A 110,928-nucleotide genomic window follows, 5' to 3' on the forward strand; every position below is an offset into this window, starting at 1 on the left:
GTTGCAAACGAAACTGGTTTTTATGAAGTAGTTGCTAAGTATTTTAACTTAGAGTCTACTCAACTTTTTGTTGAATATCAAGATGGAAGCCAAACCAACTACAGAAAAAGAGTTCTTGTTGAAGATTATACAGGTACTTGGTGCGGTTGGTGTCCTAGAGTTGCTGAAGGCATGAAGTTAGTAGGTGATATTTCTGAAGATATTGTTTTTGTAGCCATACATAGAGCGCCTGTAGGAACTGCAGACCCTTATAATTATACCAACGCAGAATCGCTAGAGCAATTAATCAATACACCTGGTTATCCAAAAGGTTTTATCAATAGAATAAATCAGTGGGAATTCCCCGAACCTTTTAACATTGATCAAGTGTTAGCGTACACCCAAGGGAGTAATCCTAGATTAGGCTTAGCTTTAAATTCATCTGTAAGTAACAATAAAATAAACGTAGATGTAAAAGTTGGGTTTGCAAAAGATTTCCAAAATTTAAAATTAGTAGTTCAAGTGTTGGAAAACGGATTGGTTTGGCCACAAGTAAACTATACAGAGTATTACGACGGATTAAATCCAGTAGAAAATTATGTGCACGATTACACGCTTCGCACAACACTCACGGATATTTTAGGAGATGAAATTCCTAATGCCGAATCAAGACTAGATAATACCTGGGTTAAAAGTATTGCATATGATATTCCAGACTTTATTGAAGATGTGTCTCAAGTAGATATTGTAGCTTTTGTAGTTGATGAAAGCGGGGAAGTGGTAAATGTTAGAAAGTCAAGTTTAGGCGAAAATCAAGAATTTGAAATGCAATAAAAATACTTTAAGCATTCCATTTTAAAACAAAAAAATCCTGCTTTCAATTGAAGCAGGATTTTTCATTTTAAGCTTTCTTTGTGTTGTCAAGAGCTCATGTTTGTCGAAGTTTAGAACTTTGACGCATAACTTTTCAAGTTTAAAATATGTAATCAAATACTTGATTTTACATTCCGCCAAAACGTTCAAAAGCTGCTTTTTGCAAGCTTTCACGATGCTCTGGATGTGCAATAGAAATCAATGCTTTTGCTCTTTGCTTTAGGTTTTTCCCATATAAATCTACAATGCCAAATTCAGTAGCTACGTGGTGAACGTGAGCTCGTGTAGTAGTTACTCCAGCACCTTGATTTAAAAATGGAGTAATTTTCGAAATTCCTTTTTTAGTAATTGACGGCATGGCAATAATGGCTTTACCACCTTCAGAAAGTGAAGCACCACGAATAAAGTCCATTTGTCCACCAACACCAGAAAATTGCATCTTTCCTATAGTATCTGCACAAACTTGACCTGTTAAATCAATTTCTATTGCAGAATTTATAGCAGTTACTTTTGGGTTTCTTCTAATAATGGCAGTATCGTTAGTGTAAGCTGCTTCTTTAAAATGCACTATTGGATTGTCATCTATAAAGTTGTAAAGTTTTTGTGAACCAACTGCAAAACAAGTTACAATTTTTCCGTTTTTAACCGCTTTATGTTCACCCGTAATCACGCCTTTTTCAACCAAAGGAAGGATGCCATCAGAAAACATTTCGGTGTGTATTCCCAAACCTTTTCTATCGCCTAAATTATTTAAAACAGCATTGGGTATCGCGCCAATTCCCATTTGTAAAGTGGCTCCATCTTCAACTAAACCAGCTATATGTCTTCCAATTTGTTGCTCAGTTTCATTAGGGGTTAAGGCTGCGTGACTATAAATATCGGTTTCAATTTCAACACCAAAATCAATTTCGTTTATGTGTATATTGCCATCACCATGAGATCGTGGAACTTTTGGGTTTATTTGAGCCACAACTATTTTCGCTTTTTGTACAGCGGCTAAACTAACATCTATAGAAGTTCCTAAAGAGCAAAATCCGTGTTTATCTGGTGGCGAAACATTTATAAATGCTACATCTAAAGGCAAAATATCATTTTTAAATAACAAGTGAATTTCACTTAAAAAAATAGGAATATAATCGCCAATATTAGAATTTACGGCTTTGCGTACATTACCGCCAACAAAACAAGAATTGGTTTTAAAAGCGCTAGAGTAAGGTTCTTGCGTGTAAAGCGCTTCGCCTTCGGTGTGCATTTGCACAATCTCTACATCAGAAAGTTGCTCATAATTTTTACAAAGTCCATCAATTAAATATTTCGGAGTCATTGCGGCACCCTGAAAAAAAATACGGTCGCCTGATTTTACTTTGCTTACGGCTTCTTGAAGATCTACATAATTCATATATCAAATTTTGGGCAAAGGTATAAACTCTTTCAATTATTAACATTGATAATTGTCATCAAAAGGATATACAAAGCTTAAGCAAATTTTAAAACATGCCAGTCTTTATTATGCTTACATTTGAAATATAATACCAACTTAATTTTTAAAATTTACTTTCATGAAAAAAGGACTTAAAATATTCGGGATTGTAATACTCGTCTTATTAATTATATTAATCGCTGCTCCCTTTTTGTTTAAAGGAAGTATAGAGAAGTTTATTAAAAAAGAAATCAATACCAACTTAAATGCAAAGGTAACTTGGGAAGAAGTAGACCTGAGTTTAATTAGAAACTTCCCAAACGCATCGGTTGGTTTACAGCAATTGCTTGTTGAAAATAATGCTCCTTTTGAAGGAGACACCCTTTTTTATGCAGAACAATTAAATTTAAAAATGGGGCTGATGCAGCTTTTTAAAAATGAAGGCTACAGCTTAGATGAAATTGTTTTAGATGAATCTCTAATTTATCTAAAAACCAATGCTGAAGGGAAATCCAATTGGGACATTGCCAAAGCAACAGAAACAGAAGCTGAAACAGCAGATGAAACACCTTCGAGTTTTCAACTGGATTTGAAGCATTATGAAATTAATAATTCTGAAATTATTTTTATAGATGAACCAGGCCAAATGGCTTTCAGTTTAAAAGAACTCAACCATTCAGGAGATGGAGATTTTTCAACTAGTGTATTTAATTTACGAACGCATACCGACTCTAAAGTGAGTTTCGATTTAGAAGGAACCAACTATTTATCAGACAATTTTATTCAGTTAGATGCAGAATTGGGAATTGATTTAGATCAGATGAAATTCAGCTTTTTAGAAAACGAAGCCATTATCAATCAACTTGCTTTGCGCTTTGATGGATATTACCAAATGAATGAAAAAGATGCCGAAATGGACATCAAATTCAATACACCAACATCCGATTTTAAAAACTTTTTAGCCTTAATTCCAGAAGCTTACGCCAGTGATTTAGATGGTGTTGAAACTTCAGGAAATTTTGATGTAGACGGTCATGTTTATGGAAAACTAGATGATACATATATTCCGAAATTAGACATTAAAATGAAAAGTGCTGAAGCTTCCTTTAAATATCCAGATTTACCTAAAAAAGTAGAAGATATTTTTATGGACATCCATATTTTAAACACTAGCGGTTTAGTTGAAGACACAGAAGTAAAAATAAGCGATGCCCGTTTTAGAATAGATCAAGACCAATTTGCTGGAAAGTTAAATTTAAGCCGATTAACCACCAATATGTTAATTGATTTAGATGCAAATGGAACATTGAACTTAAGTAAGCTTAACCAAGTGTATCCCATTGAAGGAGATTTAGATTTAAACGGAAAACTTCTAGCAGATATCAATGCAAAATTCGATATGAATGCCATTGAAGAAGAACGCTACCAAGATGTGCAAACCAAGGGAAATTTAAAATTAACCGGATTTCATTACCAAGATGAAGATTTGCCAAACGCATACGACATTAGCGAAGCAGCTGTTCAATTTTCTACAAACAATATTCAACTGAAGAAGTTGAATATGAAAACAGGAAGCACAGACCTTTCTGCTCAAGGAAAATTAGACAACCTTATGGGTTTTATACTTAGTGATCAAGCCTTAAAAGGCAGGTTTACTGCAAGTAGTAAGAACTTTGCCATTTCTGACTTTATGATGAAATCTGAAAATGAAAATGAAGAATCTGATGCTAATGAAAATTCAAAAAACAATACACAAACTGAAGAAGCTATTAAAATCCCTGACTTTTTAGATATTGTTTTAGATTTCTCAGCAGATAAAGTTTTATATGACCAAATGCAACTCAGTCAGGCTACAGGAAGTATGATTATTAAAAACGAGACCGCAAGTTTACAAGATGTTTCAGCAAATTTATTTGGTGGAAGCATTACACTTAACGGGAATGTTTCAACACGAAATGCTCAGCCAGATTTTGATATGAAGTTAGGCCTTGCTCAAATAGACATCTCTCAAATTACGCAGCAAATGGAGTTAGCAAAAAGTTTAGCACCAATTGCTTCAGCCTTGATAGGAAAAGTTTCTACCAACATAGATTTATCAGGAAATTTAACCGCAGATTTTTCTCCAGTTTTAAGCAGTTTAGTAGGTGGTGCACTTGCGCAAATTAATAGAGCAACGGTAGATCCAAAACAAACGCCTTTACTGAATCAATTGAACCAAAATTTAGATATAATAGATTTCTCTAAAATTAAACTTGATGGCTTAAGCACACAAGCTAGTTTCAAAAATGGAAAAATAGATGTAAAACCATTCGACTTTGAAGTAGAAGGAGTAAATGTAAAAGTTAATGGGAGTCATAATTTTGATGCCAGTATGAATTATACCTTAGATTTTAAAATACCAGCAAAGAAGTTTGGAAGTAGCTTAGGTAGCCAATTAGCTAAGTTATCAGGTGAAGATGTAAACCAGATGTACGTTAACTTGCCAGTAACAGTTGGAGGAAGTTTTACCAATCCAAAACTACAAATGAATATGCAAAATGCAGTTCAAGAATTAACTGCGCAAATCATTGAAAAGCAAAAACAACAGGTAAAAGATAAAGTAGAAGATAGGATTAAAGATGAAGTTGGAGATTTGTTAGGCGGTAATAATAAAAATGAGTCCGATTCAACTAAAACAAAAGAAAAAGAAAAGGTCGAAGACCAAGTGAAAGACATTCTAGGTGGAATGTTTGGAGGTAAAAAGGGAGATAAAAAATAATAGAAAATCTTTTAACCTGAGTTCGATTATATTCACAAAGTTAAAATCAATACGAATAGTAGAACTTCGGTTTTAATTAACTTATTGGTTTTCAGTTTTAGAGAAATTAAAAAAGCTTTGAAAAATAATTTAATAAGCATGGGTTTCATAAATTAATTTATTTCTATATTTGCAATTCGAAAAAATAAACTGAACGTAAACAATTACATATGTTAATAATTAAAGTAAAAGATGGTGAAAAGATAGATCGCGCGCTTAAACGCTTAAAAAGAAAATTTCGCGATACTAAAGTTTTACAAACCTTGCGTGACAAGAAAGAATTTACAAAGCCTTCTGTGTTAAACAGACAACAGCTTAAAAAGGCGCAGTACATTCAATCCATTAGAGAAAAAGAGAACCTGTAAACATTTACAAGTTCAGTTTTTAGATATATAAACCAACACCTTTTTAGGTGTTGGTTTTTTTGTTGGATATTTTTAGCTTTTAATTTTATTACAGCAAATATGAATGCTGTATTTTTGAATTTCAAAAATGTATATGAAAAAAATATTAGCATTTTCAGGTTCTAATTCTAGCACTTCAATTAACGCAAAATTACTTCGTCATGTAGTAAAAAAAATTACTAGTCATGAAGTAACTTCAATAGAATTAAGCAACTACGACGTACCAATTTATTCGGCAGATATTGAAAAAACAGCGGGAATGCCATCACCAAGTGTACAGCTAAAAAACTTGATAGATGAGCACCAAGCTTTGATTATTTCGGTAAATGAACACAATTCAGCACCATCTGCTTTCTTCAAAAATCACATCGATTGGCTTTCTCGGGTAGATGCTAATTTTTTACAAGGCAAGAAAGTTTTATTAATGAGTACTTCGCCTGGAAAACGAGGTGCTAAGTCTTCTTTAGAATATGTGAGAGATGTTTTATTTCCACGCTTTGGTGCTCAAATAGTAGAAAGTTTTAGCTTGCCGTCTTTTGGAGAAAATTACGATGAAACCAGTAATGAGTTAACTAACGAATTATACGCCTTAGGTTTAACCGATGTGGTAACCAATTTTGAACAAAATTTACTGAATTAATTGAGAACGAGTAGAAAATATACTATTGAAAATCAAACTGATTTTAAACAGTCCTTACTTTCTTGGGCGCAGCAATTTTCTACTTTGGTTTGGTTAGATAGCAATCAATTTCCTAGTTTGTATGCAGAATACGACGCCATTTTAGCTGTTGAAGAATTTACAGCTATCAAAACCGATTACCACCAAGCATTCGAACAATTAAACGAATACCAGCAAACTACAAAAGATTGGATTTTTGGCTACTTGTCTTATGATTTAAAAAACGATACCGAAAACTTAACTTCAACTAATGTTGATGGCTTGCGTTTTCCAGATTTGTACTTCTTTCAACCCCAAAAATTATTTTTACTCAAAGGAAATCAATGTGAAGTTTTATATCTAAACCTTTGTGCAGATGAAATAGAAACGGATTGGGAAGAAATTGAGAATTATAAACTTCCAGAGACTATTGAAGCCAATTTACCTGATTTAAAATCTAGAATTTCTAAATCTACTTATCTCAAACAAGTAAATCAGATTTTAGCGCACATCCATCGAGGCGATATTTACGAAGTGAATTTTTGCCAAGAATTTTATGCCGAAAATGCCAAAATTAATCCATTAACCACTTTTGAAGCCTTAACCGAAATCTCACAAACTCCATTTGCTAGTTTTTGCAAATTTGATGAATTATATGCCTTAAGTGCAAGTCCAGAACGCTACTTAAAAAAAATAGGGAATAAAATAATTTCTCAACCCATTAAAGGCACAGCTCCTAGAAGTGAAGATGTAAATGAAGACAATAGTTTGCTGCAGGCATTATTACAAGACGAAAAAGAAAAGTCAGAAAATGTAATGATTGTTGATTTGGTAAGAAACGACTTGTCTAAAACAGCAGAAAAAGGAAGCGTTCAGGTTGAAAAACTTTGCGAACCTTACAGCTTTAAACAGGTACATCAACTTATTTCTACGGTTACTTCTACTTTACAAGAAGGTAAAACACCTGTAGATGTTATTCAAACTACCTTCCCGATGGGAAGCATGACGGGCGCGCCAAAAGTTTCTGCCATGCAAATTATTGAAGCTACCGAAAGCACAAAACGCGGTTTGTATAGTGGTGCAATAGGCTTTTTTTCACCCCAAGGCGATTTCGATTTTAACGTAGTAATTAGAAGTATTTTGTACAACCAAAATGCTTCATTTGTAAACTATATGGTAGGTAGCGCTATTACTGAAAAATCCATTCCTGAAAAGGAATTTCAAGAATGTTTGGTAAAAGCTAAAGCGCTGCAAAACGTTTTAGTACCTGAATTAGAAAGCAATTATTTTGGATAATTTATGTTAGCTAATTTCAAAAAACATATCGATGCTTCCTTTCTCAAACTTGCACAAAGTAAAGTTTTGGTTGCGGTGAGTGGTGGAGTAGATTCGGTAGTTTTAGCCCGATTATTACACATGGTTAATATTCAAATAGGGATTGCGCATTGTAATTTTCAATTGCGTGGAGAAGCTAGTAAGCAAGACCAATTTTTTGTGGAAAACTTAGCAAAGGAATTGGATTGCCCATTTTACACGATTGATTTTGAAACCGAAAAAGAAGCGAAATTTGCAGGCGAATCCATTCAGTTAACCGCAAGAAAATTGCGTTATGCATGGTTTTATGAAGTGGCAGAACAACATCAATATCATTGTATAGCTACTGCACATCATGTAAACGATAGTTTAGAAAATTATGTAATGCACAGCATTCGCGGTACTGGTTTAAAAGGTCTTCTAGGCGTGCCACAACAAACCCAAAAGGTAATTAGGCCATTGCTTCCGTTTAGCAAGAAAGACATTCAGCAGGAAGCTGAGCGTCAACATTGGAAATGGCGTGAAGATGCATCCAATGAAAAAGATACGTATTTCAGAAACCGAATTCGCCATCAAGTTGTTCCTTTACTGGAACAAGAAAACCCAAATTTGCTGGCTTCCTTTCAGCAAACGCTTCATAATTTGCAACAAAGCCATAATTTGTTAGAAGATTATTCAACTTTGTTGTTCAAAGAGCTTATTTCTGAAGAGAAAAATTACTATGTTTTAGATCTTCATAAGCTCAAAAAACTTCAACATCCTGATGCAGCTTTATATCAATTGCTAAACAGTTTTGGTTTTACCGACTGGCAAAGTGTTTACGATTTAAAAGATGCAGAAACAGGAAAACAAGTTTTGTCTGAAACACATACACTAGAAAAAAACAGAGACCAAATCCTGATTTTTATCAATCAAAAACAAGCCAATAATATTGAAATTGCTATATCTGAAACCGATAAAGTAGTTAAATTTGGCCATTCTGTTTTAGAATTGGAAGAAGTAGAAAAAATAGGCGAAGTGGCAAAGCAAATTGCTTATTTAGATCGCCAAAAACTTAAGTTTCCCTTAAGTATGCGCTTGGCTAATACAACCGATCGGTTTTATCCCTTAGGTTTGCAGAAGCAAAAAAAAGTGAGTCATTTTTTAAGGGATGAAAAAGTGCCGACTTCCATAAAAAAACAGACTTGGGTTTTATGCTCCAATCAAGAAATTGTTTGGGTGATAAATCACCGAATTAGCGAAAAATTTAAAGTAACCGAAAACACAAAGAAATGCCTAAAAATAAGTTGTCTAGAAGCTTAATATTTGTTTTTACAAGTTTAGTTTTATTATTCACCACTAGTTTACAAGCTCAATTTGGGCAACCAACTGAAACAACTCAAGAAGAAGAAAATTACCTTTCTTTTGAAATAGAGGCTGTGCCACAAGGCGAAAATGTGTTTGAACTTCAAATAAAAGCTAACATAGCAGAAAATTGGCATTTACCATCACAACGTCCTATTCCAGAAGGCGAAAATGGACCAATTCCTACAGAATTTACTTTTGTTTTTGAAAATGAAGCTTACGAATTAATCGGTGAAACAAGCGAACCAGGGGGAATCGAAAAATTTGATCAAATATTCAAAACCGACTTAAAGTATTTTATAGATGAAGCGGTTTTTACACAAAAAATTAAAGTAAACAACGCAGATGAAGCTTTGCTTTTAGATGTGTTGTTTATGATTTGCGACGACGAAAAATGCTTGCCTCCCGATGTAGAAGCTTTTGAGTTAAACTTCGATTTGGCTTCACAAAGTTTACAAGTTTCAGGTCAAAAAATAGAAGTAGATGAAGCTGACCAAAAGTTGACTAACTCCTTAAAAATTGACTTACAGGAAGATCGTTTCACTTTAGCTGAAAAAGAAAACGAAGAACCCGATACCAATTTTACCATCTTTCTTTTAGGTTTTTTTGGTGGTTTTATCGCTTTGCTCACACCCTGTGTTTTTCCTATGATTCCGTTAACGGTTTCCTTTTTTACCAAAGGCGCAAGAACCCGTAAAATTGGTTTGCTAAACGCTATTATGTATGCGGTTTTTATTGTGGCTATTTATTTAATATTAAGTATTCCGTTTCATTTGTTAGACTCAGTTAATCCTGAAATTTTAAATAATATTTCCACCAACACCTATTTAAATATTTTCTTCTTTTTAATATTCATCATTTTTGCCATTTCCTTTTTTGGCTATTTCGAAATTACATTACCGCAATCTTGGAGTAATCGATTAGACCAAAAAGCGACCAGTGTGGGTGGATTAATCGGTGTGTTTTTTATGGCGCTTACTTTGGCTTTAGTTTCCTTTTCGTGTACAGGACCAATTTTAGGTTCATTGCTTGGTGGTTCTTTATCTGGCGATGGCGGAGCTACCCAACTCTCTTTCGGGATGGGCGGTTTTGGTTTGGCCTTAGCCTTGCCATTTGGCTTGTTTGCTTTGTTTCCAAATTGGTTAAATTCTTTACCCAAATCAGGTGGTTGGATGACTACCTTAAAAGTAGTGCTAGGATTCTTAGAACTCGGTTTGGCCTTCAAATTTTTATCGAACGCTGATATGGTAGAACATTGGGGCATTTTAAAACGAGAGATTTTCATCGGAATTTGGATTGTAATCGCTTTAGCGATGACCTTGTATTTATTCGGAAAAATTAAATTTCCACACGATCCTGAAAAACCTATTTTGAAGCCAACACGCATTATTGTTGGTATTCTAACCTTGGTGTTTGCTATTTATCTAGTTCCAGGTTTAACCAATACGTCTCACGCTAATTTAAAGTTGCTCAGTGGTTTTCCACCACCTATGTTTTATAGTGTTTACGACAAAGAAACAGACGGACCTTTGGGCTTAAAAGCCTATAAAGATTTTGATGAAGGCGTTGCCGCTGCAAAAGCTGAAAACAAACCTATTTTATTAGATTTTACGGGTTGGGCTTGTGTAAATTGCCGTAAAATGGAAGAACAAGTTTGGAGTGATCCACGTGTTTTTGAAACCATTCAAGATGAATACATTTTGATTTCCTTGTACGTAGATGATCGTAAAGAATTGCCAACAGATCAGCAATTTAATTACGAGCGTCCAAAAGGCGGCGTAAAGCAAATCAAAACCATTGGCGATAAATGGGCTACTTTTCAAACCGTAAATTTTGAAAATAATTCGCAACCTTTTTATGTGCTCATGGATGCTAATTTTCAAATGCTGAATAAAACAGTTGCTTACATGCCAGACGTTGAAGCTTACTTGGCTTGGTTGCAGCAAGGTTTAAGTGAGTTTAAGGAGTAGTATTATGATTATTCTGTCAGTCCGCTTGAAGACACGGAGCCTTATCCTGATTAAACGGTAACAAGGATAAAGAAAGATTTTGTTAAATAAAATACTACTGATTCCAAATCGTGTGTGAGGAATGACGGCTAGTAAATTAATTCACTATAATACTTCCGTTTATTGCAGGATGATTGCTACAAAAGTAACTGGATAGCTGGTTGGCTAATTCTTGGGTTAAGGTAAAACTGAAAATAGTTCCTTCTACGCTAAAGTTTACTTCTTCGTCATTTTCAAAGTTACCTTCAATGGCTTCAGATTGGGCTAGCAGGGTTTCGTTTGTTCCATCTCTTAATTCCAATGGATGGCTTCCAGCATTAACTACGTTGATGTTGTAACGTGAACCAACGGACAATGTCCAAGTAGAATTGTTTTCACTTAAAGTAGAAACATCTTCATTTCCTTCAATTTCAGACACAAAATAAGCAAGATTTGCTTCGTTATCTAAGGTAAAATTTACATCTTCATCTTCATCCGGATCTTCTAAATCTGATTCGGGTAGAATTACATCTTCTATTACGTGAAGCACTCCGTTGGTAGTTTGTACATCTCGAGTGGCAAATTCAATTTCTCTTCCATTTATATCTACAATAACATTGTTTTCCGTATCGTAAGCCAAATCTCCGCCCAAAGTTTGAATATTTTCTTCGGTAAAATCGATTTCTCGCAAATTAGAATTGGTTAGCAAATGTAAATTCAATATTTCAGTTAGAGTAGCTGCATCAATTTGGTCTAAATCTTCTAATCCTAGCAAAGATAAAGCCGTTGTAAAGGCTTCATTAGAAGGAGCAAAAAGCGTGATAGGAGCAGGCTCGTTTTCTAAATTGGTATCTAAAGTTTCTAAGTAATCAGGTTGATCTTCACGCGAAAGTGCAGTAAACAAAAAAGCAAAATTAGGATCGTTATTTACAAAAGTACTGAGCTTTGGAGTTTCAATAACTTGGTCTACAATATGTATTGTGCCATTTGATGCTTCCAAATCGGGTTCGATTACTTGACTGCTTGCATTTAAAAATATGTTTTCGCCAAGAGTAACCAACAAACTTAAATTACTCTCTCTTTCATTAATTGTGACGCTAGCTTGAGTATCTAAATACCTATTGGATAAATCTCCAGAAGTGGCATTTCCTTGAACCACATGATTCAAAAGAAAATTAATCATTTCACTTTCTGAAAAATTATTAGTGTCTATGTTTTCAAAAGCTGCATCAATAGGCGCAAAAATGGTAAATGTACCTTCGTTTAGCACTTCGTCTAAGCCATATTCTGTTAGTAAGTTACTTAATATAACGTGTTCATCGCTATTTGCAATTATCTCTGAAGTTGTTGGTAAACCCAATATCGGTTGGGTATTGCTATCGTCTTGATCACAAGAAATGAATAAAGTGAAGATGAATAAAAAAGGGAGTTTAACCGAAAGTTGCTGTAAGGTCATTTGTTTTTGTTCAAAATTAGTTAACTGGATGAATTTAAAAAAAGTATTCGCTGTAAACTTATTACTGAATTGATTTTCGTTCATCAAAACCAGGACGTTTAAATTGATTTACTAACGGAAATTGGGTTAAGATATTTCGTTTTAGTCGTTCTAATTGAAGCAATAAGTTTAAAATGAAATCTTCGTTTTCTTCATTTAGCATTTCTAGTAAGCTTTGCCAAGCTTTCATCGAGTTTTCAATTCCTATTAAAGCTATTTTTGCAGCAGCATGATGCATGTTCTGAATTTCGTCTTCAAATTCAGCGTCGTGCGGAAAAAACCGAATAGAAGTAGACAGCTTAACCGAAATTTGAAATTGGTACCAATTGATGATGCTTAAAGCTTCATCTATAATTTGGATTGATTTTTTGTGCTTTTCTACATCTACACCAATTTCAATTAAATGAATCAACTCAGCTTTTTCTTTTTCAAAATAATCCTTCTCTTTCAGCCACTGACTAGCTTTATTCGAGTATTCTTCAGCAGAAAGAAACAAAGGATGTTGCGTGGCTTCTTCAAATTTAGTTTGTCTTTCTTTTTCTAGTTCTTCATCGGTTTCAATAGCATCTAAATCTATTCCTTTTTCTTCTGCAATTGTATAAAGAAGTTCAATGGTTTTACTTAGACTTTTAGCAACAATCTCTATAAAATCATCTTGGCTATTTACATTTTTTAGTTGTTCTTGTTCATCAGCATACAACTTACACCGGTGGGCTAATTGGCATTTTTCGCACCAGCGATCGCAATAATTATAAATTCCAGGAATGTATTTTTCACTTTTCATACCTTTTTTTTGAAGAGTAAATTGGTTTTATTTAGCTTGTAAGATTAGTTTTTGTTTGCAAAATTGAAGCTTTATTTAAAAATTTCTTATTTGTCATAATAGTGTCCCATTGCAGAAATGATATACACCGTCACCACATTTTCAACTACTTCGTAAATCAATCGGTCTTTTTTATTGATTCTTCTAGACCAAAGACCACTAAGCTCATGTTTTAATTGCTCAGGTTTACCGGTTCCAGAATAGGGATGAACTTTTAATTCTTCAATAATTTTAGAAATTTTGGCTGTGCTTTTTACATTGCCAGATTTTTTATGTTTTGCAAAATCTTTCTTTGCTGTTTTTTTAATGACTATTCGATAATTTCCCATATGTCTTTATCTGCTGGGAGTTCAATTCCTTTTTCTTCTCTTGCCTTTTGAATTTTAGCAACAAATGCTTTGTTGTAGCTGCTTTCTGGCTCTTCGACCACTTGTACATCCTTTTTATCTACATGAAAAGCTTTTAGAAAAGCAAGTAATGCTTTTCCTTTTTCAGAATGTTCATTTATTTTAATAGTTGTCATGATGTTGAAGTTTTATAACACAAAGATATGATTTTTAGATGAATATATGTTTTTGTTTCTACTTTCAGAAAACCTGAATCTTTTAAAATTAGATGTAATTTGCTCATATTAGATGAATATGTAACATTAAATAGATTGGCTTTTAAACCCTTATATCGGCATTTGTAACTTCAATACTTTTAGCGTTTTTTAGCAGCTAAATTTCCTATTTTTGCAGACTATAAAAGTAAAATGAAAAGAGTAGTTGTAGGACTTAGTGGCGGAGTAGATTCGAGTGTAACAGCCTATTTATGCAAGGAAATGGGCTACGAAGTTATTGGATTGTTTATGAAAAACTGGCATGACGATAGCGTAACCATTAGCGATGAATGTCCTTGGTTAGACGATAGCAATGATGCCATGCTGGTAGCTGAAAAATTAGGCATTCCTTTTCAAACAGTTGACTTAAGTGCAGAATACAAAGAGCGGATTGTAGATTACATGTTTAAGGAATACGAAGAAGGCAGGACGCCCAATCCAGACGTGTTGTGTAACCGCGAAATCAAATTTGACGTTTTTTTAAAAATAGCCGAATCGCTTGGTGCAGATTATGTGGCAACGGGACATTATTGCCGAAAAACAAGTTTTGAAAAAGAAGGAAAAGAAATTCACCAACTTTTAGCAGGAAAAGATCAAAACAAAGATCAGTCTTATTTTTTATGCCAGATTTCTCAAGAACAACTTTCTAAAATTATTTTTCCTATAGGTGAATTGCAAAAGTCTGAAGTTAGAAAAATTGCAACTGAACAAAATTTAGTGACAGCCGATAAAAAAGATTCACAAGGTTTGTGCTTTATCGGGAAAGTTCGATTACCTGAGTTTCTTCAACAGCAATTGAAACCCAAAAAAGGAGACATTATTGAAATTGATGCAGATTCGCCCATTTACAATAATCAAAAATCATTCGAAAATAGTTTACTTGAAGCGACTTCTAAATACGAATATTCTTCAGCAGACGGAAAAAAAGTAGGTACGCACGATGGAGCACATTTTTTTACCAAAGGACAACGCAAAGGCTTGGCAGTTGGTGGAACTAAAGAACCATTGTTTGTAATTGACACCGATGTAAAAGAAAACGTGATTTATACTGGCCAAGGCAAAAATCATCCAGGTTTACAGCGCAAAGGTTTGGTGGTAAAACCCCATGAAACACATTGGTTAAGAACAGATTTAACTTTAAAAATAGGCGAAAGCCTAGAAGTGATGGCTAGAATTAGGTACCGTCAGCCTTTAGAAAAAGCTACTTTATACCTAGAAAAAGAAGGCTTATTTGTTATTTTTGAAAATGAACAATACGCTATTGCCGAAGGACAATTTGTGGCTTGGTATGAAGGAGACGAATTGCTTGGGTCGGGTGTAATTTCTTAATTTAAAAAACATGCAACAAAACAACCGAATTACTTCGCTTTTTAATATACAATATCCTTTAATTCAAGCTGGTATGATTTGGGCTAGTGGCTGGAAATTAGCTTCAGGAGTGAGTAATGAAGGTGGCTTAGGAATTATTGGCGCAGGTTCTATGTATCCTGAAGTTTTAAGGGAACATATTCAAAAATGTAAAAAAGCAACACAAAAACCTTTTGCGGTAAATGTTCCTATGTTGTATCCCGATTTGGATAAAATCATGCAAATTATCATCGAAGAAAAAGTACCTATTGTTTTTACATCAGCAGGAAACCCCAAAACTTGGACACCAATTTTAAAAGAAAACGGAATACAAGTAGTGCATGTGGTGAGCAGTGTAAAATTTGCTTTAAAAGCACAAGAAGCTGGAGTAGATGCGGTGGTTGCCGAAGGTTTTGAAGCCGGTGGACACAACGGAAGAGAAGAAACGACTACATTTACTTTAATCCCGATGGTAGCTAAAGAAATTGAAATTCCGTTAATTGCTGCTGGTGGAATTGCTACTGGAAAAGCCATGTTGGCTGCTATGGTTCTTGGAGCTGATGCAGTGCAAATTGGAACTCGATTTGTGGCAAGTCATGAAGCTTCGTCTCATCTTAAATTTAAACAAGAAGTAGTAAAAGCCAAAGAAGGTGCAACGCAGTTAACCTTGAAAGAATTAGCTCCTGTGCGATTGATTAAAAACAAGTTTTTTGAAGATGTTCAGAAATTATATCAAAAAGGAACAACTCCAGAAGAACTTAAAGAATTGCTCGGTAGGGCAAGAGCTAAAAAAGGAATGTTTGAAGGCGATTTGGAAGAAGGTGAATTAGAAATTGGTCAAATTGCTGGATTGATAGATAAAATACAACCTGCAGCTGAAATTGTAAAAGAAATTATTACTGAATTTGAAGCCGCAAAACAAGAAGTTGCTGTTTTGTAGTAAAAATTCCAACATTTAAAGCTGATTATTCATTGTGTGTATAAAACAAATATGCCACTAATGCACGAATAACTTCGCTCAATGCTAGACATCGGCTAAGCGAAGTCTACAACTTTGCACCGCTAAACAAAGTGTATCTGCTTTATAAGGATTTTCAAGCCTGATAACTTTTTATCAATAAAATTTGCCCATATAACAAGCTAAAATCTATAAATCTATAAATCTGAAATCTATAAATCTGAAATCTATAAATCTAAAATCTGAAATATAAAATCTGAAATCATCAATTACTAATGCACGAATAACTTCGTTCAATGCTAGACATCAGCTAAGCGAAATTTGTAACTTCGCTCACCCTTACAAAGCCTTCATCAATACCATTTCCTAGTGAACAAACGGAATAGAGTTGGAATATCTAGTGTAACAATAAACCGAATACGTTCTGCGTAATCAGACTCTCCCATTTCCCAACCTAAACTTGAATACGCTGGTAAGTAGACTTCAAAATAATCTTCTACAAGATTTAATCGAATACCTGAATCGTACAAAAATTCTGGATTACTTCCTTCATTTTTCACAAAACCCATATCGCCATAAGCAAAAATCCAATTCCAAATGGTAGTACTTGCATTGGTTGTAGCAATCCATTGGTTGGCAAAAGCAGGTTGTAACATCGATTTAAAACCACCTTCTGCCATGATAAACTGTTGACTAAACAATCCGCTTTCTTCGCTACGTCCATAATAATTATAATCGAACATATAATCGGTTGGTCGGTCTAAAGCAAAACTAAAAAAATCGGTTGAGGTGTCATTGAACAAAAACAAACCACCATAAAAGCGAAAGTTGATTTGCCTATTGTTCACAAAAAGTTTTCTGAAGGTGGCAGTTGCAGAAATTTTACTGAAATTTTTAGATAATTGATAATCAGCTTGAGCAGTAAAAAAACGATCTAAATTTTTGTTTTGATATCGGTAATTTAAATTATAAATATCGTAGTTGGGTTCATTAAAAGTAGTGTTTTCGCTACGGTCTCTATTTACACTTGTACTTCTAACGGTTAAGGCTTGTCTCACGTTGTTTCGCAAGTCTTTTGGTCTGTAAAAAAAACTTGCATAGGTAGAATATGAATTGAAAAATAGATCTACATCATACGAAAAACGAGAGCCGCCTATTCCAGTCCGTATGGAAAAAATATCATCGTTTTTAAATAAAAAAGTATAATCTAAAGAACCCGAACCGATTAATGCATTGCTTACCAATCCATATTTAGGAGACAGGCTATAGCTAAATTGTTTGGGTAACAGAGAAGTATTGTAAAATTTGGGTCCTGTATAAAACCCATCATATAAATTATATCCAAATTCAGGAATTAAAAAAAGCTGCTCTTTAGTTGGATCTTCAATATCTTCTAAAATCCGTATTTGTATTGGTTTACTAAATAATTTTGTTACCCGTTGATAGTTGTTTCGCTTATTTAGCTCAGGAATAACTTCATTAAAGTTAACAGCCACACGTTCTGCACCTTCATTTTTAATTTTTACTACGGTATCTTTTCCAAAACCTTCAATCCAAACTCTAGAAATTTCCTTATCATCTTTTATTTGCGAAATGGCAACAGGTAAACTATTAGGATAGCGATTAATAAGTTTAACTTCTATAGAATCCTTGTTATTGTTTCGCTTTGCGCTTTTTATTTTGAAATCGATAAACTCATTTTCTTTGGCAAAATCATCAAACCACCAATCTATGTTTTTTTGAGTTTGATTGCTTAAACTTTTTCTGAAATCAGTTACATTGGTATGCGAAGACTTATTTTTTGCATAAAAGTCTTTAATTCCTTTATTTACTTCTTGATTGCTACTATAATCTTTTAAATAAGCCATAGCAATTCCAGCTTTATACGGATTGGCAATTTTTTGATTAAAACGCAACAAAGAATCCTGAGGAGTCATTAAAGTTTGATCGATGTTTTGGCGAATCATAGTTTGCAATAAAAAATCGTACTGGTCATTGAAATCTAAAGTTGAAGCATGCGTCCAATTAATTCCTTTTATATTACTTAAAGTGCCGAGCAATTTTGTATTCGGATAAAATAATTCTACGTATTCCATCATTAATGAAAATTGAATGGCATCTAAAATCCATTGATCTTTTCTGGAGTTAATAAACACCGAATGCTTTAGATATTGGGCTGTTAAGGTTTTGAATAATTTTATATCAAATTGAAAACCATCTGGAAACGGTCTAATAAAATCGGGTAATTGGTTCAAGCCATACACCGGTGAGATGTTGTAATCGTTTTCTGAAACTAAAATTCGTTGATTAGGAAACTTGTCCAACCTTACTTTTAAAAAATTTAAAATTCGATCGGTAATCAGCGCTTCAATATTTTCGTTGAGTTGGTTTTCTCTTATATTCGAAACTATTGTTCCAAAATCGGTAACGGTTGTGCTAAAGGTATTTAGTAATTCCAAATGCAAATCAATTTGGCTTTGATTTTCGCCAGAAAGCAAGAGGGTTTTTATTTCATTGGTTTCAGAAATTTCCTTTTTTTCTAAAGCAGTGGCTACTGCATATTTTTTAGGCAAAGACAATTCAATTTGATAATCAATTTTTTGTTGAGGCAAATCAAAAAGCTCTAAATCGCTGTATTTCCACCATTCATTTTGATATACCGCTGGTTGTATTAACCAATACTTCATTTTAAAATTCCCGTTATTGTACCCAAATCCTGTAAATTTATCTAAAGGAATTGAAATTGCATAAGCTAAATTCAATTGAATTTCTTCACCTGGTAAAAGCGCATTCTTCAATTTTACTTCAATTAAATCTACTTGTTTTTTAGGCCTTTTCCAAGCTAAATTTTCATTTTGATTAGAAATATAATCCAAGTTTGTACCGCCTCGATCTTCTGCAGATGCAAAATGAAATTTTCGAGTGTATTCTTGTGCATAACGCTTGCCCAGTGGACTTCTTTTATCAGAAAAAGCATTTACCCAATCATACAACCAAAGGCTGTACAAGGTATCTTTAGAAGTATTTTTAAAGTTGATTTCTTGTTGAATATCAAAACCGCGCAAAGCTTCATTCATGCTCACATCTGCACGGATAGATTGTTGGGCATGCAAACAACCGCAACTGAACAGAAACAAAACACAAATTATTTTTAGGAATAGCTTTAAGGGCAATTTTTTCATTTTATACAATCTTCGCTAAAGTAAGGTTTACCTTTTACATAATGTATAATTCAATATAAAGCTTTTTATTGTTTTACAAACTTATAAGTCTTTGGAAAACCTGAAATTTTAATAAAGTAGACCCCTTTTGAAAAATGACTTACATCAATTTTTTGAGTAGATAAATGGGTAGAAGCTGTAAATAATCTTTTCCCCAAATTATCAAAAATTGAAATTTCATTTTGATTTGTAAATTCAGGATTTAGGTTAATGTGAAGCTGGTTGCTAACTAAGTTCCCTTTAGGAAATTCTATTATTTCTGTTGAAGCATTCCAAGTTGAAGCAGATAAGCTTGCATCGGTATTTGTTACTTCCATAACCACCGGTAAATGGTCGCTCATTAAATACAATAAATTCCGAGTTGCTTGGCTAAAAGTTCCTGAGCAAGATGAGTCGCTGATGTTTTTGTTGTAGCAATTTCCATTGTTTCCGTAAGCTACATAAGAATCTTCTTTATACACAATAGAATTGTTTGAATCCATAATATTGTTAGAAACCATAATAAAATCAAAACGATCGTCCATACCGCCACCCGCACCAAAATCGTCAAAGTTGTTATTCGAAGTTCGTGTACTTTGGGTGTGCACATTGGCAAATGTAGCATTGTTGTTCCAATCTCCTACGGCGTTTATGGGATCGCTAAATAAAACGGAAGATTGCCCCATTACCAATTGTAAAAAAGCACTTTCGTTAGCCGTATAAAAATTGAAATCTCCTGCAAAAATTACATGAGAATCATCTGGTAAACCGGCTAAGTAAGTAGTGAAATCGTCTACCATATTCGATCGAATAACTTCATTTGTTGTTCCTTGTGCAGCTTTTAAGTGCGCCACAAAAATATCTAAGTAAAGCGCGTCTTCTGCTTCATTATTTAAGACTTCTAGTTGGTAGTAATTAATGTCGCGTAGTTGTGTTTCAATGATGTCTGTAAAATGCAAACTGAATTTACTTTCGTCGAAATAAATGTGCTGTTGAAGCTCTTGAAAGCTAGACGAAGTATTGGGTACAAAATCAGGCATGGCGTAAGTTACATCCTGATTATCATTTAAAACATCATTTAAAATAAGGTTTGCTGCTGTTTCATTTTGCAATTCACAAACCATGAAAATATCGGGTTGCACATCATCCACAATGTCATTGAGAATTGCTGTTCTATTGCTAGGCGGAGCTTCAGGAAAATTGAGTAAGTTGTAAAACATCAACCTATAATCTTCTTGAGCATAAGTAATGCTGCTAACTAGTAATAGTAAAAAAAAGGGTATTTTTTTAAACAAGTTTTTATGCATTAAAAGTTTGGACTCAAATCAAACTGATTGTAGAATTCGTCTAAAATAGCCAAAACTTCTTCTTCGGTATCTACCAAATGAATTAAATCTAAATCGCCAACACTAACAGTTTCATTTCGTTCTACCATGGTTTCTTTAATCCAATCTAATAAGCCAGACCAATATTCTGTACCTACTAAAATAATAGGGAATTTGTCTATTTTTTTGGTTTGTATCAACGTAATGGCTTCAAAAAGTTCGTCTAAAGTTCCAATGCCACCCGGCATGACTACAAAACCTTGTGCATATTTTACAAACATTACTTTACGTACAAAAAAGTAATCGAAGTTTAAATTTTTATCGCGATCTATGTACGGATTATCATGTTGTTCAAAAGGCAATTCAATATTTAAACCTACCGAAGTTCCTCCAGCTAAATGTGCACCTTTGTTTCCAGCTTCCATAATTCCAGGTCCACCGCCGGTAATTACGCCATAACCGTGGTCTACAATTTTTTGCGCAATGCTTATTGCCAATTTGTAGTATTTGTGTTCAGGTTTTAAACGAGCCGAACCAAAAATAGAAACACAAGGACCAATTTCGCTCATGCGTTCATAACCTTGAACAAATTCGCCCATTATTTTAAATAAAGCCCAACTATCGTTGGTTTTAATTTCGTTCCAGTTCTTGTATTTTTTAGTTACCATTTTTCTTATTTTATAGGTTAGCGTTCATTAAAAAACAGCCTACAAATCTAATTCTTTTTTTAGAAAAGCAGCGGTATAACTCTTTTTGTCTTTGCTAACTTTTTCGGGTGTTCCTTTGGCTACCAATTGTCCGCCATTTTTACCACCTTCGTAACCCACATCAAAAATATAATCTGCCATTTTAATTACATCCATATTGTGCTCGATAATCAATACTGTATTTCCTTTGTCTACTAATTTTTCCAACACATCCATCAAAATACGAATATCTTCAAAATGCAAACCTGTTGTGGGTTCGTCTAAAATGTAAAAGGTATTTCCTGTATCGCGTTTGCTCAATTCGGATGCGAGTTTAATACGTTGTGCTTCACCACCAGACAAAGTTGTACTTTGTTGTCCTAAGCTAATGTAACCCAAACCAACATCCTGAATGGTTTTTAATTTGCGGTAAATCTTAGGAATTTGGTCGAAAAAAGCAGTAGCTTCATCAATGGTCATTTCCAAAACATCACTAATCGATTTTCCTTTGTATCGAATCTCCAAAGTTTCTCTGTTGAAGCGTTTTCCTTGGCACGTTTCGCATTCTACATATACATCGGGTAGAAAATTCATTTCAATTACCTTTAAACCGCCACCGCTACAAGTTTCACAACGTCCACCTTTTACGTTGAAGCTGAAACGCCCCGGTTTATAACCGCGAATTTGCGCTTCGGGTGTTTTGGTAAACAGTTTTCTAATTTCATCAAAAACACCTGTGTAAGTAGCTGGATTAGAACGCGGTGTTCTTCCAATTGGCGTTTGGTTAATGTCTATTACTTTATCTAAGTTATCTAATCCCGTAATTTTTTTATACGGAAGTGGCTCTTTTACTCCATTAAAATAATGCGCATTCATAATGGGATAAAGCGTTTCGTTGATGAGCGTAGATTTTCCACTTCCAGAAACTCCGGTTACTACAATCATTTTACCAAGTGGAATTTTAATGGAAACCTCTTTTAAATTATTTCCTGTTGCTCCTTGTAAATGCAAATGTTTTCCGTTTCCTTTTCTACGTTTTTTAGGAATTTCAATCTTTTTGGCTCCACTTAAGTAATCTGCGGTTAAGGTTTTTTGCGCTAAAATTTCTTTGGGCGTTCCTTGGCTGATAATTTCGCCACCGTTTTTTCCAGCAAAAGGACCAATGTCAATAACATGGTCGGCACGCTCAATCATATCTTTATCATGTTCTACCACAATAATGGAGTTGCCTACGTCGCGCAAGGAAACCAAGGAATTGATTAATTTTTCGTTATCTCGCTGATGCAAACCAATACTCGGTTCATCTAAAATGTACAACACACCTACTAATTGCGAGCCAATTTGTGTGGCTAAACGAATTCGTTGCGCTTCACCACCCGAAAGGGTTTTTGAGCCACGATTTAAGCTGAGGTATGTCAAACCCACATCGACTAAAAATTGCAAACGCGTTTGAATTTCTTTCACGATTTCTTCTGCAATTTTCCATTCGTTTGTAGTGAAAGCCTTTTTTAAATTGATGAAGAAATGTTGCAATTCCAAAATGTCCATTTCCACCAATTCGGCGATGCTTTTTTGGTCTACTTTGTAGTTTAAGGATTCTTTTTTCAATCGGCTTCCTTCACAAGTTGGGCAAGGATTTTTATCCATGTACTTTTTAGCCCAACGTTTTAAAGAAGTAGAACTTTCTTTTTGGTTGTAGGTATTTTCAATAAAGGTAGCCACTCCTTCAAAATCGTAAGAGACGGTTCTGCTTACTTTGGCTTTTTCGCCATAAACTTCAAAGCTTGCTTTTCCGCCATTCAAAATCACTTCTAAGGCTTCATTTGGAATGTCTTTGATCGGATTTTTTAAATCGAATTGATAATGCAAAGCAATGTTTTCCAACTGCTTAAAAACCCAATTTTTCTTTGGTTTTCCATGTGGTTCAATTCCACCTTCTTTAATGGATATTTCCCGATTGGGAATCACTTTGTCTACATTTACTTCAAACACATCACCGATTCCGTTGCAATTTGGGCAAGCGCCTTTTGGCGAATTGAACGAGAAATTATTGGGTTCAGGAATAGGGTAGGAGATGCCGCTAGACGGACACATTAAATTTCGACTGAAATACCGCGCTTCTTTTGCGCCTTCTTCCAAAATCATGATGATGTCGTTGCCTTGTTTCATTCCACTTTTAATGCTTGTGGCTAAGCGTTGGTCTATTTTATCGTTCACTTTTAAGCGATCGACTACTACTTCAATATCGTGAATTTTGTAACGATCCAGTTTCATTCCTTTTTCAATATCGCGAACTTCACCATCTACCCGAACTTTTACAAAGCCTTGTTTGGCAATCTGTTCGAATAACTCGCGGTAATGTCCTTTTCTAGAACGAATAACAGGAGCGAGCACGTTGATTTTTTTATCTTGATAAACTTCTTTGATTTTGTCTAGAATTTGTTCATCAGAATAGCTTACCATTTTTTCGCCCGTCTTGAAACTATAAGCAGTTCCCACTCTAGCGTAGAGTAGGCGAAGAAAATCGTAAATTTCAGTAATGGTACCGACCGTACTCCGTGGACTTTTAGAAGTGGTTTTTTGTTCGATGGCGATTACGGGTGAAAGTCCTTCAATTTTATCTACATCAGGACGTTCTAAACCACCCAGAAATTGTCTTGCGTAAGCCGAAAAAGTTTCGATATAACGGCGCTGTCCTTCCGCATAAATGGTATCGAATGCTAAAGAAGATTTTCCAGAACCGGATAAACCTGTAATGACAACCAGTTTATTTCTAGGTATTTCTACATCAATATTTTTCAGGTTGTGCATTCGCGCACCAAAAACTTCAATTTTTTCTTCCATAGCATTTTTCGAGTTGCAAAATTACTCAATTTTTAGGTCAAAAGAATTGCATGTTGCTTTCAAATTGAAAGCCTTGAATAGAATTAAGAAATCTTTAGGTCTTGCTGAACAAATTACAAGTAGCTTAATACTGAATAGCTTGTTTTTGGTAAAATTCATTAGGCAGTTTTGCTGAAATTGTTTTACAATGTATGTATATTTGCGCTTTCAAATTAAATACCATGGCTTTAGAAAAAGAAGTAATGCAGAAGATGAAAGAAGCAATGAAAGCAAAAGATACTGTTGCTTTGTCTTCTTTACGTTCGGTTAAAAGTGAAATTTTAAAAGCGAAAACAGCTACAGGTGGTGGTGAAGAAATGACGGAAGCCGAAGAGCTGAAGTTGATTCAAAAATTGGTGAAACAACGCAAAGATAGCGCTGCCGTTTACCAAGAGCAAAACCGACCTGATTTAGCGGAACCTGAATTAGAAGAAGCCAAAATTATTGAGCAGTTTTTACCAGAACAATTAAGCGAAGAAGAAGTTGAAGCAGAAGTGAAAAAAGTAATTGCTTCAACCGGTGCAGAAAGCATGAAAGATATGGGAAAAGTAATGGGAATTGCTTCTAAAAATTTAGCAGGAAAAGCCGATGGAAAAACCATATCGAATTTAGTAAAAAAACATTTGAGTTAAGGAGTTTTTAGTCGGTAGCCTTTAGTTGGTAGTAGTTAGTTGATTATTTACCTTTAAAATTGATTTATAGGTTCTTTGTTTTTAATACCAAGTATAAAATACTATTTTAATTATATAGGCACAATTTAATAAACCGTTTATACGGAAAAGGCCGCGTAGTTCAACTGAATAGAATATCAGATTTCGGCTCTGAGGGTTGGGGGTTTGAATCCCTCCGCGGTCACAATTTATTCCCAAGGATAATTTCTTATGCTTGGGAATATTTTTTTATTCCCCATTTTTCAAAATCATACATCAAAAAAAAATTTGTTTAATCCCTCCGCGCCTGCCTGCCGTGCTTTTTAGGCAGGGTCACGAATAAATACTTCAAAAAGAAAAAACGCCAAGTTTATTGAGCGTTTTTTTGTTTGAAGTATTTTCAAAGCGGAACGCTTTGGGATGCGCTAAGCGAATCCTGTCTCAGTCACTATTTTTTTGTCATTCAATTTTTTACCAATGATTGTTCGATTTCTTCCAGCGTTTTTCCTTTGGTTTCTACTACGTATTTTAGAACAAACAGTAAGGATAATCCTGCCATTCCAGCATAAATGGCAAAGGTTAATGTTGGCCCTAGATTTGTAAGTTCCCATGGGAAAAATTGAGTGACGGTGTAACTCACTAACGAATTAAAAAAACCAACCACAGAAATTGCAATGCCCTTAATGTTGCCTGGAAAAATTTCAGATAATAAGGTCCACATTACAGGTCCTAATGAAATGGCAAAAGCTGCCACATACGATAAAATGGCAATAAGCACCAAAGTTGCATTAATGTTTATGAATTTTTTGACTTCATTTCTTTTAAAATCGACTAATTGTGATTTATTTAGGAGTGGGTTTAAGGTATTAAATAATGCTGTTTGAGAACTAAAGGACATGCCTTCCAGACTTGAAATAGCGTTTTTAATATCTGTATTTTCAATACTTTGTATGTTATTTTTATTCAAATTATAGGTTGCATTGTTGAAGGCAAATGTTGCCATTGTAAGTGCTACTGTCATTGTAGCCGTACCCATTATTAAAAGTGGTTTTCTACCCAATCTATCAATAAGTCGAATAGCAACTAAAGTAAATACCAAATTTGTTAAGCCTACCACTATTGCTTGTAAAAAGGATGAATCTGAGCTTCCACCTGCTTGTTCAAAAATAGTAGGAGCATAGTAAAAAATAGCATTAATACCAGTGATTTGTTGAAAAAAAGCTATCCCAAAAGCAATAATTATAATATTACGTAGGCGCCTAGAAAGCAATTGTTTAAAGGTTCCTTTTTTTACTTTTTTAGCTATATTACTTTTAATTTCATCGATGGTGTTACGTGCATATTCTTGACCACCAATTTTTATTAAAATACGTTCTGCGGCTTCAATTAAGTTATGTTGTTGAATTAACCATCTTGGACTCTTTGGGATGGCAAGTAAAGCAAAAAAATAAATAATCGCAGGAATCGTTTCCACCCCTAACATCCATCGCCAACTATCCACTTCTATATCTTTCAAAAAATAATTAGAAAAATAAGCTACAGAAATTCCTAATACAATGTTGAGTTGATTTAAAGACACCAAACTTCCCCTTATTTTAGGTGGAGCTATTTCTGCAATGTAGATTGGAGCAATAAGTATTGCACCACCAATACCAATACCTCCAATAATTCTCGCTAAAATAAATTCTACATAAGAAGTAGCCAGAGCAGACCAAAGTGCAGATACGGTAAATAGTATGGCAGTGAGTAGAAGTATTTTCTTTCTACCAAATCTATCGCTTAATGGGCCTGCTGAAATATTGCCCGCCATTGCTCCAAAAATCACACAACCCACAGAAAAACCAAGTTCCCAATCGGTCATGCTAAAATAATCACTTATACCACCTACTGCACCCGAAATTACGGCACTATCAAAACCCAATAAAAATCCACCTAAAGCAACTACAAAACTTATAAAAAAGGGGTATAATTTTTTCATATTTTAAATTTAACTGTACTAATATACTACTGTCTGCATAGCTCTAGGTTCAATTGTAAGTTCAACTTGATTGCTGCCAACTATAAGTTTATACTTAATTTTGGTATTGGTTTTATTCATAATTACTGTAACGATATCTCCATCATTATTTTGAAATGAAGTACTTTCAATAGTGCTTAGGCTTGTTGTGGTACTTATTCGTTTCGCTCCTGCATTTATAAACTTCGAAAAGTGACCAATGTAGTAGTAAGTAGGTGTATAAATCAAGTCCCCAGTTTTGGTGTCTGCATGAACGGGAGCAAAGCAGAAGTTTTTGACATGGTTTGGTCCTCCGCGTTCGTCTAAGAGAATATTCCAGTCTGTCCAGCCCACAACGCCACTGTTAAAGTCGTTTATCATAGAATTTCCATAGCGTTCTGCATTAGGCCAATAATGCATCTTTTCAGCTTCAAAACCCTCTTGACAGCCTTCTGTAAACAACATGTTTTTTGATGGAAAAGACTCATTAATATTTTTAAGGTTATCGTATTTAGGCAAACCGCCTGTCCAGGTTTCATACCAATGAAAGCCAATTCCCCAAGCATATTTGGATGCTTCAGGATCTTCAAAAATGGTATTGGCTCGGTCTGTAATCAAATCTCTGTTGTGATCCCATACCACAATATTTTTATCCCCAAAGCCTGCTTTTTCTAAGGTAGGTCCTAAGTAATCCTTTAAAAAATCGCGTTCTTCTTCTGCTGTATAGATGCAGGATTCCCAACGTTGCACTGCCATGGGTTCATTTTGAATGGTAAGCCCCCAAACCGGCACACCTTCAGCTTCATAAGCTTCAATAAACTTAACGTAATAATTGGCCCAGGATTGACGGAATTCAGGCAACAATTTCCCGCCTTGTAGCATGTTATTGTTGGTTTTCATAAAGGCAGGTGGACTCCACGGACTGGCGTAAAATACCAAATCATCACCAATTAAATCAATAGCTCTTTTAATAAAGGGCAGACGTTTTTCTTTGTCTTTTTCAATTGAAAATGTTTTTAAATCCGCATCTCCTTCTTCGATGTAGGTGTGACTGCCCAATCCAAAATCACTGCTATGAATACTTGTCCTGATGATGTTATAACCTATTCCGTCTTTACCATACAGGGATTGAAGAAGTTCACTTTGCTTGTCTTCATCTAAGGTAGAAAACACTTCCGAAGAGGCATCCGTAATGGCACCACCAATACCTAAATACGTTTGAAATGTTTTGTTAGGATTGACAAAAACAGCGATTTCATTTTCTAAAGGTTGCACTTTTTGGGCAAATGTATGTTCTGCAGTTTTGGTAAGCCTTAAATCAGTGTCTTTTGCTGTGGTGTAGACTTGTAATGTTTTACCGCTGTAACTTTCAGTTGATGGAGTTAAAGCAACTTTTGAACCTGCTGTCTTTTTATTCGGGGCTTCTTTGCATGAAAAAAGCATTAGCAAAACAATCATAAAATTGAATAGTCGTAGCTTCATAATACTATTGAAATTGAGGATTAATTTGATTCGGTTTTTGGTTTACTTTCTGTATTCATGTTTCACCCAATCTACTTCCATTACCCATTCTTTACTTTCCATGGGGGAATCGGTGATTTTAGCAAAATTCAATATGGCAAACATGGGCTCCGGGTATTTATCTCCTTGTCCTACATTTCGGTATATTTCTTCACCATCTACTCTATACAAAAGGTCACTATCTTCCCATTCTACAGAGTATTCGTGGTATTCATCTAAAATCACTTCAAAATCCTTGCGTAAAGACCACCAATCGCCTTTATCACATTCATCTAAACTTTTTATGGCACCGGTTGTAAATCGATTTTTGTGATGGTCTCCATGGTGTTCAAAAATGTCAATCTCGCCTGAGCCTGTCAATGGCCAGCAAATATTTTCATCTACTTCCTGCATAGGGGGTTCATTGTTTCTGGCACCTAAAAGCCACCAAGCTGGAAACATGCTTGGTTCTCCACTGCTACTCAGCTTTAGTTTTGCTGTCCATTTGCCTTTAATAAATTCCTTTTTGTTTTTAGAAGTAATTCTTCCGGCAACATATTCAGTATCGGGATGTTGCTCGCCATGTTTGTCGAAATTATCACAGCTTCTTTTATCATCGATTTGTACAACTTTCAATTTTAAGGTTCCATCACTTGCTTCTCTTGTACCAAACTTTCCGTTAGGGACGTAGCAATGGGTTTCGTTATTTACCCAAATACGTTGATCTTGCCAATTATCAGGATTGAAAGTATCAAATTCATCTAAAAAATCTACTTCCCAAATTTTGGCTTCAGTAGAAGAAGTTTTTTCTTTCTGTTCTTCATTTTTCGTTTTACAAGACATTACACTTATACCAATTAGGATAAAGCATAACAATTGACAATGGCTTAGTATTCTCATAGCATTAAGTTTAATTGAAATAATTTTTCAATAATTTAGTTTACTGCAAATTGAAAAACTTGCGAAGTGGAAGTATTGCCTACTTCATCTATCGTTACTATTTTCCAGTAGTACACATTACCAGATGAAACAGAAACTTCTGTATTGGTGTTGCTTGTTGTACTAAGTTCAGTTTCTGGAGGATTTACAGTATCAAGAAATAGGGCATATGAAGCAATGTCATTATCAATATCTGAAGCTTCCCATTCTAAAGTAACTGAACCCTGCTCAACACTCGATCCAGAATTAGGACTTATAACAGTTGCAGGAAACGGCGCATGGCTTTCAATAGGAAGACCCGAATTGTAAAAACTCCACACTGAGCTTTCTGCACTTTCACTTCCATCAGAACCTAGAGAAGTAACGGACCAAGAATAAGGCTTTCCTCTTAAAATACGAATTAAAAATTCGGTTGAAAGGGTGCTTATGTTTCTTGTTGTTCCGTTGTCTAAATCATTAATTTTTAATATATATGAACTTGTGTTTTCACTTTCTTCCCATTGGAATAACACATCGGATTCTGTTTCAGAAATAATTGTACCTTCATTACAAACTCTATTGTTTTCTGGAAAAATGAGTGTTGCTGAGGACGGTGGAACTATTGTGTTTATAGCAGCAGAATCATCATCTTCACTACATGATAGCGTTATAAACCCTAGCACAGTAAATATTGAAATTATTTTGATAAACTTTTTCATTGCTTTATAATTTTATAATTGTACGTTTTCTGAGCAGTAACTATTTTTAAAATAAAGAAACCACTTTCAAGATTAGATATGTTTAATCTCAATTGATTATCTTTTGTATTGAATAATTTACGAATTAGCAATTTGCCAGATAAATGATACACCTCGGCTGTAAGAGTATTTGTATCTATTGTATTTGCAGAGATAAACAGAATGTTTTCAACTGGATTTGGATAAATTGAAGGGGTTGTATCATAAACGTAGGTTTTCTTATAAATGCCTTGACAATCTAAGTTGGTTTTTACCATTAATTCGTTTTCTCCTTCTGCTAGTTGTAATTCAACTTCTGATTGATTTGTTGAAAAAGTCTCGTTGTTTAGCGTTACATAATATAAATCGGCACCACTTAATGAAACTTTAATTTTAGAAGAAGTTGTCGATTTTCTGCCAGAAGTTACAATTAGTTCATCAGGTTGAGTTACAACTACTGTAAAGCATTGCTCATAGTCAGGCTGTCCATTTATGGTAATGCATAAAGTATAAGTTCCTGCAGGTAAATTTTGAAAACTAACTTCTGAAGTGAAATTTTCTGTAATTGTACTATTTTCACCAGTTAAACTTACTGAGTATTCAAAGTTTTCTGTGGCGGATAGTGTTATACTCCCGTTGTCTTCCGATCGACAGGTTACACTTGAAACAGACAAGATATAATTGTCTGGAGTAACATTAAAAACCTCACAGCCGTTCACATCAACATAGGCATTTGCTGGAGTATCAGGGCAGTCATCTAAATGATCAGGAACACCATCTCCATCACTATCTGGAACATCAAATTCAAACCAATTGAAATTAAAACCACCTGCTAAAACTTTCATTCTCAACTTGTGTGGCCCTTCATCAATAGAAAGATTATCTGATACGGTTGCCCATGTTTGCCATCCATCTGTAATTACGGTATTAACAACAGTTAATTCCGTTTCGACATCATTTTCGTCGACGGTATATAGTCCAATCTGTCCTTCATTAAAACCAGCTACCCGAAATTTGATGCCATACAAGCCTCCTTCTGGAACAAAAATGGAATAATCTGCATAATCGCCTGGATCTGTAAATCCAAAATTTTGTCCACCGCCTTCATCTTCGGTGTCTTCTAAATTCATGCCTATCATAAAATCATAGTCTTCTACTTCAATTAAAGTAGGAATTACAAATCGGTTGGGACTTTCGTTGTTTATTACAAGATCTGTAAACGTGTTTAGAGTTTTATTCGATTCTGATTGTATGGTATTTCCTGAATAACTTGCCAGTATTTCATCTCCAGTAATCAGAAAACCTTCAACGCTAAGAATAATCGTTCTATCTTTTGTTGGATGTGGAGTAACCGATTCTATATTTCTTTCTTCTCCATTCACATTTAGTGAAAAATCTCCATCTATTCCATCTAATGAAGAAGCTAAAACCGATTCGCTTATGGCTATTTCTACAGAGGCTTCATCTTCGCCAGTTTTACCATTTAGTGCATTTAAAGAAAGATCTTCAACATTGCCTGTTAGTTCAAATTCGATACTGCTATAATTTGCAGGTGTGTCATTATTGATATGTAATTTTAAACTGTGTTCTCCTTGGGGTAGTATGATGTCGTCAATTTCGAAAGTGGTAAATTGTGTCCAACCACCTGTTGAACTTACCACTTGGGTAGTGCTTACTTCTTGGTCGTCAATGGAAAGGAAAAACTCACATCCAGTTTCTTCGGTTGCTAACCTAACTTTAGCTTTATATACTGCAGTTTGTTCAATGTCAACCGTGTATTTTATCCATTCCCCTTCGTTTACAAAACCAATATGGTGACCATTGCTGTTTATGTCATCTGAATTTCGTTCGATATCTACCCCATCATTTCGGTATGACCAGCCACTATTCCACGCAGTGAAATTTCCTGTTGATAGATTATAATCAGCCACAACCGTATCATAATAAGCATGGTTATTTTTACCTAAATCATAATCAGATAAGTAAATTAGTCCAGGGATAGGCGAAGGGCTACCGTGATATGGGATAGTTTCGTCTGTTTGAACCTGTCGGATTAAGGCGTCAGGTACATCTTTTCTAAATCTGCTGTTTTCTACTAATAGGTTGTCTGCCAATTCCATCATGGCATCAAAAGCTTCAGTTGCTGATGGTTCAGGGCCGTTACCTTGCCAATAGTCAAGAATGGCCTGATAACCTGGATTAATGTCTATAGCATAAGGACTATCGATGTCGCCAATTTTACGAAAGGCCCACCAAGCCCAGCCGATATTATTATTTTCAAATAGACTTACAGCATCTGTAAACCACGTATTAGAGTTTTCTCCAGATTCACCCATCCAAAGTGGGACGTTGTGCTCATCTCTTAAAGGTGTAATCCAATCTACATCATTCTCGTTGTTAAAGCTCCAATATTTGTGAAAGCTATACACTAAATTATCATCCCAAGGCGGAGTAAGCCCTGTGTGGTCGTTGGCATAGGAATTTCCTTCAATGTAAAGAATATGTTCGTCACCAACACCTCTTATTCCATCGGTAATGTCTTCATAGATTTCTCTTAAAAGCGCATTTTGTGGACCCAAATCCCAATGGGTTTCATTGATGAGGTCATACCCACCAATCCATTCGTTGTCTTTGTATCTTTCAGCTATTCTTGTCCATAAGGCGACAAGCTTATCTCTGTTTGCTTGGCTTTCCCATAAAGAAGGCTTATCGGGGTCGTAGTCATTTATTTCTGAACCTGCGCCTTGTCCTCCTGGTGTAGCGTGCATGTCTAAAATAACGTAGATATTATGAGGTGCAGACCATTCCAGCACATCATCAATCAATTCAAAACCGGTTTCAATCCAAGTGTTTTCTCCGGGGACAGGTTCATCTTCAATAGGAAGGGTAAACAAGTTGTAATGCATTGGAATACGAATGCTATTAAACCCCCATGCCGCTAAAGAATCTACATCGCGTTGTGTAAAATGATTTTCTCTCCATTTAGCAAAAAAGGTTTCAGTATTGTCTTCGCCCATTAATTCGACTAACTTTTCTTTGATTTCATGCTGAGCGCCTGCAAAACCTGAAGTTTGCATCATATATCCTTCCATGATTTGCCATCCACCGGGACCATAACCTCTTAACAAGATAGGATCTCCATCAGAATTGACGATTTCGGTACCTTCTGCAACCAATCCCTGACCCCAATTTATGGCAGTAATTAATAATAAACTAAATAGTAGAATATTTTTTTTCATGTTTATTTTATTAATGTGCAAGACTCCTACTTCTTATTTTTAGAAAATTAGCAGTTAAATTTCATTAGGTTTTACTGGCCTAACCAAGACCAGTAAAGCAACCTAAAGGCTAACACAAATTATTTTTATTTAAATCTTAAATTTCAATTTCTTAGTTTAGTTGTACTAAAGTCATATTGTCAATTACTACACCGTTGGGGCCATAAGTTTGACCTCCGCATCTGAACAACAACCAATAGGTTCCTTCGGTTGTAATTTCAAATTGTCCTTGATTATTTTCATCAGTTGGGCAACCTGAATTAATAGCTGATCCAGTATAAGAATCTCCACAGTCCCACCAATTAATTGCTTTGAGCACTTGAAAATCGCCATTATACTCAATTCCTTGTGTTGCAGTTCCTTCTACTGGCATATCTGAACCTAGATATACCTCTCCGTAAACCTGATTTATCCCAGCATAATCTACATCCATATCAAATTGGTAAGTCCCAGGAACTAATTCTACACTTTGAAAAATTGCTAAATGTGCCCAATCTGCATTATTAGTCCATTTAGCTACACCATCTTCAATAGTTACATTACCATTTGTATTATTAGTCTCCCATTGATTAATAATTGTCCAATTACTATCATCAGTAAAAGTTCCATTTGTAATTAAGTTATTTGATTCTCCTAATATGATATCTTTCAAAATTTCATCAGAACCATCATTATTTGTAGCGGAAAGAGCAACTGTATAAATACCTTCACTGGCATACGTATAAGTTGGATTTTCATCTGATGATGTACCAGCACCATCGCCGAAATCCCATGTATAGCCATCGGCATTACTGGATGTGTTAGTAAATTCTACGGTAAGATCGTCTGTTACACTATATGTAAAATCAGCATTTGGTAGAAATAAGGGTGGTGTATATTCAATCCCAGGTACCAGTGGTGTCATCGAAGCATTATCCAACGATAGGCCAGAACCATAATCAGCACCACCACCTCTTATTACTAAATAAACAGTACCTGAAGTATTGAATTCAACTAATCCGTTCCCTTCGCCCACGCAGCTAATTTCTGTAAGAGAACCTTCAAAAGCTTCATTGCCACATCCTGCCCAAGTGTTTAGTCCCATACGCATGCCTCCATCAGTATAATCTTGACCTGCTACTGGTGTTGCTGAACCAATATATACTTCATACCAAGAATCTGTGAGGCCATCTCCTGATACTTCCATATCAATTTGGTAAGGTACATTGGCTTCAACATGAACTGGTTGATAGATTCCAACATGTCCACCTCCGCCGCCATTCCAAACGGCTTTGTCACCAGGAAAATTTACTTCAACTCCATCTGTGATAGGTAAAACAGTCCATTCATCACTACCATTAAATTCACCATTTAGCAATACATTAGGTCCTTCAAAATCTTCATTAATTACTATGGTTTGTGTGCTTTCTGCTGAACCACCTCTTGTAAATACTTTAAACCTGACGTTGTAATCTCCTGCTCGAAGAAAGACTTTACTTGTTTCGTAGCCTTCTGCAGATGAATTATCTCCAAAATCCCAATGAGTGTACCAGTTGTTGTTGGATTCAGTTGCACTAAAACTCACAACATTTGGATTATTAGGGTCAATAGAAAATGTAAATGCTGCATCTTCTACAGTTGGGGCAGGAAAAGCCATGTCGTCATCCTTACAGCCAGATAAGAGCGTAACCATGCCAATTATTAGAGTGTGACTTATAATTTTTATCGTTTTCATTTTTAAATTTTTTTAGCTATTTTTTTTAAAGTCTCTTAGAAAAGCTTTTCAACATAGAATTAAAATTTTTGCTTTTAAATCTTCCCTTATGTTCTTTATAATCCTAGTAACCTGGATTTTCGATAAGCTTATTGTTATTGTTCCTTCTGTCTTGCCCAATTGGCATGTAATAATGTCTTTCCGAAAAGTTCATTTTGTCGGGTTCAGCATCAAAGGTTTCGTACGTAAAAGTCTCTTCGCCAGATGCATTGATTTTTCTTAAAGTTCTTACTCCTTGTACTTGTATGCTTAGTGCTTCTTCTGCAATTCGCCATCTTCTTACATCCCAATACCTATGGTCTTCAAAGGCCAACTCTAATTTTCTTTCATTGCGTATTCTGTCTCTCAATTCTTCACCAGAAAAGGGCTCTAATCTCAGGTTTTGAGTTAATCCTGCTCTTGTTCTAATAGGTTCGATAAAATCTCTAGCTAAACCTTCATTTCCCAATTCAATAGCAGCTTCGGCAGCATTGAGGTAGATTTCAGCTAATCTAAAAATGAGACAATCTTGACCAGAGTAATATTCAGGAATAAACAGTGGGTTAGACCCATCTTCTAGATATTTTCTTACGTAGAAACCAGTTTTTGTTGCATCTGGATGAACACCAATACCATCTTTACCAATACCAGTACCATTACTGGTATCGATGTTTCCATCTATTTCGGTGCCATACCATATTTCTACAGGCGAGCCTTGAAACATATCATTGTTAGTGATGATAGTTGCTTTAAGACGAGGGTCTCTATTTTCCCATGGGTTATTTTCGTCATAACCAGAACCTGGCTCATCGGGTAGAAGTCCTGTGCTTAAAACTTCGTAACTGTCTATAAATTGTTTTGTGGGAGACATGCTCGAACCCCAATCTAACCGATAGCTATAAGGCACATTTCGCAAATCGTAAGAATGTCCTTTTTCAAAAGGGATCCATATTTTCTTGAAAATGGTTTCGTTGTCAGTTTCGTCTAAGAATAGTCTTGTATAATTTTCTGTAGGATCTGGATACTGATTAAATAAAGTATGACCTGATTCTTGAATAATTGTTTGCGAAGCGTTTAATGTAATTTGGTAGTATGCTTCAGCTTCTGATGAAGGCAAGCCAACTAATCCGTCTAATTGTAAGCTTCCGTATTTGGCAATGCTTGCTGCATATAAAGCAGCTCTTGACTCTAGTGCTTTCGCTGCCCATTTAGTAGCTCTCCCTTCCTGTGAAGGCCAATTTTCTGGTAGTGTTTCAAAAGCGGCTTGTACGTCTGCCAAAATTTGGTCATACACTTCTTTTTCTGTATTTCTAACAGGAAAAAGTTCTTCATCTGGAGTGGTTTCTGGATTTTGTGCTTCTAAAATGATGGGAACTCCACCAAAGCGTTTTACCATTTCGAAGTAGCAAAATGCACGTAAATAATACATTTCTCCTAAGCGATTATTCCGTTCTTCTTCTGACAGTACATTATCTGAAGTCTCTTCTAAGTTTTCAATAGAATAGTTTATTTTCCACAAATTGTAATACCCCCACCAATCTAAAGGCCAAGAATTATTAGATGTTCCCCAATTACCTGGTCTAAAAGAATTGGAAGCCGGAGTCCATGAATAAGTACTTCTAGCTAAATCGCTTAAGGCATCTCGGTGTGCACCACCGCCTGCACCACCTCCAAAATCTTGAAGATAGTCCCATGGCATATTTTCATAAATCTGAAAAAAGTAGGTATCCATCAATGCTTTATCATTCCAAACATCAGTCTCGGTAATACGGTCTAAAGGTGGCTCATTTAAAAAATCGTCGTCTGTACATGCAGTGAACATGAAAGCCAAAAAGATAATTAATAAGTAATAAGATTTCATATAACTATTATTTAAAATGTTAAATTAACTCCAAATGTAAATGACTTGTTTTGTGGGTAATACCAGCCAACAGAAGATGTGTTTTGCGGATCAAAATCTTCATCGTATTTTTTGAAAACATGTAAGTTTGTTCCTGTACAGAATATGGATAATTCGTTAACGCCAATTTTTTCAGCAACGCTAGGGATGGTATAACTTAGGTTTACGTTTCTAATTCTTAAATGATTTCCATCGCGCATCCAAAAATCGGAATATCGGTTGTTGTTTGGGTTTGCTCCACCATTGGTTATTCTTGGATAAGCAGAATTGGTGTTTTGGGGTGTCCAATAATCCAATTGATAATCGTATCCGTTAAATCCATTTACCAAAGGATTTTGCGCTTCTCCATCGATATAAATATCATAGCCTGCTGCTCCAGTTAGCAATACTGAAAGTGCCCATCGTTTGTATTCTACACCTAGATTTAATGAATAATTTATGGCTGGCTTATCACCATCGCCAAAGACCTTCTGATCCTGAACATCAATAATTCCATCACCATTCAGGTCTCTATATCTTACATCTCCAGGTTGTAGGCTTGTGTTCCCATTTTCATCTTGTATTGCCCATTGGTCAATTTCTTCTTGTGATTGAAAAAGTCCCTGAGAAATATATCCTCTTCTTAGATTGGTAAATCCACCAGTGATAGTAAGATTTTGTCTCATAAATGGATCTTCTTGAAAATTCTCATCTATAAAAACTGCTTTTTCTCTTGATCTTGAAAAGTTTAAAAGACCGTTTAGCCTAAGATTATCGTTTACTTTTTTATTGTAATTGATTGAAAATTCAAAACCTTCATTTGAGAATTCATATAAATTTTCAGCGGCTAATGAAACTCCTAAAGTACTCGGATTACTGCTAGATGCAAACGCAAGAACATCTTCTCTTTTTCTAAAGAAATAATCAAATGAAAACTGAAGGTCACCTTCTAAAAAACGTGCATCTAAGCCTACATTGTAGGTGGTAATTGTTTCCCAAGTAATATCTCTATTGGCCAACGCCGTATTGTCTATGGTAGGTATTGTGCCATCTCCAATAACGTAAAAGAAGTTGTAATTAAACCCACTCAGCCATTGGTAAGCGGCGGTGTTATCATTTCCAGCAGTTCCTATAGAACCTCTAAGTTTTAGTTCCGAAAAACTGTCTTTGATGGGTTCGAAGAAGGATTCTTCAGATATTCTCCAACCTGCAGAAACAGAAGGGAAAAATCCCCATTCATTTCCGGGTGCAAATCGAGAAGAACCATCATATCTAAAAGAAGATTCTATAAAGTATTTTGCATTAAAATCATAACTGAATCTACCTACATATCCTAATCTGTTTTCTCTAAATTCGCCACCTTCAGCAACTTGATTTTGTAAGGAACCTGCATATAACTGGTCTATGGCACTTGATTGGAAATCTTGGCGTCTGCCTGAAAAATTTTCTCCTTGTATTTTTTGAATTTCTGCCAACAATAAACCAGAGACGCTATGATTGCCAAAACTACGGTCATAATTTATGGAAGGTCTAAGCACGTAATGATTGCTATAATTGGTTGAAAGTTCTAAAATAGTTTCACTAAATGCTCCTTCAGGAAGTGCAGTAAAAGAATCGTATTCGCCAGTTTCTCGGTTTAAAGTGAAAAGCTCGTAACCTTTTCCCCAATCTTTATTAAAAGATGTATCATACACCAAAGAACTATAGGCTTTTAAGCTTAAACCTTCAATTTGATTAACATCCCATTGTAAAGTAAGTTTTGCATCGATATTATTGTTTGTAGAACGATAGTATCCAGCATTAAAATCTCTTAATCCTTCTTGAATATGATTTGGGCTAAAACTTGGTCTTGCCGGTGTGCCATCTGGATAATAAGCTAAATCTACAGGCAATGCACGACTTAACTCTCTAAAAATATCATAAGCTGAATAAGCTGGAGCTTCTCGCGTCCCTCTTCTGGCAGCAAGGTTGAGTGTTAAATTTAAGTTGTCTGTTACATCAGCATTCAGGTTTCCTCTTAAATTGAATTGCTGAAAAGAAAGTACATCTGCACTATAATTAGAACCTTGTTCTAAAAAACCTCCTGAGACAAAATATTTTACACTTTCAGTGCCTCCAGCTAAGTTGAGATTATGCCGCTGTTGAAACCCCCAATCGTCTAGCACCAAGTCTTTCCAATCTGTATCAGGATAATTAATAGGGTCGGCACCTGTTCTAAATAAATCAATTTCAGCATCTGTGTAAAATGGATTTTGGTTAGCATTTCGCAAGCCTTCATTTAAAACTTCTGCATATTGTGCAGAAGTGAAAAAATCTGGATAAGACGTAAACGTTGAATAGGTAAATTGATTGCTGTAGGTAAGTTTTGGTTTTCCTACATTTCCTTTTCTGGTGGTGATTAACACTACCCCATTTCCACCTTGTACACCGTAAACCGAAGCGGCTGCTGCATCCTTTAAAATAGAAATATCTTCAATTTCATTAGGATCTAATTGGTTTAAATCTCCTGGTGCACCATCTACTATGACCAATGCATTCCCGAAATTTCGGATTTCAAAAGAAGATGCACTAAAGCCTGGTTCACCTGAAGTTTGCCTAACAAATAAACCAGAAGCTAAGCCTTCTAGCGCATTACTTACCTGAGGAACAGGTAGTTTCTTTAAGGTTTTATCATCTATGGTAGAAACAGATGCTATTAATTTAGCCTTAGACCTTTTCCCGTATCCTACTACTACAACTTCATCTAAAGAATCTATATCATCTATAAGTTTTATAGTTAACTCTTCTTCTCCAGTAACTTCTACTTCTTGGGTTTTTAACCCCAAATACTTAAAAACTAAGATACTTCCAATTTCAGCTTCTAAAGTAAAAAGACCATCATAGTCAGTTTCTGTGCCTTTTGTTGAATCCTTAATCAGAACATTTACACCTGGGATAGGTACGTTATCTTTATTGGTTACTTTGCCTGTAACATTTACTTGTGCAATTGCAGCACTTGTACTCAAAAAGAATAATAATAAAAAAAACAATACACCCTTATGTTGTTTTAAGTAGTTCGTAGAATATGTTGTCATTATATAATTGTTAAGTTAAGATTTATTGGTTGTAGACCACTTTAGAAGCTGCATTTGATGCTTTATTCTTTAATTAATTTTTTAGAAACTGAACCATTTTCTGTACTTAATTTAAGAATGTAAATCCCCGAATTTAAATTGGAAGAATCGATTTGTGTGTTAACTGATTGAGGTTGCAAAGAAAATACTTTCTTACCTGTGATATCATAAACTTCAAGCAACGTAATGCGTTCATTATTTGTTGAAACATTCCATAAGTGCGTAGTTGGATTAGGGTAAATTTTCAAATCAGTAATTTCAAAATTACTTGAACTAAGGGTAGTATATTCACCAAAAACAAAATCATCGATTTGGAAGGTATTCAATTCAGGGTCTGAAACTACATCAGAATTTACTTCAATGTCAAAAAATACAGCAATTTCTGTGTTAGAAACTGAACTAGCCCCTGTAAAATCAAAAATAAGTTCTTGCCAACTATTTGGAGTGGTATAATCTAGTGTAACTTCAGATGTTTCTCCACCGTTTTCAATTTTTACGGTTACAGGAAGCGCTCTTGGGCCATTTACCTTAAGGCTAATTCCCCGATCACCTGAAGACATATCTATTCCATTTTGGTTTTGGAAGTAGAATTTAGAATACCAATCATCGTTAATGCCTGATATTTCAGCTACTTCAAGCGAGGTGTTGATGCCATCGGTTTCGGTATTGGTAGCATCTTCGTTCCAAGAAAGATTGAATGCTTGAAGTTCTGTTGGTGTTTGAAAATCGAAATTAAAATCAGATGTCATACCTTCTGGAGCAACCGAAGTAACCAAATTAAAATCATCTAATGCCACTCCATTTGTTCCAAAATTTGATCCACCAGATCTAAATAACAGGTAATATGTACCGTCGCTTGGAATAAAAAACAAACCTGGATTTGCTGTATCACAACCGGAAGCTACAGCAGAACCAGTATAAGTTTGATCGCAATCCCAAGCGTTGTATGCTTTTAGCACCTGCATATCGCCAAAGTATTCTTGATTTTGAACAGGTTCATCTGCTCCAATATATACTTCTCCCCATATATCATTGATGCCATCAAAATCCATTTCCATGTCAAATTGATGCCAACCAGCAGATAAATCTACGCTAGTATAAAATCCCATGTGAATCCAGCCTTCATCAGTAGCATCTAATTTACCTACCGTAACGGTTCCGTCAATAAACTCAACCGATCCATTGGTACTATCTGTACCATATTGGTTAACTACAGTCCATCCTGTAGCATCATCAAAAGTTCCATTGGTAATAAGGTTCTGTCCATAACTTATAGTCACACACACGAAACAAAGCAATAATAGTGTCAATTTTTTCATACTTGTAATTTTTTATTGTTAATAAAATTTATTTGTTTAGTATAACCTACATCGTTGTAGGAAAAAAGTAAATACTTGATTTACATCTGCAAATCTATGTTGATTATCATTTGACTGTTAATAATAGACTACATCAAAAACTCATAAAAATGTTAAATAAAACTCATCAAAAACACTCATTTTTTTATTTAATACTTGTTATATAGTGTTTTATAAATTTTATCAATACATTGGTCTTAGTAAAACACCTTTCATGAAATCAAATTGGATTTTTATATTTTTTGTTGCAATATGCACAGAAGTTTATGCTCAATCTGACTCTTTACAACTCAGTGGAATTCCATTAAGAACCCATTTCAATTCAGAAGATTACCAAGGTGGAATAGAAAGTTGGGATTTTGTCCAGTCGGAAAAGGGCTTATTGTATGTAGCTAATAATAAAGGTCTTTTGGAATTTGATGGAAACAAATGGATAAAATACGCAATACCTGATGCCACCAAAATTAGAACAGTAACAATAGATAGTAAAGGTGTAATTTATGTAGGTGGGCAAAATCAATTAGGATATTTTATAGATACTGGAACTGGTCTTGAGTTCCAATCCTTACGTAAGGAATTAAAAAAGGCTAAAATTGAGATTTCAGAAATTTGGAAAATATTCGAATATGAAGACAAGATTTACTTTAATACAGAAGACAAACTCATAGCCTATTCCTCTTCCGGTCTTGAAACCATAGAATCCCCTGGTTTTTTGATCAATTCTTATATAGTTGATGGCCGCTTGATTTGTCATTTTTATAATATGGGCTTATACGAATTCAAAAAAGGAAAATACCATTCCCTTCCAAAGACAGAGCTTCTTCCAAAACTTGCTGCAATACACGCTAACAACAAAGGGTATTATTTCTTTACCGAATCAGGTGATGTTTATGAATATGATGAAACTGGATTTGAACTAAAAACAAACATATTAAATCCTTGCACCATAAACGATGTAAAAAAGTTAAAGAACGGGGACTATGCAGTAGGTACACAAAACAATGGATTATTAATTTTAAAGTCTGATTTCTCATTAAAACTACACCTAACCAATAACAAAGGCATTACTAGCCGAACGGTAAAGTCAATATATGAAGACAACTTCAACAACCTGTGGGTGGCCTTAAATAATGGAATAGACTACCTGAAGTTAAATTTACCATTCCGATTAATCAATGAAGAATTAGGTGTTGAAGGAACAGGTTATGATGCTTATTATTTTGATGGTAATATTCATTTAGGCACTAATAATGGTCTTTTTATAGAAAATAACACAGGAGATTTTTCCGAAGACAAACCTTTTCAATTTATACCTAGAAGCGAAGGTCAAGTATATACTTTTTCAGAAATTGACAACTCACTTATTTTGAATCATCACAAAGGTGCTTTTAAAATAGTAGGCAAGAAATTAAAAAAGTTTCATGATATAGGGAGTTGGACTTTTGTAGAAACGAGCAATCCCAACCTTATTTTAGGTGGAGATTATAGGGGAATAAAATATTTTGAAAAAGAAAATGATTCTTGGAAAAACACAACAGATATTCCTGGACTTACCGAATCTTCAAGAATATTGGTTTTTGAAAATGATTCTGTTCTTTGGATGTCTCACGGTTATAGAGGGGTTTACAGAATGGCTTTTGATGAAAACATGCAACTCAAAAACGAAATTAAACATTTTGATCAACGGCATGGTTTTCCATCCAATATATTAATCACTTCATACAACATAGACGGAAAAATGGTTTTTACATCAGAGCATGGAATGTATAATTTTAATCCAACTACCCAAGCCTTTTCAAGCAATGCATTTTTTGATGAAATGTTAGGAAAAGAACATGTAAGTGATTTGGTTTCTGACGGCGAAAACTCAATCTATTTTATACAAAATCAAAAATTTGGAGTAATTGAAGAAGAGAAGTTTGGTAATTTCAATACAAACACTACCGTATTTGAACACATTAATAGATACATTAGTGATGACTTACAACATATATCAGTTATTGATAAAAATAATATCCTAATTACTTCAAAGGAAGGATTTGTTCTTTATAACCCATCACAAAGGCACAGCATCAACAAAGACTTTTCAACAATAATTAGGTCAGTAAAAAAATCAAAAAGCGAGGACTCTACATATGTTACAACTCCTTTAAGGGCTGGAAATTTAGCCATCGACAAAAATCAGTCTATTAAAATTGAGTATGCAGCCCCATACTATGATGGTTTTGAAGATTTAAAGTATAGTTTTAGGCTACATCCGTTAGATGAAAAATGGTCTAAATGGTATTCTATGAATGAAAAAAGCTATGATCATTTGCCTTATGGCAATTATACATTTGAAGTAAAAGCAATCAATATTTATGGAATAGAAAGTCAGGTCTCTAGTATATCTTTCCAAGTATCCACTCCATGGTATGCTACTTGGATGGCAAGAACAGGCTATTTCATGATATTTTTGATGGCTTTAGTTTTAATTCCTATTATACAAAGAAGAAGGCATAAGGTAGAAACATCTTTTATTACCGAACAAAAGGAAAAAGAACTCCAAGTAAAAGATGAAGAAATAGATAAATTGTACAATGAAAAGCTACAAACCGAACTCGATCTTAAAAATGATCAACTTACATCAATAACCATGCAATTGATCAAAAACAAAGAGTTTATTCAAACTGTACAAAATAAAATAAGCTATACCATAGATAAAGGGGGTTCTTCCCAAGAGCTTAAACGAATAATCAATACTATAGACAAAGAACTCGCCGATGAAGATTATTGGGATAAATTTGCTTATCATTTTGATCAAGTACATGGCAACTACTTAGAAAAGCTATCTAATCAAAATATCAAACTTTCGCCAAGAGAAATTAAATTAGCTGCCTTTTTAAGAATGAACATGAGTTCTAAGGAAATAGCTAAAATATTAAATATCACAACCAGAGGAGTAGAATTAGCAAGGTATAGGTTAAGAAAAAAACTAAACCTTTCTAGAGAACAAAATTTAGTAGAATACTTAATAGAACTTGATAATAAAAAAAAGTAAAGCTAAGGTTGATAGAGGTTACAGATGTAAAAAGCAAATATGCAAAACGGAAATTTTAATTCCTTTTTTACCCGAAAAATCAATTAGTTACTACAAAAGAAAAAAGTTAAGTGAAGCACATAATAAAGAAGTTGGTTTTCTGTTGTCGGCAATGTAAAAGCAGAGCATAGGTTAAAATGTTTCTTTTAAAAAGGTATCACATTAGATAATATCAATTTTATGCATGCAGTAGCAAGATTCAATTTCAAAAGGATGATGAATAAATGGAAATCACCTTTTTAGCAATGTTTAAAAACAAGTTTGAATATTTTTCAACAATTTTTTTTTCAAAATACTAAACTAAACCCTGCTTTTTAGTGGTTGACTATTCAATATAAATCAGATTATTAGAATGAACATTTCAATTATACTTCACAAATCTTTTTTGAAACAAGCCAAGTGAATATTAAGAACTCGATCTGCTAGAGTAATTCCTTCAAAATGGCTTCAAAATGGCTTTCATCGCCTGGAGACATTTTTCCATTTTCGTCCATCATATAGGGAATTCCATTTTCAATGCTAGTTACTTTTCCTGTTTTGTCCAGAAAAATATTCATGGGATAACTTTTAATTCCTAGGTCATCACAAAATGCTTGCGCGTTGACTAAGTGTTCAAAATGAAACTCATTTTTGGTTAAGAATGTTTTCACTTCATCAACTTTATTAAAGGTAATGGAAACAAAATGCACTTTGCCCTTGTATTTTTCTTGAAGCTTATTCAATGCAGGCATTTCATCGATGCATGGCGCACAATTTTTGAACCAAAAGTTAATCATTGTGGGTTTGCCTTTGTACTTCTCAAAATTTACGTTTTCATTTTCTAAGTTGCTTAAACTGAATTTTGGAAATGGCTTTTGGAGTAAGTTTTCTTCCACTTCATTTTTTTGATTTGAAGCCAAACTTATACCTTCAGCATCTATAGCTAGTTTAAAAGAAACAATTGTCGAATCTTTATGGGTTAAAGTGTCTAAGTAGGTAACACTTACTTTTGCTTTTTCACTGATTTGCTTAGCGATTTGTTTGTAATTTTCTAGACGGTCATCCAATTGTTTTTGGGTAACAATTTTTCCATCTTCAGTTTTGTAAAACACGTTTTCTTTTTGTGCATTAGCCAATTGAAGTCCTAATAATAAGCCTAAATAAATTAAAAATTTAATCATAATAGTTGTGGTTTATTTTTTGGTAACACCGTTTTGTGTAAGTTGATAGGTTTCACCTTCAAGAATGCTAAAACTTAATTCTTCCCAAATGCTTCCTTCTAGTTTGGTAAGCTTCAACGTATTTCCATCTTCTGTAATCTTGAAATGTAAATTAGCTAATTTTTTAGGTGTTTTTCTGTTTTCTGAGAAAACACTTGACACGCCAGATGCATTTACATATTGTGGTGTTTTCCCTAAATTGAACTCAAGTTCTTTCCAAGCACAGCCTTGCTTGCATTGCATGCTGTAACCATCTTTTGTTTTTTGGACGTTGATTTCAAAATGTGACTTATAATATGCTTCATCTTTTAGTTCAATTAAAACAAAACGTTCATCGTCTTTTTTGGTAAAGGAGATTTGTTTCTTTAACTCATTAGGAAGCTTTTCGAAATTATCTAAAACAGAAATTGAAGCTATTTCATCTGGATTAAATTCTTCATATTCATTTTTTGAAATTACTTTTCTATTTACAAAAGTGACATTATCATCTTTGTTTATTGACGAAGTAAGGTCATCAAATGAAAAATTTTTACCGTAATTCATTTGCTTATTACTTAATGTGTTTTGTTCCTTTCCTTTTAAGGATATCAAAATAGCGCCATGAAAATCTTCTTCTTTTACAAATGGATTATTCTTTAAGTCATTACTTAGCTTTGCATAGGTTTTTATCACATCCATAGAAGCTATATTGTTCGGATCTAGGCTTCTAAAAGCCTTACTGTCTACAATTTCACCATTTACAACATAAATAGGATTTTTACTTTCTTCAAAATAATCTATATCAACAATGGCAGCTTCTTCAGCTTCTAACAAATACGAGTCTTCTACTTGTATTTTGGCATTTGTAAATCTTGAATGATGAATACTTGCCAATTCTATTTCATTCGTAGTTTTGAACCACAAAACGTGTTCATTATCCATTTTTTTGTTCGATTTGATGATTTGGGTAAGAACTCCTACAATTTCTTTATGGTTTTCATTATCCTTTAGTTCTGCATTTTCAAAAGCCAACTCATTATTATCAAATGAAGCATTTTTATAGGTAAGAATTTTATCGACTATGTCTTTTTTATTTACCATCTCGTTATTGACTATAACATAGTCTACTTTATTATAGATTCTTTCAATTTCTTTCTTGTTAGATGATAAAAGGTGTTTTTTTCTATTTAATTGAGTTCCTTCCTTCTCACTAATTTGCTTCTTTGTTTTATCTTCTAAATCGGGAATTGTTTCAATATAAAAAGAAGTAGATGTATTTTTTGTGCTGTCTTTTACTTTAGTTGCATTGCCAAACCCACTTTTGTATTTTGCTGCAAATGGGCTTTTCGGTTTATTAATTTCTAAACGCATTAAGCTGGAACCGTTTTTAGTTGAACCTTCAAAGTTCTTGAAAACGTAGACTTCGCGTTCAGTTTCATCATTTTCAAATAATTTGTAAATTTTCCCAAAGTCGGTTTCTTCAAGTACTTCTGCATTTATTTCCAATACTTCAGCTTCTACTTTTTCAATAGCAATATCGGTAATCGCTAAAGGAGAATTTTTTTTGTATTTCTTACCATTTACAAAAATCACTTTAGCATCGTTTAACAAATCGTATAGCTCTTTTTCAGGAGCTACATATTCGGTAATATCAGCGGTTTCATTTTTAAAATCTCTTATGATAACTTGATCCTTGATAGCTTGATTTCCTGAAATAAAATTTTCTTTTTTGAAGCCATTTTCTTTATCAGAAAGTTTTATTTTAATGTGGGTAATTTCTCCTTTTCGGTTTCGCTTAATTCTAGAGAATTTCAATTTTTGATCGTGTTCTGCGAAAAAATCTTCTAATTCTTCTAAGGATTTATTTGTTGAATTCTTGGTGATTTTCACTTCAATTTTATCTAAAGTGGAAATAGAAGTAGAGTCTTGCTGAATAACTTCAGAAGATTCTATTTTTGGTGTATCAGCAATTTCAACGGAAACTGGAGAAATTTCAGATTTAGGTTTTTCCACTTCAATATATACTTCTTTGGCTAGGGTTTCGGTTTGAAAAAACCAGATAAAACCAATAATTAAGGGCAATATGAAAGTGTATTTGTACAAATTCACAGCTTTTGATTTTTCTTTGTTTAGCATCATAATTCTGTTTTTTAAGGAAGATTGTTTAAAAAAGTAACTGGCATACTGCATGTTGGTTTCTAATGAAAAATAATTCAGCAGCGTGTATTGGTATTGCTTTACAGACTTGGTTTTCTCTGCCGTTTTTGCATCGGCTATGTATTCTAAATTTTCGTCTATTGAAGCTCGATAACTATACACAAATGGTAAAAACCATAGGAAAATACAGGCTAGATTTCCCAACAACATGTCTATGGAATGCCACTGTTTAATGTGAATTTTTTCGTGTGTTTTAATAATGTTTAGTTCCTTTTTATCATGTAAATTAGGATTGTACGCCATGATGTTGAAAAATGAAAAGGCTTCAATTTTCTGTTCAGCTTCAAAATAGCAAATTCCATTTTGTTTAATTTTTTTCGCTTTATGAAGTAATTTCAATAGGGAAGAGCTTTGATAAATCAATTTCCCCAGGAAGAAAAGAATGCCCAATACATACATAGAAAGCAAAATTTCATACCAAGTAATTTGTTCCCAAAAAGTAGGTTGTTGTACTGCTTCCACTTCAGGAGTAGTTGCTACTGGAATTTGTTGTTCGACATATGCTATTGTAGGTTCTACAATATTATTTTGGAGTGGAATTTCAACTTCGGTAATTTCAACATTGGTGAAAGTGATCAGCGGCAAACTAAAGCTGAGTAACAAACCCAAGACAAGATAAAGCCGGTTGACTTGTAAGAAACTTTCGCGGCTTAACAGCAATTTGTAAATGCAAAGGAAAACACTGATTAGTACGCTTGCTTTGCCAATATAAATGAGTGCATCCATTTTACTTGTTTTTTTCGATAATTTCGATAATTTCTTTTAAGTCTTCGGTGCTGATGTTTTCTTCTTTGGCAAAAAAGGAAACCAGATTTTTGTAGGAACCATCAAAAAACTTGCGTGTAGTCGAGTTCAAAACTTGCTTAGAATAATCTTCTTTTTCTACCAACGGAAAATACCGATGTGTCTTTCCAAAAGCTTCATGGCTCACAAATTGTTTGTCTTCTAAATTTCGCACCATAGTAGAAACCGTGTTGTAGTGAATGTCTTCGTCTAATTCTTCTACAATTTCTTTTACAAAGGCTTTTTCTAAAGTCCAAATCACGTGCATGATTTCTTCTTCTTTATGGGTGAGTTTTGGGAGTTGCATACAGTTTAATTTTAATTCCATCAGCAAATGTAAACTAATTTTTTAGTTATACAACTATAAAAGTAGTTTTGTAACTAAATGTTTCGTTTTTAATTTTACTTTCTTTTATATTTAGGTGTGAAATTGAATTGTGAATAATTGTTTTAAGTGATTGATGAAATTTTTCTGAATTCAATTTAGCTTACATATTATATTTTATCTTCGCTGAAATTTCAAGATTTAATGAGCATACTTTATTTATTCATCGGTTTTACGCTATTGGTTGTTGGAGGCGAGTTTTTAGTTCGGTCTTCTGTGGCGCTTTCATTCAAATTAAACATCTCACGTATGGTTATTGGTCTGACTGTGGTATCTTTTGCTACTTCTGCACCGGAACTTTTAGTAAGTGTTCAAGCAGCCTTAAATGAAAGTCCAGAAATTGCCATAGGCAATGTAATTGGTTCTAACATAGCAAATATTGGTTTGGTTATGGGAATAACTGCCATTATTGCACCTTTACTAATAGACCGTGATTTTTTTAGATTGAATTGGCCTGTAATGATGTTTTTTTCAGGTTTGCTATATTATTTTATGTTCACAGGAGCTGAAATTAATCGAGTAGAAGGCATTCTATTTTTAGTATTATTAGCTGCATACTTGTATTATCTAATTAAAAGAAGTCGTGGTACTAAAGGTAATGTTCCTGCTGAAGTAGACGAGAAATTACAAGAAGTCAGTAATTTTAAAGTAGGAATTTGGCTGATAATTGGTGGACTTGGATTGTATTTTGGTTCGGAATTGTTAGTGAAAGGTGCGGTAGATTTAGCTGAAAAAATGGGTGTAAGTAATCGTGTAATTGCTATTACTATGATTGCCGTAGGAACAAGTATTCCAGAATTGGCAGCATCAGTAATTTCTGCGTTTAAAGGAGAAAAGGCTTTGTCTTTAGGAAATTTAATCGGTTCTAATATTTTTAATATTGCTGCAGTTTTAGGCATAACAGCTACAATTTTACCAATTCCTATCAATTCAACAGAAATTTTAAGTCAAGATATGGTCTTGATGATTGGTATTGCTACTGTTTTGCTACCTCTTGGATTTATAGCTCCAAAAATGAGTTTAAGTAGATATAAAGGTTTTTTGCTTTTCGCGTTTTACATGTCTTTTATATATATAGTGGCTTTTTAATTATTTTCACGGGGGTTAAAAATATTTTTGTATTTAGGTAAATAATTTAACCCTATAAATTTAGGGGGTGTTTTGATTTTTTTTACTTTTGCCGTGAATCAAATTAAAAATTTATGGCTACACTTCGATTTAATGCATTAAAAGAAACACTTTCCCGAAAACCAATCCCGGTTGAAGAGAAGGTAAGACGTTCTGAAATTTTTGGTAAGAACGTTTTTGGTGAATTTGCTATGCGCCAACACCTTACTAAAGACTCTTACAAATCTGTAATGGATGCTATTCAAAATGGTAGTAAAATAGACCGTGACTTGGCAGACCATATTTCAACAGGAATGAAAGAATGGGCAATTGCTAAAGGAGCAACACACTACACACATTGGTTTCAACCTCTAACAGGTTCTACTGCAGAAAAGCATGATGCTTTTTTTGAAACCTTTGGAGATGGAACAGCAATCGAAAAATTTAATGGTGGTCAATTAGTTCAACAAGAACCAGATGCTTCTAGTTTTCCAAACGGTGGAATTAGAAACACTTTTGAAGCACGTGGTTACACCGCTTGGGATCCAACTTCGCCAGCTTTTGTTTGGGGTACAACTTTATGTATTCCAACTATTTTTGTTTCGTATACAGGAGAAGCCTTAGATTATAAAACACCTTTACTGCGTTCGTTGAGTGCTTTAGATAAAGCAGCAACAGACGTAGCAAAATATTTTGATAGAAAAGTAACTAAAGTAACCGCTACACTTGGCTGGGAACAAGAATACTTTTTAATTGATTCTGCACTTGCTTCATCAAGACACGATATCATGATGTCTGGAAGAACTTTATTAGGTCACGCGCCTGCTAAAGGGCAGCAGTTGGATGACCATTATTTTGGTTCTATTCCTGCCCGAGTTTTGAACTTTATGCGCGATTTAGAGACGGAATGCATGTATTTAGGTATTCCTGTAAAAACAAGACACAATGAAGTTGCACCCAATCAATTTGAGTTAGCGCCTATTTTTGAAGAAGCCAATTTAGCGGTAGATCACAATTCATTGATTATGGATGTGATGGATAAGGTTGCGGATAGACATAACTTTAAAGTACTTTTCCATGAAAAACCATTTGCAAATGTAAACGGTAGTGGTAAGCACAATAATTGGTCGTTGGCAACCGATACAGGTTCTAACTTGTTGAGTCCAGGCAAAACACCAATGAAAAATTTACAGTTCTTAACTTTCTTTGTCAATACCATTAAAGCAGTTTGCGATAACGAAGAAATTTTAAGAGCAACCATCGCTTCTGCATCTAACGATCATCGTTTAGGAGCAAATGAAGCTCCGCCTGCTATTATTTCAGTATTCATCGGTTCGCAATTAACTAAAGTCTTGGACGAATTAGAAAAAGTAACTGACGGTAAACTTTCACCAGAAGAAAAAACCGATTTAAAACTGAATGTGGTAGGTAAAATACCTGAGATTTTATTAGATAACACAGACCGAAATAGAACTTCTCCTTTTGCTTTCACAGGGAATAAATTCGAATTCCGTGCTGTTGGTTCAACGGCAAATTGTGCCGATCCAATGACAACTTTAAACGCTATGGTTGCAAAACAACTTATAGAATTTAAAGCTGAAGTAGATGCATTAGTAGCTAAAAAAATGAAAAAGGATGATGCTATTTTTAATGTGCTTAGAGAATACATTAAATCATCTAAGAAAATTCGTTTTGAAGGAGATGGATATGGTCAAGCATGGGAAGATGAAGCAGCAAAACGCGGATTAAGCAATAATAAATCTACACCAACTGCGCTTCAGCCTAAGGTTTCAAAAAAAGCTATTGAATTGTACACTAGTCTTCAAATCATGAATGAAGTAGAAATAACTGCTCGTTATGAAATTGAAATTGAAGATTACTCAAAGGAAATTCAAATTGAAGGTAGACTAATTGGTGACATTGCTAGAAATCACGTAATTCCTACGGCAATTGCTTATCAAAACGTGTTGATTAAAAACGTAAAAGGCTTGAAAGAAATCTATGGCGAATCTTTTAAAGAAATTGCCAAAGAACAAATGAGCATTATTGAAGCTATTTCTAATCATATAGAAAACATTAATAAAGCCACTGGCGAAATGATTGAAGCGCGTAAGAAAGCAAACGTAATTGAAGAAGCAACTAAACGTGCTCACGCATATTGCGATGAAGTAAAGCCTTACTTTGATGTAATACGTTATCATTGTGATAAACTAGAATTAATGGTAGATGATGAAATTTGGCCATTAACTAAATACAGAGAAATGCTATTTACTAAATAGTTTTCCAGATTAACATCAGTAAAAAACCCCTTCTAGATTTAATAATCTAGAAGGGGTTTTTTATTGAATAAATGTTTATTTGTTTTCTTGTCTTTCTTCTTTACGCTTTTCTTCTAGCTTTTCAGCTCTTTTTTGTCTTTGAATTTCTTGTTTGCGCATAGGCATGCTATCAATTAAGTCGAAAAGTTCATCAATTTCTATGGCTCTATTTCTTCGTAACTTAATACTTCCATCTAGCCCCATTAAAATAGCTTCAAAGTCAGTGTCATCTGAACGTAAATTTTGGTAGGTTTCAGCTAAACGTATACTGCTTGCAGGTGAATTAAAAATATGTTTTGCTCCATTTTTGGTTAGCTGTATAACGCCAATTTTCTCTCAATTGCTCCTTCACGGTTGGCTTCAATGGCACCTACTTGCTCTTCAAGTTGGGGATGTTCTTCTTCTTGACTAAGCAAAATTAACCAGCGTCTTTCATTATCATCAGTGGTTTGAGCCCACGACAAAGTGTAACCAAAAAACAAGCAAATAAAAAGGGATATTTTTTTCATATCAAAAAGATTAAAAGGCTTCGCCTATGGTGATGTAAAAACCGTTTTCATCGGGTGTGATGGCATAATCTAAACGCGCAAAAATGTCTTTTTTCTGAAAGAGTAAAAACCGAATTCCGCCACCAACAGCCCATTTTAAGTCGTATTGGTCAATGTTTTTAAATTCATCAAAAACAGTTCCAAGACTTGAAAAAACAGTAGCTCCCCAACGGTCTGTAAAACCCAGTTTAAGCGGTAGCATTCTGTATTCTACCTGTGTTGCTAATAATTTATTATCTCTGTATCTTCCTTGAAAGTAACCTCGCATCATGTTTTTTCCACCCATTAAAGCCAACTGATTGAATGGAATATTGCCACCAAAATTGAATTCACCAAGAAATTGAGCTGCTAAAACATTTCGTTTATTATTGAAAGATTTAAAGAAACGGGTGTCGGTAATAATGTTGTGGTATTTTACATCGCTTTCCCAAAAAGGATTGAAATTGACATAACCCAATTCTGAAAAAAATCCATCTCTTACATTGAGTACATTGTGCCTTTCATCGTATACTAAACCCACTCCTAAACCTAGATTGGTAGTTCCTTCTGCGCCAAAAGGCAAGTTGGCACTCAATTCATCTCCAGTTTCACCAGGTTCAAATTCTACTTTGCTTAAACTTCTAAAATCGGCTTCAAAACCAATAAAGAAATTTTTACGGACTCTACGCAGTACTCTCTCTTTAATTTGAAATTGGCGTGCATCAACAATGGCTGTGCTTTTTAGTGGAACTTCTTCTTGCTCGCTTCGTACGCCATAATACGGTAACGGAAATCGTTGAAATTCAAGTTCCCCTAAAAAAAACCATTCGTCTTTATCTGAATAAATAGCATGTTCAAAACGAGCTCCAAATTGATTTTTCAAAGTATAAAAAGCGAAACCACTAATCTCGCTTAAACGGTTATGAATATCTTCATTAGCAAAATACACATATAATGGGCTAAATCCAATTTCTACACTGGTTTCAGGTTCATATCCTATGGTAGGATACATCATAAATTGTGATTTTTCTTCGGCTACGGTATCTCTGATTAACCTATTTACATAGCTAAAAAGTTTATTCTTCTTTTCTTTTTGTGCATTAACATTAAAAGTCGTGAAAATACACAGTAGAAGAAAAGTCAGGATTTTTAATTTTTTCATAAAAATTGATGAACAATAAACAATAAAAATAACTAACTTTTTTGATACCTAATAATCTATAAAGTTACTATTTCACTAAATTTTAAACTAATTCTACTTCTTTTATATTCTGATTTTGAATGTATTCACTTAAATAGCTTGCATCTTTTTTAATTCCGCCCAGTGTGGCCGAACCACGAGTATGAAGCCATGGTAAACCAATAAAATATAAACCTTTATTGTTGCTTACTCCACGTTGATGAACCGGATATCCATCTTTGTCTAGTTCTAATCCTTCTATCCAAGAGAAATTTGGGCGATATCCCGTTGCCCAAACAATGTTTTCTACATCGTTTAATTCTTTTTTTTCAGTAATGATGGTTTCGCCTTCTGCATCTAGACACTTACCAACCGGAATTACATTTTCTCGTTGAAGTATACCTTTTACATCCGTACCGATGATGGGCTGTTTACCTTGACTAATGAATTTTCCTATCCATGAATTTTTGCTAAAACTTAAATACCCAAATTTGGTAAACCACCACCATAGTGTTTTTCCTAAAATTTCTTGGGGAAGTGTACTTACATCGGTATCTCCTGCAAAATACACATCGTGTTCTGAATGTTGAGAAATTTCATCTAAAATTTGATATCCAGAATCTCCAGCGCCTACCACCATGCTTGGGCCATCTTTTAATTTATCTGGATTTTTATAAAAGTTACTATGACTTTGATAAACTTCAGTATCAATTTTTTCTGCAAAACGAGGTGTATATGGAATATGAAAAGGACCTGTTGCAATGATTATTTGCTTTGCAAAAAATTCGCCTTGGTCAGTTTCAATTTTAAAGATTCCATTTTTTTTATCGATGTGCTCTACAAAAGTGTTGAGTTGAACGGGGATGTCAAATTCTTTTACGTATTTTTTGAAGTATTCTGCAACTTCGTATTTGTTGGGGTAGTGGCCTTTTTCAGCAGGAAATTCAAGCCCTTTTAGGTTGTTGAATTCAGTTGGAGTAAACAAAGTTAACGAATCCCATCTGCGCAACCAAGAAGCTCCAATTTCGTCTTCTTTGTCCAACACAAGAAAGTTTTTATTCAATTGTTTTAACTCGTAAGCCATAGATAACCCGGCTTGTGCTGCACCAATTATTATAAAATCGTAAATTCCATTCATACTACAAATGTAAGCAATATCAACGAGACTGTTTAAGGTGGTTGAACATGTTGTAAATCAATAGGATAAGCACTCCAAAGCTTACGGCTACAACAATTAAGATGGTATTTAAAATTCCATCGGCCGAAAAGGAAAGTTTAATTAATACCGTTGAAATTATAAAACCTGAATTTCGGATTACCCTGCTAAATTGATTGGTTTGTAAAAATGAAAACAACAATAATAACACATCGGTAAGGATTAGTACCGTGAAAAAATCGTCGAAAAAGATGCTGTTTAGTGATTTTAGTGAACTGCCCACATCTTCTGGATTTAGTCCTGTTTCATAAATCCAACTTCCTAACGAAAACAAAGCCAAAACAATAATGATAGGTACTAACAAGCTGGCAAAAAGGCGTTTTATTTTAATGTATTTTTTTGTTTTGATGCTAATGGCTGAACTCTCAGTCCTGTTTTTTTGATCTATTTTGTAGAAGAAAAAGATGAGTGTGAAAAGCAACAAGGTGGCAACAATATCAACAGTAAACTGCAAGTCACCTTGAATTGAAAACCAATTTTCAGAAAATTCTAAGTTGGATAAATCATAGAAGATTTTTCGAATTAAAATCAGTGTGATTATTTCGTATTGCTTACCGATGTAGTTGGTGATGGATTTCGGCAAGTAAAAAACCAATAAATACACTTCGTAAATTAATATAATTGAAAACGGAGTGTATAAGGCAGAAATGGGATTAATGGTTAATTCTTCATAAGCACCTAAATTCAAAAAATCTAAATCTACAACGGCGATGATGCTTAAATGAATTAAAAAAGAAACAATAGCTATGTAAACAATTACTTGTTCCGCTTTTTCGCTGATTTTCTCAGATAAAAGCTGTTCTTGAATCTGTGTTAATTTTGTTGAAAATGAATTCATTTCCTAAAATTAGTCAATAGAAATTCAATATCTTCTAGAAGCTTTGTTTTTCGGTAAAATTTAAGATTTAATCGCTTTTATTATTTGTTCAGCATGAATAATGGAGTTTTCAATGAACCATTTATGCGTTTCCAGACCACCGCAAATTACACCTGCTAGGTAAATTCCTTTTTGGTTGGTTTCCATGGTTTCTTCATTGTAAGCTGGAATATTTTTTTCTTCATCTGCAATAGCAACACCTAATTTTTCTAAAAATTTAAAATTAGGTCGATAGCCTGTAAGCGCTAAAACAAAGTCGTTTTCTAAACTTTGAATTTCTCCATTTTCATCTTTAAACTCAACTGTGTTTTCGTGCACTTGAGTCAATTCAGCATTGAAATACGCTTTTATGCTTCCTTCTTTAATTCGGTTGATAATATCTGGTCGAACCCAATATTTAACGCGTTCGCCAATTTGTTCACCGCGAACAATCATAGTAACTTCTGCTCCTTTTCGATAGGTTTCTAATGCGGCATCAACCGAAGAATTGCTGGCACCCACAACAATTAATTTTTGCATACTATAAAAATGGGGGTCTTTGTAGTAATGACTTACTTTGGGTAAATCTTCACCAGGAATGTTTAGCGGATTTGGAATGTCGTAAAATCCAGTTGAAACAATAATGTTTTTAGCTTGATAGGCTGTTTTATTGGTGCTTATTTGATAGGATTGGTCTTCATTTTGTTGTACATCAATTACTTCTTCAAACAAATTGATGTTGAGTTTCTTGCTTGTTGCTACTCTTCGGTAATATTCTAAGGCTTCTTGTTTAGAAGGTTTTGGATTTTTGCTGATAAATGGAATTTCATCGATTTCTAATTTTTCTGAAGTAGAAAAAAAAGTCATATTGGAAGGGTAATGGTATAATGAATTCACCAAGGTGCCTTTTTCAACCGCAACATAACTTAAGTTATTCTTTTTAGCTTCTAAAGCACAGGCAATTCCAATCGGTCCCGCACCAATAATCAATACATCTAACATATTTAGCTATTATTCATCATTTGTTTTAAATCGGCTATGGTTTGGGTTGGGTTTTCTGCACCAAATACATAACTGCCAGCTACCAATACATCGGCGCCAGCTTCAATGAGTTGTTGTGCATTTTGATTGGTTACGCCGCCATCAATTTCAATTAAGGTGTTGGCGTTTTGTTCGTTAATCATCTGTTTGAGTTCGCGTACTTTTTGATAGGTGTTTTCAATAAAATGCTGTCCGCCAAAACCTGGGTTTACACTCATTAAACACACCATATCTATATTTTTAATGGTATCTTTTAGCAATTGCACATTGGTATGCGGATTTAGTGCTACTCCGGCTTGCATTCCTTCTGCTTTAATCGATTGTAAACTGCGGTGTAAATGTGTACAAGCTTCGTAATGTACTGTTAGCATATTAGCACCTAATTCAGCAAAGGTTTTGAAATATTGGTCTGGATTGACAATCATTAAATGCACATCGATAAATTTGGTAGCATGTTTTTCAATTGCTTTTAAAACAGGCATTCCAAATGAAATATTGGGAACAAAAACACCATCCATAATGTCGATATGAAACCAATCTGCTTCACTGTTGTTTACCATTTCAACGTCGCGTTGTAAGTTAGCAAAATCTGCTGCTAGTATAGAAGGTGCTAGTATTTTTTTCATTTCTGTAAAATTATAATTTTTCGTGTTTTTTTATTCAAAGACTTTATTGTCAATGTTTATAGGTGTATACCTAAACTCAATTAGTTGGGCAAGGTTGAGCAGGTTCGCCAGTCATTTCTAAAACTTCATTGTTAGAAGATATTTCGTAGTTTCCTAAATTTAAGATATTTAAGGTTATGTTTTGTTCTCCATCACTTCTCTCCAAGGTTATATTATTTAAAACTACTTGCACGCTAAAAGTTCTGCTTATTTGATTGGTTCTAAACAGGTCAATTTCTAGTGTTTCTGCAACATCAGGATTCAGGTAATGTGGTATGCCTTCTTCATTAGTCGCTGTTCTTGGATTTAAAATAGGGTTTCCATTATCGTCCAATTCATCAAAAGCATTTAGATCTTCATATCGAGTAATTACACCGTCATTATCATCATCTTCATCTAAATAATTAGGTATTCCATCTTCATCAAAATCAGGATAAACATTAGGATTATCATTGTTTACAATTTCAACAGAAGTTGGTACATTATCGTTATCATCATCCGTATCTAAAAAATCAGGAATACCATCGCCATCTGTATCATCATTAAATAAGTTTCCATCGCCATTTATATCTTCTTCAAAAGCAGGAACATCATCATTATCATCTTGGTCTGTAATCAAGAAAATAAGTTGAGCTTCTCCACCGCTAAGACTGGTAAATTCTTCAATAACAGTAGGGTTTGCAGGTGGAATTTGTTGGCAAAAATAATCTGCTCCAGCCACATCATTACTTAGCCTTCTATAGGTTATTTTGTTGTTTTGATTCAACGGAATTACAACAGGATCAGGCGGACATAAACCTTCAAAACGACCAGTAAAACCTGAAAGTTCGAACTCAAATGAAATGGCTTCGTTGGTTTCATCATTTACATTATGCAACACATTTATTGTGTTAACTTTACACAGGTTGAGCTCTGTATCTGAGCTGTAATCAAAATTAGAAACAATTACGTCGCCGTCGTTACAAGCTAAAACACCAAATAAACTGAGTAACCAAAAATACTTTTTCAAAATAATTTTTTTACAAAAATACATATTTAAAGTCTAATTCATTTAGCTGATTTTAATCAATATGAATGTAGATATCTATTCAATTCTTAATTTTTAGTTGAAGAATAAATGTACTTTTGTACAAACAGATTTATTTTTTTCTAATGAAACAAGTTTATTTAGATAATGCAGCAACCACTTGCTTACGTACAGAAGTAATAGATATTATTACAGATACTTTGCAAAATTGTTATGGCAATCCATCTTCTACACATGCTTTTGGAAGATCTGCTAAATCTAAAATAGAACAAGCCCGAAAATCTATTGCCAAACTTTTACATGTGAGTGCGGCGGAAATAGTTTTCACTTCAGGTGGCACAGAAGCTGATAATTTGGTTATACATAACGCAGTTCGCGATTTGGACGTAGGAAGAATTATTACTTCTAAAATAGAACATCATGCCGTTTTAAATGCTGTTGAATTTCTTGAAAAACAACATCAAGTGCATGTAGATTATGTAGATTTAGACGAAAATGGAGATGTTAATTTGAAGCATTTAGAAGACTTATTACAAAACTCAGCTTCTAAAACTTTAGTGAGCTTGATGCACATTAATAACGAAATTGGTAATATTTTACCGCTTCAAAAAGTAGCAATTCTTTGCAAAGCAAATGATGCTTTATTTCATAGCGATACGGTTCAATCTATCGGGCACTTCGATTTAAACTTACAAGAAACACCTATTGACTTTTTAGCTGCTAGCGCACATAAATTTCATGGACCTAAAGGAGTTGGTTTTGCCTTTATTCGAAAAGGTTTACCCATTAAAGCTTTAATTCACGGTGGTGCTCAAGAACGTGGTTTTAGAGCTGGAACTGAAAACGTACACAATATTGTTGGCATGGAAAAAGCTTTAGAAATGGCTTATTCCAATCTCAGTGTTGAAAAAAATACAATTCTGAATCTCAAGCATTATTTTATTGAAGAATTGAAAAAACACATTCCTGAAGTTCAATTTAACGGTCAATCTTCAAATACTGAAAAAAGCACGTATACCTTGGTAAATGTGAGTATTCCAGTAAAACCAGAACAAGCTGCATTGATGCTGTTTCAATTGGATTTAAAAGGAATTGCTTGTTCAAAAGGAAGCGCTTGCCAAAGTGGAAGCGATCAAGGTTCCTTCGTGCTCAATGAAATTTACGACATCGAACGTTTGAAAAACCCGAACTTGCGTTTTTCATTTTCGCACTACACTACCAAAGCAGAATTAGATTATGTAGTAGAAACTTTAGTAACATTTGCCAAAACAGGAAAATTAGCTAAAGCTTAGTATTGCAACTTTTCTAATAAAACGGTTTCCGAAGAAGAAGAAAAACTTATTTTCCCGTTTACCACTTTTACCTGCTTTTCAGAAATAGCATCAAAAAGTAAATCGCCATTTTTAAATATGGAACTGACGTCAATATTTTTTTCATTTTCGGTATAGTCTAATGCTACAATTACTTGGTCTTGATAATCATCATCTTGAAAAATTCTTGAAAACACATAGGGTTCTTCTTGTATTTGTTGATGTTTTCCTGCTCCAACTGAAGGATGTTGTGCTCTAAATTTTCCTAATTTTTGCCAATAGCTTAAGACTTTTTGCTTTTCAGGAATGCTGTCTAATTCTTCCCAATTCATAAAAGAACGCAAAGTAGCATCGCCTTCGGTTTCTTCAATTTCTAAAAGCCTTGCAGATTCGTCGCCATAATAAATTTGTGCAGTTCCTGGAGAAAGTAAAAGTCGGTTAGCCGCTTCTTTGTTTTTAAGGCGTTTAGGATCAAAAGGCTTGCCGTCATCATGAGAACTCATGTAATTTACAATTCCATATCCATTCAATTCATTTTCTAAAACACTGGCGTATTTACTAAAATGTGATTCGTAATCTTGTTGAAGTGCATTCCATTTCAATTCAAAATTGATGAGGCTGTTGAAGGCATCATCAAAATAATTTACTTGTCGATCTCCATAATCATAGGCTTTTAGGTTACTAATAGCATAGTTGTATACTTCCCCAAGCAAATAAAAGTCTTGATGGTCTACTGCTTTTTCTGGATTTTCTTCTTTCCATTGAGCAAAAGCGCGATCGCAAATTTCTTTAAATTCTTGCCAAACATAAGCTTCGGTATGTTTCACGGTATCTACTCTATATCCATCAATTCCAAAATCGGTAATGTAATCAGAAAGCCATTTCATAATATAAAATCGGGGTGCTTTAGGATAACCTGTTTCTTTAAAAAAAGCATTTAATGAAGCTACTTCTTCTTTGTATCTACCTTCGTTTTTCCATTTTTCAATAAGCGCAGGCGGAAGTTTTACAGCTGCATCACTTTCAGTTAGGATATCTGGTAAATTATCTACCAAAGTACAGCTTACAGTAGTTTCAAAATTTTCGTAAGTGCAAGTAGGAGAGACTCTCACCCAATCTTCTGGCCAAATTTCGTCTTTCTCGGTTACAGGTCCGATATGATTTACAACAGCATCTAATAAAATCCGAATATCGAATTCATGCGCTGTATCAACCAGTTCTTTTAAATCTGCTTTGGTTCCAAAATTCGGGTCTAAACTTGTCCAGTCTTTTGTCCAATAGCCATGGTAAGCATAGGTTTTACCAGTTCCTTCGTTGGTTCCACCGTGAATTTGCTCTACAATAGGTGTAAGCCAAATGGCGTTTACACCTAAATCTGTAAAATAACCATCTTTTATTTTCTGGGTAATACCTTTTAAATCTCCACCTTCAAAACCCCGTAAAACCCCTGTTTTTTCTGTTCTATCAAAGTTAGTGTCGTTGGTTTCGTCACCATTATTAAAACGGTCGGTTAATAAGAAATAAATGGTAGCTGCATTCCAATGAAATGGTACTTCTTCCACTTTCATTTCAACTTCATCTTCTTTGGTTTGGCAGCTTAAGCTTATTAATATGAAGCTGAGTAGGAGTATGGTGTTTTTTTTCATTGTTTTAAGATTTTGATAGTTAACAGTTTTTTAAATGAATGAATTTAAAACCGAGCGCTCATTTTTAAATTGAAAACCCGTGGACTTAAAAAATTAGGAATGGCAAATTGACCTCCCGTACTGGCATCACGAACAAAGGTATTGGTAATGGAATTCAGCCTATCGAACATATTGAATATTTCAACTCCAAAACTCAAGTATCTAAAAAAACCAAGTAAACTTCCTTCTTCGTACGTATCAGTTTCTTCTACCAAAGCATAATTAAAACCCACGTCTACGCGTTGGTAATCGGGCAATCTATTTTGAAATAAAAACGGATCGGCGAAACGAGGTGAGCCGCCCGGCAAACCGGTGTTATATACCATATTTAGATACACCTTCATTTTCGGAAACTTCGGGACATAATCCTGAAACAAGATGGCAAATTTTAAGCGTTGATCGGTAGGTCTAGCAAAGTAACCGCGTTCGTCTTGTCTTTCTTCGGTTTTTAAATATCCCACACTTACCCAACTTTCAGTTCCTGGAACAAATTCACCATTCATTCTTAAATCCAAACCGTAGGCATAAGCGCGCGCGTCATTTCTTGCTCTGTAGCGAATCCGTACATTTTCGATGGTGAACGGATTTAAATTGGTAATGTCTTTGTAGTAGGCTTCAGAAATTAATTTAAAAGGTCGATTCCATAATTTGAAACTATAATCGTTTCCTGCTACCAAATGTATAGATTGTTGTGCTTTTACATTTGGATTTACCACGCCAACAGAATCGCGCAATTCTCTGTAAAATGGTGGTTGATGATAATAACCTCCAGCCAGCCTAAAAACCATGTCTTTTTTCCAATTGGGTTTAATACTGAATTGAGCACGTGGACTTACCACGGTTTGTGTTGTACTTTCTATATTTTTACCATTAACCGTCCAAGTTTGGCTTCGTACTCCTGCATTTGCCCAAGCTTCAGTTTCTCCAATTTTAGTTCGGTAACTCCACTGCAAAAATCCAGCTAAACGGTCAACTTGCGTTTCATTATAAGTTCTAATGCGTTCAAAAGGTTCAATTTCTGCATCGTAAGGAGTGTAAGGTTGGTCGTTTACAAATTCGGGAAAAGGCGGTCTAACATTAAAACCTGCGGAGTCAATAACTTCATATTCTTGTAAACGGTCTCTGAAATCTTCGCGGGTGTATTTTGCACCCCATTCAATTAAATGATCATTGGCTTTATAACTTCCCAAATGTTCAATATTGATAATAAACGCATCTAAGTTATTTCTACCATGAATAAATTGAGAGCCCGCACCTTCGGTAAATTCTACTTCGCCAAAATTTTCATCGCCAAAGTTTCCGCTTACTGCACCCAATCGGTATTGTGCTAAAATATCAAAATGTTCTTGTTCTTTGGTGTGGTAAGCCGAAGTAATCAACTTAGCTGTAAAATTGTCGTTGGGTTTATAAGAAGCTTTTGCAGCTCCAAAATAGGTTTCGTAACGGTTATCTTCTCTACCTTCATAAAACACCAAAAGCGCCTGAGGGTCTTGTACCGTACCAAAATTGGTTTGTCTAGTGAATGGTTCGTACTCGTATGTATTTAAGGAAATATTTCCTAGAAAACTGAGTTCAAATTTTTCATTAAATTGATACGATATATAGGTTTGAGCATCTGTAAAACGCGGGATGAAATTGGCTTCAACTTGTTTAGCATTTACAAATAAGCTGTTGTCTCGATAGCGCACACCACCGATGGCACTTAGTTTTTTGTTTTTTGAAACTCCTTCAAAACTGATGCTTCCGCCGAGTAAACTAGCTTCAAAAGAACCTGCAAAATCAACTGGCCTACGATAGGTAATATCCAGCACAGAAGACATTTTATCTCCGTATCTGGATTGGAATCCACCTGCAGAAAATTCAACTTTTCTAACCATGTCGGTGTTTACAAAACTCAAGCCTTCTTGTTGACCACTACGGACTAAAAATGGACGATAAACTTGTATGTCGTTTACATATACTAAGTTTTCATCGTAACTTCCGCCACGAACGGAGTATTGAGTGCTTAATTCATTGTTTGAGTTTACTCCAGGCAAGGTGTTCAAAATATTTTCAATACCAGGATTAGCGCCTGGGATACGTCTAACTGTTTCTGGTGTTAAGGTAGTTACACCTTCAACTCGAGCACGATTTTGCTGGGTAATCACAACTTCGCCAATTTGCTCAACATCTGTTTTTAAAACAAAGTTTAATTCAATGTTTTCGTAAGGTTGAAGCTGAATTTTAGATGTGATGGATTCCATTCCTAAGAAGGAAATTTTTAAAACCACTTTTTGGTTAGCAGGAATTTGTAAAATATAAAATCCATTTTCATTAGAAGATGTTCCGCCGCCGTTGTAAGTAATATCTGCAGATGGAATAGGCGTGTTTTGTTCGTCGAAAATAATTCCTTTTACGGTGGCTGTTGTTTGTGCATAGCTTTGTAAACAAGCACAAAATATTAAGAATTTAAGAATGTGAGAAAACTTCAAATGGAATAAATTAATTTTTTCTAAAAATTTCAGCTTCAAATATACTCGTATTTCCAACTTTATCGGTAACAATCAACTTAAAATCATTTTTTCCGTCTTTAAATTTCCCATCGTTAAAATCGTATGTAAGTTCATTGTCTTTGTATTCGTATTCCATTAAAATAAATTCGTCATTTACGCTTGCTCTGTAATTTTCAATTCCAGTGGTTTCGTCTTCAATTTTAATTTTTAAATATCGGTAATTAGACATCCATTTTTTATCTCTTACATTTATGGGTGTTATTTTTGGTTCGTCATGATCATAAGCAATTTCATAACGTCCAAAATCTTTAATTAGTGCAGTTATTCTGTCTTTTTTTCGAACGGTTGAAGTGTAGTATTTTGCACCCCAAGGCATTACTTTTGCCACGTACATTTTTTGTTGAATATCTGAAGGAAAACTGCTAACATCAAAACCTAAATGCACGGTGTTGTGTATTGGTGTTCTGTAGTCATGAAGCTCTATGGCATTAAATTCAAACTCAATTTGAAGATAGGTGTCTTCGTACAATGCTTGTTTCGGAAAATAAACATCTATGTTTTTTTCTTCAAAGGCTACACCATATTTAGATTGTACAAAATAAGGTGTTTCTTTTTGGCTTGAAGCTTTTATAATTTCATTTTTTTTGGCTTCAACTGGAATATGAATTTCCTGTTGGTTACCAGCAAAGTCTTGAACAACAATTTCATATTTGTAATTTAAACCTTCTTCATCAATCAATAGCACTCCACCTCGATCATGAAAAGTGTTTATGCCTAAAGGATTGTTTGCTTCTATGAACAATTTTTGAATTCGTTGTTTGTTTTCTTTGTAATGAAAAAAATCGATTAATCTATTGATGTATCTAGTTTCTGAAAACGAAAAAAGATTGAATTCTTGTAGAAAGTTTAGATTTCCATTTACTGAAGTTTGAATTTTATATATGCCATTTCTATTTATGGCTTTGTTCAGTTGATCGTCTGTACTAATACCGAAGCCAATTTTGCCAAAAGCCGTCATTTTATCTGCTTGGTAAATTCCATTTTGGTCTCTTCTAAGTTGAATTCTTTTCTTTCCTTGAATTCCTTCTACTTGCGCGCTATCTTCCAAGGTGTATGCCCAAACACTTTTAATTCTTGGTTTGATGTCATCGGTTATTTCTTCAAAACCAAATAACAACGGATTCATGGGTCTAGAATTCTTGTCCCTAATTTCAAAATGAACATGTGGACCGCCACTTGAACCAGTATTACCGCTATATGCAATTACTTCTCCTTGTTCCACAGGAAACAATTCTGAATTCGGAAAAAGCTCAATTTCGTAAGATTCTTTAATGTATTGCTGCTTTTTAATATGCGCTTCAATTTCTGGAGCAAATTCGTCTAAATGTGCGTAGACTGTTTGATAGCCATTGGGATGCTTTATGTACAAAGCTTTACCGTATCCAAATTCTTGAATTTTAATTCGGCTAATGTAGCCATCGGCACTTGCTTTTACGGGTAAACCAATTCTGCCTTGTGTTTTAATATCCATTCCTGCATGAAAATGGTTATTACGGAGTTCTCCAAATGTACCTGATAAAATTAAAGGCACATCTACTGGTTTAATAAAGTATTCTTGAGGAATTTCTTGTGATGCCGCAGAAAAATTAAATAATAAAGTACAGATTAAAGCACAGAGACAAAACGTAAAATGCTTCATAACAGACTGATTTACAAAATAGGTTGAATTTCAAAAATAAGAAATTTATAGTAAGTGGACCAAGATTAACCATCTCTATTTATGCCAATTTGAATGACTAATGTGGATAAACAAAAATAGATTTTAACGGATTGTATTGTAGTTAAGCTGCTGATTAATTTGGTCAATATATTCTAAAACTTCTACTTGTCCTTCTTTTTTAGCAGAAGAAGTAATAAAATAGGGTGGTAAACTTTCCCAAGTTTCCAACAACTTTTCTTTGTATGCTTCTACATTTCTAGTTTTGGCATTGGGCTTCAGTTTATCTGCTTTTGTAAAAACCAATGCAAACGGAATAGCTTGCTCGCCTAACCATTGCATGAATTCTAAGTCTATATTTTGAGCTTCGTGGCGAATGTCTATCAAAACAAAAGCACTGACTAATTGCTTTCTTTTTTTAAAATAATCAGTAATAAACTTCTGAAAAACTTGCTTCTCTTTCTTGCTTACCCTAGCGTATCCGTATCCTGGTAAATCTACTAAATGCCAATTTTGGTTGATTAAAAAATGGTTGATCAACCTTGTTTTTCCAGGTCTACCAGACACCATTGCTAGTTTTTTATGGTCGGTAAGCATGTTAATAAGCGAAGATTTACCCACATTGCTTCTGCCAATAAATGCATATTCTGGCAGTTTGGTATCGGGACATTTTTCTACTTTGGTGTTGCTGATTATAAATTCAGCTGATTTAATTTTCATTTATAATGCGTTTTTACGCAGCCATTCGTGTAAAATCTCATTGAATAAGTCGGGATGTTCCATCATAGCAGCATGACCACATTTGTCTATCCAAAATAACTCTGAGTTAGGAAGCAATTTATTAAACTCATCTGCAACTTTAGGAGGAGTTACATCGTCTTGTTTACCCCAAATAATACAAGTAGGTTGTTTCATATTTGGTAAATCTTTTGCCATATTGTGGCGTATTGCACTTTTAGCAATAGATAAAATACGAATTAATTTATTTCTGTCTTTTATGGTTTGGTAAACATCTTCAATAATTTCTTCGGTGGCAACTGCCGGGTCGTAGAATACATCTTGCGCTTTTTTCTTAATGTATTCGTAGTCTCCTTTTTTAGGATAACTATCACCCATGGCACTTTCATATAGTCCAGAGCTACCAGTTATCACAAGACCTTTAATGTATTCCGGATACAATTTGGTAGTTAATAAGCCAATATGTCCACCAAGTGAATTACCTAAAAGAATTACTTTTTCGTATTCACGGGCTTCAATAAATTCTTTAATAAATTTAGTGATGTTTTTAATATTGGTTTTCAACAATGGCATGTCATAGATAGGAAGCTCAGGTATCACTACTTTATAACCATGTTGTGGAAAGTAATCGGCTACGCCATCAAAATTACTTAGTCCGCCCATTAAGCCATGGAGTATGAGCATTGGTGTTCCTTCACCGCGTTCTATAAACTTAAATTTACCTTGTTGCTGTATTTCGTTTTCCATTCACTAGTGAAATTTGAAGTGCCAAATATACTTATATTTCTACAAGTATACTTATTTTTCTTGAATACCCAAATGCAAAGCCTTATAATCAAAGGCCTTTTGTAAAAAATTATGCGTGCATAGCTAATTTTACCTTCAGATTTCAAACTTTCCCACTTTTTTCCAAATTATGATTTTCAATAGGTGTTTTTTGAAACATCAATAATAACCTTGCTTTTCGACACTTCTCAATATTATCTTAAATCTGAAATATTTAGATAGTTGAAAAACTTATCAACAATGTGGAGTAAAGTGGGATAAAGTGGTAAAAAATTCAATATATTTGAATGATAAAATTAATAAAGTGACCAATTTAGTCGGTTCATACGAGTGTAAAATTGATGCAAAAGCTAGACTTATGCTGCCTTCTGCGTTGAAAAAACAGTTGGCGGCAAACTTAGTAGACGGCTTCGTGTTGAAGCGTTCTGTGTTTCAAGAATGCTTAGAAATGTACCCGATGAAAGAGTGGAATGAGCTCATGAAGAAGTTGAATGGCTTAAACCGTTTTAAGAAAAAGAACAACGACTTTATTAGAAAATTTACTGCCGGAGTGAAGCAAGTTGAAGTAGATGCAAACGGTAGGCTTCTAATTCCGAAAGATTTGGTTGGTTTTGCAGGAATACAAAAAGAAATTGTGGTGGCTTCGGCTATCAATATCATAGAAATTTGGGATAAATCGAAGTATGAATCGGCTATTTCTTCTTTTGAAGATTTTGCAGATTTAGCTGAAGAAGTAATGGGAGATGACAGCGAGTAAGTATCACATACCAGTTTTATTGAAAGAAAGCGTAGCTGGTCTCGCTATCCAACCTGATGGAATTTATGTAGATGTTACTTTTGGTGGTGGTGGTCACAGCAAAGCAATTCTTGACCAATTAGGCGAGAAGGGTAAATTGTTTGCATTCGATCAAGATCCAGATGCTGTACAAAATGCAATTCAGGATGAACGTTTTCAGCTTATTCAAGCTAATTTTCGTCATTTAAAACGCTATTTGCGGTTTGAAGGCGTGAAAAAGGTAGATGGAATTTTGGCCGATTTTGGTGTTTCATCGCATCAATTTAATGTGGCGGAACGCGGTTTCTCAACTCGTTTTGAAGCCGATTTAGATATGCGCATGAATCCAAAAGATGAAATAGGTGCTTACGAAGTAGTCAATCATTATGAAGCAGAAGATTTAATCCGAATTATTCGCGATTATGCTGAAATCAGAATCGCTTCAAAAATTGCACATAAAATAATTGCAGCTCGGGAAGAAGCGCCGATTAAAACTACTTCACAGCTGAATGAAATCATTACGCCTTTTTTCTCGGCTTTAAAAATCAATAAAATGTTGGCGCGCATTTACCAAGCCATTCGCATAGAAGTAAATCAGGAATTAGAAGTACTAAAAGAGTTTTTATTACAGACGCCTGAAGTCTTGGCTGTAGATGGAAGGTTGAGTGTTATTTCCTATCATTCGTTAGAAGATCGATTGGTGAAGAATTTTATAAGAAGTGGAAAATTTGAAGGTGAAGTAGAAAAAGATTTCTATGGAAGACCGCAAGTGCCTTTTGTAAAAGTAGGTAAACTAATTGTGCCTTCTGAAGAAGAAAACGCAGAAAATTCAAGAGCAAGAAGTGCAAAATTAAGAATTGCAAAACGGGTAAATTTCAATTGATATGGCAGTAGGTGTAAAGCAAATTTTGCGTGGTGATTTTTTGGTTCGAAATGGAGCTTTAGATAACTGGCGCTTCATTTTGTATTGTACGTTATTGGCCATTTTCATGATTGCTAGTTCGCATAGTGCAGACAAAAAAGTATTAGAAATTGCTGAAATAAATTTACAAGTAAAAGAATTGAGAAGTCAGTTTGTAGATTCTAGAAAACAATTAATGCAATTAAAAATGGAGTCGAATATTGCTAGAAAAATGAAAGCCAGAGGCATTGGCACATCTTCAACTCCACCCAGTAAAATAATAGTAAAATCAACAACCAAAAATTAAAATGACGAATACCAAACAAATATTGAAACGCTTTTACATTGTGGTGGGCATTTTTATGCTGCTGCCCTTGTTTGTGGGTTTCAAATTGGTTGAAATTCAATTTTTGGAAGGAGATATTTACCGTGAAATGGCAGAAACACAAGTCTACCGTAAATTCACCATTGAACCCAATCGTGGAAATATCTACGATGCCAATATGAACTTATTAGCTACATCGGTACCCAAATATGAAATTCGATTTGATGCCGTAACTGCTTCAGATGGAGTATTTAAAGAAAATCTAACTCCGCTAGCTAAAGAACTATCTAATTTTTTAGGCGAATCTGTTTCCTATTATCAAAACAAGTTGCGAAAAGCTAGAGCTACCAAAAATCGTTACGTTTTTATAGCTAGAAATCTTGATTATTCAGAATATATGAAAATTCGAGAGTTTCCGCTTTTTAATAAAGGAGCTTACAAAGGTGGTTTTATTGCAGAACAACAAACGGTAAGAGAACATCCACTTGGAAAAGTTGGAGAACGCACAGTGGGTTACGGAAATGTTGGATTAGAAGGCGCTTTTAATCATTTTTTAAAAGGTGAAAAAGGACAACGTACCAAACAAAAAATTGCCAAAGGACAATGGAAACCCATAAACGATTTGCATGAAATTGAACCCAAAGATGGTTATGATGTAATAACCACTATAGATGTGAACATTCAAGATATTGCACATCATGCTTTGTTGGAAGCTTTAGAGCGATTTGAAGCAGATCATGGTTCAGTTGTAGTCATGGAAACCAAAACTGGAGAAGTCAAAGCCATTGCAAATCTCGGTCGTAGTGCTAAGTCTGGTAAATATTACGAAAAAATGAATTATGCGGTTTATGAATCCCATGAACCAGGCTCTACTTTTAAGTTGATGAGTATGGCCGCTGCTTTAGAAGACCGCGTAATAGACACCACAACTATGGTAGATACGCAGGGTGGTAAAATAAAATATTTCGATCGAATTGTTCGGGATTCTAAAATTGGTGGTTATGGAGAAATCAATATGGCAGAAGCTTTTGAAGTTTCTTCGAACACCGCTTTTTCGCAAATGGTTTACGACAATTATAAAGACAAACCCGAGCAGTTTGTAAATCGATTAATGAATATGGGTTTAGGGGAAAAAATTGGTCTTCAAATAAAAGGTGAAGGAAAACCAAATATCCCACATCCAGACGATTCCAATTGGTACGGAACTACTTTGCCATGGCTTTCTTTTGGTTATGGAGTTTCTTTAACACCATTACAAACTTTGACGTTTTACAATGCTATTGCTAATGATGGTTTAAAAGTAAAACCAAAATTCATCAAAGAAGTTCGGGATAAAAACTTGCTGGTTCAAGATTTTTCTGAAGTTATGTATCAAGGTTCGGTTTGCTCAAAGGAAACAGCGCAAGCGCTTCAACAATTAATGGAAAATACAGTTAAACGCGGTACAGCAAGTCATATTTATTCTGAAAATTATTCCATGGCAGGGAAAACAGGAACTTGCCAAACTGAATATTGGATTGAAGCTGGAAGATACATTTCTTCATTTGCAGGATATTTCCCCGCAGACGAACCCAAATACTCTTGTATAGTGGTTATCAATAAACCCAATCCAGAGAAAGGATATTACGGCAGTACAGTAGCTGCGCCAGTTTTTCAAAAAATAGCACACAAAATTTATAAAGACACACCAGTAATAGATGAGGTTGAATCTTTTGAAAGCAATTATGCTAACCAAGATTTTCAAAAATATTATCAATTATCGCAAAAGTACAAGAGCATCATGCCTAACCTAAAAGGCTTGCCCGTAATGGATGCGGTTTCATTATTAGAAAATATGGGGCTAAAAGTGAAAATTTATGGAGAAGGAAAGGTAAAAGACCAATCTATTCCACAAGGACAAAAAGTTGAAGCTAACCAAATTGTAAATCTGTTTTTAAGTTGAATACCATAAGCGACATATTATATAGAGTTCCTATTTTGGCTGTTGAAGGCAATACTTCTCAGCAAATTAGAAATATTCATATCGATTCTACCAAAGTAGGATTAAACGATATGTTTATTGCTATTAAAGGTACAGCTACAGACGCGCATCAATTTATTCCATCGGCAATAAATCAAGGTGCTTTAGCTGTGGTTTGTGAAACTTTACCCGAAAATCGAAATACAGGAGTCACCTACATTCAAGTTGAAGATAGTCGTTTAGCAGCGGCGTACATCGCAGCTAATTTTTACGATCATCCTTCATCTAAAATGAAATTGATTGGAATTACAGGAACCAACGGGAAAACTACGGTAAGCAGCTTGTTGTTTCAATTGTTTAAAAATGCGGGTTTTAAAGTAGGCTTAATTTCAACGGTAGTTATTAAAGTGAATGACCAAGATTTCCAAACCAAATTAACAACTCCAGATTCATTGACCATTAATATGTATTTAGATAAAATGCTAAATGAAGGTGTTGAATATGTTTTTATGGAAGCCAGTTCACACGGAATTGTACAACACAGAACCAAAGGGCTGCATTTTGCCGGAGCGGTTTTTACCAACTTATCTCACGATCATTTAGATTACCACAAAACCTTTGCAGATTACAGAGATGCGAAGAAGATTTTATTCGATGAGCTTTCTAAATCGGCATTTGCGTTGACCAATCAAGACGACAAAAATGGGGAAGTAATGTTGCAAAACACGCGAGCTAAAAAATTAACCTATAGCTTAAAAAGTCATTCGGATTACACAGCTAAAGTCTTGGAAAATAATTTTAATGGCATGTTGCTCAAAATGAATGAAACCGAAGTTTGGTCGCCACTTATAGGAAGCTTCAACGCATACAACTTATTAGCCGTATTTGCGGTAGCTGATGCTTTGGGAGTAGATCGCCTTGAAAATCTTCGACTAATAAGTGAATTGAAACCTGTTAGCGGTCGTTTTCAACATTGGATTTCAGATAAGCAAAAAATTACAGCCATTGTAGATTATGCACATACGCCCGATGCGTTGGAAAATGTATTGAGCACCATTAATGCCATCAGAACTAAAAATGAAGAATTGTTTACCGTTGTGGGTTGTGGTGGAGATCGAGATGCAACCAAGCGACCTTTAATGGCAAGAATCGCAGGTCAATTGAGCACGCAAGTTATTTTAACCAGCGATAATCCCAGAACAGAAAATCCCGATGCCATTATACAAGATATGGAAAAAGGAATTGAACCAACCGATGTAAAAAAAGTATTGACTATTACATCTCGTGAGCAAGCCATTAAAACCGCTTGTAAAATGGCAAAGCCACAAGACATTATTTTAATTGCAGGAAAAGGGCATGAAACCTACCAAGAAATCAACGGAGTTAGAAGTGATTTTGATGACTTTAAAAAGGTGAAGAATTATTTAAAAGAATTTGATAAATAAGAATTATGCTGTATTACTTATTTGAATATTTAGACAACAATTTTGATATCCCAGGTACAGGATTATTCAATTTTATCTCGTTTAGAGCAGCGGCTGCTATTATTACTTCACTTTTAATTTCAACTATTTTCGGTAAGAAAATTATCAGATTGTTACAAGCGAAACAAGTTGGAGAAAGTGTTCGCGATTTAGGCCTAGAAGGACAAAGTGAAAAGGCTGGAACGCCTACCATGGGTGGCTTAATCATTATTTTTTCTACTTTAATTCCAGTGCTGTTGTTCGCAAAATTAGACAACATTTACATCATTTTGCTTATTGTAACTACGCTTTGGATGGGAAGCATTGGTTTTATAGACGACTACATCAAAACTTTCAAAAAAAACAAAGAAGGCTTAAAAGGAAAATTTAAAGTAATCGGTCAAGTTGGTTTAGGAATTATAGTTGGCGCTACTATGTTTTTTCACCAAGATATTACCGTAAAGAAAACCTATGCCATGCAAATGGACAATGAAACGGAACAAGTAGAGCGCATTTCCGGTCCAGAAGAAAAATCGACAAAAACCAATATTCCATTTGTAAAAGGAAATGAATTAGATTATTCAAAAATCATTACTTGGATTAGTCCTAAGTTAGAAAAATACGCTTGGATCATTTTTATACCTATCGTTATTTTTATAGTTACAGCCGTTTCTAACGGAGCTAATTTAACCGATGGAATCGACGGTTTGGCTGCAGGAAGTTCTGCCATTATTGTCATTACTTTAGGAATTTTTGCTTGGGTTTCTGGAAACTTTATCTTCTCCAATTACCTCAATGTTATGAATATTCCTCGAGTTGGTGAAGCTACCGTTTTTATTACTGCTTTTGCTGGCGCATTAGTAGGATTTTTATGGTACAATACTTATCCCGCTCAAGTCTTTATGGGCGACACAGGAAGTTTAACCATAGGCGGCGTAATTGCTGTTATTGCCATTGCCACTAGAAAGGAATTACTCATTCCTTTACTCTGTGGAATTTTCTTAATCGAAAATCTATCGGTGGTATTGCAAGTAGGATATTTTAAATACACCAAGAAGAAATTTGGTGCTGGTAGACGCATTTTTTTAATGTCGCCTCTGCATCATCATTATCAGAAAAAAGGATTACACGAAAGTAAAATAGTAGTTCGGTTTTGGATTGTAGGAATATTATTAGCCATTATGACCATAGTTACTTTAAAAATTAGATAAATGCAAAAGCTGAGTATTTTAGGTGGTGGAGAAAGCGGAGTTGGCGCTGCTGTTTTAGCAAAACAGCAAGGCTATGCTGTCTTTGTTTCAGACAAATCTACCATTAAAACAAAATACAAAGCCATTTTAGATGAACACGAAATACCATGGGAAAATGGAAAACACACTGAAGAAAAAATACTTTCTGCTCCAACAATAGTAAAAAGTCCAGGAATTCCTGAACATGTTCCTATTGTACAAAAAGCTATTGAAAAAGGTATCGCTGTAATTTCTGAAATTGAATTTGCATTTGGGTTTACCAAATCTACTCTAATTGGTATTACTGGAAGCAATGGCAAAACAACGGTAACCAACATGATTTATCACATTTTGAAAAATGCGGGTTTATCAGTAAGTATGGCAGGAAATATTGGCGATAGTTTTGCTTATCAAGTAGCGACCAATCCAAAAGAAATTTATGTGTTGGAGTTAAGTAGTTTTCAATTGGATGGAATTGTGAATTTTAGACCCAACATAGCAGTAATTACAAGCATTACACCTGATCATTTAGACAGATATAATTATGAATTTGAAAAATACATTTATTCCAAATTTCAGATTACTAAGAATCAAACTGAAGAAGATTATTTGATTTACAATGCAGATGAAGAATCCATTACCAATTGGATTGATCATCACGAAGTGAAAGCGCAAAAATTACCCATGTCAAGCAAATCGATTTCAAGAGTAAATAGCATTTGCAAACAGAATAACAACATAGAAATAAACATCAACAATAAACTATTTAGCATGTCTTTAGAAAATTTAAACGTCCAAGGTGAGCACAATGCCAAGAATGCAATGGCAAGTTCGGCGGTAGCCAAATTATTACAAATTAGAAAACACACTATTCGAGAAAGCATGGAAAGTTTTCAAGGTGTAGAACACCGTTTAGAAAAAGTATCTCAAATAGACCAAGTTACTTTCATAAACGATTCTAAAGCTACCAACATCAATGCAACCTACTATGCCTTAGATAGTATGAAACATCCAACCATTTGGATTTTAGGTGGAGTAGATAAAGGAAATGATTACCACGAATTGCTTCCTTTAGTAAATGAAAAAGTGAAAAGTATAATTTGTCTTGGAGTAGACAATTCTAGAATAATTGAAGCTTACGGAAATGTAGTAGACGAATTATTTGAAACTACTTCTATGCAAGAAGCTGTAGCTATGGCAAAGCATTTAGCAGAAGCCAACGACCAAGTTTTGCTCTCGCCAGCTTGTGCAAGTTTCGATTTATTTGAAAATTATGAAGACCGAGGCAGACAATTTAAAGATGCAGTTAGAAAATTAGCGTAAATCATGCAAAACGAATCAAACATAAAAAACTTGTTTGCTTCTTTAAAAGGAGATAAAACCATCTGGGCAGTTGTTGCGCTTATGGCTTTATTTTCGTTTATTCCAGTATACACGGCAAGTAGTAACTTGGCTTATCTAAATGGTGGTTCTGGAAGTACTTTCGCCTACTTGGTGAAGCACTTTGTGCATATTTTTATCGGTTTTTTGTTGATGTACGCTACACATAAAATTCCGTATCGTTATTTCCGTGGACTTTCAGCATTATTGCTTCCTTTTATTGTTATTTTATTGTTGTTTACTTTATTACAGGGCAATACCATGGGCGGTGCTAACGCCAGTAGATGGATTCGCGTTCCTATAGTCAATATGTCTTTCCAAACTTCGAGTTTGGCAGCAGTTGTGTTACTGGTTTATGTTGCACGTTATTTAGCTAAAATAAAAGATGTACAAATCAATTTTAAGCAAAGTTTGCTTCCATTGTGGTTGCCTGTTTTTGCTGTAATTGGTTTAATTTTCCCTGCTAACTTTTCTACAGCAGCTCTAATTTTCAGTTTAACCATGCTGCTTTGCTTTTTAGGCGGATATCCCATTAAATACATTGGTATTGTAGTCGGAACGGCATTGGTTTTAGCGCTATTGTTTGGTTTGTCTGCAAAAGCCTTCCCGGGATTATTTCCAAACAGAGTAGATACTTGGATCAGTCGAGTAGAAAATTTTTCAAATGGAGAAGATGCAGAAGAACAATATCAGATTACAAAGGCCAAGATTGCTATAGCCAGTGGCGGGGTTACTGGAAATGGAATAGGAAAAAGTGTACAGCGTAATTTTTTACCGCAATCTTCTTCCGATTTTATTTACGCCATTATTGTTGAAGAAATGGGTTTAATTGGTGGCTTTGGTGTAATTATTTGTTACTTAATTATATTAGGAAGAATTGCCATCATGGTAACCAAAGCGCAAAGTGAGTTTGCCCAATTATTAGTCATGGCGGTTGGTTTACCTTTTGTTTTTCAGGCATTTATCAATATGGGTGTGGCCGTTCAGGTTTTTCCGGTAACAGGACAAACTTTGCCGCTGATTAGTAGCGGAGGTACTTCCATTTGGATGACTTGTATTTCCTTAGGAATATTACAAAGCGTAAAAGCAAATAGAGAGGAAGAAATCTTGAAAGAGCAAATTCAAGAAATAGATGAAGAAGCAGAAAATCCATTAGAAATCATGAGCGAAACGGTATGAAAAACCTAAAAGTACTTATATCAGGTGGCGGAACTGGAGGACATATTTTTCCAGCAATAGCCATTGCTCAAGAAATTCAACATCGGTATCCAACTGCTGAAATCTTGTTTGTAGGAGCCAAAGACCGAATGGAAATGCAAAAAGTACCACAAGCTGGATTTAAAATTGAAGGATTGTGGATTTCCGGTATTCAACGGAAACTGACCTTATCAAATCTTATGTTCCCGTTTAAATTGATGAGTAGCTTGATTAAAGCCCGAAAAATCATCAGAAATTTCAAACCTGATATTGCTATTGGAACAGGTGGTTTTGCAAGTGGTCCGTTATTAAAAGCAGCCACTCAAAAAGAAATTCCGAGTTTAATACAAGAACAAAATTCCTATGCTGGAATTACCAACAAGTGGGTTGCTCAAAAAGTAGATCGTATTTGTGTGGCTTACCCAAATATGGAACGTTATTTTCCAAAAGAAAAGATTGTTTTTACGGGAAATCCAATACGTAGAGATGTGCTTCAACTCAGTGGAAATGCTTCCGAAGCAAAAGCAAATTTTGGTTTCAATGCCAACCAAAAAGTACTGCTGATTATCGGTGGAAGTTTAGGGGCTAAACGCATCAACGAATTGATTTCAGCTAAGCTAGAATTTTTTAAAGCACAAAACATTCAAGTTTTATGGCAAACAGGTAAGTTTTACTATGAAAATTATAAGAATTTAAATAGTGAAGGCATCCGAGTAGTGGAGTTTATCCAAGAAATGAATCAAGCTTACACGGCAGCCGATTTTATTATTTCGCGCGCTGGAGCTGGATCGGTAAGCGAATTGTGCGTAGTAGGAAAACCTGTGATTTTTATTCCTTCGCCCAACGTGGCAGAAGATCATCAAACTAAAAACGCGAACTCGATAGTTGCCGAAAATGCAGCCATTAGCATTGCAGAACAAGATTTAGAAGAAGCATTTCAAAATACATTTTTGAAATTATTACAAGATGAAAGTAGACAAAAAGAACTGTCAGCCAATATTAAGAAATTAGCTAAACCAGAAGCAACAAGCGATATTGTAAACGAAGTAGAAAAAATAATTGCAGCACAAAAATGAAGCAGTTAACACACATACAACCTATACAAACATACTTTTTCGTAGGAATTGGTGGGATTGGCATGAGTGCATTGGCACGTTATTTTCACCAAAATGGAAAGTCGGTTTTAGGTTATGATCGTACAGCTTCAGCTTTAACTGCAAAGTTGGTAGAAGAAGGTATTTCCGTCTGCTTCCAAGAAGATGAAGCCATTTCAGCTTTACAAAAAATTGACTCAACTACTGCGGCAATCGTGTACACGCCGGCAATTTCAAAAGTATCTACACTATGGAATTTCTTTTCAAACGAAGATTTCTATTCCATTAAAAGAGCTGAATTATTAGGAAAATTAACCCAAGATAAATTTTGTTTAGCCGTTGCAGGAACACATGGCAAAACGACTACCACTTCAATTTTAACTCATATTTTAAAGGAAAATGGAGTAGGAGTGACCGCTTTTTTAGGTGGAATTTTAAGTGAAGAACAGACCAATTTTATTTCAACTGGGCAAGATGTGTATGTGGTTGAAGCAGATGAATTTGACCGCTCTTTTTTGCAATTGCAACCCACTGCGGCTGTAATTACTTCTGAAGATGCAGACCATTTAGAAATTTACGGAACGGCTGAAGCGCTAAAGGAAAGTTTTGTCAAATTTTCACAACAAGTAAGTGGCCAAGTTTTTACCGCCAGTGGAATTGATATTGATGGTGAAAAAATCGGTTTTGTAGAAACAGACGATATATATGCAGAAAACATTCGCGTACAAAACGGAAGCTATGTTTTCGATTTGGTTTTAAAAGGCGAAATCGCTCAAGATATTCAACTTTCTTTACCTGGAAAACACAATTTGTTTAATGCCATTTCGGCGGTGGCATTAGCTGCTTTTTACAATCCAAAAAAATGGAAAGATTTTGCGAAGTCTTTATCCAGTTTTCAAGGAGTGCAACGCAGATTCAATTACTTAATTCGTGAAGAAAACTTAAGTATTATCGATGATTATGCGCATCACCCAACCGAAATTGCAGCCGCTCATCAAGCCGCTAAAGAAATGCATCCTGATGAAAATCTGATGCTTATCTTTCAACCGCATTTATTTAGTAGAACCCAGAAATTTGCAGCCGATTTTGCCCAAAGTTTAATGCTTTTTGATGAAATTTGCATACTTGAAATTTATCCTGCTAGAGAAGAACCCATCGATGGAATTGATGCTGCTTTTTTAGCTCAGAAAATAAATACCAAACCCGTTAAAGTTATAGAAAAATCAGAAATGCTCAGCAGCATTCAAAATTCAACTTGTAAAGTTATTTTGTTGCTGGGAGCTGGAGATATTGGCGTAGAAGCCCAAAAAATAAAAGCTCATTTTAATCATGAAATGGAATTGGAATAACATCGCATTTGTTGGCATAGTAGCTAGCTTGATTTTCTTGTATGGCTTCGCTAATCAGCGAAATCAAAAAAAGGAAATAAAGTCAGTTGATATTGAATTTGCCGAAGTTTCCGAATTTTATATTCAGGATGAAGATGTTTATAAATTGTTAATACAAAGTAAAGATAGCATCAATAATTTAACCAAAGAAAGCTTAGATTTGAAGGTTTTGGAAAGTTATTTAGAAGCCAATGAAATGATTAAAAATGCACAGGTTTATTTAACTGTAGATGGTTTGCTAGGTGCTGAAATTGAGCAACGTAAACCCATTCTTCGTTTTTTAGATGGCAGTTTTCATTACTTAGATGACGAAGGTTTAATTATGCCTATGTCTACTAATTATTCTGCCAGGGTACCGATTGCTTTTGGATTTACATCTGAAGATGCTATGGAATTGTTTCAACTAGCAAATGCAATTTATAATGATGCGTTTTTACAACAACAAATTACATCCATTCATAAAAATAGCAATGGAGAAATTTATTTTGAATTAAGAGACACCGATTTTAAAGTCGATTTTGGCGATTTGCAAGATATCGACTTGAAGCTCGCTAACTTCAAAGCTTTTTTTGCGAAAGCTAAAAAAGATGGAAGGTTAACAGATTATATGAAAGTTGATTTACAGTTTGGGAAACAAGTTGTTTGCACCAGAAAGTAATATTTGAGTAACATGGAAAATGAAAAGATTGCAGTAGGCTTAGACATCGGAACCACAAAAATTGTGGCCATGATTGGGCGCAAAAACGAGTATGGAAAAGTAGAAGTCTTGGGCATTGGTAAATCCAAAAGTCTAGGTGTTCATCGTGGTGTGGTAAACAACATTACCCAAACCATACAGTCCATTCAACAAGCTATTAAAGAAGCTGAAGCAGATGCAGGAATTGAAGTTGAAAAAGTAATGGTTGGTATTGCTGGTCAGCATATTAGAAGTTTGCAACACAGCGATTACATTACGCGTCAGAACTTCGATGAAGTCATTGAAGAAAAAGACATTGTAGAACTCTGCGATCAAGTGCACAAGTTAGTCATGCTTCCTGGTGAAGAAATCATTCACGTGCTTCCGCAAGAATACAAAGTAGATGGACAAGGCGAAATTACGCAACCCATCGGAATGCATGGTGCTAGATTAGAAGCTAATTTTCATGTGGTAGTCGGTCAGATTTCTTCTATTAGAAACATTGTGCGATGTGTTACCAATTCTGGTTTAGCATTGGGCGGTGTAAATTTAGAACCTTTGGCTTCGGCTAACGCAGTTTTAAGTCAAGAAGAAAAAGAAGCAGGTGTGGCACTCATCGATATTGGCGGTGGTACAACCGACTTGGCCATTTTTAAAGATGGAATTATAAGACATACTGCTGTAATTCCTTTTGGTGGAAATGTAATTACAGAAGACATAAAAGACGGTTGCTCCATCATAGAAAAGCAAGCTGAATTGCTAAAAGTGAAATTTGGTTCGGCATGGCCAGGAGAAAATAAAGAAAATGAAATTGTATCTATTCCAGGTTTGCGTGGTCGTGAACCTAAGGAAATTTCACTTAAAAATTTGTCCAAAATAATTCATTACCGTGCGGTAGAAATTATTGAACAAGTGTTTTTAGAAATCAAAAACTACGGACACGAAGAACAACGTAAAAAATTAATTGCAGGAATTGTAATTACTGGCGGAGGTGCTCAATTGAAGCATTTAAAGCAATTGGTAGAATACATTACCGGAATGGATACGCGTATTGGTTATCCTAACGAACATTTAGCAGGAGATACAGAACGCGAAACCACTAGTCCTATTTATTCTACCGCTGTAGGATTGTTAATGAAATCCATTAGCGATCAAGATCAGGAACAAAAAGATGCAGCTGAAGAAAAAGAAGAAATTTTAGAAGAAGAACAAACAATTAATGAAGTTGAAGAGCAAAGTGCTTCAACTGAAGAAATTGAAGAAGATAATAACATATCAAATACCACTTCGCAAGAAGGAAAAGGTTCTACAGGTCCAAGACAAAGTTTCTTTGACCGATTTGTAGATAAATTAAAAGACATTTTAGATAAAGCAGAATAAATTAAAATACGTAATTATGGGTAACAAGGATCAAAACGATTTCGATAGCATTGCATTCGATTTACCAAAAAACCAATCCAATGTAATTAAAGTAATTGGCGTTGGTGGCGGTGGTTCTAACGCAATAAACCACATGTTTCGTCAAGGAATTAAAGGAGTAGATTTTGTGGTTTGTAATACAGATTCACAAGCATTAGAAAACAGTCCAGTTCCTACTAAAATTCAATTAGGTGTAAACCTAACTGAAGGTTTAGGCGCGGGCGCAAATCCTGATGTTGGCGAGCAAGCTGCATTAGAAAGTTTTGACGATTTAAAGAATCTGTTGAGTTCCAACACCAAAATGGTTTTCATTACTGCTGGTATGGGTGGCGGTACAGGAACGGGCGCAGCTCCAGTAATTGCCAAACAAGCCAAAGAAATGGATATTTTAACCGTTGGCATTGTTACCAGTCCTTTTCAATTTGAAGGAAAAACCAGAAACGAACAAGCTCAAATTGGTGTTGAAAAATTACGTAAAGAAGTAGATTCACTTATTGTTATCAACAACAATAAACTTCGTGAAGTTTACGGAAACTTAGGTTTTAAAGCTGGTTTTTCTAAAGCAGACGAAGTTTTAGCAACGGCTTCTCGTGGAATTGCAGAAGTAATTACGCACCACTACACGCAAAACATTGACTTAAAAGATGCCAAAACGGTATTGAGCGATAGCGGAACGGCCATTATGGGTTCTGCGGTGGCTTCTGGATCAAATCGATCTAAAATTGCTATCGAAAAAGCCTTGGATTCCCCATTATTAAACGATAATAAAATTACGGGTGCTCAAAACGTATTGTTGCTAATTGTTTCCGGCACAGATGAAATTACCCTAGACGAAATAGGAGAAATCAACGACCATATTCAGGAAGAAGCTGGAAATTCTGCAAACATCATCATGGGTGTTGGAGAAGATGAAAGTTTAGACGATTCAATTTCGGTAACTATTATTGCAACGGGTTTTGATACAGAACAGCAAGATGCCATTGTCAATACCGAAACCAAGAAAATTATCCATACTTTAGATGAAGAGCAAAAGGTGGTACGTAAGTTACACTCTAAACCATTAACGCCACCTTTGGATGACGAAAAACCAAAGGCACAAAGTAAAATTGTGCATACCTTAGAAGAAGATGAAGAAGAAGTGCCGAAGGCAAAAAACACAGATTTATCTCAAAATGAAGATCAATTAATTCCGACAACTGAAGCCATAAAGGCTATTTCTGTTGAAGCTGAAGAACTGAATTTTGATGAAGATGATTTCGAAATCAATGAAATTAAAAGTGAAGCTAAAGAAGTTGAATCCAATGAAGAAGAATTCCCATTTTCATTCGATTTACCTTTAAACGATTCTAGTTCAAAAGAAACTCCATCAAATCAAGATGAAAAACAATTTTTTCAATTGGGTGATGATGCTGAAAACATCAATGACATTGAAGTGCATGATGAAGAAGATTTGTCATCTTCAGTTAAAGCAAATGCTCAGCAAAAAATGCATTCTTCTGAAGCCAAAGTTCGCCGATACGAATTAAGCGATTACGAAGAAACAGAAGAATCGAAACCCAAGAAAGTAGCTGAACCAAAAGCCGAAGACGAAGAAATTAATTTTCAAACCCGTGTAGAGCCAACTTCAAAAAAAGCGGACGAAGACAATTCTAGTACTGCTGAAATAGATCCGATGAACAGCTCCATAAACGATTTGTCTTCTAGAGCGGCAGAAAGACGAGCTAAGATGAAGAAGTTCAATTACAAATTTAGAAACAACCAAAGTGTTGATGAAATTGAAAAGCAACCTGCCTACAAAAGAGCAGGAGTAGAAATTGATCACTCTCGTAGAAATCAAGATGCAAAAATTTCTAGAACATCTTTGCATAACGATGAAAATGGAGATATTAATTTCAGATCTAATAATTCTTTTTTACACGATAATGTAGATTAGTTCTGTTTTTAAAACCCATAAACTAAAAATCCCGCATTTATCAATGTGGGATTTTTAGTTTTTTAGAAAGCTAATTAAATTATTGTTCTTCAACTTTACCTTCCATTTTTTCTTTGCCTTCTTTTGCTTTTTGTTCTATGTTCTCCCTTTCTTTTTTGATACTATTGGCAGCATCTTCTGCATTTTTCTTAGCCTTATCCATTGTTATTTTAGCGTTTTCTTCTGCTTTTTTAAGCATTTCTTGGGCCTGCGTTTCTGCTTTGCTTTGCGCATCTTGTGCAGATTTTTTAGCATCGTCCATAAGTTGATTAGCATCTATATCAGTATTTGCTTTTTCTTCAACATCCTTTATGGTGCTATCTAATTGCTTTTCTGCTTGATCAAGTTCTTCAAGTTGTATATCAGACTCATTATTTAAATCTGATTGATTTTGGCTAGAACCTTCAGTTCCTTGATCCGTTTCTGTAACATCAGACCCTTCACTTTCTTGAACTTCTTCTGATTCAACTTCTTCTTGTACTTCACTTGCTGGCTTATCTGCGCGATTTTCACCACAACTTAGCAGCGTAAAAGTGAATAAAATAAGTAAGGGTTTTAAATAAAATGTATTTTTCATGTCTATGTATTATTCGGCAAAGGTACAGATTTATGAATTCTTCTAAAACGCATCTGGGTTTTTAATAATTTCTTCTGAACGTTGTATATGATTATTCAAGGTGTCTTTGTTCATTTTTTTCAATAGGTTCATCATCATTCCCATACGTTGATTGTTCTTGAATTTCTCTTGATTCTTGTACAGAAAATTCCAATACAAATTATTGAACGGACATGCTTTTTCGCCTTCTTTTTTAGAAACCGAATAATGACAAGATTTGCAGTAATTACTCATTTTGTTGATGTAACTCCCACTGGAAACATAAGGTTTGGTGGCTACAATTCCACCATCTGCAAATTGGCTCATGCCGCGGGTGTTGGTTAATTCTACCCATTCAATGGCATCGATGTACACGCCCAAATACCATTCATCTACTTGGTCTGGGTCAACCATGGTAAGCAAAGCAAAATTCCCGGTAACCATTAAACGCTGAATGTGGTGTGCGTGGGCTTCGTCTAAACTTTGGTTGATGGCGTGGCTCATGCAATTCATTTTGGTCTTGCCTGTCCAATAAAAATCAGGAAGCTTGTTGGTGTTTCCCAATGCATTTAACTGTTTGTATTCGGGCATTTCTTTCCAATAAATACCGCGCATAAACTCACGCCAACCCAAAATTTGACGCACAAATCCTTCTACTTGAGAAATATCGATTTCATCCTTATGTTCGTAGTAATAATCTAAAGTGGTATCGATAATTTCCTTTGGTGAAAGCATTTTGGTATTCATGGCAAAAGACAAACGCGAATGAAACAAGAATTTTTCATCGGTATGCATAGCATCTTCATAATCACCAAAATGAACCAGCAATTTTTTGCAGAAATAGTCCAAGACTTCCAAACATTCTTCTCGGCTAGTTGGCCATGAAAAGTTGTTTGCTTCAATTCTGCCAATGGTTTCAATGTTTTCTTTTTGTAGTAATTCGATGATTTCGGAAACATTTTTCTTGAAGTTTTTATGCGGAGGAATTTCAGGTTTACCCGTCCATTTCTTACGATTGCTTTTGTCGAAATTCCATTGTCCGCCTTCGGGTTTTTTTGCGTCTAGCATCATGATTTCATGCTTTTTACGCATATCCCGATAAAAATATTCCATGGTCATTTCCTTTTTGCCTTCAAAGAATTTAGCCACATCTTTGCGTTGGGTGTAAAAATGTTCGGTGTCTACCGACTTGGTTTCTAGTTCGATTTCTTCACAAAAATCTCGCAGTTGTTTGTCCAGTCGAAATTCATCTGGCAATTGGTATTCAAAAGCTTCAATGTTTTCTTCTTTGATGATTTGCTTTAAATTAGCCACTAAATCCTGTTGATTTTTTTCGTCATCCAAATTATAGTAGATTACTTGATGACCATCTTTTTGAAGGCTTTCTGAAAAATTCCGCATGGAAAGAAAAAAGGCAACTACTTTTTGAATGTGGTGTTTTACATAATTGGTTTCTTGCTTCATTTCTGCCATGAAGTAAACGACATTTTCGTTTTTTTCTGAAAACCAAGAATGCTTTGCGTTAAGCTGGTCGCCTAATATGAGTCGAAGTGTTTTTTTCATGTTTATAAATGATTTTTTGTAAATTAATGTCAGTTCGAGTGGTTTTAATCAATTTTCTTTAGTAAACGATAAAAAAAATAAAACTCGGATAATGCTGATTTCTAATATTATGCAAATCAAACCTCACAGGTCTTAAAGACCTGTGAGGTTTTGCAGATCAAATACTTAGAATCGGATTAGAGTTTTTTGTCATGTACTATTTAAATTTTCAATAAAAATTGGTTAAAATTGTATTGAGAGTTCTATTCCATTTTTTATAATTTATTGTTTCAAAATTTTATATGTCAGTATATAATATCTAGAATATTTAGATTTTTTGTTGAAATATTTCAAGAATTCGATGAATCTCGATACAATCCCGACGAAAATGTCGGGATCACTCGATTTGACATAAAAGCTATTTTCATTAACCATTTATTTTCATCCTAAAATAAAGATTCTTGCAACCATTTGCGTTGGTATTTTCCGTTGGAATCGTAGCGGTCTGCTTGTCCTTTGATGTTGAATTTTCGATCCCGTGGGTCGTTGCCAACACCGCTGTTGTACATCCAGTTTCCCCAGTTGGAATGCACATCGTAGTCTACCAACATGGCTTCAAAATAGGCAGCTCCGATGCGCCAATCTTGCTTCCATTCCTTTGCCCAATAGGAATTTACGTTTTGTCTGCCGCGGTTGCTCATGAACCCGGTTTCGCGAATTTCAATCATGTTGGCGTTGACGAACGGCTCGGGAGTTTGACCGTTAATCCATTGTTTGAATGCTTTTTGTGAATTTCCCCAATCGTAATTTTTGTCGAGAATTCCGCCCAATTGAAAGATTTTGCTGCCGTGTTTAAGCGAAACATATTTGAAGTAATCCCGCCAAATCAATTCGAATATCAACCAATACGTGTCTTGATTTTTCTTGATTTCCTTTTCAAATTTTTTGACTTCCCAATAGATTTGCGTTGCCGAAATGCTTCCGTTGGCCAGCCAAGCTGAAAGTTTGGAGCTGTAATCGGTACCTAACAATCCGTTGCGGGTCTTCTTGTAAAACTGAAGCTTTTTGGTTTCCCAGAAATAATGTTGAATGCGTTTCCAAGCTTGATTTTCGCCACCATGAAATGGAAAAGCAGTTCGGGAATCGATGTCAAAATCTTTAAAACCCAAGTCGATTAAACTTGGAATTTCAGTGGCTTCGCCTATCCAATTACTTTCTGGTAGCGGTTTTGGCTTAGCTATTAATTTTCGGACTTGCGATTGCTTTTCGCAGGCTTTTCGGAATTGGGTGTAGACTTCTGGAATTTGATTAAAGCTGGAATATGGAATGTCTTCGGGATGAAACAAAAATTGGTCGTATTGCACAATCCATTTGGTTTCGGGTAGTTTATTAGAAACTGCTTCTTGCACATTTACTTCTTCCTGCGTCCATTCTTTTTGACAAAAAATGTGTTCGATTTGGAAGCTTTTAGCTAAATTTTCAAAAGTGACTTCTGGCTTTTCTTGTTTAACAAGTAAATTGATGTTGAGTTCTTGTAAATTCGTTTTCAATTCATCTAAGGTTTCTAACAAGAATTTAGCTCTAAATTTTTCGGTTTTTTTGAAGCCGTATTGGGTTACTTCAAAGTGGCTGGGATCTAGGCAATAGACCGCCAAAACGGGTAAGTTTTGTTGACAAGCTTCGGCTAATGAATGTTGGTCGGTTGTGCGTAAATCGTTTCTGAACCAAACGACATTTATTTTTTGTTTTTCCTGCATTTTTCGCTACAATATTTTACATTATCCCAGTTTTTCTCCCATTTCTTTCGCCAAGTAAAAGGCAATCCACAAGTTTCACAAATTTTAGTAGGTAGATGGGGTTTTTTGTGTGCCATTATAAAATGGATTTCAATTCCTGCTCTGGTCGAGCATAACTAAATCGGTCTAGCATTTCTGTTTTTACATACCCATCCAAACCAATAATTCCTACGCTTTTTGCCTTGGTTAAATCTAAAAATCCATCTTTAGTTTGAATGGTTTCATCATAAAAAATGTGCTCTATGTTGGCTACAACTACAATGCAGCCATTTTCTTTAATATGGTATTCATTTTCAAAAGAACAAGCTAGCTGAATTTTAGATTGCTTTACAAATGGTGCTTTAAAGTTGGCTTTGTATTCGGCTTCTAATCCTACGGCATCAAATTCGCTTGTACTTGCATCATAACTCGCAGAAGTTTGGTGTGCTTCCTTGATGATTTCTTCATGGATGTGATTCACGGTAAAAACACCTGTTTCTTTGAGGTTGGAGTAGGTATGGCGTTCTACCGTTGTGGGGCGAAGCGTAAATGTAAGCTGCGGCGGATTGCTACCCAAGTGAATTACCGAATTGAACACTGCCAAATTGGTTTCTCCTTTTGCGTTGCAGCTTCCCAATAAGTTTGCCGATTTAATACCCCCGCAAGAGTTGATTAAGTTCATGCGTTCAAACCGAGGTAGATTGATGATCTGTGATTTATTTAAATGTTTCATTTATTTTTCAAAGCCATAAAATTATAGATTGTTTAATTGTTTTGTGTTAATAATTAAACAAAAAAAGCTGCTTCAAATGAAACAGCTTTAAGCTTAATTTACAGATTTAAAATCTGTATATGTATTTTATACTAATCTAAGTATTCACTCACTTTTTCACGCAGTTGATTTCCACGTAGGTCTTTGCCAATAATTACCCCATTTTCATCGATTAAATATGCTTTAGGGATGGAGCGCACGCCATATTTTACAGCAATAGGATCTTTCCAAAACATCAAATTAGAAACATGATGCCAATCTCCTAAATTATCCGCTTCAATAGCGTTGGTCCAAGATTTTTTCTGATTTTGTTTATCTAAAGAAACTTGCACAATAGACAAGCCTTTGTCTTTATAATCTTGATAAACATCAACAATATTTGGATTCTCAATTCGGCAAGGTTTACACCAAGATGCCCAAAAGTCGATTAAGGTAACTTTTCCCATAGCATCTTTCAAGTTCAATTTATTACCTTCAGGAGTTGGACCTGAAAAATCAGGAGCCACTGCACCTATATCTGTCGCGCCTACTTTAGCAATTTGTTCTTGTAAGTTTCTTCCTAATTGAAGATCTTTCACTTCATTTGAGAAATTTTCAAAATAATCTTTCGCTTCCTTATTGTTTACTTTTTTTTGATTGATTAAATCAGATAAAATCATAAGGCTTACTATAGAAGAAGGGTTTTCTTCAACAATTAGTTTGCGTTTATCTACACTTTCTTTTTCAATGTTACGTTGTATACTTCTTAGCTCTGCAACTTGAGCTTGGTCTCCGGTTCGCATTGCATTATTCATGCTTTTTTGAACGTCTTGCATTTCTTCATTCAGATTTTTTAGAATATTAAAATATTCTAGCAGTAAACTATTATGCTTTCCGGCTTCAATACTAGAATTTCTAACATTTAGATAATCAACTTTTAAATGCATTGGCATATCTTCTTTTACAAATATGAAGTTACCTGGAGCACCATCAATTCGAACTATATTCAGCTCTTGTTCGTCTTGTTCACTCAAATCAAAGCTAAAAGTTTCATTAACAACTTCTGTAGTGTCCAAATGCACTTGTTGGTTGTTTTCACCTAATTTGGATAAGAAAACTTTTGAGTTTTCGGCAATGCCTTCAGCATCAGCTGTTAGAATAACTTCTTTTTTACTAGCATTTTCACAAGCAAAAGTCAGTATGGCTAGAACTAATACAATTATTTTTTTCATATTTAATATCATTTTTCGCAAAAGTAATCAAGACTAAGCGTTATCTCAACTATTATGAAAGAATATTACTTTTTTTAGGATAGCTTTTGATAAGTTATTTATATAGGAAATTCACAAAAGCTTTAAAAGGTTTAAAATAAATTCTAAACAATTAAAACTGATTAAAATCATATTTACTTGTTTTTCAGTGGTCAATGTGACCTTTGTAACATATAAAAAATGAAGTGCTCATTATTTTAGCATCATAATTTAAAACATAGACCAAATGAAAGTTGAACAAATTTATACTGGATGTATTGCCCACGCCGCTTATTATATTGAAAGCAATGGTGAAGCTGCAATTTTTGACCCATTAAGAGAAGTACAACCTTATATAGACAAAGCTCAAAAGGATAATGCGCAAATAAAATATGTTTTTGAAACCCATTTTCATGCTGATTTTGTTTCAGGACATTTAGATTTAGCTAAAAAAACAGGTGCAGAAATTGTTTATGGTCCTACAGCAAAACCTGGATTTGATGCTTTAATTGCTGAAGATAACCAAGAATTTAAAATAGGTAAATATACTATTCAAGTACTTCATACTCCTGGGCATACCATGGAATCAACTACTTATTTATTGATTGACGAAAACCAAAAACAACATGGTATTATAACCGGAGACACCTTATTTATTGGCGATGTAGGTCGTCCAGATTTGGCACAACATGTAATTGAAGATTTAACCGAAAAAAAGTTGGCAGCTCATTTATACGATTCGCTAAGAAACAAGATTTTACCACTTCCAGATCATTTAATTGTGTATCCTAACCATGGTGCAGGTAGTGCCTGTGGAAAAATGATGAGTAAAGAAACGACCGATACCTTAGGAAATCAGAAAGCAACCAATTATGCTCTTCAAGATATGCCGAAGGAAGAATTTATAGAAAAGTTATTAGATGGTTTAACTGCACCTCCCGGTTATTTTCCTAAAAATGTTTTAATGAATATACAAGGTTACGACAGTATTGATGATGTTATTGATCGTGGACAACAACCTCTATCTCCCGAAGCCTTTGAAGCTGCTGCCAATGAAACTGGAGCGCTTTTGTTAGATACCCGAGAAGCAGAAAATTTTAAAGATGCGTTTATTCCCAACTCGATTAATATTGGATTAGATAATAATTTTGCCATGTGGGTTGGAGAGTTAATTCCAGATATTAAACAACAAATTTTGCTAATTACAGATCCTGGAAAAGAAGAAGAAAGTATTATTCGTTTAGCTCGTGTAGGTTACGATCATGCTATTGGTTATTTAAAAGGCGGAATTGATGCTTGGAAAAAAGCGAGAAAGGAAATAGACCAAGTTGAACGTATTGATGTAAACACGCTAATTGAAGAACAAGAAAAAGGCTTAAAAGTTTTTGATGTAAGAAAGAAAAATGAATACAATAGTCAGCATTTAGTAGGCGCAGAAAACACACCATTAGGGAGTTTAAATGAATACTTATCTATATTCCCAAAAGATGAAAAATTCGCATTGCATTGTGCAGGAGGTTACCGAAGTATGATTGCTGCTTCTATGCTGAAACAACGTGGTTGGGATAATTTTGTAGATGTACGTGGTGGATTTGATGATATTTCTGCCAACGAAAAAGCAAAATTAACTGAATATGTTTGCCCAACGAGTTTATTATAAACTGATTAACTCATCTTAATCAAATCCCCAGGTTGTTTGCAATTTGGGGATTGTTTTTTGTTGAAAATGCAGAGTTAAGAAAATCACTGTTTTTATTGATTCTCAAATTTAGTTAAAACTATGCATTTTAGTGCATCCGTTTTAGCTTCTAAAAACTTATTAAACGCCATGAATACACGAATAAGTATGCTTTGTACTTTAAAATCATTAGTGCATTGGTGGCAAAACAGACTTTTAGGCTGCAATCAAACCTATGGACTATAAATCGATAGAGATTGAGTAAGCAAAGAATTAGATTGTTAGTGAAGTTAAGAACTTAGCATCAAGAAAATATTTTTTACATCTCTACAAATTCCTTTCCATTCAGTAACAACAATTCTTCTACATATTTCCGGTTGTTTGCAAGTCTAGGAATTTTATGTTGGCCACCTAACTTGTCATTTTGCGCCAACCAATCATAAAACAAACCTTTTCTTGCAATGTTTAGCTTCAATTGGTTTAAAGTCATGTTGTTGGTTCTTTTAGCTTCGTAATCGCTATTGAGTTTTTGCAATTCACAGTCTAGAACTTCTGCAAACTTATTTGGGTCTTTAGGAGCTTTGTTAAATTCAATGATCCATTCGTGAGCACCTTTTTCTTTTCCATGCATAAAAATGGGTGCTGCTGTGTAGTCTGCAATCTCTACGTCTAATATTTTGCTTGTTTTTCTCAATGCATTTTCAGCATTTTCAATAATAAGTTCTTCGCCAAAGGCATTGATAAAGTGTTTGGTTCTTCCAGAAACTTTAATGCGGTAAGGTAAGATAGAAGTAAATCTAACGGTATCGCCAATTTTGTAGCGCCATAAACCAGCATTAGTGGTAATTATCATAGCGTAGTTTTTTCCAACTTCAACTTGGCTTAAAGGAATTACTTTTTCTTGTTCATTCCCATAGGTATCCATTGGGATAAATTCATAAAAAATTCCGTAATCTAAAAACAGCAGCAATTCTTCACTATTATTTTGGTCTTTAGCTGCAAAAAAACCTTCTGATGCGTTGTAAATCTCGTAATAACGAAATGTTTTATCTGGAATTATTTGTTGGTATTGTTCTGTATACGGAGCAAAGCTTACTCCGCCATGAAAATAGACTTCTAAGTTTGGCCAAACTTCTTTGATATCTTTTGCACCTGTTTTTTCTAAAACACGATTCAATAAAACCAACATCCAAGAAGGAACTCCAGCAAGACTGGTTACATTTTCATGTATAGTTTCATTAATAATTGCGTTCATTTTAGTTTCCCATTCGCCCATTAATGAGATGTCATTATTAGGTGTGCTGCTGTAACTTGCCCAAAACGGCATATTATCAATAAGTAAGGCCGATAAATCTCCGTAACTCGTTCCTTTGTCTTTAAAAATTTGTTTACTTCCTCCCAACCGAAGACTTTTTCCAGTAAATAAGGAAGCATCCGGATTATTGTTTAAATAAAAGCATAATAAATCCTTACTGGCTGCAAAATGGCAATCTTCTAAAGATTCTTCACTTACAGGAATAAATTTGCTTTTGCTGTTGGTAGTTCCACTAGATTTAGCAAAAAGTTTGATGGGCGTGGGCCAAAATATATTGTTCTCCCCATTTCGAGCTCGCTCAATATCTGTTTCAAATTCTTCGTAGGTTTGAACGGGAACGCGTTCAGCAAAATCTTTGTAGGATTTAATGCTTTTAAAATCATATTGCTGTCCAACATCTGTCTTTTTAGCAAATCTGATCAAGTTCATTAATAATTCATGCTGAACTTCGTTCGGATATTTCATAAACAATTCCATATGATGAATCCGTTTTTTCAAGAACCAAGACGCAATGGAATTTACAATAGGAATGGGCATGAATTCAGAATATTTTACGAAATTTACATTTGTAAAAAAACGATTTTTATTTCAATTATCAAAGAAAGCTTACATGCTGTATCAAGGAGTTTTAAAAAAAATGTTGACAGAAAATGCGCAACCAATTCAATATTACCTCAATTTAGACCAAGACTTTATTCATTTGAATCAAAAATTGAATTCTGAAATTTCAATAAAATTCTTAAAGTACCAATGTTTAAATTGTGCTAAAAACAAAAAGATTTACCGACAAGGATTTTGTTATAATTGTTTTATTGAAACACCCAGAGCAGGAGAATGGATTATGCATCCTGAAAAAAGCAAAGCACATTTAGACGAAGAAGATCGAGATTTAGTTTTTGAAAAAGAAATGCAATTGCAACCGCATATAGTGTATTTAGCCAATTCGAGTAATGTAAAAGTAGGCGTTACCCGAAAAAAACAATTACCTACTCGTTGGATTGACCAAGGTGCGCACGAAGCTTTAGTTTTGTTAGAAACGCCGAATCGGTATTTGGCTGGTTTAGCCGAAGTCGCTTTAAAACCTTATATAGCCGATAAAACTAATTGGCGAAAAATGTTGAAAAATGATATTGATGATGAGAATTTAGAAGAGATAAGAGCAGACTTACTTCAATATCTTCCATCAGAAGTGAAAGACTTTTATCAGGCTGATGCAAAGGAAACGCATTTGCAATTTCCAGTTGAAAAATACCCAACCAAACCCACTTCATTAAATCTTGAAAAAAATCCGGTTTACAAAGGAAAATTAGTAGGTATAAAAGGTCAGTACTTAATTTTTGAAGACAATCGTGTTTTTAATGTGCGCAACAACGAAGGCTTTTATGTAGAGATTAATGCATAAAAAAACCGCTTCAATTTAAATTGAAGCGGTAGTTATTAAAAATATTTTTTTCATTTATTTAGATACAATAAAGAAGGTTGCAACTGCGGATTTGTTTTTACCAAATTTTCTACAAAAATACGTAATTCTTGCACTTCATAAGGTAACAAACGTTTTACCGCTTTTTGTACTTCTTTAGAAAAAAGTTGAACATCAAAACTAACTCTTTGTAAAACTTCTTTAGTGTATTCAAACATAGCTCGTGCCATAATTTAAATAATTTAGATTAAGTAGTTTTTAGCATAGAATCATTTTAGCTTTTCGAAAGTAGTACTTATACGTATATTAGATAGTTAAAGAAACGTTACAAAAACTGTTAAACTATTAATTCCATAAAATTGAAAAATTAAATATTTTAACAAAAGTCTAGTTTTTAAGCTTTAATGTCCATTTAAAATGAAATACCGCAACGCATTCATTTTGCTCATTAACGCCTATCGATTTCATCCAAATGGTTGAACCTTCATCTTGAGTTAAGCAACGCTTCATGGCTTCATCTAAGGCTTTTCCATCTTGGCAAGAAAAGTGAATTCTTCCTTTTGCTTTTTTCAAGAATTCAGCTTTGTTTTCAGCGACTAACATCGAAATTTTTCTTTTCTCTTTTTGTATGCTTTGCATGACCAAAGCGCCAGTGGTCAATTCAGCAGCCATAGCTTGCACTGCAAAATACATGCTATTGAAAGGGTTTTGATTAATCCATTTCAACTTGACACAAGCGATGCTTTTTGCTGAAGAAATTTCGGTTAGTCGAACACCACAAAACCATGCGGAAGGCAGCTTCAAAAGCAAGAATGTGTTTATCTTCTTAGGCGTTAATTTCATATTTACAAGTTACATATTTTGGGGACATATTCAGCTATCAAACAATAATTTTATTTGAATTATCAAATTCAACTTAAAAGTTAATATAAAGTTAAAATATATTACTATGTATTGCAAAGTAGTGTTTATTAAACATATCTTTGCATAGTATATTTTTAAATACAGTTTTTGAAGCTGTATTTTTATAAAACAGAATTATGAAGCTTGAAAATACACAGGCACAAATGCGAAAAGGAGTTCTAGAATATTGTATTCTATCTATTCTGAAACGAGACGACGCATATGTAGCCGAAATTTTAGAAAGCCTAAAGGCTGCTAAATTAATTGTGGTAGAAGGCACGATTTATCCTTTGCTTACACGGCTTAAAAATGCCGACTTGCTTGAATACAGATGGGAAGAAAGCACAGGTGGACCACCTCGAAAATATTACGCACTAACCCAAGAAGGCGAAACTTTTTTAGAAGCCTTATCGCAAACCTGGAACGACTTACAATTTGCCGTAAAAAACATTACCGAATACAAAACACCAAACCATGAATAAAACAATCAACGTTAGTTTAGGAAAACAGTTTTTTCATATTGATGAAGAAGCCTTTATCGTCCTGAAAAATTATTTAGATGCCATTAAACGGTATTTGATTAATGAAGAAGGAAGAGACGAAATTTTAGCCGATGTAGAAGCTAGAATTGCAGAACTCTTTAGCGAAAAGCTACAAAGTGAACGAGAAGTGGTGCAAGTTCACGAAGTAGAAAGAGTTATCAAAATTATGGGTCAACCTAGCGATTATAAAGTAGAACAAGAAGATGATACTTATACAAACACTCAAAGTGAAACCTATAGCAATCGTCAAAATACACAGCAGTCTACAGGCAAAAAGTTTTACCGCGATGAAGAGAAAAACTTACTCGGTGGAGTTTGTGCTGGATTAGCACACAATTTTGGAATCGACATTCTGTGGATGCGAATCTTATGGATGGTTTTATTTTTCTTGTCTTATGGAACCTTCACCATATTATATGTAGTTTTATGGATTGTTGTGCCGGCAGCAAGAACCACGGCACAGAAATTAGCTATGATGGGCGAACCCATCAACATTTCTAATATCGAAAAAAAAGTAAAGGAAAATGCTGAAAAGGCAACCAACTATGCCAAGAATTTCGATTATGAAAAAGCTGCTCAAAATGGAAAATCTACGGTTACTCGTTTTGTAGAACAACTCACAGAAATTTTGAGTAAAGTGGCTAATGTGTTAGTGAAAATTATAGGTTTCATTTTAGTGTTTATTGCTGGCTTAAGTTTGGTGGGAATGTTTATTTCTTTTATCAGTTTTGGAAGCATTAGCTTTTTAAATATTGCAGATTTTAATTTATCTAACGAAGGTCCTTTTGTTTTTGAAGCACCAGTCTGGTTGCAAATGCTAACATTCTTTTGCATAGCTGCTACTCCTGTTTATTTTCTTTTTTTGGCTGGCTTAAAAATCATCAATCATAAATTGAAACTTTTTAAACTTAGAACCGTAGTAATTCTTTTAGCTCTTTGGTTTCTTGCCATTGCTTATGTTTCTTTCCTTGGAATTAAAAAAGGAATTTCTTCCAATAGCATAGGAGAAATTGTTGAAATACAAGAATTGCCAATGCAAACATCAGACACTTTATCCATTAAAATGATACCTAATTTAACCTTTGCGGAAAGCATTTATCGTTCTTCTAGCAATCAAATAAAGTATGATTCTTCAACCGAAGAAGATATTTTAGTAGGAACTTCAATTTATTTTGCAGTTCAACCCACTACCGATTCAATTCCTAAAATAAGAGTAAGTAAAAAATCTACGGGATCAAATAACAAAGAAGGAAGATTGAATGCCAGTCAGATTGATTATCAATTTAAATTGAATAAAAATGAGCTGTTGCTCGATTCGTATTTTACCAGTGATATTTCCTTAAAAGATGAAGATTTAAAGTTGAATATTATTTTATATTTACCTGAAAATATGCATTTTAAAACAGATAAATATGTGTCTACTTTCGAAGATTATAAATATCATAAATTCGTCAATTTGAATGTAAATTCAAATGATGTTTATCAAATCCAAAACACCGAACTAATTTGTACAACCTGCACTAAAAATGAACCTAAAACCGAAAACCATGAGTAGTATTTTAAAACTTGTATTTGCCCTTTGTGTTTCCATTAGCATGACCAAATGTGGTTATGTAACTAACTCTGTTGATGGAAAAGGAGAAGTTATTCAACAGGAATATGAACTTTCTACATTCACTTCCATCAAATTGAAAAATGGCTGGGAAGTAGAGCTGATTCCTTCTGAAGATAACAAAATGTTGATTTCTGCCAATGAAAACCTTTTTGAGGAATTGCAGTATGAAGTAGATGAAGAAACCTTAATAATTGAAGCTGATAGCAATATTGGGAATGCAGATAAAAAATTAATTCAGTTATTTTACAATCAAGCTTTAGTAAAAATTTCAGCTTCAAGCGGAGTGTATTTGCACACTGCATCACCTATTGAAACCAACAAATTGAACGGTGAATTTTCCAGTGGATGCAAAGCGGAATTAATATTAAATACAGAAGCATTATCTGTTTCTGCTTCGAGTGGCGCTAATGTGATTTTAAGTGGAAATAGTAAAAGCATTTCCTATTCCGCATCCAGTGGTGCAGGAATCACAGCAGTAGATTTAGTTGGAAATGGTGTAAGTGCTTCGGCAAGTTCAGGTTCTTCTATTAAATTAACTGTAAATGGAAACTTGAACGCAAGTAGTTCAAGCGGAGCGGTGATCAAATACCAAGGCGATGTACAATCCCTTAAAAAGTCATCTAGTTCTGGTGGAAGTGTAAAAGAAATCTAATGTTTATCACTTGACTATCCTTCTTTTTTTAAGGAAGGATGGTCAATTTGTAATCCATAGACCTTTTGAAATTTAGCCAGCACGCGTTTAAATTCTTTTTTCCTGACGCCTAAGGTAAAGTCGCAGTCCATCTCTAAGTTTTGATGAATCAAGTGTAAATTATCTTCTTCAATATAACGCATTACCACATTCATCATATCATAGTTGCAATGCACTTTAAATTCTTCATCTATAGTATGTTTGGTGATTTTGGCTTGTTGCAAAGTTTGTTGTGCAGTTGTTTTGTAAGTACTGATCAATCCGCCAACGCCTAATTTAGTTCCACCAAAATAGCGCACTACCACCACCAAACAGTTGGTCAGATTAAAAGCTTGCAATTGACCGTAAATCGGCATTCCAGCAGAGTTAGAAGGTTCGCCATCGTCATTGGCTCTAAAACGTGAATAGTCTTTTTCTAGTTGCCAAGCATAACAGAAATGGCGAGCTTTATGGTGTTTTTGTTTCACTTCTTCCATGGCCAATTCAATTTCATCTTCAGAACGTACAGGAAAAGCATAACCGATAAACTTGCTGCCTTTTTCCTTGTAAATTACATCTGAAACTGGAGAAGCAATGGTATAGTAAACATCTTTCATAAGCGGATTTATAAAATTCGAAGTTACTTATTTTTGATTTCAATTCATATGTTGAGCTAGAATTGGTTTTAGAAATGTCAAAACTGTTATACTATAATGCAAGTCAAAAGCTTTTACAAATTTCTGATTTAGTAATTTATTTTAAAGGACTCTGTGAACTTCGTGCCTTTGTGCTTATATATTATGCACCAAAGTAAGCAAGGAACAATTCAAAACCAGATTTGCTGTAGACTAGAACACTAATTTTTTAATTCATTTTACTTGCTTTTAAAAAGATAATGAAGCGCAGAAAAAAATAATTTTACTCGATTAATTTGATTTTGAACATCTTAATTTCAGGGTATGAAAAAAAAGTAAAAAACTTCAAATAAATATTTGCTGAAACAGAAATTGCGCTTATATTTGCACTCGCATTTGCAAAATGATATTTAAATCATTTAAGTAAATAAATTGAAATTTTGGTCTGGTAGTTCAGTTGGTTAGAATACCTGCCTGTCACGCAGGGGGTCGCGAGTTCGAGTCTCGTCCAGACCGCAGTAAAATGTTGTGTTGTGAGTATGTAAATACTCAGGTTTAAAGTTGTAAACCAAGAGAAGCTTTTCCTACGATGGAAGGGCTTTTTTATTTTATGACATTTTGTAAATTCATTTTGAATATTTTAAAGTTGTGTCGCGAGTTCTCCCGAAGCATCGGGATCGTCCAGACCGCAATAAAATGTTGTGTTGTGAGTATGCAAATACTCAGGTTTAAAGTTGTAAACCAAGAGAAGCTTTTCCTACGATGGAAGGGCTTTTTTATTTTTCAGCCTTTACGATTTCGGATAGCATTCCGTGAAATATAAAATAATGAAAAGGCAACATACTGTACCAATACAATCTACCTCGTAATCCTTTAGGTCTGAAAGTTGCATTTTGATGTACCACGTTATCCGAATCAATATAAAATTCCAACCAAGCTTCACCAGGAACTTTCATTTCAGCAAACAGGAGCAATCTTTTTTCTTCCTTGTCGGCCATGAGTACGCGCCAGAAATCCAATGCATCTCCAGGATAAATGTTTTGTTTGTTAGTTCTACCGCGGCGTAAGCCTACACCGCCCGCAAATTTGTCTAAGTATCCACGAATTTTCCATAAGGTATTGGCATAATACCAACCCCGTTCGCCACCGATAGCCCAAATTTTTTCTAAGGCAAGTTCAGGGTTTTCGGCTTTCATCTGTTGGTGATCTTTCAAACAGCCATAGGTTGGAACACGAACATATTTGTTTAAATCTCTTTTGGAAAACCGACCGCTAACCTTAGAATCTTTCCAACTGGAAATCACTTGATTTTGTTCTATTTTGGTAAAAGCCATTTGAATGGCTTCTTCATAAGTAAATGGTTCTATGTTGAGCATATCTTGAAGTCGTTTGTCTTTGCTCACTACTTCCACGCGCATACTATCTACAAGATTTACAGCTAATTTATAGGATGTTGCGGTTACAAAATACAACCAATAGGAGGAAAGCTTGGGCGTCATTATAGGAACGTTGATGATGGTGAGTTTCAAACCCCTGACTTTAGCATATTTCTGCATCATGGCTTTGTAAGTCAAAACGTCTGGACCGCCAATATCGAAGGATTCATTGTGACATTCTTCTTTTCCGATTACGCCAACTAAAAATTGCAACACATTCCGAATAGCAATGGGTTGGCATTTGGTATTGACCCATTTTGGGGTAATCATTAAAGGCAATTTTTCACATAAATCGCGGAGTATTTCAAAAGAAGCGCTACCTGAACCTACGATGATTCCTGCACGTAAAACCGTTAAATTGAAATTCCCTTCATATAAAATCTCTTCTACTTTTTTCCGGGATTCCAAGTGTTTAGACAATTCTTCTTCATTTATAATTCCACTTAAAAATACAACTTGTTTGATGTTGGTTTGCGCTAGATAGGCATTGAAATTTTCAGCGGTTTTGCGTTCTAAGTCTTCAAAATCAGTAGTAGAACCTGACATGGAATGAATCAAATAAAAAGCAACATCAATGTCTTTTGGGATTTTTCCATGTTGGACATCTTCCAGAAAATCAATTTCAACTACATCAATTTCTGCGCGGGTTTCTTTATCAATAGAAAATCGGTCTTCACTACGTACAGCGCAAACCACATTGTGTCCTTCTTTTAATAAAGCGGGAAGCAACCGCATACCTATGTAACCATTAGCTCCCGTGAGTAGTATTTTCATGTGTTTTTTTGTTAATTAGGGTGTTGCAGCTTAGCATCGTATTGTTCTAATTTGAAGTTGAGCAGCTTCTGCATGAATTTATGGTGTTGCTTTTCCTTTATTTTCACTTTAATAAAATAATCGTCTCTATAAATGGAATAAACGTCGCTTTGACCTTTGTAAATTTTCAATTTGTAAAATGGAATGACCAAGGCGTAGGTTTCTAAAAGGGATCGAAATGTCACTAAAATTCCATTGGGGCGCATTTCAATTCCGCATACATTTTGGTTGTTGTCCAACACCAACAAATTATGAATTTGAATACTGGTAGAATCGATAAACATTTTACCAGAACCAATTCCTTTCATTTTAATGCGTTCTACCAATGAAAAAGGTTTGCCCACGGCATCATCAATTTGTTTCTTTATTTTCGGGCGATTGTAAGAGACGTTTAAAAGCATTTTTGTTTTAAAATTACACAATTCTATCTGTACTTTCCTTAAAGCCTTCTAAAATTTGAATTATCTTTGCATTTCAAAAAATTCAGCATGCATATTCAGGAAAAATTAGCTTCAACCATCACACAATTTTTCAAAGTAGAACACCAATTGGATGTTACTCAATACGATTTTCAATCGACTAGAAAAGAGTTTGAAGGCGATGTTACTTTGGTTGTGTTTTCTTTACTAAGATACCTGAAAACCAATCCGGTTGCCTTGGGTAATGCGATTGGTGAATTTGTAGAAAACAAGCTCGATGAAGTCGTTGGCTTCAATGTAGTGAAGGGTTTTTTGAACATCAGTTTAAGCGATGCTTATTTTTTAACTGAATTGCATTCCATTACTGCCGATGAAAATTTTGGTCACCTAAAAGGAGATTCAGAAAAAATGATGGTAGAATATTGTTCACCCAACACCAACAAACCTTTGCATCTTGGGCATATCCGAAACAATTTATTAGGTTATTCGGTTGCTGAAATTTTGAAGGCAAGCGGAAAAGAAGTCATCAAAACCCAAATTATCAATGACCGTGGAATTCATATTTGCAAAAGCATGTTGGCTTGGCAGAAATTTGGTCACGGCGAAACACCGGAATCAACTGGCTTGAAGGGCGATAAATTGGTGGGTAACTTTTATGTGAAATTTGACCAGGAATACAAAAAACAAATTGAAGAACTCAAACTGAAAGGTTTGGATGAAAAAGAAGCCAAAACCCAAGCTCCGTTGTTAATTGAAGCACAACAAATGCTTCAAAAATGGGAGCAAGGCAACGAAGAAGTAGTAGCACTTTGGAAAAAAATGAACCAATGGGTGTACGAAGGTTTTGAAGAAACCTTTAAAAATTTAGGAGTAGATTTCGATAAAAACTATTATGAGAGCGACACTTATTTATTAGGAAAAGATGTGGTTGCTCAAGGTTTAGAAAGCGGAGTTTTTTACAAAAAAGAAGACGGAAGCGTTTGGATTGACCTTACTGATGAAGGTTTGGACGAAAAGATTGTTTTGCGCGCCGATGGAACCGCTGTATATATGACGCAAGACATCGGTACTGCCATTCAACGTGTAAAAGATTTTGCTGCAAATGGAATGGTCTACACCGTAGGAAACGAACAAGATTATCATTTTAAAGTCTTGTTTTTAATCCTGAAAAAATTAGGATTTAAATGGGCAGACAACCTGTTTCATTTAAGTTACGGAATGGTGGATTTACCATCTGGGAAAATGAAAAGTAGAGAAGGAACGGTGGTTGATGCAGACGATTTGATGGTAGAAATGACAGACACCGCCAGAAAAATTTCAATCGACTTAGGAAAATTAGATGGCTACAGCGAAGCTGAAAAAGAAGAACTCTACCGAAAAATAGGATTAGGCGCATTGAAGTATTATATCTTGAAAGTAGATCCTAAAAAACGAATTTTGTTCAATCCAGAAGAGTCGGTAGATTTTCAAGGAAATACAGGACCATTTATACAATATACCTACGCCCGAATTCAATCGATTCTGAAAAAAGCTCCAGCTTCAACTGTAGTTTCAGAATATGTTTTTCACGAAAAAGAAAAAGCATTAATCAAGCAATTAAATTTGTATCCAGAAACCATTCAGCAAGCAGCGAGTCAGTATAGCCCTGCTTTAATAGCAAATTACACCTACGATTTGGTGAAGGAGTTCAATTCTTTTTATCAAAATGTAAGTATTCTAGGAGCGGATGATGATGCACAAATTCAAGTGCGTGTAGCCTTATCTAAAAGTGTGGCGAATGTGATTAAGAAGTCTTTTGGACTTTTGGGAATTGAAGTTCCTGAGCAGATGTAAGGTTTTTGTTGGTCTCAAATTTAGTTAAAACTAAGCACTTTAGTGCATCCGCTTTAGCTTCTAAAAACTTATTAAACGCGACGAATTCACGAATAAATATGGTTTGTAATTTAAAATCATTAGTGCATTGGCAAAACAGAATTTTAGTCTGCAATCAAACCTATGGACTTAAGTTCATAGTGATTGAGTTATTTAATTTATTCTAGATTTCGGATGCTTTTCAAATATTCATCAGCAGTCATAACAGGAATAGAAGATTTTTTGAAGTCTTTGCCGTTTCTTGTAATTATGATTTCGCAATCAGAATCAAGAGCGCAATAATATTGTAGTGCATCTTCAAAATCACTAAAGGAAGAGTTTAAGCTTTTTTCAATGGTAATTTCGTTTATATTACTTATTTGACTTATGATTTTAAATTTTCTCAACTTATTTTTTGCTATTTCTGGAGTTTCAATTTTTGAAAGAAAATAATTTACAGTAGCAAATGAGATAGGTGAAACAAAAAGAATTACTTTACCCTTCTCGGCTAAAGTTGCCAACTTTGCTATGGGTTCATAAAACAATTCCCTTTCACCTAAAAAGTCAAGCATGATATTGGTATCAATGAAGAGTCTATTTTTCATTTGTATTTTTCCAATAAATAAGTTGAATATTCTTCTTTATAATCTAAATCCACAGGAATAGTCTTGCCTGTAGCAATACTTTTCACAAAAGGGGAAATTTCAAATTCATCTTTCTCATTTTTTGATGTTAAAGATTGAAGGTAAAATTCAACTATTCTAGATAAACTCATTTTTTTATCTGAAGCATACTTTTTAGCCTTTTCGATAATTTCCTGATCCAGTTTTAATGTAAGTTTTGTATCCATAGTTAATAAGTTATACGTACAAAAATAACATTAAAATCCGTATTATTCAATTTGCAATTAAAATATGCTGATAGTTGTATGTAAATCAAGAATTTAAACTGTTCAATTATAAAAGCAAGTTTTTAAACCATTAGCAGTGGCTTATTCTTTCTTATCCCGCTGCAAACTCCAATACACAATTCCAAAACCAATTACAATAAAAGGAAGACTAAGCAATTGACCGGTGTTGAAAAGCCAATCGGCTCGCTCAGCTACTTGTGGCTCTTTTGAATATTCTACGATGAAACGGATGATCCACAAAATACTAAAGAAAATCCCGAAGGTTAGCCCCAGTTTTTTTCTGATTTCGGTTTTCCAATACAGTAAATACAAAAAGACAAACAGCAATGCATAGCAAGCTGCTTCATATAATTGAGAAGGATGTCTTGCAAAATCTTCACCTAGTTGAACAAAGATAACTCCATAATCTGATCCTGTTGGTTTACCAATGATTTCGGAATTCATAAAGTTACCGATGCGAACAAAAATAGCTCCAAAGGAAACAGGAACCACAATTCGGTCTAAAATCCAAAACACATTTTTCTGCAAAACTTTTTTACTATATAATAAAGCAGCGATAAAAATTCCTATGGCAGCACCGTGACTTGCCAAACCTTGAAAGCCAGTAAATTCAAATTCTGGAACAAAACGAAATGGCAATAAAATAGATAACGGATCTTGCTGAAATAATTCGTCTTGATAAAAAATAACATGTCCTAAACGCGCGCCAAGCAAAGTACCAATGACGATGTAAGCAAAAAGGCTATCCAGTTTTCGTTCGGATAAGCCTTCTCTTTCGTACATTTTTTTGGTGATGAACCAACCTGCGCCGAATGCGATTAAAAACATCAAGCTGTAGTAACGGATTACAAAAAAACCTAAATCAATTCCTATAGAAGGATCCCAAGTGATGGAATGCAGCATAAATCAAAAATTTTGGTAAAGATACATTTTCAATAAAAATAATAGGGTTTTGAACCATTAATGTGTTTAATAATTGTTTATTGGTTTAATGCCGATATATATTTTAAGGAGCATTTCTGCGACATTTAAAATAATAATCGGTATAAGCTCAATTTATCGAATTATCCTTCGTTTTATTTTTCGAGGGCGGAACAGGGTCGTAGCCCGAACTTCCCCAAGGATGGCATTTGGATATGCGTTTTAAGCTTAACCAAAAAGCCATAAATACGTTGTGTTTTTGAAAAGCTTCTAAGCTATATGCAGAACAGGTTGGTTCAAAGCGGCAGGAAGAAGCAGTAAATGGCGAAATTCCGTATCGGTAAATCTGAATAAGTAGGATAAACGGAAACGCCAGTATTTTCTTCAACACATCTTTAGGGTTTTACAATAAAATCGGTTCCGTCTTTGTGGTCTTTCAATTCCACACCCATTTCAAGCAATTGGTCACGAATTTTGTCGCTAGTAGCAAAATCGCGATTGGCCCTTGCTTCCGCCCGTAAGTTAATCAACATATTCACCAACGAATCTACCTGAGTAGAATTTTGGTCTTTTTTTACAGAAGCTTCCTTAGTTTTTAGCCCAAGTACATCAAAAGTGAAGCTTTGCAAAGTATCTTGAAGTATTTTTCGATCAGCTTCAGAAATCTTTTCTTTTTTAGCTTTAATGGAATTGATCATTTTTACTGCATCAAATAAATGTGCAATTAGGATAGGACTGTTAAAGTCGTCATTCATGGCATCATAGCACTTCTGTTTCCATGCTGAAATGGCTACGGAAGAATCTGCAGAAGTAGGTAATTTCTCAACTTGATCAATCGCTTCCATCAAACGGTCAAATCCTTTTTCTGCGGCTTGAAGTGCTTCATCTGAAAAATCTAGAACGCTTCTGTAGTTGGCTTGTAGCATAAAAAAACGAGCAACTGTTGGAGCGTAAGCTTTGGAAAGGTGCTTGCTGTTTCCCGTAAAAATTTCTTCAGGTAAAATGTTGTTTCCCGTGCTTTTTGCCATTTTCTTACCGTTTAGCGTAAGCATGTTGGCATGCATCCAATAGCGAACGGGGTCTTTTCCTGTGGATGCCTTTCCTTGAGCAATTTCACATTCGTGGTGTGGGAATTTCAAATCCATTCCGCCACCGTGAATATCAAATTCTTCCCCTAAATATTTGGTGCTCATAGCAGTACATTCCAAGTGCCAACCTGGAAAACCAACACCCCAAGGCGAAGGCCAACGCATAATGTGTTGCGGTTCGGCTTTTTTCCACAAGGCAAAATCTTGAGGGTTTTTCTTTTCAGATTGACCTGAAAGTTCTCTTGTATTGGCAATTAAGTCTTCTAGTTTACGGCCGCTTAAAATTCCGTAATGGTTGTTTTTATGGTATTCCATAACATCAAAATATACGCTGCCGTTGGCTTCGTAAGCTAAACCTTTATCAAGAATGGTTTTGATGATTTCAATTTGTTCTACTATATGACCAGTTGCTGTTGGTTCGATACTCGGAGGAATGTTATTGAATTCACGCAAAATATCGTGAAAATCTACGGTGTATTTTTGCACTACTTCCATAGGTTCTAACTCTTCCAAACGTGCTTTTTTGGCAATGCGGTCTTCACCTTCTTCGGCATCGTTTTCCAAATGACCAGCATCAGTAATATTTCTTACATACCTAACTTTATATCCCAAATATTTCAAATAACGGAAAACCAAATCGAATGAAATAAAGGTTCGGCAGTTTCCTAAATGAACTTTGTTGTAAACGGTTGGACCACAAACGTACATACCTACTAAACCTTCGTTTACAGGAGAAAATTTTTCTTTTTTAGAAGTTTGCGAATTGTAAATATAAATTTCTTGTTGGTTGTATAAAGCCATAAGTAAAGCTTAAAATTTGGTGTCTAAGGTAATGTATTCTAAAAATTCTTTACGTGTGTTTTTTTCTTTGAATTTTCCGCCAAATTCGCTGGTAACGGTTGAACTTTCAATATCCCGAATACCACGAGAATTTACACAAAGGTGCTTGGCATCGATTACACAAGCCACGTCTTCTGTGTCTAAGGCAATTTGTAATTCCTTTACAATTTGCATAGTTAAGCGTTCTTGTACTTGCGGACGTTTAGCAAAATAGTCAACAATTCTATTCATTTTAGATAGCCCAACAACTCTTCCGCTAGAAATATAAGCAACGTGAGCTTTACCTACAATAGGAAGTAAGTGGTGCTCGCAAGTTGAATATACGGTGATGTTTTTTTCAACTAACATTTCTCCGTATTTATACTTATTTTCAAAAGTGGATGCTTTGGGTTTGTTTTTTGGATTCAAACCAGAAAAAATTTCATTAACAAACATTTTCGCTACTCGGTTAGGAGTCCCACTAAGGCTATCATCTGTCATATCCAATCCTAATGTGTGCATAATTTCAGCCACGTGATGATTTATTTTTTCTCTTTTTTCTTCATCCGAAAGATCAAATGCATCTGTTCTTAATGGTGTTTCCGAAGATGTTCCTACGTGATTATCACCTATTTCAGTGACTTTTTCGTCTAATTTCATATTCAATAAATGTAGTTGCAAATATATGTTTTTTACGCTTTTAAGGCTTTTAAGTATTGTTAGAGTTATAATAATTATTTATTAGCTACATGTTTTGTTATATTTTCATTATTTTTCGGCACTCTTAAATTTTACGTATGGACACATTTAAATACACAATTATTTTATTTTTCATAGGACTTTCTAGTTTGTTTGCTCAGGAAAAAATCGGTGAAGCAAATGTTGAAAATTTTGAAAAATTTGTTACTGATGTCTATCTTGATGCTACTCAGGATGCTATTAAAAGCAACCAAAAGTCAATTGATTTCTATAAAGGAATTTTAGAAAGATTAGCCTTTTATGAAGCATCTTCGTTTCCAGAAGAGCTAACTTTAACTAATATGTCTAGTGTTTATAAAATTAAACAATACAATCCGAATTTAGATTTTAATCTTCCTGAAGATTATAAAGAATTCAATCCGTACAAATATAAATTGAATACCTATAATACAGAGGCTATTTATTATTACTCTGAAAGCACTAACTATATTATCGGTCTTTTACCCATTTCACAATAATTAACACACAATGAAATATATTTTACTTTTTATTTCCCTAATAAGCCTTACAGTTAATGCTCAAACCAATATTATCGATATTATTGATGGTGATGGTTTTGCTAGTGTTTCATCTTGTGAAGATTCATTTTTCATCAACAACGAAGACAGTAATTTGAGCGGTGTAGATATTGTGTTCACTATTTGTCCTGATGATGACACGCAAATTAGTACCTTGGATTTTACTGCATTCAACATTCCTAGTTTGATTGATTTTACTATTTATGATGGAGACGATATAACAGCCAACGAAATTCCTTACGACGGTTCGCTTGGTCTAGTATCTGCATCTGATGCTGATGATAATCCAACCGGATGTTTAACAATACAAATTGAATCAAATTTTGTGCCAGCATTTATTTCTGCTGAAATTGCTTTTGATGCGGGTTGTCGTGAACCTTGTGAAGACATTCCTTCAACTTTAGTTAGCCTGCAACCATCAACTTTTAATGCTACAACTGGGAATTATGAAGTGGGAGATTTTATTCCGGTTACTATTGAAGTTGACCACGAAGGTCTAGATAATGAAAGTTATACTTACGAATGGGATTTTGGTGATGGAGAAACTGCTACAACAGATGAGCCGTTTGTGCAACATGCTTTTGAAGCGGTTTTAGAGTATACCGTTCAAGTTACCGTAATTGATCAATTTGGTTGTGAAACTTTAAATACAGATTTAGCTAGTGTAGAAGTAATTTCAAGAACCAGTGATTCCTGCGCAGATGCACAGCCTTTTTGTGCCGGTGGAGAGTTGTTTTTCTTTCCAAATATCAACAATCAAACTCCCGGTGGTGCTACATCAGCAGAACCTGGACCTGATTATGGTTGTTTAGGTTCTCAGCCTTATCCAGCTTGGTTTTACATGGAGGTGGAAGGTTCAGGAGATTTTGAATTCCTTTTAGAACAAGACACTTCATCAGATTTTAATAATCCCACATTAGACGTTGATTTTATTATTTGGGGACCTTTCGATTCGCCTGAAGGAAATTGTGACAATCTAACTTCAGCCAATGAAGTAGATTGTAGTTTTTCTGCAGCTCCGATAGAAGATATGACCATTCCAAATGCACAAGATGGAGATTTTTACATTGTATTAATTACAAATTACAATCAAAGCCCTGGTTTTATCAGTTTTCAGCAAACCAATGCTGGTGAAGCGGGAGCAGGTGTTTCTGGGTGTCCTATTTTAGGTGATGATGTAGATTTATGCGTTGGTGAAGAATATACCATTACTTCATCGCTTCCTGCAGATTTGGTTAGTGATCAAATTCAATATGTTTGGGAGATTTTTAATGAAGATACAGAAGAGTTTGAAGTTATTCCTGATGAAGATGAGTCAACTTTAGTTGTTGAAAGTCCTGGGGGAACCTATAGACTTACAGCTACAAATCCTATAAGCGGAACTTATGTTGACGGAACAATAGATGTCAATTATTTTGATTCACCTGCTTTTCAGAACGAAATTGAAGATGTAGAGCTATGTGAAGAAGAGTTAGAAGATGCTGAAGTAAATTTAAATGAAGTAGGAGTTAATGTAGATGGTATAAACCAAGATGATTTATCAATTTCTTTTTACACAACTGAAGCTGATGCACTTGATGGAACAAGCCCTATAATTAACCCTGAAGCTTACCAACCAGCAAACGAATTAGAAACCATTTTTGTACGTATTCAAAATGATTTATTAACATCCTGTTCAAGCATAAGTAGTTTTGATATTATAACTACTATTTTAAATATAGGCGAACCTTTAGTAGTTGAGCCAATAGATCCGAATGATCCTACATTTTTTGATCTTACAGAAAATGATGATATTGTTTTGGATGGTCAAAGCTTAGATGATGTTGAGTTTGCATATTTCGAAACAGAAGAAGATGCATTAAATTATGAAAATCCTATTGCAGACCCATCAAATTATGATGCAGGTCAAGAGAACACTGCATTTGTTGCCATTCGTAGTTTAGAAAATTTAGACTGTATTTTAGTACGTTCTTTTGAATTATTTGCTTGTAACGAAATTGAAATTGAACAAACCATTGATTTAAACCTGTGTGGTGATTTTTCTTTTACTGAAACATTCGACTTAACTCAAAACAATCTAACATCAATGGAAGTTAACGATCCAGATGATGTTGAAAGTGTTCAGTACTTCCTAACTGAGGCAGATGCAGAAAATGAAGTCAATGAAATAACCAATGCAACTAACTATCAGTTGCCAGAAGATATTCAAACACAAGACATTTATGTTTTAATCACTAGAACTCAAGAAGCTGGTGGATGTTCAAGTGTTTTTAGTTTTGAAATTAATTTATTCAACGTCCAAGTAGCCAATCCTTTACCCACGATAGACGAATGTCAAATTGGTGAATCCGGTGAAGGTTTATTCAATTTAACCCAGCAAAACGGCTTGGTATTAGGAGCTAATCAACCTGCTGCAGACTACAGCATCAGTTATTTTGAAGAATTTGCGGATGCTAACGGCGGGGTAAATCCAATTGTAGACCCTACTGCATTTGAAAGCGCACCCCAAGAAATTTGGGTACGAATAGACAATGTAAATAGTGTTGAAGATTGTTTTGCCATTGATAGTTTCCAAATCGACACGATAGAAACCACCGATGTTAACTTAGAAGTCACTCCATTAGAAGCCTGTGATGAAAACAACGATGGATTTTTCTCAGGATTTGATTTAGCTAGTCGTGTAGACGAGATCAACTTTTTAGAAGACCCAGAAGTACAAGTGAGTTTTCACCCTACTGCATCAGATGCAGAAACGGGCCAAAACCCATTGGCATCACCTTATGCCAACGTAGAACCAAGTCAACAAACACTTTATGTACGTATTTTCCAAGAAATAGAAGACTTGCAATGCGTCCAAACCACCACCTTAGATTTATTCGTTTATGATTCACCTTTACTAGAAGAAATCGAACCGATAATCGCCTGCGACACGAATGAAACGGGCATTCAATTTTTCGATTTAACCCAAGTAGAAGAAGATTTATTTGTCGAAGGTCAAAACACGGAAGACTTCGAGATCAGTTACCACCTAAGTGAAAACGCCGCCAACAACAACAGCGGACTGATTGGCACCCCGACGGCTTACCAAAACCAAACATCACCACAAACGGTTTATGTACGCGTAAGCGATCCCGCATCACCGCTAGACTGCTACAACATCGAACCGATAGAACTCATTGTCGATCCATTACCAGAAATCACCCCACCAACCTTATTAGCGGAATGTGACGATGTGGAGAGCGGCAGTACGACCGATGAAACATCGAGTTTCGACTTAAGTCAAAAAATCGAAGAAATCACCAATGCGAATAACGCACTCGAAGTAGTCTTCTACGCCAACGAAAGCGATCAGGAAAACAAC

General features: G+C 34.7%; 87 protein-coding genes and 2 tRNA genes (1 of these 89 cut by a window edge). 37 read left to right on the forward strand and 52 right to left on the reverse strand.

Annotated elements, in window-relative coordinates; genetic code table 11:
• Positions 1-813, forward strand: partial view of an Omp28-related outer membrane protein gene (locus tag IEV72_RS09740; protein WP_188458919.1) — the 3' portion only. The gene continues 234 nt to the left of window position 1, outside the view; the window shows 813 of its 1,047 coding nt (coding positions 235-1,047); the start codon falls outside the window, past its left edge; the stop codon is at positions 811-813.
• Between the two features lie 166 nt (positions 814-979).
• Here IEV72_RS09740 and IEV72_RS09745 read toward each other — a convergent pair whose 3' ends face one another.
• The gene (locus tag IEV72_RS09745; protein WP_188458920.1) at positions 980-2,251 is read right to left on the reverse strand and encodes an acetyl-CoA hydrolase/transferase family protein; all 1,272 of its coding nucleotides are present in this window, start codon (positions 2,249-2,251) and stop codon (positions 980-982) included.
• 160 nt (positions 2,252-2,411) lie between these two features.
• Here IEV72_RS09745 and IEV72_RS09750 point away from each other — a divergent pair, with 160 nt between their 5' ends.
• The 6 genes from IEV72_RS09750 to IEV72_RS09775 all read left to right on the forward strand — a co-directional run bounded on the left by IEV72_RS09750 (position 2,412) and on the right by IEV72_RS09775 (position 10,759).
• Positions 2,412-5,030, forward strand: coding sequence for an AsmA family protein (locus IEV72_RS09750; protein ID WP_188458921.1), 2,619 nt, complete (start codon positions 2,412-2,414; stop codon positions 5,028-5,030).
• Between the two features lie 209 nt (positions 5,031-5,239).
• Entirely contained in the window at positions 5,240-5,434 is a 195-nt protein-coding gene (gene rpsU, locus IEV72_RS09755; RefSeq protein WP_188458922.1) for a 30S ribosomal protein S21, read from the forward strand.
• Positions 5,435-5,567: 133 nt separating this feature from the next.
• Positions 5,568-6,113, forward strand: a complete 546-nt coding sequence (locus IEV72_RS09760; RefSeq protein WP_188458923.1) for an NADPH-dependent FMN reductase — start codon at positions 5,568-5,570, stop codon at positions 6,111-6,113.
• A complete protein-coding gene (locus IEV72_RS09765) occupies positions 6,114-7,427 on the forward strand; it encodes an anthranilate synthase component I family protein (protein WP_188458924.1) in 1,314 nt (437 codons plus the stop codon). It abuts the gene before it with no gap.
• Positions 7,428-7,430: 3 nt separating this feature from the next.
• Positions 7,431-8,747, forward strand: a complete 1,317-nt coding sequence (tilS, locus tag IEV72_RS09770) for a tRNA lysidine(34) synthetase TilS (protein ID WP_188458925.1) — start codon at positions 7,431-7,433, stop codon at positions 8,745-8,747.
• Complete coding sequence (locus IEV72_RS09775; RefSeq protein WP_188458926.1) at positions 8,717-10,759, forward strand: protein-disulfide reductase DsbD family protein; 2,043 nt, start codon at positions 8,717-8,719, stop codon at positions 10,757-10,759. Before tilS ends, IEV72_RS09775 begins: the two co-directional genes overlap by 31 nt.
• A gap of 136 nt (positions 10,760-10,895) precedes the next feature.
• Here the strand turns inward: IEV72_RS09775 and IEV72_RS09780 are convergent, their stop codons facing one another.
• The 4 genes from IEV72_RS09780 to IEV72_RS09795 all read right to left on the reverse strand — a co-directional run bounded on the left by IEV72_RS09780 (position 10,896) and on the right by IEV72_RS09795 (position 13,618).
• Positions 10,896-12,233 (reverse strand): fasciclin domain-containing protein, encoded by a 1,338-nt coding sequence (locus tag IEV72_RS09780; RefSeq protein ID WP_188458927.1) that lies wholly within the window; start codon positions 12,231-12,233, stop codon positions 10,896-10,898.
• Positions 12,234-12,294: 61 nt separating this feature from the next.
• A complete protein-coding gene (locus IEV72_RS09785; protein ID WP_188458928.1) occupies positions 12,295-13,056 on the reverse strand; it encodes a hypothetical protein in 762 nt (253 codons plus the stop codon).
• Positions 13,057-13,142: 86 nt separating this feature from the next.
• A complete protein-coding gene (locus IEV72_RS09790) occupies positions 13,143-13,424 on the reverse strand; it encodes a Txe/YoeB family addiction module toxin (RefSeq protein ID WP_188458929.1) in 282 nt (93 codons plus the stop codon).
• Positions 13,406-13,618 (reverse strand): DUF2683 family protein, encoded by a 213-nt coding sequence (locus IEV72_RS09795; RefSeq protein WP_188458930.1) that lies wholly within the window; start codon positions 13,616-13,618, stop codon positions 13,406-13,408. Before IEV72_RS09795 ends, IEV72_RS09790 begins: the two co-directional genes overlap by 19 nt.
• Before the next feature lie 231 nt (positions 13,619-13,849).
• On the opposite strand from IEV72_RS09795, the gene mnmA reads away from it, so the two are divergent.
• Both mnmA and IEV72_RS09805 read left to right on the forward strand, forming a co-directional pair.
• Entirely contained in the window at positions 13,850-15,025 is a 1,176-nt protein-coding gene (mnmA, locus tag IEV72_RS09800; protein ID WP_188458931.1) for a tRNA 2-thiouridine(34) synthase MnmA, read from the forward strand.
• Between the two features lie 10 nt (positions 15,026-15,035).
• The gene (locus tag IEV72_RS09805; RefSeq protein ID WP_188458932.1) at positions 15,036-15,983 is read left to right on the forward strand and encodes an NAD(P)H-dependent flavin oxidoreductase; all 948 of its coding nucleotides are present in this window, start codon (positions 15,036-15,038) and stop codon (positions 15,981-15,983) included.
• A 371-nt stretch (positions 15,984-16,354) separates the two neighbouring features.
• Here the strand turns inward: IEV72_RS09805 and IEV72_RS09810 are convergent, their stop codons facing one another.
• From IEV72_RS09810 to uvrA, 4 genes are all read right to left on the reverse strand, one after another.
• Positions 16,355-19,114, reverse strand: a complete 2,760-nt coding sequence (locus IEV72_RS09810) for a gluzincin family metallopeptidase (RefSeq protein WP_229731873.1) — start codon at positions 19,112-19,114, stop codon at positions 16,355-16,357.
• Positions 19,115-19,248: 134 nt separating this feature from the next.
• A complete protein-coding gene (locus IEV72_RS09815; protein ID WP_194428401.1) occupies positions 19,249-20,496 on the reverse strand; it encodes a T9SS type A sorting domain-containing protein in 1,248 nt (415 codons plus the stop codon).
• A gap of 11 nt (positions 20,497-20,507) precedes the next feature.
• Positions 20,508-21,194 (reverse strand): LOG family protein, encoded by a 687-nt coding sequence (locus IEV72_RS09820; RefSeq protein ID WP_188458934.1) that lies wholly within the window; start codon positions 21,192-21,194, stop codon positions 20,508-20,510.
• A 39-nt stretch (positions 21,195-21,233) separates the two neighbouring features.
• Positions 21,234-24,056 (reverse strand): excinuclease ABC subunit UvrA, encoded by a 2,823-nt coding sequence (uvrA, locus tag IEV72_RS09825; RefSeq protein ID WP_188458935.1) that lies wholly within the window; start codon positions 24,054-24,056, stop codon positions 21,234-21,236.
• Between the two features lie 221 nt (positions 24,057-24,277).
• Between uvrA and IEV72_RS09830 the strand changes: the two genes are divergently transcribed.
• Together IEV72_RS09830 and IEV72_RS09835 are read left to right on the forward strand one after the other, a co-directional pair.
• On the forward strand, positions 24,278-24,727 hold the full coding sequence (locus IEV72_RS09830; RefSeq protein ID WP_188458936.1) for a GatB/YqeY domain-containing protein: 450 nt from the start codon (positions 24,278-24,280) through the stop codon (positions 24,725-24,727).
• Between the two features lie 149 nt (positions 24,728-24,876).
• Positions 24,877-24,950, forward strand: a tRNA-Arg gene (locus tag IEV72_RS09835).
• 258 nt (positions 24,951-25,208) lie between these two features.
• On the opposite strand, the gene IEV72_RS09840 is transcribed toward IEV72_RS09835, so the two are convergent.
• The 9 genes from IEV72_RS09840 to IEV72_RS09880 all read right to left on the reverse strand — a co-directional run bounded on the left by IEV72_RS09840 (position 25,209) and on the right by IEV72_RS09880 (position 41,217).
• On the reverse strand, positions 25,209-26,723 hold the full coding sequence (locus IEV72_RS09840; RefSeq protein WP_188458937.1) for a sugar porter family MFS transporter: 1,515 nt from the start codon (positions 26,721-26,723) through the stop codon (positions 25,209-25,211).
• Positions 26,724-26,741: 18 nt separating this feature from the next.
• Positions 26,742-28,223, reverse strand: coding sequence for a glycoside hydrolase family 30 protein (locus IEV72_RS09845; RefSeq protein WP_229731874.1), 1,482 nt, complete (start codon positions 28,221-28,223; stop codon positions 26,742-26,744).
• Positions 28,224-28,265: 42 nt separating this feature from the next.
• Positions 28,266-29,141 (reverse strand): glycoside hydrolase family 16 protein, encoded by an 876-nt coding sequence (locus tag IEV72_RS09850; RefSeq protein WP_229731876.1) that lies wholly within the window; start codon positions 29,139-29,141, stop codon positions 28,266-28,268.
• A 35-nt stretch (positions 29,142-29,176) separates the two neighbouring features.
• Positions 29,177-29,878, reverse strand: a complete 702-nt coding sequence (locus IEV72_RS09855; RefSeq protein ID WP_188458938.1) for a fibronectin type III domain-containing protein — start codon at positions 29,876-29,878, stop codon at positions 29,177-29,179.
• Positions 29,875-33,135 carry a carbohydrate-binding protein gene (locus IEV72_RS09860; RefSeq protein WP_188458939.1) on the reverse strand — a complete coding sequence of 1,087 codons (3,261 nt, stop codon included), beginning with the start codon at positions 33,133-33,135 and terminating at the stop codon, positions 29,875-29,877. Before IEV72_RS09860 ends, IEV72_RS09855 begins: the two co-directional genes overlap by 4 nt.
• A 151-nt stretch (positions 33,136-33,286) precedes the next feature.
• Positions 33,287-34,888: a PKD domain-containing protein gene (locus IEV72_RS09865; RefSeq protein WP_188458940.1), complete on the reverse strand. Its 1,602-nt coding sequence runs from the start codon at positions 34,886-34,888 to the stop codon at positions 33,287-33,289.
• Positions 34,889-34,991: 103 nt separating this feature from the next.
• Positions 34,992-36,767 (reverse strand): RagB/SusD family nutrient uptake outer membrane protein, encoded by a 1,776-nt coding sequence (locus IEV72_RS09870; RefSeq protein ID WP_188458941.1) that lies wholly within the window; start codon positions 36,765-36,767, stop codon positions 34,992-34,994.
• Between the two features lie 11 nt (positions 36,768-36,778).
• Positions 36,779-39,859 (reverse strand): SusC/RagA family TonB-linked outer membrane protein, encoded by a 3,081-nt coding sequence (locus IEV72_RS09875; protein WP_188458942.1) that lies wholly within the window; start codon positions 39,857-39,859, stop codon positions 36,779-36,781.
• Positions 39,860-39,921: 62 nt separating this feature from the next.
• Complete coding sequence (locus tag IEV72_RS09880; protein WP_188458943.1) at positions 39,922-41,217, reverse strand: T9SS type A sorting domain-containing protein; 1,296 nt, start codon at positions 41,215-41,217, stop codon at positions 39,922-39,924.
• Positions 41,218-41,470: 253 nt separating this feature from the next.
• Here IEV72_RS09880 and IEV72_RS09885 point away from each other — a divergent pair, with 253 nt between their 5' ends.
• Complete coding sequence (locus tag IEV72_RS09885; protein WP_188458944.1) at positions 41,471-44,296, forward strand: triple tyrosine motif-containing protein; 2,826 nt, start codon at positions 41,471-41,473, stop codon at positions 44,294-44,296.
• A 461-nt stretch (positions 44,297-44,757) separates the two neighbouring features.
• Here the strand turns inward: IEV72_RS09885 and IEV72_RS09890 are convergent, their stop codons facing one another.
• The 3 genes from IEV72_RS09890 to IEV72_RS09900 are packed head-to-tail and all read right to left on the reverse strand — an operon-like array spanning position 44,758 to position 48,820.
• Positions 44,758-45,495 carry a TlpA family protein disulfide reductase gene (locus IEV72_RS09890; protein WP_188458945.1) on the reverse strand — a complete coding sequence of 246 codons (738 nt, stop codon included), beginning with the start codon at positions 45,493-45,495 and terminating at the stop codon, positions 44,758-44,760.
• A gap of 12 nt (positions 45,496-45,507) precedes the next feature.
• The gene (locus IEV72_RS09895; RefSeq protein WP_188458946.1) at positions 45,508-48,456 is read right to left on the reverse strand and encodes a M56 family metallopeptidase; all 2,949 of its coding nucleotides are present in this window, start codon (positions 48,454-48,456) and stop codon (positions 45,508-45,510) included.
• Position 48,457: 1 nt separating this feature from the next.
• Positions 48,458-48,820: a BlaI/MecI/CopY family transcriptional regulator gene (locus IEV72_RS09900; RefSeq protein WP_188458947.1), complete on the reverse strand. Its 363-nt coding sequence runs from the start codon at positions 48,818-48,820 to the stop codon at positions 48,458-48,460.
• 222 nt (positions 48,821-49,042) lie between these two features.
• Between IEV72_RS09900 and IEV72_RS09905 the strand changes: the two genes are divergently transcribed.
• Positions 49,043-49,987: a calcium/sodium antiporter gene (locus IEV72_RS09905; RefSeq protein WP_188458948.1), complete on the forward strand. Its 945-nt coding sequence runs from the start codon at positions 49,043-49,045 to the stop codon at positions 49,985-49,987.
• Positions 49,988-50,100: 113 nt separating this feature from the next.
• On the forward strand, positions 50,101-52,284 hold the full coding sequence (locus tag IEV72_RS09910) for a glutamine synthetase III family protein (protein WP_188458949.1): 2,184 nt from the start codon (positions 50,101-50,103) through the stop codon (positions 52,282-52,284).
• 75 nt (positions 52,285-52,359) lie between these two features.
• Here the strand turns inward: IEV72_RS09910 and IEV72_RS09915 are convergent, their stop codons facing one another.
• The 8 genes from IEV72_RS09915 to IEV72_RS09950 form a co-directional block, all read right to left on the reverse strand.
• Positions 52,360-52,653, reverse strand: a complete 294-nt coding sequence (locus IEV72_RS09915; RefSeq protein WP_188459004.1) for a DUF4174 domain-containing protein — start codon at positions 52,651-52,653, stop codon at positions 52,360-52,362.
• On the reverse strand, positions 52,635-52,832 hold the full coding sequence (locus IEV72_RS09920; RefSeq protein ID WP_188458950.1) for a hypothetical protein: 198 nt from the start codon (positions 52,830-52,832) through the stop codon (positions 52,635-52,637). The genes IEV72_RS09915 and IEV72_RS09920 overlap by 19 nt, the downstream gene beginning before the upstream one ends.
• 10 nt (positions 52,833-52,842) lie before the next feature.
• Entirely contained in the window at positions 52,843-54,012 is a 1,170-nt protein-coding gene (locus IEV72_RS09925; RefSeq protein WP_188458951.1) for a BamA/TamA family outer membrane protein, read from the reverse strand.
• A gap of 82 nt (positions 54,013-54,094) precedes the next feature.
• Entirely contained in the window at positions 54,095-55,159 is a 1,065-nt protein-coding gene (locus IEV72_RS09930) for a flavin-containing monooxygenase (RefSeq protein ID WP_188459005.1), read from the reverse strand.
• Between the two features lie 28 nt (positions 55,160-55,187).
• On the reverse strand, positions 55,188-56,084 hold the full coding sequence (locus tag IEV72_RS09935; protein ID WP_188458952.1) for a hypothetical protein: 897 nt from the start codon (positions 56,082-56,084) through the stop codon (positions 55,188-55,190).
• A gap of 60 nt (positions 56,085-56,144) precedes the next feature.
• A complete protein-coding gene (locus IEV72_RS09940; protein ID WP_188458953.1) occupies positions 56,145-57,104 on the reverse strand; it encodes a YpdA family putative bacillithiol disulfide reductase in 960 nt (319 codons plus the stop codon).
• 2 nt (positions 57,105-57,106) lie between these two features.
• Positions 57,107-57,769 carry a ribulose-phosphate 3-epimerase gene (gene rpe, locus IEV72_RS09945; protein WP_188458954.1) on the reverse strand — a complete coding sequence of 221 codons (663 nt, stop codon included), beginning with the start codon at positions 57,767-57,769 and terminating at the stop codon, positions 57,107-57,109.
• Positions 57,770-57,845: 76 nt separating this feature from the next.
• Positions 57,846-58,817, reverse strand: a complete 972-nt coding sequence (locus IEV72_RS09950) for a hypothetical protein (RefSeq protein ID WP_188458955.1) — start codon at positions 58,815-58,817, stop codon at positions 57,846-57,848.
• Positions 58,818-58,960: 143 nt separating this feature from the next.
• Between IEV72_RS09950 and IEV72_RS09955 the strand changes: the two genes are divergently transcribed.
• Positions 58,961-60,127 carry a cysteine desulfurase family protein gene (locus IEV72_RS09955; protein WP_188458956.1) on the forward strand — a complete coding sequence of 389 codons (1,167 nt, stop codon included), beginning with the start codon at positions 58,961-58,963 and terminating at the stop codon, positions 60,125-60,127.
• Here the strand turns inward: IEV72_RS09955 and IEV72_RS09960 are convergent.
• From IEV72_RS09960 to IEV72_RS09980, 5 genes are all read right to left on the reverse strand, one after another.
• Positions 60,124-61,791 carry an alpha-amylase family glycosyl hydrolase gene (locus tag IEV72_RS09960; protein ID WP_188458957.1) on the reverse strand — a complete coding sequence of 556 codons (1,668 nt, stop codon included), beginning with the start codon at positions 61,789-61,791 and terminating at the stop codon, positions 60,124-60,126. The two genes, IEV72_RS09955 and IEV72_RS09960, sit on opposite strands and share 4 nt — an antisense overlap.
• 44 nt (positions 61,792-61,835) lie before the next feature.
• A complete protein-coding gene (locus IEV72_RS09965) occupies positions 61,836-64,301 on the reverse strand; it encodes a TonB-dependent receptor (RefSeq protein WP_373284003.1) in 2,466 nt (821 codons plus the stop codon).
• A 10-nt stretch (positions 64,302-64,311) separates the two neighbouring features.
• On the reverse strand, positions 64,312-66,021 hold the full coding sequence (locus tag IEV72_RS09970; protein ID WP_188458958.1) for a M23 family metallopeptidase: 1,710 nt from the start codon (positions 66,019-66,021) through the stop codon (positions 64,312-64,314).
• A 123-nt stretch (positions 66,022-66,144) separates the two neighbouring features.
• Positions 66,145-66,759 carry a ribosome biogenesis GTP-binding protein YihA/YsxC gene (yihA, locus tag IEV72_RS09975; protein WP_188458959.1) on the reverse strand — a complete coding sequence of 205 codons (615 nt, stop codon included), beginning with the start codon at positions 66,757-66,759 and terminating at the stop codon, positions 66,145-66,147.
• Positions 66,760-67,524, reverse strand: coding sequence for an alpha/beta fold hydrolase (locus IEV72_RS09980; RefSeq protein ID WP_188458960.1), 765 nt, complete (start codon positions 67,522-67,524; stop codon positions 66,760-66,762).
• Between the two features lie 343 nt (positions 67,525-67,867).
• On the opposite strand from IEV72_RS09980, the gene mraZ reads away from it, so the two are divergent.
• From mraZ to ftsZ, 13 genes are read left to right on the forward strand one after another with little or no spacing between them, the layout of a single operon-like run.
• Positions 67,868-68,320, forward strand: coding sequence for a division/cell wall cluster transcriptional repressor MraZ (mraZ, locus tag IEV72_RS09985; protein WP_188459007.1), 453 nt, complete (start codon positions 67,868-67,870; stop codon positions 68,318-68,320).
• Positions 68,307-69,221 carry a 16S rRNA (cytosine(1402)-N(4))-methyltransferase RsmH gene (rsmH, locus tag IEV72_RS09990; RefSeq protein WP_188458961.1) on the forward strand — a complete coding sequence of 305 codons (915 nt, stop codon included), beginning with the start codon at positions 68,307-68,309 and terminating at the stop codon, positions 69,219-69,221. The genes mraZ and rsmH overlap by 14 nt, the downstream gene beginning before the upstream one ends.
• Before the next feature lies 1 nt (position 69,222).
• Positions 69,223-69,546: an FtsL-like putative cell division protein gene (locus IEV72_RS09995; protein WP_188458962.1), complete on the forward strand. Its 324-nt coding sequence runs from the start codon at positions 69,223-69,225 to the stop codon at positions 69,544-69,546.
• Between the two features lies 1 nt (position 69,547).
• On the forward strand, positions 69,548-71,506 hold the full coding sequence (locus IEV72_RS10000) for a PASTA domain-containing penicillin-binding protein (RefSeq protein ID WP_188458963.1): 1,959 nt from the start codon (positions 69,548-69,550) through the stop codon (positions 71,504-71,506).
• Entirely contained in the window at positions 71,503-72,969 is a 1,467-nt protein-coding gene (locus IEV72_RS10005; protein WP_188458964.1) for a UDP-N-acetylmuramoyl-L-alanyl-D-glutamate--2,6-diaminopimelate ligase, read from the forward strand. Before IEV72_RS10000 ends, IEV72_RS10005 begins: the two co-directional genes overlap by 4 nt.
• A 5-nt stretch (positions 72,970-72,974) precedes the next feature.
• Complete coding sequence (mraY, locus tag IEV72_RS10010; RefSeq protein WP_188458965.1) at positions 72,975-74,198, forward strand: phospho-N-acetylmuramoyl-pentapeptide-transferase; 1,224 nt, start codon at positions 72,975-72,977, stop codon at positions 74,196-74,198.
• The gene (gene murD, locus IEV72_RS10015) at positions 74,199-75,539 is read left to right on the forward strand and encodes a UDP-N-acetylmuramoyl-L-alanine--D-glutamate ligase (protein ID WP_188458966.1); all 1,341 of its coding nucleotides are present in this window, start codon (positions 74,199-74,201) and stop codon (positions 75,537-75,539) included. It begins immediately after the preceding gene.
• Positions 75,540-75,542: 3 nt separating this feature from the next.
• Positions 75,543-76,775 carry an FtsW/RodA/SpoVE family cell cycle protein gene (locus tag IEV72_RS10020; RefSeq protein WP_229731877.1) on the forward strand — a complete coding sequence of 411 codons (1,233 nt, stop codon included), beginning with the start codon at positions 75,543-75,545 and terminating at the stop codon, positions 76,773-76,775.
• Entirely contained in the window at positions 76,772-77,869 is a 1,098-nt protein-coding gene (murG, locus tag IEV72_RS10025) for an undecaprenyldiphospho-muramoylpentapeptide beta-N-acetylglucosaminyltransferase (protein ID WP_188458967.1), read from the forward strand. The genes IEV72_RS10020 and murG overlap by 4 nt, the downstream gene beginning before the upstream one ends.
• A complete protein-coding gene (gene murC / locus IEV72_RS10030; RefSeq protein ID WP_188458968.1) occupies positions 77,866-79,236 on the forward strand; it encodes a UDP-N-acetylmuramate--L-alanine ligase in 1,371 nt (456 codons plus the stop codon). Before murG ends, murC begins: the two co-directional genes overlap by 4 nt.
• Positions 79,217-79,933, forward strand: a complete 717-nt coding sequence (locus tag IEV72_RS10035) for a cell division protein FtsQ/DivIB (protein WP_188458969.1) — start codon at positions 79,217-79,219, stop codon at positions 79,931-79,933. Before murC ends, IEV72_RS10035 begins: the two co-directional genes overlap by 20 nt.
• 12 nt (positions 79,934-79,945) lie before the next feature.
• Positions 79,946-81,331 carry a cell division protein FtsA gene (gene ftsA, locus IEV72_RS10040; protein ID WP_188458970.1) on the forward strand — a complete coding sequence of 462 codons (1,386 nt, stop codon included), beginning with the start codon at positions 79,946-79,948 and terminating at the stop codon, positions 81,329-81,331.
• A 16-nt stretch (positions 81,332-81,347) separates the two neighbouring features.
• Entirely contained in the window at positions 81,348-83,303 is a 1,956-nt protein-coding gene (ftsZ, locus tag IEV72_RS10045; protein ID WP_188458971.1) for a cell division protein FtsZ, read from the forward strand.
• Between the two features lie 79 nt (positions 83,304-83,382).
• Here the strand turns inward: ftsZ and IEV72_RS10050 are convergent, their stop codons facing one another.
• From IEV72_RS10050 to IEV72_RS10075, 6 genes are all read right to left on the reverse strand, one after another.
• Complete coding sequence (locus tag IEV72_RS10050; RefSeq protein WP_188458972.1) at positions 83,383-83,919, reverse strand: hypothetical protein; 537 nt, start codon at positions 83,917-83,919, stop codon at positions 83,383-83,385.
• Positions 83,920-83,961: 42 nt separating this feature from the next.
• Positions 83,962-85,500 carry a cryptochrome/photolyase family protein gene (locus IEV72_RS10055; RefSeq protein WP_188458973.1) on the reverse strand — a complete coding sequence of 513 codons (1,539 nt, stop codon included), beginning with the start codon at positions 85,498-85,500 and terminating at the stop codon, positions 83,962-83,964.
• 425 nt (positions 85,501-85,925) lie between these two features.
• A complete protein-coding gene (locus IEV72_RS10060; RefSeq protein WP_188458974.1) occupies positions 85,926-87,236 on the reverse strand; it encodes a DASH family cryptochrome in 1,311 nt (436 codons plus the stop codon).
• Positions 87,215-87,352 carry a DUF2256 domain-containing protein gene (locus IEV72_RS10065; RefSeq protein ID WP_188458975.1) on the reverse strand — a complete coding sequence of 46 codons (138 nt, stop codon included), beginning with the start codon at positions 87,350-87,352 and terminating at the stop codon, positions 87,215-87,217. The genes IEV72_RS10060 and IEV72_RS10065 overlap by 22 nt, the downstream gene beginning before the upstream one ends.
• Positions 87,352-87,987 (reverse strand): flavin reductase family protein, encoded by a 636-nt coding sequence (locus tag IEV72_RS10070; protein ID WP_188458976.1) that lies wholly within the window; start codon positions 87,985-87,987, stop codon positions 87,352-87,354. Before IEV72_RS10070 ends, IEV72_RS10065 begins: the two co-directional genes overlap by 1 nt.
• A gap of 131 nt (positions 87,988-88,118) precedes the next feature.
• Positions 88,119-89,237, reverse strand: coding sequence for a TlpA disulfide reductase family protein (locus tag IEV72_RS10075; protein WP_188458977.1), 1,119 nt, complete (start codon positions 89,235-89,237; stop codon positions 88,119-88,121).
• A 265-nt stretch (positions 89,238-89,502) separates the two neighbouring features.
• Between IEV72_RS10075 and IEV72_RS10080 the strand changes: the two genes are divergently transcribed.
• Positions 89,503-90,915: an MBL fold metallo-hydrolase gene (locus tag IEV72_RS10080; protein WP_188458978.1), complete on the forward strand. Its 1,413-nt coding sequence runs from the start codon at positions 89,503-89,505 to the stop codon at positions 90,913-90,915.
• A gap of 337 nt (positions 90,916-91,252) precedes the next feature.
• Here the strand turns inward: IEV72_RS10080 and IEV72_RS10085 are convergent, their stop codons facing one another.
• Positions 91,253-92,785 carry a GH3 auxin-responsive promoter family protein gene (locus IEV72_RS10085; protein ID WP_188458979.1) on the reverse strand — a complete coding sequence of 511 codons (1,533 nt, stop codon included), beginning with the start codon at positions 92,783-92,785 and terminating at the stop codon, positions 91,253-91,255.
• A 73-nt stretch (positions 92,786-92,858) separates the two neighbouring features.
• On the opposite strand from IEV72_RS10085, the gene IEV72_RS10090 reads away from it, so the two are divergent.
• Entirely contained in the window at positions 92,859-93,650 is a 792-nt protein-coding gene (locus IEV72_RS10090) for a DUF2797 domain-containing protein (protein WP_188459009.1), read from the forward strand.
• Positions 93,651-93,700: 50 nt separating this feature from the next.
• Here the strand turns inward: IEV72_RS10090 and IEV72_RS10095 are convergent, their stop codons facing one another.
• Together IEV72_RS10095 and IEV72_RS10100 are read right to left on the reverse strand one after the other, a co-directional pair.
• The gene (locus tag IEV72_RS10095; RefSeq protein ID WP_188458980.1) at positions 93,701-93,898 is read right to left on the reverse strand and encodes a hypothetical protein; all 198 of its coding nucleotides are present in this window, start codon (positions 93,896-93,898) and stop codon (positions 93,701-93,703) included.
• Between the two features lie 157 nt (positions 93,899-94,055).
• Positions 94,056-94,511, reverse strand: coding sequence for a DUF4442 domain-containing protein (locus tag IEV72_RS10100; protein WP_188458981.1), 456 nt, complete (start codon positions 94,509-94,511; stop codon positions 94,056-94,058).
• A gap of 197 nt (positions 94,512-94,708) precedes the next feature.
• Here IEV72_RS10100 and IEV72_RS10105 point away from each other — a divergent pair, with 197 nt between their 5' ends.
• The 3 genes from IEV72_RS10105 to IEV72_RS10115 are packed head-to-tail and all read left to right on the forward strand — an operon-like array spanning position 94,709 to position 97,380.
• Entirely contained in the window at positions 94,709-95,053 is a 345-nt protein-coding gene (locus tag IEV72_RS10105) for a PadR family transcriptional regulator (RefSeq protein WP_188458982.1), read from the forward strand.
• A complete protein-coding gene (locus IEV72_RS10110; RefSeq protein WP_188458983.1) occupies positions 95,046-96,668 on the forward strand; it encodes a PspC domain-containing protein in 1,623 nt (540 codons plus the stop codon). The genes IEV72_RS10105 and IEV72_RS10110 overlap by 8 nt, the downstream gene beginning before the upstream one ends.
• Positions 96,661-97,380, forward strand: coding sequence for a GIN domain-containing protein (locus IEV72_RS10115; RefSeq protein ID WP_188458984.1), 720 nt, complete (start codon positions 96,661-96,663; stop codon positions 97,378-97,380). The genes IEV72_RS10110 and IEV72_RS10115 overlap by 8 nt, the downstream gene beginning before the upstream one ends.
• Before the next feature lie 14 nt (positions 97,381-97,394).
• Here IEV72_RS10115 and IEV72_RS10120 read toward each other — a convergent pair whose 3' ends face one another.
• Positions 97,395-98,015: an IMPACT family protein gene (locus IEV72_RS10120; protein WP_188458985.1), complete on the reverse strand. Its 621-nt coding sequence runs from the start codon at positions 98,013-98,015 to the stop codon at positions 97,395-97,397.
• A 460-nt stretch (positions 98,016-98,475) separates the two neighbouring features.
• On the opposite strand from IEV72_RS10120, the gene IEV72_RS10125 reads away from it, so the two are divergent.
• A tRNA-Asp gene (locus IEV72_RS10125) sits at positions 98,476-98,549 on the forward strand.
• Positions 98,550-98,809: 260 nt separating this feature from the next.
• On the opposite strand, the gene IEV72_RS10130 is transcribed toward IEV72_RS10125, so the two are convergent.
• Both IEV72_RS10130 and IEV72_RS10135 read right to left on the reverse strand, forming a co-directional pair.
• Positions 98,810-100,243, reverse strand: a complete 1,434-nt coding sequence (locus IEV72_RS10130; RefSeq protein ID WP_188458986.1) for an SDR family oxidoreductase — start codon at positions 100,241-100,243, stop codon at positions 98,810-98,812.
• A gap of 11 nt (positions 100,244-100,254) precedes the next feature.
• On the reverse strand, positions 100,255-100,683 hold the full coding sequence (locus IEV72_RS10135; RefSeq protein WP_188458987.1) for a hypothetical protein: 429 nt from the start codon (positions 100,681-100,683) through the stop codon (positions 100,255-100,257).
• An 87-nt stretch (positions 100,684-100,770) separates the two neighbouring features.
• On the opposite strand from IEV72_RS10135, the gene argS reads away from it, so the two are divergent.
• Complete coding sequence (argS, locus tag IEV72_RS10140; protein ID WP_188458988.1) at positions 100,771-102,534, forward strand: arginine--tRNA ligase; 1,764 nt, start codon at positions 100,771-100,773, stop codon at positions 102,532-102,534.
• A gap of 197 nt (positions 102,535-102,731) precedes the next feature.
• Here the strand turns inward: argS and IEV72_RS10145 are convergent, their stop codons facing one another.
• The 6 genes from IEV72_RS10145 to folE form a co-directional block, all read right to left on the reverse strand.
• Positions 102,732-103,157: a type II toxin-antitoxin system VapC family toxin gene (locus IEV72_RS10145; RefSeq protein ID WP_188458989.1), complete on the reverse strand. Its 426-nt coding sequence runs from the start codon at positions 103,155-103,157 to the stop codon at positions 102,732-102,734.
• Positions 103,154-103,402: a DUF6364 family protein gene (locus IEV72_RS10150; protein WP_188458990.1), complete on the reverse strand. Its 249-nt coding sequence runs from the start codon at positions 103,400-103,402 to the stop codon at positions 103,154-103,156. Before IEV72_RS10150 ends, IEV72_RS10145 begins: the two co-directional genes overlap by 4 nt.
• A gap of 141 nt (positions 103,403-103,543) precedes the next feature.
• The gene (gene lgt, locus IEV72_RS10155) at positions 103,544-104,365 is read right to left on the reverse strand and encodes a prolipoprotein diacylglyceryl transferase (protein ID WP_188458991.1); all 822 of its coding nucleotides are present in this window, start codon (positions 104,363-104,365) and stop codon (positions 103,544-103,546) included.
• Positions 104,366-104,513: 148 nt separating this feature from the next.
• Positions 104,514-104,774 carry a membrane protein insertion efficiency factor YidD gene (yidD, locus tag IEV72_RS10160; protein WP_229731878.1) on the reverse strand — a complete coding sequence of 87 codons (261 nt, stop codon included), beginning with the start codon at positions 104,772-104,774 and terminating at the stop codon, positions 104,514-104,516.
• A 4-nt stretch (positions 104,775-104,778) separates the two neighbouring features.
• Positions 104,779-106,272 carry a cysteine--tRNA ligase gene (cysS, locus tag IEV72_RS10165; RefSeq protein WP_188458993.1) on the reverse strand — a complete coding sequence of 498 codons (1,494 nt, stop codon included), beginning with the start codon at positions 106,270-106,272 and terminating at the stop codon, positions 104,779-104,781.
• A gap of 9 nt (positions 106,273-106,281) precedes the next feature.
• Positions 106,282-106,950 carry a GTP cyclohydrolase I FolE gene (folE, locus tag IEV72_RS10170; RefSeq protein WP_188458994.1) on the reverse strand — a complete coding sequence of 223 codons (669 nt, stop codon included), beginning with the start codon at positions 106,948-106,950 and terminating at the stop codon, positions 106,282-106,284.
• Positions 106,951-107,087: 137 nt separating this feature from the next.
• On the opposite strand from folE, the gene IEV72_RS10175 reads away from it, so the two are divergent.
• Positions 107,088-107,507: a hypothetical protein gene (locus tag IEV72_RS10175; protein ID WP_188458995.1), complete on the forward strand. Its 420-nt coding sequence runs from the start codon at positions 107,088-107,090 to the stop codon at positions 107,505-107,507.
• Between the two features lie 10 nt (positions 107,508-107,517).
• Positions 107,518-110,928, forward strand: a 3,411-nt coding sequence (locus IEV72_RS10180; RefSeq protein ID WP_188458996.1) for an FIDD domain-containing protein, incomplete at its 3' end; no start/stop codon positions are given.

The sequence above is a fragment of the Psychroflexus planctonicus genome, assembly GCF_014640195.1.
Lineage (GTDB): Bacteria > Bacteroidota > Bacteroidia > Flavobacteriales > Flavobacteriaceae > Psychroflexus > Psychroflexus planctonicus.

What these genes read in the sequence shown, in the direction of transcription:
- IEV72_RS09760 (WP_188458923.1), top strand. Translation starts at nt 5,568, where the DNA reads ATGAAAAAAATATTAGCATTTTCAGGTTCTAATTCTAGCACTTCAATT.
- IEV72_RS09860 (WP_188458939.1), bottom strand. Translation starts at nt 33,135, where the DNA reads ATGAAAAAAAATATTCTACTATTTAGTTTATTATTAATTACTGCCATA.
- IEV72_RS10145 (WP_188458989.1), bottom strand. Translation starts at nt 103,157, where the DNA reads ATGAAAAATAGACTCTTCATTGATACCAATATCATGCTTGACTTTTTA.
- IEV72_RS10095 (WP_188458980.1), bottom strand. Translation starts at nt 93,898, where the DNA reads ATGGCACGAGCTATGTTTGAATACACTAAAGAAGTTTTACAAAGAGTT.
- IEV72_RS09920 (WP_188458950.1), bottom strand. Translation starts at nt 52,832, where the DNA reads ATGAAAAAAATATCCCTTTTTATTTGCTTGTTTTTTGGTTACACTTTG.
- IEV72_RS09875 (WP_188458942.1), bottom strand. Translation starts at nt 39,859, where the DNA reads ATGACAACATATTCTACGAACTACTTAAAACAACATAAGGGTGTATTG.
- IEV72_RS10135 (WP_188458987.1), bottom strand. Translation starts at nt 100,683, where the DNA reads ATGCTTTTAAACGTCTCTTACAATCGCCCGAAAATAAAGAAACAAATT.
- IEV72_RS09980 (WP_188458960.1), bottom strand. Translation starts at nt 67,524, where the DNA reads ATGGAAAACGAAATACAGCAACAAGGTAAATTTAAGTTTATAGAACGC.
- IEV72_RS09805 (WP_188458932.1), top strand. Translation starts at nt 15,036, where the DNA reads ATGCAACAAAACAACCGAATTACTTCGCTTTTTAATATACAATATCCT.
- IEV72_RS09790 (WP_188458929.1), bottom strand. Translation starts at nt 13,424, where the DNA reads ATGGGAAATTATCGAATAGTCATTAAAAAAACAGCAAAGAAAGATTTT.
- IEV72_RS09845 (WP_229731874.1), bottom strand. Translation starts at nt 28,223, where the DNA reads ATGAAGCTACGACTATTCAATTTTATGATTGTTTTGCTAATGCTTTTT.
- murG (WP_188458967.1), top strand. Translation starts at nt 76,772, where the DNA reads ATGAAAAACCTAAAAGTACTTATATCAGGTGGCGGAACTGGAGGACAT.
- IEV72_RS09895 (WP_188458946.1), bottom strand. Translation starts at nt 48,456, where the DNA reads ATGGATGCACTCATTTATATTGGCAAAGCAAGCGTACTAATCAGTGTT.
- IEV72_RS09885 (WP_188458944.1), top strand. Translation starts at nt 41,471, where the DNA reads ATGAAATCAAATTGGATTTTTATATTTTTTGTTGCAATATGCACAGAA.
- IEV72_RS09865 (WP_188458940.1), bottom strand. Translation starts at nt 34,888, where the DNA reads ATGAAAACGATAAAAATTATAAGTCACACTCTAATAATTGGCATGGTT.
- IEV72_RS09745 (WP_188458920.1), bottom strand. Translation starts at nt 2,251, where the DNA reads ATGAATTATGTAGATCTTCAAGAAGCCGTAAGCAAAGTAAAATCAGGC.
- IEV72_RS09830 (WP_188458936.1), top strand. Translation starts at nt 24,278, where the DNA reads ATGGCTTTAGAAAAAGAAGTAATGCAGAAGATGAAAGAAGCAATGAAA.
- IEV72_RS10115 (WP_188458984.1), top strand. Translation starts at nt 96,661, where the DNA reads ATGAGTAGTATTTTAAAACTTGTATTTGCCCTTTGTGTTTCCATTAGC.
- IEV72_RS10150 (WP_188458990.1), bottom strand. Translation starts at nt 103,402, where the DNA reads ATGGATACAAAACTTACATTAAAACTGGATCAGGAAATTATCGAAAAG.
- argS (WP_188458988.1), top strand. Translation starts at nt 100,771, where the DNA reads ATGCATATTCAGGAAAAATTAGCTTCAACCATCACACAATTTTTCAAA.
- IEV72_RS10070 (WP_188458976.1), bottom strand. Translation starts at nt 87,987, where the DNA reads ATGAAACATTTAAATAAATCACAGATCATCAATCTACCTCGGTTTGAA.
- IEV72_RS09750 (WP_188458921.1), top strand. Translation starts at nt 2,412, where the DNA reads ATGAAAAAAGGACTTAAAATATTCGGGATTGTAATACTCGTCTTATTA.
- IEV72_RS10035 (WP_188458969.1), top strand. Translation starts at nt 79,217, where the DNA reads ATGAAATGGAATTGGAATAACATCGCATTTGTTGGCATAGTAGCTAGC.
- mraY (WP_188458965.1), top strand. Translation starts at nt 72,975, where the DNA reads ATGCTGTATTACTTATTTGAATATTTAGACAACAATTTTGATATCCCA.
- IEV72_RS09840 (WP_188458937.1), bottom strand. Translation starts at nt 26,723, where the DNA reads ATGAAAAAATTATACCCCTTTTTTATAAGTTTTGTAGTTGCTTTAGGT.
- IEV72_RS09780 (WP_188458927.1), bottom strand. Translation starts at nt 12,233, where the DNA reads ATGACCTTACAGCAACTTTCGGTTAAACTCCCTTTTTTATTCATCTTC.
- yihA (WP_188458959.1), bottom strand. Translation starts at nt 66,759, where the DNA reads ATGAAAATTAAATCAGCTGAATTTATAATCAGCAACACCAAAGTAGAA.
- IEV72_RS10110 (WP_188458983.1), top strand. Translation starts at nt 95,046, where the DNA reads ATGAATAAAACAATCAACGTTAGTTTAGGAAAACAGTTTTTTCATATT.
- murD (WP_188458966.1), top strand. Translation starts at nt 74,199, where the DNA reads ATGCAAAAGCTGAGTATTTTAGGTGGTGGAGAAAGCGGAGTTGGCGCT.
- IEV72_RS10050 (WP_188458972.1), bottom strand. Translation starts at nt 83,919, where the DNA reads ATGAAAAATACATTTTATTTAAAACCCTTACTTATTTTATTCACTTTT.
- IEV72_RS10090 (WP_188459009.1), top strand. Translation starts at nt 92,859, where the DNA reads ATGCTGTATCAAGGAGTTTTAAAAAAAATGTTGACAGAAAATGCGCAA.
- IEV72_RS10100 (WP_188458981.1), bottom strand. Translation starts at nt 94,511, where the DNA reads ATGAAATTAACGCCTAAGAAGATAAACACATTCTTGCTTTTGAAGCTG.
- IEV72_RS09855 (WP_188458938.1), bottom strand. Translation starts at nt 29,878, where the DNA reads ATGAAAAAGTTTATCAAAATAATTTCAATATTTACTGTGCTAGGGTTT.
- IEV72_RS09795 (WP_188458930.1), bottom strand. Translation starts at nt 13,618, where the DNA reads ATGACAACTATTAAAATAAATGAACATTCTGAAAAAGGAAAAGCATTA.
- IEV72_RS09940 (WP_188458953.1), bottom strand. Translation starts at nt 57,104, where the DNA reads ATGTTAGATGTATTGATTATTGGTGCGGGACCGATTGGAATTGCCTGT.
- rsmH (WP_188458961.1), top strand. Translation starts at nt 68,307, where the DNA reads ATGACAGCGAGTAAGTATCACATACCAGTTTTATTGAAAGAAAGCGTA.
- ftsZ (WP_188458971.1), top strand. Translation starts at nt 81,348, where the DNA reads ATGGGTAACAAGGATCAAAACGATTTCGATAGCATTGCATTCGATTTA.
- IEV72_RS09775 (WP_188458926.1), top strand. Translation starts at nt 8,717, where the DNA reads ATGCCTAAAAATAAGTTGTCTAGAAGCTTAATATTTGTTTTTACAAGT.
- IEV72_RS09925 (WP_188458951.1), bottom strand. Translation starts at nt 54,012, where the DNA reads ATGAAAAAATTAAAAATCCTGACTTTTCTTCTACTGTGTATTTTCACG.
- mnmA (WP_188458931.1), top strand. Translation starts at nt 13,850, where the DNA reads ATGAAAAGAGTAGTTGTAGGACTTAGTGGCGGAGTAGATTCGAGTGTA.
- IEV72_RS09900 (WP_188458947.1), bottom strand. Translation starts at nt 48,820, where the DNA reads ATGCAACTCCCAAAACTCACCCATAAAGAAGAAGAAATCATGCACGTG.
- folE (WP_188458994.1), bottom strand. Translation starts at nt 106,950, where the DNA reads ATGAAATTAGACGAAAAAGTCACTGAAATAGGTGATAATCACGTAGGA.
- IEV72_RS09890 (WP_188458945.1), bottom strand. Translation starts at nt 45,495, where the DNA reads ATGATTAAATTTTTAATTTATTTAGGCTTATTATTAGGACTTCAATTG.
- tilS (WP_188458925.1), top strand. Translation starts at nt 7,431, where the DNA reads ATGTTAGCTAATTTCAAAAAACATATCGATGCTTCCTTTCTCAAACTT.
- ftsA (WP_188458970.1), top strand. Translation starts at nt 79,946, where the DNA reads ATGGAAAATGAAAAGATTGCAGTAGGCTTAGACATCGGAACCACAAAA.
- IEV72_RS10060 (WP_188458974.1), bottom strand. Translation starts at nt 87,236, where the DNA reads ATGCAGGAAAAACAAAAAATAAATGTCGTTTGGTTCAGAAACGATTTA.
- IEV72_RS09850 (WP_229731876.1), bottom strand. Translation starts at nt 29,141, where the DNA reads ATGAGAATACTAAGCCATTGTCAATTGTTATGCTTTATCCTAATTGGT.
- IEV72_RS10000 (WP_188458963.1), top strand. Translation starts at nt 69,548, where the DNA reads ATGACGAATACCAAACAAATATTGAAACGCTTTTACATTGTGGTGGGC.
- IEV72_RS09935 (WP_188458952.1), bottom strand. Translation starts at nt 56,084, where the DNA reads ATGAATTCATTTTCAACAAAATTAACACAGATTCAAGAACAGCTTTTA.
- rpe (WP_188458954.1), bottom strand. Translation starts at nt 57,769, where the DNA reads ATGAAAAAAATACTAGCACCTTCTATACTAGCAGCAGATTTTGCTAAC.
- IEV72_RS09995 (WP_188458962.1), top strand. Translation starts at nt 69,223, where the DNA reads ATGGCAGTAGGTGTAAAGCAAATTTTGCGTGGTGATTTTTTGGTTCGA.
- IEV72_RS09960 (WP_188458957.1), bottom strand. Translation starts at nt 61,791, where the DNA reads ATGAAAAAAAACACCATACTCCTACTCAGCTTCATATTAATAAGCTTA.
- IEV72_RS10085 (WP_188458979.1), bottom strand. Translation starts at nt 92,785, where the DNA reads ATGCCCATTCCTATTGTAAATTCCATTGCGTCTTGGTTCTTGAAAAAA.
- murC (WP_188458968.1), top strand. Translation starts at nt 77,866, where the DNA reads ATGAAGCAGTTAACACACATACAACCTATACAAACATACTTTTTCGTA.
- rpsU (WP_188458922.1), top strand. Translation starts at nt 5,240, where the DNA reads ATGTTAATAATTAAAGTAAAAGATGGTGAAAAGATAGATCGCGCGCTT.
- IEV72_RS10065 (WP_188458975.1), bottom strand. Translation starts at nt 87,352, where the DNA reads ATGGCACACAAAAAACCCCATCTACCTACTAAAATTTGTGAAACTTGT.
- IEV72_RS09955 (WP_188458956.1), top strand. Translation starts at nt 58,961, where the DNA reads ATGAAACAAGTTTATTTAGATAATGCAGCAACCACTTGCTTACGTACA.
- IEV72_RS10120 (WP_188458985.1), bottom strand. Translation starts at nt 98,015, where the DNA reads ATGAAAGATGTTTACTATACCATTGCTTCTCCAGTTTCAGATGTAATT.
- IEV72_RS10105 (WP_188458982.1), top strand. Translation starts at nt 94,709, where the DNA reads ATGAAGCTTGAAAATACACAGGCACAAATGCGAAAAGGAGTTCTAGAA.
- IEV72_RS09905 (WP_188458948.1), top strand. Translation starts at nt 49,043, where the DNA reads ATGAGCATACTTTATTTATTCATCGGTTTTACGCTATTGGTTGTTGGA.
- IEV72_RS09820 (WP_188458934.1), bottom strand. Translation starts at nt 21,194, where the DNA reads ATGGTAACTAAAAAATACAAGAACTGGAACGAAATTAAAACCAACGAT.
- IEV72_RS09785 (WP_188458928.1), bottom strand. Translation starts at nt 13,056, where the DNA reads ATGAAAAGTGAAAAATACATTCCTGGAATTTATAATTATTGCGATCGC.
- lgt (WP_188458991.1), bottom strand. Translation starts at nt 104,365, where the DNA reads ATGCTGCATTCCATCACTTGGGATCCTTCTATAGGAATTGATTTAGGT.
- IEV72_RS10175 (WP_188458995.1), top strand. Translation starts at nt 107,088, where the DNA reads ATGGACACATTTAAATACACAATTATTTTATTTTTCATAGGACTTTCT.
- IEV72_RS09870 (WP_188458941.1), bottom strand. Translation starts at nt 36,767, where the DNA reads ATGAAATCTTATTACTTATTAATTATCTTTTTGGCTTTCATGTTCACT.
- IEV72_RS10080 (WP_188458978.1), top strand. Translation starts at nt 89,503, where the DNA reads ATGAAAGTTGAACAAATTTATACTGGATGTATTGCCCACGCCGCTTAT.
- uvrA (WP_188458935.1), bottom strand. Translation starts at nt 24,056, where the DNA reads ATGGAAGAAAAAATTGAAGTTTTTGGTGCGCGAATGCACAACCTGAAA.
- IEV72_RS09880 (WP_188458943.1), bottom strand. Translation starts at nt 41,217, where the DNA reads ATGAAAAAATTGACACTATTATTGCTTTGTTTCGTGTGTGTGACTATA.
- cysS (WP_188458993.1), bottom strand. Translation starts at nt 106,272, where the DNA reads ATGGCTTTATACAACCAACAAGAAATTTATATTTACAATTCGCAAACT.
- IEV72_RS10130 (WP_188458986.1), bottom strand. Translation starts at nt 100,243, where the DNA reads ATGAAAATACTACTCACGGGAGCTAATGGTTACATAGGTATGCGGTTG.
- IEV72_RS09970 (WP_188458958.1), bottom strand. Translation starts at nt 66,021, where the DNA reads ATGAAGCATTTTACGTTTTGTCTCTGTGCTTTAATCTGTACTTTATTA.
- IEV72_RS09910 (WP_188458949.1), top strand. Translation starts at nt 50,101, where the DNA reads ATGGCTACACTTCGATTTAATGCATTAAAAGAAACACTTTCCCGAAAA.
- IEV72_RS10075 (WP_188458977.1), bottom strand. Translation starts at nt 89,237, where the DNA reads ATGAAAAAAATAATTGTATTAGTTCTAGCCATACTGACTTTTGCTTGT.
- IEV72_RS10055 (WP_188458973.1), bottom strand. Translation starts at nt 85,500, where the DNA reads ATGAAAAAAACACTTCGACTCATATTAGGCGACCAGCTTAACGCAAAG.
- IEV72_RS10020 (WP_229731877.1), top strand. Translation starts at nt 75,543, where the DNA reads ATGCAAAACGAATCAAACATAAAAAACTTGTTTGCTTCTTTAAAAGGA.